This window comes from Streptomyces sp. NPDC055632, from assembly GCF_053618675.1.
This window is the reverse complement of sequence record NZ_JBSHHY010000009.1, coordinates 1-112,536: the sequence shown is the minus strand read 5'-3', so window position 1 is coordinate 112,536 and position 112,536 is coordinate 1. Positions and strand designations below refer to the sequence as shown.

General features: G+C 73.6%; 101 protein-coding genes, 2 tRNA genes and 1 pseudogene (1 of these 104 only partly in view). 32 read left to right on the top strand and 72 right to left on the bottom strand.

From position 1 onward, the window contains the following. From galT to rsmI, 13 genes are all read right to left on the bottom strand, one after another. Positions 1-440: the beginning of a galactose-1-phosphate uridylyltransferase gene (gene galT / locus ACWGSR_RS15010; protein WP_376234039.1), read on the bottom strand. The gene continues 604 nt to the left of window position 1, outside the view; only the first 440 of its 1,044 coding nucleotides appear in the window; it begins with the start codon at positions 438-440; its stop codon lies off the left edge, out of view. A 155-nt stretch (positions 441-595) separates the two neighbouring features. Next, positions 596-1,279 carry a response regulator transcription factor gene (locus ACWGSR_RS15005; RefSeq protein WP_366377240.1) on the bottom strand — a complete coding sequence of 228 codons (684 nt, stop codon included), beginning with the start codon at positions 1,277-1,279 and terminating at the stop codon, positions 596-598. A gap of 191 nt (positions 1,280-1,470) precedes the next feature. Next, on the bottom strand, positions 1,471-3,333 hold the full coding sequence (locus ACWGSR_RS15000) for an outer membrane protein assembly factor BamB family protein (RefSeq protein WP_453566664.1): 1,863 nt from the start codon (positions 3,331-3,333) through the stop codon (positions 1,471-1,473). A 13-nt stretch (positions 3,334-3,346) separates the two neighbouring features. After that, positions 3,347-5,203 (bottom strand): outer membrane protein assembly factor BamB family protein, encoded by a 1,857-nt coding sequence (locus tag ACWGSR_RS14995; protein WP_453566662.1) that lies wholly within the window; start codon positions 5,201-5,203, stop codon positions 3,347-3,349. A 113-nt stretch (positions 5,204-5,316) separates the two neighbouring features. Beyond that, positions 5,317-7,122: an ABC-F family ATP-binding cassette domain-containing protein gene (locus ACWGSR_RS14990; RefSeq protein WP_376246006.1), complete on the bottom strand. Its 1,806-nt coding sequence runs from the start codon at positions 7,120-7,122 to the stop codon at positions 5,317-5,319. 69 nt (positions 7,123-7,191) lie between these two features. After that, complete coding sequence (locus ACWGSR_RS14985) at positions 7,192-8,490, bottom strand: acyltransferase family protein (protein ID WP_453566660.1); 1,299 nt, start codon at positions 8,488-8,490, stop codon at positions 7,192-7,194. 48 nt (positions 8,491-8,538) lie between these two features. Beyond that, a complete protein-coding gene (locus ACWGSR_RS14980) occupies positions 8,539-8,784 on the bottom strand; it encodes a hypothetical protein (protein WP_453566658.1) in 246 nt (81 codons plus the stop codon). 67 nt (positions 8,785-8,851) lie between these two features. Further along, the gene (locus tag ACWGSR_RS14975; RefSeq protein ID WP_453566785.1) at positions 8,852-9,781 is read right to left on the bottom strand and encodes a 4-(cytidine 5'-diphospho)-2-C-methyl-D-erythritol kinase; all 930 of its coding nucleotides are present in this window, start codon (positions 9,779-9,781) and stop codon (positions 8,852-8,854) included. A 227-nt stretch (positions 9,782-10,008) separates the two neighbouring features. Continuing rightward, complete coding sequence (gene rsmA / locus ACWGSR_RS14970) at positions 10,009-10,881, bottom strand: 16S rRNA (adenine(1518)-N(6)/adenine(1519)-N(6))-dimethyltransferase RsmA (RefSeq protein ID WP_376246018.1); 873 nt, start codon at positions 10,879-10,881, stop codon at positions 10,009-10,011. Between the two features lie 85 nt (positions 10,882-10,966). Further along, positions 10,967-12,379, bottom strand: a complete 1,413-nt coding sequence (locus ACWGSR_RS14965) for a ubiquitin-like domain-containing protein (protein ID WP_453566656.1) — start codon at positions 12,377-12,379, stop codon at positions 10,967-10,969. A gap of 112 nt (positions 12,380-12,491) precedes the next feature. Next, positions 12,492-13,361, bottom strand: a complete 870-nt coding sequence (locus ACWGSR_RS14960) for a TatD family hydrolase (RefSeq protein WP_376246024.1) — start codon at positions 13,359-13,361, stop codon at positions 12,492-12,494. A gap of 49 nt (positions 13,362-13,410) precedes the next feature. Continuing rightward, complete coding sequence (locus ACWGSR_RS14955; protein ID WP_376246027.1) at positions 13,411-13,827, bottom strand: hypothetical protein; 417 nt, start codon at positions 13,825-13,827, stop codon at positions 13,411-13,413. Positions 13,828-13,965: 138 nt separating this feature from the next. Beyond that, complete coding sequence (gene rsmI, locus ACWGSR_RS14950) at positions 13,966-14,874, bottom strand: 16S rRNA (cytidine(1402)-2'-O)-methyltransferase (RefSeq protein WP_376246030.1); 909 nt, start codon at positions 14,872-14,874, stop codon at positions 13,966-13,968. Positions 14,875-14,926: 52 nt separating this feature from the next. On the opposite strand from rsmI, the gene ACWGSR_RS14945 reads away from it, so the two are divergent. After that, positions 14,927-16,669: a dolichyl-phosphate-mannose--protein mannosyltransferase gene (locus tag ACWGSR_RS14945; protein WP_376246033.1), complete on the top strand. Its 1,743-nt coding sequence runs from the start codon at positions 14,927-14,929 to the stop codon at positions 16,667-16,669. Positions 16,670-16,758: 89 nt separating this feature from the next. Here the strand turns inward: ACWGSR_RS14945 and ACWGSR_RS14940 are convergent, their stop codons facing one another. Then, positions 16,759-17,151 carry a hypothetical protein gene (locus tag ACWGSR_RS14940; RefSeq protein WP_376239202.1) on the bottom strand — a complete coding sequence of 131 codons (393 nt, stop codon included), beginning with the start codon at positions 17,149-17,151 and terminating at the stop codon, positions 16,759-16,761. Between the two features lie 200 nt (positions 17,152-17,351). Here ACWGSR_RS14940 and ACWGSR_RS14935 point away from each other — a divergent pair, with 200 nt between their 5' ends. From ACWGSR_RS14935 to ACWGSR_RS14925, 3 genes are all read left to right on the top strand, one after another. Next, positions 17,352-19,001 (top strand): penicillin-binding transpeptidase domain-containing protein, encoded by a 1,650-nt coding sequence (locus tag ACWGSR_RS14935; RefSeq protein WP_453566652.1) that lies wholly within the window; start codon positions 17,352-17,354, stop codon positions 18,999-19,001. Between the two features lie 104 nt (positions 19,002-19,105). Next, the gene (locus tag ACWGSR_RS14930) at positions 19,106-19,600 is read left to right on the top strand and encodes a YbaK/EbsC family protein (RefSeq protein WP_376239208.1); all 495 of its coding nucleotides are present in this window, start codon (positions 19,106-19,108) and stop codon (positions 19,598-19,600) included. Next, on the top strand, positions 19,597-20,448 hold the full coding sequence (locus ACWGSR_RS14925) for an EamA family transporter (protein ID WP_453566650.1): 852 nt from the start codon (positions 19,597-19,599) through the stop codon (positions 20,446-20,448). Before ACWGSR_RS14930 ends, ACWGSR_RS14925 begins: the two co-directional genes overlap by 4 nt. Before the next feature lie 26 nt (positions 20,449-20,474). Here the strand turns inward: ACWGSR_RS14925 and ACWGSR_RS14920 are convergent. From ACWGSR_RS14920 to ACWGSR_RS14895, 6 genes and pseudogenes are all read right to left on the bottom strand, one after another. Next, a pseudogene (locus tag ACWGSR_RS14920) lies at positions 20,475-20,663 on the bottom strand (VOC family protein); the annotation flags it as partial. 133 nt (positions 20,664-20,796) lie between these two features. Further along, the gene (locus ACWGSR_RS14915; protein ID WP_453566648.1) at positions 20,797-21,663 is read right to left on the bottom strand and encodes a GNAT family N-acetyltransferase; all 867 of its coding nucleotides are present in this window, start codon (positions 21,661-21,663) and stop codon (positions 20,797-20,799) included. A gap of 87 nt (positions 21,664-21,750) precedes the next feature. Further along, on the bottom strand, positions 21,751-22,110 hold the full coding sequence (locus ACWGSR_RS14910) for a GNAT family N-acetyltransferase (RefSeq protein ID WP_376239223.1): 360 nt from the start codon (positions 22,108-22,110) through the stop codon (positions 21,751-21,753). 179 nt (positions 22,111-22,289) lie between these two features. After that, the gene (locus tag ACWGSR_RS14905; RefSeq protein ID WP_453566645.1) at positions 22,290-22,730 is read right to left on the bottom strand and encodes a DUF3618 domain-containing protein; all 441 of its coding nucleotides are present in this window, start codon (positions 22,728-22,730) and stop codon (positions 22,290-22,292) included. Beyond that, positions 22,727-23,146: a phage holin family protein gene (locus ACWGSR_RS14900; protein WP_383360745.1), complete on the bottom strand. Its 420-nt coding sequence runs from the start codon at positions 23,144-23,146 to the stop codon at positions 22,727-22,729. Before ACWGSR_RS14900 ends, ACWGSR_RS14905 begins: the two co-directional genes overlap by 4 nt. A 130-nt stretch (positions 23,147-23,276) precedes the next feature. Beyond that, positions 23,277-24,059 (bottom strand): SDR family NAD(P)-dependent oxidoreductase, encoded by a 783-nt coding sequence (locus ACWGSR_RS14895; protein ID WP_376239344.1) that lies wholly within the window; start codon positions 24,057-24,059, stop codon positions 23,277-23,279. A 236-nt stretch (positions 24,060-24,295) separates the two neighbouring features. Between ACWGSR_RS14895 and ACWGSR_RS14890 the strand changes: the two genes are divergently transcribed. Then, positions 24,296-24,913, top strand: a complete 618-nt coding sequence (locus ACWGSR_RS14890) for a LysE family translocator (RefSeq protein ID WP_453566643.1) — start codon at positions 24,296-24,298, stop codon at positions 24,911-24,913. 7 nt (positions 24,914-24,920) lie between these two features. Here the strand turns inward: ACWGSR_RS14890 and ACWGSR_RS14885 are convergent, their stop codons facing one another. From ACWGSR_RS14885 to ACWGSR_RS14865, 5 genes are all read right to left on the bottom strand, one after another. Further along, entirely contained in the window at positions 24,921-25,451 is a 531-nt protein-coding gene (locus ACWGSR_RS14885; RefSeq protein WP_453566641.1) for a YbaK/EbsC family protein, read from the bottom strand. A gap of 16 nt (positions 25,452-25,467) precedes the next feature. Then, positions 25,468-26,667 carry a serine hydrolase domain-containing protein gene (locus ACWGSR_RS14880; RefSeq protein WP_453566640.1) on the bottom strand — a complete coding sequence of 400 codons (1,200 nt, stop codon included), beginning with the start codon at positions 26,665-26,667 and terminating at the stop codon, positions 25,468-25,470. 76 nt (positions 26,668-26,743) lie between these two features. After that, on the bottom strand, positions 26,744-27,490 hold the full coding sequence (locus ACWGSR_RS14875) for an energy-coupling factor ABC transporter ATP-binding protein (RefSeq protein ID WP_383156441.1): 747 nt from the start codon (positions 27,488-27,490) through the stop codon (positions 26,744-26,746). Then, entirely contained in the window at positions 27,487-28,248 is a 762-nt protein-coding gene (cbiQ, locus tag ACWGSR_RS14870) for a cobalt ECF transporter T component CbiQ (RefSeq protein WP_376239241.1), read from the bottom strand. The genes ACWGSR_RS14875 and cbiQ overlap by 4 nt, the downstream gene beginning before the upstream one ends. Before the next feature lies 1 nt (position 28,249). After that, positions 28,250-29,317 (bottom strand): energy-coupling factor ABC transporter permease, encoded by a 1,068-nt coding sequence (locus ACWGSR_RS14865; protein ID WP_453566637.1) that lies wholly within the window; start codon positions 29,315-29,317, stop codon positions 28,250-28,252. 143 nt (positions 29,318-29,460) lie between these two features. Here ACWGSR_RS14865 and ACWGSR_RS14860 point away from each other — a divergent pair, with 143 nt between their 5' ends. Beyond that, positions 29,461-29,859: an SsgA family sporulation/cell division regulator gene (locus ACWGSR_RS14860; protein ID WP_376239247.1), complete on the top strand. Its 399-nt coding sequence runs from the start codon at positions 29,461-29,463 to the stop codon at positions 29,857-29,859. 131 nt (positions 29,860-29,990) lie between these two features. On the opposite strand, the gene ACWGSR_RS14855 is transcribed toward ACWGSR_RS14860, so the two are convergent. Next, positions 29,991-32,171, bottom strand: a complete 2,181-nt coding sequence (locus tag ACWGSR_RS14855; RefSeq protein WP_453566635.1) for an MMPL family transporter — start codon at positions 32,169-32,171, stop codon at positions 29,991-29,993. Positions 32,172-32,307: 136 nt separating this feature from the next. After that, positions 32,308-32,880: a TetR/AcrR family transcriptional regulator gene (locus ACWGSR_RS14850; RefSeq protein ID WP_376239251.1), complete on the bottom strand. Its 573-nt coding sequence runs from the start codon at positions 32,878-32,880 to the stop codon at positions 32,308-32,310. A gap of 190 nt (positions 32,881-33,070) precedes the next feature. On the opposite strand from ACWGSR_RS14850, the gene ACWGSR_RS14845 reads away from it, so the two are divergent. Further along, the gene (locus ACWGSR_RS14845; RefSeq protein ID WP_453566632.1) at positions 33,071-36,409 is read left to right on the top strand and encodes a S41 family peptidase; all 3,339 of its coding nucleotides are present in this window, start codon (positions 33,071-33,073) and stop codon (positions 36,407-36,409) included. A gap of 3 nt (positions 36,410-36,412) precedes the next feature. Here ACWGSR_RS14845 and ACWGSR_RS14840 read toward each other — a convergent pair whose 3' ends face one another. From ACWGSR_RS14840 to ACWGSR_RS14820, 5 genes are all read right to left on the bottom strand, one after another. Then, positions 36,413-36,907, bottom strand: a complete 495-nt coding sequence (locus ACWGSR_RS14840) for a GNAT family N-acetyltransferase (RefSeq protein WP_453566630.1) — start codon at positions 36,905-36,907, stop codon at positions 36,413-36,415. Positions 36,908-37,023: 116 nt separating this feature from the next. Further along, the gene (locus tag ACWGSR_RS14835; protein ID WP_376239262.1) at positions 37,024-37,224 is read right to left on the bottom strand and encodes a hypothetical protein; all 201 of its coding nucleotides are present in this window, start codon (positions 37,222-37,224) and stop codon (positions 37,024-37,026) included. 143 nt (positions 37,225-37,367) lie between these two features. Beyond that, a complete protein-coding gene (locus tag ACWGSR_RS14830; RefSeq protein WP_453566628.1) occupies positions 37,368-38,249 on the bottom strand; it encodes an SDR family oxidoreductase in 882 nt (293 codons plus the stop codon). Then, the gene (locus ACWGSR_RS14825) at positions 38,246-39,157 is read right to left on the bottom strand and encodes an alpha/beta fold hydrolase (protein ID WP_453566783.1); all 912 of its coding nucleotides are present in this window, start codon (positions 39,155-39,157) and stop codon (positions 38,246-38,248) included. The genes ACWGSR_RS14830 and ACWGSR_RS14825 overlap by 4 nt, the downstream gene beginning before the upstream one ends. An 8-nt stretch (positions 39,158-39,165) precedes the next feature. Further along, positions 39,166-40,689, bottom strand: coding sequence for a flavin-containing monooxygenase (locus ACWGSR_RS14820; protein WP_453566626.1), 1,524 nt, complete (start codon positions 40,687-40,689; stop codon positions 39,166-39,168). A 461-nt stretch (positions 40,690-41,150) separates the two neighbouring features. Here ACWGSR_RS14820 and ACWGSR_RS14815 point away from each other — a divergent pair, with 461 nt between their 5' ends. Beyond that, the gene (locus tag ACWGSR_RS14815) at positions 41,151-41,771 is read left to right on the top strand and encodes a MerR family transcriptional regulator (protein WP_453566781.1); all 621 of its coding nucleotides are present in this window, start codon (positions 41,151-41,153) and stop codon (positions 41,769-41,771) included. Between the two features lie 7 nt (positions 41,772-41,778). On the opposite strand, the gene xth is transcribed toward ACWGSR_RS14815, so the two are convergent. Beyond that, positions 41,779-42,582, bottom strand: a complete 804-nt coding sequence (xth, locus tag ACWGSR_RS14810) for an exodeoxyribonuclease III (RefSeq protein WP_453566624.1) — start codon at positions 42,580-42,582, stop codon at positions 41,779-41,781. 50 nt (positions 42,583-42,632) lie between these two features. Here xth and ACWGSR_RS14805 point away from each other — a divergent pair, with 50 nt between their 5' ends. Beyond that, positions 42,633-43,112: a GNAT family N-acetyltransferase gene (locus tag ACWGSR_RS14805; RefSeq protein ID WP_453566622.1), complete on the top strand. Its 480-nt coding sequence runs from the start codon at positions 42,633-42,635 to the stop codon at positions 43,110-43,112. 107 nt (positions 43,113-43,219) lie between these two features. Here the strand turns inward: ACWGSR_RS14805 and ACWGSR_RS14800 are convergent, their stop codons facing one another. Both ACWGSR_RS14800 and ACWGSR_RS14795 read right to left on the bottom strand, forming a co-directional pair. Continuing rightward, complete coding sequence (locus ACWGSR_RS14800) at positions 43,220-43,435, bottom strand: hypothetical protein (protein ID WP_376239276.1); 216 nt, start codon at positions 43,433-43,435, stop codon at positions 43,220-43,222. Positions 43,436-43,617: 182 nt separating this feature from the next. Further along, positions 43,618-43,691: transfer RNA gene (locus tag ACWGSR_RS14795), tRNA-Ala, on the bottom strand. 134 nt (positions 43,692-43,825) lie between these two features. Between ACWGSR_RS14795 and ACWGSR_RS14790 the strand changes: the two genes are divergently transcribed. Continuing rightward, the gene (locus ACWGSR_RS14790; RefSeq protein ID WP_453566620.1) at positions 43,826-44,380 is read left to right on the top strand and encodes a hypothetical protein; all 555 of its coding nucleotides are present in this window, start codon (positions 43,826-43,828) and stop codon (positions 44,378-44,380) included. Here ACWGSR_RS14790 and ACWGSR_RS14785 read toward each other — a convergent pair. From ACWGSR_RS14785 to galU, 7 genes are all read right to left on the bottom strand, one after another. Next, positions 44,322-44,813, bottom strand: coding sequence for a HEAT repeat domain-containing protein (locus ACWGSR_RS14785; protein ID WP_453566618.1), 492 nt, complete (start codon positions 44,811-44,813; stop codon positions 44,322-44,324). The two genes, ACWGSR_RS14790 and ACWGSR_RS14785, sit on opposite strands and share 59 nt — an antisense overlap. 32 nt (positions 44,814-44,845) lie before the next feature. Beyond that, on the bottom strand, positions 44,846-45,955 hold the full coding sequence (gene sepX / locus ACWGSR_RS14780) for a divisome protein SepX/GlpR (RefSeq protein WP_453566616.1): 1,110 nt from the start codon (positions 45,953-45,955) through the stop codon (positions 44,846-44,848). 137 nt (positions 45,956-46,092) lie between these two features. Then, positions 46,093-46,704, bottom strand: coding sequence for a GNAT family N-acetyltransferase (locus ACWGSR_RS14775; protein WP_161373234.1), 612 nt, complete (start codon positions 46,702-46,704; stop codon positions 46,093-46,095). Further along, positions 46,701-47,267, bottom strand: coding sequence for a MogA/MoaB family molybdenum cofactor biosynthesis protein (locus ACWGSR_RS14770; protein WP_453566614.1), 567 nt, complete (start codon positions 47,265-47,267; stop codon positions 46,701-46,703). The genes ACWGSR_RS14775 and ACWGSR_RS14770 overlap by 4 nt, the downstream gene beginning before the upstream one ends. Next, complete coding sequence (moaC, locus tag ACWGSR_RS14765; RefSeq protein WP_053642806.1) at positions 47,264-47,749, bottom strand: cyclic pyranopterin monophosphate synthase MoaC; 486 nt, start codon at positions 47,747-47,749, stop codon at positions 47,264-47,266. The genes ACWGSR_RS14770 and moaC overlap by 4 nt, the downstream gene beginning before the upstream one ends. A 59-nt stretch (positions 47,750-47,808) precedes the next feature. Continuing rightward, positions 47,809-49,173, bottom strand: coding sequence for a molybdotransferase-like divisome protein Glp (gene glp, locus ACWGSR_RS14760; protein WP_453566612.1), 1,365 nt, complete (start codon positions 49,171-49,173; stop codon positions 47,809-47,811). 3 nt (positions 49,174-49,176) lie between these two features. Then, complete coding sequence (galU, locus tag ACWGSR_RS14755; protein WP_376239296.1) at positions 49,177-50,088, bottom strand: UTP--glucose-1-phosphate uridylyltransferase GalU; 912 nt, start codon at positions 50,086-50,088, stop codon at positions 49,177-49,179. Positions 50,089-50,192: 104 nt separating this feature from the next. On the opposite strand from galU, the gene ACWGSR_RS14750 reads away from it, so the two are divergent. Further along, positions 50,193-50,798, top strand: a complete 606-nt coding sequence (locus tag ACWGSR_RS14750; RefSeq protein ID WP_453566609.1) for a 5-formyltetrahydrofolate cyclo-ligase — start codon at positions 50,193-50,195, stop codon at positions 50,796-50,798. Here the strand turns inward: ACWGSR_RS14750 and ACWGSR_RS14745 are convergent. Continuing rightward, positions 50,788-53,649: a penicillin acylase family protein gene (locus ACWGSR_RS14745; protein ID WP_453566607.1), complete on the bottom strand. Its 2,862-nt coding sequence runs from the start codon at positions 53,647-53,649 to the stop codon at positions 50,788-50,790. The genes ACWGSR_RS14750 and ACWGSR_RS14745 overlap by 11 nt on opposite strands. Before the next feature lie 260 nt (positions 53,650-53,909). On the opposite strand from ACWGSR_RS14745, the gene ACWGSR_RS14740 reads away from it, so the two are divergent. The 5 genes from ACWGSR_RS14740 (at position 53,910) to mscL (ending at position 58,928) form a co-directional block, all read left to right on the top strand. After that, a complete protein-coding gene (locus ACWGSR_RS14740; RefSeq protein WP_376239304.1) occupies positions 53,910-55,508 on the top strand; it encodes a potassium/proton antiporter in 1,599 nt (532 codons plus the stop codon). Between the two features lie 284 nt (positions 55,509-55,792). Further along, on the top strand, positions 55,793-57,097 hold the full coding sequence (locus ACWGSR_RS14735) for an MFS transporter (protein WP_453566606.1): 1,305 nt from the start codon (positions 55,793-55,795) through the stop codon (positions 57,095-57,097). A 68-nt stretch (positions 57,098-57,165) separates the two neighbouring features. Then, entirely contained in the window at positions 57,166-57,498 is a 333-nt protein-coding gene (locus tag ACWGSR_RS14730; RefSeq protein ID WP_453566604.1) for an FmdB family zinc ribbon protein, read from the top strand. 218 nt (positions 57,499-57,716) lie between these two features. Beyond that, positions 57,717-58,277 carry a hypothetical protein gene (locus tag ACWGSR_RS14725; protein ID WP_453566602.1) on the top strand — a complete coding sequence of 187 codons (561 nt, stop codon included), beginning with the start codon at positions 57,717-57,719 and terminating at the stop codon, positions 58,275-58,277. Positions 58,278-58,349: 72 nt separating this feature from the next. After that, positions 58,350-58,928 (top strand): large conductance mechanosensitive channel protein MscL, encoded by a 579-nt coding sequence (gene mscL / locus ACWGSR_RS14720; protein ID WP_453566600.1) that lies wholly within the window; start codon positions 58,350-58,352, stop codon positions 58,926-58,928. Between the two features lie 19 nt (positions 58,929-58,947). Here the strand turns inward: mscL and ACWGSR_RS14715 are convergent, their stop codons facing one another. The 6 genes from ACWGSR_RS14715 to ACWGSR_RS14690 form a co-directional block, all read right to left on the bottom strand. Continuing rightward, positions 58,948-59,169, bottom strand: a complete 222-nt coding sequence (locus tag ACWGSR_RS14715; protein WP_376239318.1) for a hypothetical protein — start codon at positions 59,167-59,169, stop codon at positions 58,948-58,950. Between the two features lie 66 nt (positions 59,170-59,235). After that, the gene (locus tag ACWGSR_RS14710) at positions 59,236-59,640 is read right to left on the bottom strand and encodes a hypothetical protein (RefSeq protein ID WP_366377134.1); all 405 of its coding nucleotides are present in this window, start codon (positions 59,638-59,640) and stop codon (positions 59,236-59,238) included. Further along, a complete protein-coding gene (locus tag ACWGSR_RS14705; protein WP_453566598.1) occupies positions 59,637-60,392 on the bottom strand; it encodes a Rieske (2Fe-2S) protein in 756 nt (251 codons plus the stop codon). Before ACWGSR_RS14705 ends, ACWGSR_RS14710 begins: the two co-directional genes overlap by 4 nt. Next, complete coding sequence (locus ACWGSR_RS14700; protein WP_453566596.1) at positions 60,389-60,988, bottom strand: 4Fe-4S dicluster domain-containing protein; 600 nt, start codon at positions 60,986-60,988, stop codon at positions 60,389-60,391. Before ACWGSR_RS14700 ends, ACWGSR_RS14705 begins: the two co-directional genes overlap by 4 nt. A 7-nt stretch (positions 60,989-60,995) precedes the next feature. Continuing rightward, on the bottom strand, positions 60,996-63,332 hold the full coding sequence (locus tag ACWGSR_RS14695; RefSeq protein WP_453566594.1) for a molybdopterin oxidoreductase family protein: 2,337 nt from the start codon (positions 63,330-63,332) through the stop codon (positions 60,996-60,998). Next, positions 63,329-64,468, bottom strand: coding sequence for an MFS transporter (locus ACWGSR_RS14690; protein WP_453566592.1), 1,140 nt, complete (start codon positions 64,466-64,468; stop codon positions 63,329-63,331). Before ACWGSR_RS14690 ends, ACWGSR_RS14695 begins: the two co-directional genes overlap by 4 nt. A gap of 377 nt (positions 64,469-64,845) precedes the next feature. Between ACWGSR_RS14690 and ACWGSR_RS14685 the strand changes: the two genes are divergently transcribed. The 3 genes from ACWGSR_RS14685 to ACWGSR_RS14675 all read left to right on the top strand — a co-directional run bounded on the left by ACWGSR_RS14685 (position 64,846) and on the right by ACWGSR_RS14675 (position 68,071). Then, positions 64,846-66,021 (top strand): low temperature requirement protein A, encoded by a 1,176-nt coding sequence (locus tag ACWGSR_RS14685; RefSeq protein ID WP_453566590.1) that lies wholly within the window; start codon positions 64,846-64,848, stop codon positions 66,019-66,021. Between the two features lie 33 nt (positions 66,022-66,054). Beyond that, a complete protein-coding gene (locus ACWGSR_RS14680) occupies positions 66,055-67,155 on the top strand; it encodes a P1 family peptidase (protein WP_453566588.1) in 1,101 nt (366 codons plus the stop codon). Between the two features lie 139 nt (positions 67,156-67,294). Next, positions 67,295-68,071 carry a DUF6227 family protein gene (locus ACWGSR_RS14675; protein ID WP_453566586.1) on the top strand — a complete coding sequence of 259 codons (777 nt, stop codon included), beginning with the start codon at positions 67,295-67,297 and terminating at the stop codon, positions 68,069-68,071. Positions 68,072-68,155: 84 nt separating this feature from the next. Here ACWGSR_RS14675 and ACWGSR_RS14670 read toward each other — a convergent pair whose 3' ends face one another. Continuing rightward, on the bottom strand, positions 68,156-69,709 hold the full coding sequence (locus ACWGSR_RS14670; RefSeq protein ID WP_453566584.1) for an MFS transporter: 1,554 nt from the start codon (positions 69,707-69,709) through the stop codon (positions 68,156-68,158). Between the two features lie 63 nt (positions 69,710-69,772). Between ACWGSR_RS14670 and ACWGSR_RS14665 the strand changes: the two genes are divergently transcribed. Then, positions 69,773-70,738: a helix-turn-helix transcriptional regulator gene (locus tag ACWGSR_RS14665; RefSeq protein ID WP_453566582.1), complete on the top strand. Its 966-nt coding sequence runs from the start codon at positions 69,773-69,775 to the stop codon at positions 70,736-70,738. A 67-nt stretch (positions 70,739-70,805) separates the two neighbouring features. Here the strand turns inward: ACWGSR_RS14665 and ACWGSR_RS14660 are convergent, their stop codons facing one another. Beyond that, positions 70,806-71,807: a sigma-70 family RNA polymerase sigma factor gene (locus ACWGSR_RS14660; RefSeq protein WP_376240358.1), complete on the bottom strand. Its 1,002-nt coding sequence runs from the start codon at positions 71,805-71,807 to the stop codon at positions 70,806-70,808. A 551-nt stretch (positions 71,808-72,358) separates the two neighbouring features. On the opposite strand from ACWGSR_RS14660, the gene ACWGSR_RS14655 reads away from it, so the two are divergent. Further along, a complete protein-coding gene (locus ACWGSR_RS14655; RefSeq protein WP_453566580.1) occupies positions 72,359-73,378 on the top strand; it encodes a questin oxidase family protein in 1,020 nt (339 codons plus the stop codon). A 71-nt stretch (positions 73,379-73,449) separates the two neighbouring features. Here ACWGSR_RS14655 and ACWGSR_RS14650 read toward each other — a convergent pair whose 3' ends face one another. Continuing rightward, positions 73,450-74,280 carry a dioxygenase family protein gene (locus ACWGSR_RS14650; protein WP_453566578.1) on the bottom strand — a complete coding sequence of 277 codons (831 nt, stop codon included), beginning with the start codon at positions 74,278-74,280 and terminating at the stop codon, positions 73,450-73,452. A 96-nt stretch (positions 74,281-74,376) separates the two neighbouring features. On the opposite strand from ACWGSR_RS14650, the gene ACWGSR_RS14645 reads away from it, so the two are divergent. Beyond that, the gene (locus tag ACWGSR_RS14645; protein WP_453566576.1) at positions 74,377-74,883 is read left to right on the top strand and encodes a MarR family winged helix-turn-helix transcriptional regulator; all 507 of its coding nucleotides are present in this window, start codon (positions 74,377-74,379) and stop codon (positions 74,881-74,883) included. Between the two features lie 72 nt (positions 74,884-74,955). Here ACWGSR_RS14645 and ACWGSR_RS14640 read toward each other — a convergent pair whose 3' ends face one another. Then, positions 74,956-76,494, bottom strand: a complete 1,539-nt coding sequence (locus ACWGSR_RS14640) for an MFS transporter (RefSeq protein WP_453566574.1) — start codon at positions 76,492-76,494, stop codon at positions 74,956-74,958. A gap of 87 nt (positions 76,495-76,581) precedes the next feature. After that, positions 76,582-77,247: a TetR/AcrR family transcriptional regulator gene (locus tag ACWGSR_RS14635; protein ID WP_453566572.1), complete on the bottom strand. Its 666-nt coding sequence runs from the start codon at positions 77,245-77,247 to the stop codon at positions 76,582-76,584. A gap of 431 nt (positions 77,248-77,678) precedes the next feature. Between ACWGSR_RS14635 and ACWGSR_RS14630 the strand changes: the two genes are divergently transcribed. Next, entirely contained in the window at positions 77,679-78,950 is a 1,272-nt protein-coding gene (locus tag ACWGSR_RS14630) for a M6 family metalloprotease domain-containing protein (protein WP_453566570.1), read from the top strand. Here ACWGSR_RS14630 and ACWGSR_RS14625 read toward each other — a convergent pair. Both ACWGSR_RS14625 and ACWGSR_RS14620 read right to left on the bottom strand, forming a co-directional pair. Further along, entirely contained in the window at positions 78,937-80,571 is a 1,635-nt protein-coding gene (locus ACWGSR_RS14625) for a class I adenylate-forming enzyme family protein (protein WP_453566568.1), read from the bottom strand. The two genes, ACWGSR_RS14630 and ACWGSR_RS14625, sit on opposite strands and share 14 nt — an antisense overlap. Before the next feature lie 93 nt (positions 80,572-80,664). Then, complete coding sequence (locus ACWGSR_RS14620) at positions 80,665-82,785, bottom strand: hypothetical protein (protein ID WP_453566566.1); 2,121 nt, start codon at positions 82,783-82,785, stop codon at positions 80,665-80,667. Between the two features lie 388 nt (positions 82,786-83,173). On the opposite strand from ACWGSR_RS14620, the gene ACWGSR_RS14615 reads away from it, so the two are divergent. Continuing rightward, positions 83,174-83,249, top strand: a tRNA-Arg gene (locus tag ACWGSR_RS14615). A 2-nt stretch (positions 83,250-83,251) separates the two neighbouring features. On the opposite strand, the gene ACWGSR_RS14610 is transcribed toward ACWGSR_RS14615, so the two are convergent. The 7 genes from ACWGSR_RS14610 to ACWGSR_RS14580 form a co-directional block, all read right to left on the bottom strand. Continuing rightward, positions 83,252-83,455, bottom strand: coding sequence for a hypothetical protein (locus tag ACWGSR_RS14610; protein ID WP_453566564.1), 204 nt, complete (start codon positions 83,453-83,455; stop codon positions 83,252-83,254). 94 nt (positions 83,456-83,549) lie between these two features. Further along, positions 83,550-84,053, bottom strand: a complete 504-nt coding sequence (locus tag ACWGSR_RS14605) for a DUF1269 domain-containing protein (protein WP_376240384.1) — start codon at positions 84,051-84,053, stop codon at positions 83,550-83,552. A gap of 33 nt (positions 84,054-84,086) precedes the next feature. Next, positions 84,087-84,737, bottom strand: coding sequence for a hypothetical protein (locus tag ACWGSR_RS14600; RefSeq protein WP_453566562.1), 651 nt, complete (start codon positions 84,735-84,737; stop codon positions 84,087-84,089). 14 nt (positions 84,738-84,751) lie between these two features. Continuing rightward, entirely contained in the window at positions 84,752-85,846 is a 1,095-nt protein-coding gene (locus ACWGSR_RS14595; RefSeq protein WP_376240389.1) for a baeRF3 domain-containing protein, read from the bottom strand. A 180-nt stretch (positions 85,847-86,026) separates the two neighbouring features. After that, entirely contained in the window at positions 86,027-86,560 is a 534-nt protein-coding gene (locus ACWGSR_RS14590) for a DUF1269 domain-containing protein (RefSeq protein ID WP_453566560.1), read from the bottom strand. A gap of 213 nt (positions 86,561-86,773) precedes the next feature. Further along, positions 86,774-88,786, bottom strand: a complete 2,013-nt coding sequence (locus ACWGSR_RS14585; RefSeq protein WP_453566558.1) for an MFS transporter — start codon at positions 88,784-88,786, stop codon at positions 86,774-86,776. Between the two features lie 206 nt (positions 88,787-88,992). Next, positions 88,993-91,467 carry a serine hydrolase gene (locus ACWGSR_RS14580; protein WP_453566556.1) on the bottom strand — a complete coding sequence of 825 codons (2,475 nt, stop codon included), beginning with the start codon at positions 91,465-91,467 and terminating at the stop codon, positions 88,993-88,995. A gap of 162 nt (positions 91,468-91,629) precedes the next feature. Between ACWGSR_RS14580 and ACWGSR_RS14575 the strand changes: the two genes are divergently transcribed. The 3 genes from ACWGSR_RS14575 to ACWGSR_RS14565 all read left to right on the top strand — a co-directional run bounded on the left by ACWGSR_RS14575 (position 91,630) and on the right by ACWGSR_RS14565 (position 93,799). After that, the gene (locus ACWGSR_RS14575) at positions 91,630-92,328 is read left to right on the top strand and encodes a GOLPH3/VPS74 family protein (RefSeq protein WP_030219076.1); all 699 of its coding nucleotides are present in this window, start codon (positions 91,630-91,632) and stop codon (positions 92,326-92,328) included. A 211-nt stretch (positions 92,329-92,539) separates the two neighbouring features. Next, a complete protein-coding gene (locus ACWGSR_RS14570; RefSeq protein WP_383155157.1) occupies positions 92,540-93,400 on the top strand; it encodes a helix-turn-helix domain-containing protein in 861 nt (286 codons plus the stop codon). 189 nt (positions 93,401-93,589) lie between these two features. Continuing rightward, the gene (locus tag ACWGSR_RS14565) at positions 93,590-93,799 is read left to right on the top strand and encodes a DUF397 domain-containing protein (protein WP_453566553.1); all 210 of its coding nucleotides are present in this window, start codon (positions 93,590-93,592) and stop codon (positions 93,797-93,799) included. Positions 93,800-93,914: 115 nt separating this feature from the next. Here ACWGSR_RS14565 and ACWGSR_RS14560 read toward each other — a convergent pair whose 3' ends face one another. From ACWGSR_RS14560 to ACWGSR_RS14540, 5 genes are all read right to left on the bottom strand, one after another. Beyond that, positions 93,915-96,275: a tetratricopeptide repeat protein gene (locus ACWGSR_RS14560; protein WP_453566551.1), complete on the bottom strand. Its 2,361-nt coding sequence runs from the start codon at positions 96,273-96,275 to the stop codon at positions 93,915-93,917. Then, a complete protein-coding gene (locus ACWGSR_RS14555; RefSeq protein ID WP_453566549.1) occupies positions 96,272-96,688 on the bottom strand; it encodes a hypothetical protein in 417 nt (138 codons plus the stop codon). The genes ACWGSR_RS14560 and ACWGSR_RS14555 overlap by 4 nt, the downstream gene beginning before the upstream one ends. Positions 96,689-96,810: 122 nt before the next feature. Then, on the bottom strand, positions 96,811-97,929 hold the full coding sequence (locus tag ACWGSR_RS14550; protein ID WP_453566547.1) for an ADP-ribosylglycohydrolase family protein: 1,119 nt from the start codon (positions 97,927-97,929) through the stop codon (positions 96,811-96,813). Between the two features lie 165 nt (positions 97,930-98,094). Beyond that, the gene (locus tag ACWGSR_RS14545; RefSeq protein ID WP_453566545.1) at positions 98,095-100,680 is read right to left on the bottom strand and encodes a bifunctional FO biosynthesis protein CofGH; all 2,586 of its coding nucleotides are present in this window, start codon (positions 100,678-100,680) and stop codon (positions 98,095-98,097) included. 137 nt (positions 100,681-100,817) lie between these two features. Further along, a complete protein-coding gene (locus tag ACWGSR_RS14540) occupies positions 100,818-101,648 on the bottom strand; it encodes an LLM class F420-dependent oxidoreductase (protein ID WP_453566543.1) in 831 nt (276 codons plus the stop codon). 193 nt (positions 101,649-101,841) lie between these two features. Between ACWGSR_RS14540 and ACWGSR_RS14535 the strand changes: the two genes are divergently transcribed. Both ACWGSR_RS14535 and ACWGSR_RS14530 read left to right on the top strand, forming a co-directional pair. Next, on the top strand, positions 101,842-102,642 hold the full coding sequence (locus ACWGSR_RS14535) for a GNAT family N-acetyltransferase (protein ID WP_453566541.1): 801 nt from the start codon (positions 101,842-101,844) through the stop codon (positions 102,640-102,642). 144 nt (positions 102,643-102,786) lie between these two features. Further along, on the top strand, positions 102,787-103,254 hold the full coding sequence (locus tag ACWGSR_RS14530; protein WP_376240407.1) for a carboxymuconolactone decarboxylase family protein: 468 nt from the start codon (positions 102,787-102,789) through the stop codon (positions 103,252-103,254). Here the strand turns inward: ACWGSR_RS14530 and ACWGSR_RS14525 are convergent. Then, entirely contained in the window at positions 103,220-103,747 is a 528-nt protein-coding gene (locus ACWGSR_RS14525; protein WP_453566539.1) for an N-acetyltransferase family protein, read from the bottom strand. The two genes, ACWGSR_RS14530 and ACWGSR_RS14525, sit on opposite strands and share 35 nt — an antisense overlap. Before the next feature lie 209 nt (positions 103,748-103,956). Further along, positions 103,957-105,522 carry an APC family permease gene (locus ACWGSR_RS14520; protein ID WP_376240412.1) on the bottom strand — a complete coding sequence of 522 codons (1,566 nt, stop codon included), beginning with the start codon at positions 105,520-105,522 and terminating at the stop codon, positions 103,957-103,959. Between the two features lie 497 nt (positions 105,523-106,019). Between ACWGSR_RS14520 and ACWGSR_RS14515 the strand changes: the two genes are divergently transcribed. Both ACWGSR_RS14515 and ACWGSR_RS14510 read left to right on the top strand, forming a co-directional pair. Next, positions 106,020-109,205, top strand: coding sequence for an AfsR/SARP family transcriptional regulator (locus ACWGSR_RS14515; RefSeq protein ID WP_453566537.1), 3,186 nt, complete (start codon positions 106,020-106,022; stop codon positions 109,203-109,205). A gap of 203 nt (positions 109,206-109,408) precedes the next feature. Next, a complete protein-coding gene (locus ACWGSR_RS14510) occupies positions 109,409-109,627 on the top strand; it encodes a hypothetical protein (protein ID WP_366377169.1) in 219 nt (72 codons plus the stop codon). A gap of 207 nt (positions 109,628-109,834) precedes the next feature. On the opposite strand, the gene ACWGSR_RS14505 is transcribed toward ACWGSR_RS14510, so the two are convergent. Further along, positions 109,835-110,263, bottom strand: coding sequence for a hypothetical protein (locus ACWGSR_RS14505; protein ID WP_453566535.1), 429 nt, complete (start codon positions 110,261-110,263; stop codon positions 109,835-109,837). Between the two features lie 252 nt (positions 110,264-110,515). On the opposite strand from ACWGSR_RS14505, the gene ACWGSR_RS14500 reads away from it, so the two are divergent. Continuing rightward, entirely contained in the window at positions 110,516-111,175 is a 660-nt protein-coding gene (locus tag ACWGSR_RS14500; protein WP_376240419.1) for a hypothetical protein, read from the top strand. A gap of 13 nt (positions 111,176-111,188) precedes the next feature. Here ACWGSR_RS14500 and ACWGSR_RS14495 read toward each other — a convergent pair. Next, positions 111,189-112,536, bottom strand: a 1,348-nt coding sequence (locus ACWGSR_RS14495; protein WP_453566534.1) for an outer membrane protein assembly factor BamB family protein, incomplete at its 5' end; no start/stop codon positions are given.

Genomic DNA, 112,536 nt, shown 5'->3' with positions numbered 1-112,536 from the left:
CCGGGGAGGGCGGAGAGTGCGGCGGTGCGGTCGGTCCAGGCGTCGAGGACGAGGGCGGCCCGCTCCTCGGTGAGGTCGGCGAAGGAGTCCGTGTGGTCGTCGGTGAAGCAGACGACCTCGCAGCGGCCGACGCCGCCGGAGAGGGAGGGGAAGCGGTTCTCGAAGACCGCCACCTCGTAGCTCTTTTCGGGGATCTCGCTCTCGCGGCCGTCCCGGGAGGGGCAGAGCGGGCAGGCATCGGCCGGCGGGAGGTAGGTGCGGTCCTGCCGGTGGGAGGCGACGGCGACCGGGTCGCCGGTCAGCTCGTCGTACCGGATCTCGGAGCGGGAGACGACGCGGGTGAGGGGGCGGGGGTCGGCGGCGGTGCGGACGGTGTCCTCGCGCGCGTCGTAGTAGACGAGCTCGCGCCCGTCGGCGAGCGTGGTGACGGTCTTCTTCACGGGATGCCCTCCGGGCAGGACCAAGCGCGATCAAACATAACCACGCACAAAGAATCACATTCAAACATCGCCGTCAATGGCGAAGCACGCCCCGGCGCGGGGCGCGATCCGCGCGATTCCGCCGGACGGATGCCGGACAGACGCCGGGCGGGGCCCTAGGAGGCGCCCCTCGGCCCCGGCAGGGCCCTGTCCAGGAGGCCCGTGCGGGCCGCCAGGGCCGCCGCCTCCAGACGGGAGCCGACCCCCAGCTTCATCAGGACCCGCTGCACGTGCGTCCGCGCCGTGCTCGGCGCGATCCCCATCCCCACCGCGATCAGCCGGGTGTCCTCGCCCTCCGCGACCCGCACCAGGACCTCCACCTCGCGCCGGGTCAGCAGCCGCAGCAGCCGCTGCCCCTCGTCGTCCGGCTGCTCCGACGGGTGCAGCAGCTCCGCGAAGGCGCCCTGGAGGAGCTGCGGCGCCACCGCCGACTCGCCCGCCCTGGCCTTCACCAGGGCCCGCTCGACCCCCTCGATGCGCTCGTCGTGGCGGACGTACCCCGACGCCCCGGCCGCGAACGCCGCCGCGATCCCGCGCGGCGACGGCACCGGGCCGAGCACCACCACGGCCACCTGCGGCCGCTCCCGCTTGATCCGCACGACCGGGTCGAAGACCCCCGGCCCGTCCGGCGCCGCCGTGCCCAGGAGGCAGACCTCCGGCACCCGGCCCACCACCAGCTCCGCCGCCCCCGCCACCGGCGCGGCCGCCGCGAGCACCCGGTGCCCGCGCAGCTTCAGCGCCGAGGCGAGCGCCTCCGCGTGCAGCCGGTGGTCGTCGACCACCACGAGGCGTACGCCCATCCCGGTCATTCCCCCTCCTCCGCCCGCCGGAGGTCCCGGCGGGCCTGAACCCGGCAAGCTACACGCTCCCCCGCCCCGTATCGCGCCAATCCCGGACACGGGCCGCCCGGGCGGGCGAACGGGACCGCCGGAAACGGCCGCGGGCCCCTCCGGTGGTCCGGAGGGGCCCGCGGCCGTGTGCCGTTCCGCCGTCAGCGCGGGACGGCGAAGGAGACCGCCAGGTAGTCCTTGGGACCGGTGTCCGAATCCCGGGGCTTGCTGAGCAGGTTGTCCGAGATGAAGAGCCGGCCGTCCGCGTAACGGAGGTCGGCGCCGGTCAGGGTGAAGGTCCGCTCCAGGTTCTGGGGCGACTTGTCCGCCGGGTTCTCCAGGAGCAGCGTCTCCTTCATCGTGGCCCCGTCGACCGAGACGACCCGGCCGCCCTTGTCGTACGGCGCCGCCTTGTAGGCGATGACGTTGGCGCCGTCCATCCGCATCGGGACGTAGGTGTACTTGTCGCCCGCGTCGGCCTTCTCCGGCGCCATGCGTCCGGTGGCCAGGTCGAAGGCGACGATCTCGTTGGTCTCGGAGCCGTACTCGCCGGTGCTGCCCTCGTGCTCCTCGGTCGGCACGTACAGCTTGCCGTTGCCGACGAGCGCCTGGGTGCAGGACTCGACCTGGGTCGTGCGGCAGCGGGCCGCGTACTGGTCCGCGTCCGCCGTGATCTTCGCCTTCAGCTTCCCGGTCTTCTCGTCGATCGAGAAGAAGTCCGAGATGCCGCTGCCGTCGCCGGCGGTCTCGCCGACGTCGGCCGCGACGACCAGCGGCAGGCTGGAGACGACCGAGGCGTACTTGACGCCGGTCGGCATCTTGTACTGCGAGAGCGGCTTGCCCGACACCGGGTCGAGGTTCTGGACGAGGACGGTCGGATTGTCGTACGAGCCGCACTTGCGGACCGCGACGAGGGCCGGGCCGCCGCCGTAGCCCAGGTCGTAGCAGCGGTTGGCGTCCTCCTTCGGCTTCCAGCGCGGGTTGCCGCTGTTGAGGTCGAAGGCCGCGCCGCCGTCGCCGCCGCCGGCCGCGACGGTCGACCCGCTGAGCGTGACCTCGCTGAGCCGCGCCTTCTCGTCGCCGAGGGAGACCGCGTCGGACCACACCAGCTTGCCGGTGTTCAGGTCGACCACGCCGACCTCGGTGCACTGCTGGAAGTAGCGCGGCGCGACCCGCTTGGCGGCCTCGAAGAGGATCGGCAGCTTGTTGTCGGCGCTGACGTGCCGCGAGGCGCCGCACATCTGGCCGGTCAGCGGCAGCGTCCACAGGACGCCGCCCTTGTCCAGGTCGTAGGCGACCAGCGAGTCGACGCCGGGCTTCACGAACGCCTTGTCGGTGATCCAGGAGCCGGTGACGCCGGTGACGTCCGGGACCTTCGGGATATCGATCTTGAAGGCCACCTTCGCCTGCGTGTCGGCGGGCGCCTTCTCCTTGCCTCCCCCGCCGCCCTCGGCACCGGTGTCGCCGCCGCCCGTGGAGCCCTGCGTGGTGCCGCCCGCGCCCTTGGCCTCCTCGGAGCCGTCGCCGGAGGTGGCGTACCAGATGCCGAAGCCGACGATGAGGGCGATCGCGACGGCCGCCGCGATGACGATCTGGAGCTGCGCCGACAGCTTCCTGCCGCCGGACGCCGGCGGGACGGGCTGCTGGTAGCCGCCGTACTGCGGCTGCGTCGGGTAGCCGTACGGGGCCTGCGGCTGCTGCGGCTGGGTCGGGTAGCCGTACCCCTGGTCGGGCTGGGGCGGCTGGGGCTGCCCGGGGTAGCCGTACGGGGGCTGCTGCGGAGCCGTCGGGGGCTGCTGCGGGTGGCCGTAGCCCTGGTCGGCCGGGGGCTGCTGCGGGTAGCCGCCGTAGCCCTGGTCGGCCGGAGGCTGCTGCGGATAGCCGTAGCCGGGGCCGGGCTGCTGCGGGTAGCCGTAGCCGGGCTCCTGCGGGTAGCCGTGGCCGGGCTCCTGCGGCGGAGGCGTCGGGGCTCCGAAGCCGCCCTGGGGGTCCGGCGGCTGGTTCGGCGGGGGTGGCTGCGTCATCGGTCCGTGTACCTCACTTGCTGAAGGCCATCATCGTCTTGACCAGCTTCTCTTCCTTGTCGTTCGTGGCGGAGACGCGTCCGCTCGCCACGACGAAGGTGCCGTTGCCGTAGGCGTAGCCGGCGCTGTAGAAGTTGTTCTCGATCTCGGCGGTGGAGGCCGGGTGCTGGAGCAGGATCTTCGGCGCGCCGCCGGTCGGGGCGACGGTGGCGACGGCACCGCCCTTGGCGTACGAGCCCTTCACGTACGCCAGGACCTCGGAGCCCTCCATGCGCAGCGGCACGATCGTCTGCTCGCCGGGGGCCTTGGAACGCCACTTGGCCTTGCCGTTGTTCAGGTCGAAGGCGACGACCTCGTTGGCCTTGCCGTAGCCGGTGTCGGTCGCCATGTAGAAGGTGTTCGCGTCGGCGGCGACGCCGGTGCAGCCCTGGAGGTTCTTGCCGAAGATGACGAAGCTGCCGCCGCACGAGGGGGCGAACTTGTCCGTGCCGCCCTGGATGTTGGAGCGCAGCTTGCCGTCGGGGCGGAGGGCGAAGATGCCCCACTTCTTCTGCTCGCGCTGGGTGGCGGAGACGACCAGCGGGTCGACCGAGTAGACCTTGTCGACCTCCCAGTTGGCCTCCAGCTGGAAGGTGAACTTCGGCTTGCCGGTGGTGGGGTCGACCTCGCCGACCGCCTGGACCTTCTTGGAGGCGTCGCCCGAGGGGCAGCTCATGGCGGCGATCAGCTTCTTGCCGCCCGCGTAGGCGAAGGGCTTGCAGCCGCTGGTGGCGCCCGTGAAGAGCTGCCGGCCGTCGGCGAGCGAGAAGCCGTACGCGCTGCTGGAGCCGGCCGCGGTGACCGTGCCGCCGCTGATGGTCAGGGTGTTGTCGGAGAAGGCGAAGAGGCCGGTGGCCTTCGGGACGGCCTTCTTCCAGCCGGCCTTGCCGGTCTTCAGGTCGATCTGCTGGAGCTCGGTGCACTTGGCGCCGTCCTTGGCGCTGTCCTCGTACCCGAAGACCATGACCCCGTTCGCGGAGGGCTCGGTCGGGGCCGCGCACAGCTCGAACGGGAGGGGGACGGTCCACTTCACGGCGCCGGTGGTGAGGTCGTAGCCCTCGACGCTCTTGTACATGGCCTTGACGACGGTGTCGCCGACGACCCAGGGGCCCTTGACGTCGGCGCCGTTGCGGGGCAGGTCGACGGTGTTCTTCGCGAGCCAGTCGACCTTCGCCTCGCCGTCCTGGCGGCCCGCGTTGAGGTCCTCCTCGCCGTTGCGCCCGTCGCCGGAGCCGTCGCCCTGGTCGACCGACTCCGAGGGCTTGGGGGCGCCGGAGGTCGGGGAGGCGGTGGCGGTGGGCCGGGCCACCGGGTCCTTCTCGTCGTCACCGCCGCCGACGACGGCCCAGGTGGTGACGGCGGCGACCAGGACGGCCGCGGCGGCCACGCCGGCGACGAGGGCGGTCCGGTTCTTGGAGGGACCGCCGCCGGGCGGGGTCGGGGCGCCGGGGTGACCGGGCTGACCGGGGTAGCCGCCGTAGGGGTTGGGCTGCTGACCGTACGGGCCGGGCTGCTGGCCGTACGGGCCGGGCTGCTGGCCGGGCTGCTGCGGGTAGCCGTAGGGCGGCGGCACCGGCTGGCCGTACGGACCGGGCTGGCCCGGCTGCTGCCCCGGCTGCTGCGGGTGGCCGTACCCGGGCGCCGGCTGCTGCGGGGCCTGTCCGTACGGGCCGGGCGCGGCCGGCGGCGGGCCCTGCGGGGGCGGCGGCGTCTGCGGCGGGACCGGCGGCACGGGCGGCTGCCCCTGGTCCGGGGACTGGCTCTGGGGCCGGTTCGGGTCCTGGGGGGCTCCGAAGCCCCCCGGCGGCTGGTTGCTGGGCGGCTGCGTCATCGGCTGGTTCCCCCTAGGCGTGAACGGGTTTTCTTTCTACCACTCACGCGATGGCGCAAAAGCGACCGGTCCGCCCCTTGTTCCCAAGGGAGGACCGGCCTGTGATGCCCTCGTTATGCGTCCTCGGCCAGTTCCAGCCAGCGCATCTCCAGCTCCTCGCGCTCCGCGACGAGGTCCCTCAGCTCCGCGTCGAGCTTCGCGACCTTCTCGAAGTCGGTGGCGTTGTCCGCGATCTGCGCGTGCAGCTTCGTCTCCTTCTGGGAGACCTTGTCGAGCTGCCGCTCGACCTTCTGCAGCTCCTTCTTCGCGGCGCGCGCGTCGGCCGCCGAGACGCCCGGCTTCGGCTGCGCGGGGGCGGCGGCGGGCGCCGGGACGGCCGCCTCGACGGCCTTGCGGCGCCGCTCCAGGTACTCGTCGATGCCGCGCGGCAGCATCCGCAGGGTCTTGTCGCCGAGCAGGGCGAACGTCTTGTCCGTGGTCCGCTCGATGAAGAACCGGTCGTGGGAGATGACGACCATGGAGCCCGGCCAGCCGTCGAGCAGGTCCTCCAGCTGGGTCAGGGTCTCGATGTCGAGGTCGTTGGTGGGCTCGTCGAGGAAGAGGACGTTCGGCTCGTCCATGAGCAGGCGCAGCAGCTGGAGGCGGCGGCGCTCGCCGCCGGAGAGGTCCGCGACCGGCGTCCACTGCTTCTCCTTGGAGAAGCCGAACTGCTCGCAGAGCTGGCCGGCCGTCATCTCGCGGCCCTTGCCGAGGTCGACCCGGTCGCGGATCTGCTGCACGGCCTCCAGGACGCGCAGGGTGCCGGGGAGTTCGGTGACGTCCTGGGAGAGGTAGGCGAGCCGGACCGTCTTGCCGACGACGATCCGGCCTGCGGGCGGCTGGATCTCACCGCCGCTGCGGGCCGCGTCCGTGAGGGCGCGCAGGAGTGAGGTCTTGCCCGCGCCGTTGACGCCGACCAGGCCGACGCGGTCGCCGGGGCCGAGCTGCCAGGTGAGGTGCTTGAGCAGCTCCTTGGGCCCGGCGGTGACGGTCACGTCCTCCAGGTCGAAGACCGTCTTGCCCAGGCGCGCGTTGGCGAACTTCATCAGCTCGCTGGTGTCGCGCGGCGGCGGCACGTCGGCGATCAGCTCGTTGGCCGCCTCGATGCGGTAGCGGGGCTTGGAGGTGCGGGCGGGGGCGCCGCGCCGCAGCCAGGCCAGCTCCTTGCGCATCAGGTTCTGCCGCTTGACCTCCTCCGTGGCCGCGATCCGCTCGCGCTCGGCGCGGGCGAAGACGTAGTCGGAGTAGCCGCCCTCGTACTCGTGCACGTCACCGCGCTGCACGTCCCACATGCGGGTGCAGACCTGGTCGAGGAACCAGCGGTCGTGGGTGACGCAGACGAGCGCCGAGCGCCGGTTCTGGAGGTGCTGGGCGAGCCAGGAGATGCCCTCGACGTCGAGGTGGTTGGTGGGCTCGTCGAGGACGACGAGGTCCTGGTCCTCGATGAGGAGCCTGGCGAGCGCGATCCGGCGCCGCTCGCCGCCGGAGAGCGGGCCGATGACGGTGTCCAGGCCGTTCTCGAAGCCGGGCAGGTCGAGCCCGCCGAAGAGGCCGGTGAGCACGTCGCGGATCTTGGCGCTGCCGGCCCACTCGTGGTCGGCCATGACGCCGATGACCTCGTGCCGGATGGTGGCCTCCGGATCGAGCGAGTCGTGCTGGGTGAGGACGCCCAGGCGCAGGCCGCCGCTGTGGGTGACGCGGCCGGTGTCGGCCTCCTCCAGCCTGGCGAGCATCCGGATCAGGGTGGTCTTGCCGTCGCCGTTGCGGCCCACGACCCCGATCCGGTCCCCTTCGGAGACGCCGAGCGAGACGCCGTCGAGCAGGGCACGGGTGCCGTACACCTTGCTGACGTTCTCGACATTGACCAGGTTGACGGCCACGTTGACTCCTGACGGGGTGATCGATCGACGTCCAGGGTAGACCGTGGGACCGACAGACCCCGCTGGCGCTCAGCCGGCCCGGCCCGCCCGCTCCACCGCCAGCCGTCCCGCCAGGATCAGCGCCACGGCGGCCGGAGCCGTGACGGGGAGGACGATCAGGGTCGCCGCGTGGCCGTCCAGGAGCCCGGCGAAGCCGGTCAGGGAGAGGCCGAGGACGCCGAACAGGGCGAGGGTGATGCCGAGCGCGGCGAGCGGGCCGCCGCCGTCGGTCGCCGGGGCGGGCGGCACGGGGGCCTCGAAGCGGCGGAAGACGGCGACGAGGAGGGCGGTGAGCAGGGCCGCCGCCGCGAGCCGGAGCGGCACCTGCGCCCACCAGGCGCCGGAGGCGGGGCCGGGGAGCCGCACGCCGGAGCCGAGCAGCGCCCCGTACACCCCGAGCATGGCCGTCAGGTGCCAGAGGAACGCGGTCATCGCGATCCCGTTGGCGGCGACCACCGCCCGCCAGACCCCGGCGCGGGCGACGAGCCGGGCCCCGGGCCCCTTGAGCAGCTCGACCGCGCCGACCAGCCACAGGCCGTGGCAGAGCAGGGCGAGCGTCGGCGGGGCCATGTTGGAGACCTCCTCGCCGGGCATCCCCACCATGGAGAGGGGGTACGGCCCGAGGGCGACGAGCGCGGTCGCGCCGGCGAGGCCCGCGCCGGCGAGCGGCGCGGGGCGGCGGATCATGCCGTCGGCGCGCAGGAAGCCGAGCTGGTGGACCGCCAGCCACACGAACGCGAAGTTCAGGAACCCGACGAACGGCACGTGCGCCGCGAACCGCAGCGCGTCGACGGCGACCGCGCCGCCCGCGAGCGCGGCGAACGCGCCCCAGCCCCACCGCTCGTGCAGCTTCAGGAGCGGCGGGGTGAAGGCGACCATCGCCAGGTAGATCCCGATGAACCAGAGCGGCTGGGTGACGAGCCGCAGCGCGACCCCGGCGAGGCCCCCGTCGGCGCCGAGGAGCTGGAGCACGAGCGCGGCCGCGCCCCACACCGCGACGAACGCCGTGGTGGGCCGCAGCAGCCGCTGGAGCCGGGCCCGCAGGAACTCCGCGTACCGGGGGCGGGAGCGGTGGGCGAGGGCGTGCGAGAAGCCCCCGACGAAGAAGAACACCGGCATGACCTGGAACACCCAGGTCGCCGCCTGGAGTTCCGGCACGACCGCGAGCAGGTTCCCCACCTGTCCGTCCGGGCCGACCGCGGCCATCAGCCAGTGTCCGAGCACGACGACGGCGAGCGAGGCGACCCGGAGCAGGTCGACGTACCGGTCCCGGGTGGAGGGCGTGGCGGCGGCGAGGTCACGCGCGCGGAGGCGGTTGCGGCTTCCCATGGGGGTACGGTCCCGCGGGGGCCCCGTGGGGCGACAGGGCGCGGGTACTCAGGCGCGGGCTGAGTACGGGGGTTCCGGCCGCCGGTCCCGCCAGGCCAGGACGAGGCTCCGGGCGGAGTCGACCGTGAGGAAGGTCAGCCCGAGGGGGACCACCGGCGCCGGGAACCAGTCGGGCAGGGGCACGGGGCTCGGCTCGCCGTGGAAGAGCCACAGGAACGCCGCCCAGCCGCCCAGCGCCGTCACGAGGGCGTGCGCCGTCAGCCGTGCCCACCACGGCGCTCGCCGTTTCCCCATGTGCCCCCCTCGTCCGCCGCCCCGGCCCGGTGGGGCCAGGGTGGCATGCGCGGGTGAAGGGAAGGTGTCAGCCGGGCAGAATCGTCGCCCCGGCCGCCGGGGACGTCGCCGTGCGGGCCGTGCGGCAGGTGCCCGAGGCGGTCAGGGCCGCGGCGACCGCCTTCGCCGACTCCTCGTCCTTCACCAGGAACGCGGTCGTCGGGCCCGAGCCCGAGACCAGCGCGGCGAGCGCGCCCGCGTCCGTGCCGGCCGCCAGGGTCGCGGCGAGCGAGGGGCGCAGGGAGAGCGCGGGGGCCTGGAGGTCGTTGGCGAGGGTGCCCGCGAGGGCGGCGGTGTCGCCGGTGCGCAGGGCCTCCAGGAGGGCGGGCGAGGCGGCCGGTTCGGGGACGTCGGTGCCCTCGGTGAGGCGGTCGAACTCGCCGAAGACGACCGGGGTCGAGAGCCCGCCGTCCGCGACGGCGAACACCCAGTGGAACGCGCCGCCCACCGGCAGCTCCGTCAGTTTCTCGCCCCGCCCGGTGCCGAGCGCCGCCCCGCCGACGAGGCTGAAGGGCACGTCGGAGCCCAGCTCGGCGCAGATGTCGAGGAGTTCGGCGCGGGGCGTGTCCAGTCCCCAGAGCGCGTCGCACGCGAGCAGCGCGCCCGCGCCGTCCGCGCTGCCGCCGGCCATGCCGCCGGCGACCGGGATGTCCTTGGCGATGTGCAGGTGCACGTCCGGGGAGAGGCCGTGCCGGGCGGCGAGCAGCTCGGCGGCGCGCGCGGCGAGGTTGGTGCGGTCCAGCGGCACCTTGTCGGCGTCCGGGCCCTCGCAGGTGACCGTCAGGGCCTCGGCGGGGGTCGCGGTCACCTCGTCGTACAGGGAGACGGCGAGGAAGACGTTGGCCAGGTCGTGGAAGCCGTCGGGGCGGGCCGCGCCGACCGCGAGCTGGACGTTGACCTTGGCGGGGACGCGGACGGTGACGGACCGCGCCCCGCTGCCGCGCGCACCGCCGCGCACCGGCTCGGTGCCGCCGCGTACCGACTCCGCACCGCCGTTCGCCGTCTCGGTGCCGCCGCGTACCGACTCCGCACCGCCGTTCGCCGTCTCGGTGCCGCCGCGTACCGACTCCGCACCGCCGTTCGCCGTCTCGGTACCGCCGCGTACCGACTCCGCACCGCCGTTCGCCGTCTCGGTGCCGCCGCGCGCCGACCCCGTACCGCCGTTCGCCGGCTCCGTACCGCCGCTCATGCCTTCGCCTCCGCGATCCGCGCGAACTCCTCCACCGTCAGGGCCTCGCCGCGCGCCTGCGGCGAGATCCCGGCCTTCACCAGGGCCTCTTCCGCCGCCGCCGGGGAGCCGGCCCAGGTCGCGAGGGCCGCGCGGAGGGTCTTGCGGCGCTGCGCGAAGGCCGCGTCGACGACCGCGAAGACCTCCTGCCGGGTGGCGGTGGTGGCCAGCGGCTCGGTGCGGCGGACCAGGGAGACCAGGCCGGAGTCGACGTTCGGCGCGGGCCAGAAGACGTTGCGGCCGATCGCGCCGGCCCGCTTCACCTCGGCGTACCAGTTGGCCTTCACCGACGGCACGCCGTACACCTTGTTCCCCGGCCGGGCGGCGAGCCGGTCCGCGACCTCGGCCTGGACCATGACGAGGGTCCGCTCGATGCTCGGGAAGCGCTCCAGCATGTGCAGCAGGACGGGCACGGCCACGTTGTACGGCAGGTTGGCGACGAGCGCGGTCGGCGCCGGGCCCGGCAGCTCCTCGACCAGCATGGCGTCGGAGTGCACCAGCGCGAAGCGGTCGGCCCGCGCGGGCATCCGGGCCTCGATCGTGGCGGGCAGCGCGGCGGCGAGCACGTCGTCGATCTCGACGGCGGTCACCCGGTCCGCGGCCTCCAGGAGCGCCAGGGTGAGGGAGCCGAGGCCGGGCCCCACCTCCACGACCACGTCGTCGGGGCGCACCCCGGCCGTGCGGACGATCCGCCGGACGGTGTTGGCGTCGATGACGAAGTTCTGGCCCTTCTGCTTCGTGGGGCGCACGCCGAGGACGGCGGCCAGCTCACGGATGTCGGCGGGGCCGAGGAGGGCGTCGGAGGTTTCGGAACCGGTGGTGTCGCTCACCAGTACAGACTAGGCCTTGCCCGTCGTACGGCCCGCCGCCCGCCCGCGCGGTCCGCCGCCCCCGCCGCCCCTCCCCGCCCGCCGCTCACCCGCCCAGCCTGCGCCCGCAGTGGGGCCACGGGCTCGCCCCCCGCTGCACGTACAGCTTCTTCGCCCGGAAGGTCTGCTCGGCGGCGGGCGCGTCCTGGGGGGTGCCGGTGCCGCCGAGCGAGCGCCAGGTGGCGGGGTCGAACTGGTAGAGCCCGCCGTACGTCCCCGAGGGGTCGACGGCGTCCGGCCGGCCGCCGGACTCGCAGGCGGCGAGCGCGGCCCAGTCGAGGCCGTCGGCGCCGGCGACGGAGGCGGGCGGGCGGCGGGTGCCGACCCGCACCTTGCGGCTGACGGGCTCGCGGACGAGCTCCTCGCCGAGCCTGCGGGGCCGCCCCTGGACGCCGTTGACCGTGCGCAGGGCGTACGTGACGCGGCGGAGGCCGTGGACGCCCTGCCGTTCGACGACCTCGGTCCCGGCGAAGAGCTCCGGGTCGCGGACCCGCTCGACGGCGTACGGGACGGTCTCCTCGCGCACCCGCCTGCTGTCGGTGATCCGCAGCACGGCGACCGTCTGGCCGTCGCGGGGGAAGGAGCCGGGGTCGACGGAGAGGGCGTCCTGTCCCGAGAGGGTGATGCCGGTCTCGGCGAGCGCCTCCCCGACGGTGGCGGCGTTGGTGCGGACGGTCCGCTCGCGCCCGTCGGCGAGGAAGGTGACGGCCCGCTCGGTGCGCACGTCGAGGGCGAGGCCGTGCCGGGAGATGGCGGCCGAGCGGGAGACCGAGAGGTACGCGCCCTCCGCGCGGACCCCGAGCCGGCGCAGCGCCTCCTCGACGTTCCGCGCGGTCGTCCACACCCGGTGGCGCCGGCCGTCGAGGGTGAGGGAGACCGGGCGCCCGTAGCGGACGACGACCTCGTCGCCGTCGGTGAGGGCGTGGCCGGGGGCGGGGGCGACGATGTCGTGCCCGTCGACGGCCAGGCCCTCGTCGGCGAGGAGCTCCCCGACGTCGTCGGCGAAGGTGTGCAGGGTGCGCGGGACGCCGTCGACGGAGAGCCGGACGGTCTTGTCGTCGGCGACGAAGGCGGTGGTGCCGCCCGCGAGGAAGGCGACGACGAGGGCCTGCGGGACGAGCCGCCGCAGGCCTTCTCCCACGGACCTCATGGAGCCCACTGCCCCCATGGAGCCAACGGAGTCCACGGAGCCCGCGGCCCGCCCCGTGGATCCCCCGGAGGCCCTGCGGCGGCGGGCGGCCCGGCGGGCGCCGGCCCGGGTGCCCTGCCCGGGGACGGTGCCGGGGGCGGCCCCGGTGCCGGGCGCGGCCCCGGGCACGACCAGCGGCGCCGCCTGCGTGGGCTGCTCGTGGAGGGGGAGGCCGGGGGGTACGGAGGGGCCGGGAGGGGCGGGGAGGACGTCGGGGGCCGTGCCGGCGCTCCGGCGCCCGGCCCGGTGACTGCCCTGGGAAGTGCTCACGAGGCCGGGACCCTAGCCCCGACCCCGGTCACGCTCCAGAGCGACCCGACTACTTCCCGTAACCGTTATGGATCGGTGATGGTCGGCGGGGGATCCGGCCCCGCGCCCCGGCTCAGTAGTCGAACGCGCGGGCCGTGTTCACCGCGATCGCCCCGGCGAGCTCGTTCTCCCCGATCCCGCGCACCTCCGCCATGGCCCGGACGGTGACCGGGATCAGGTACGGGGCGTTGGGGCGGCCCCGGAAGGGCGCCGGGGTGAGGAAGGGGGCGTCGGTCTCGACGAGGACCAGCTCCAGGGGGGCGACCGCGAGGGCGTCCCGGAGCGGCTGGGCGTTCTTGAAGGTGACGTTGCCGGCGAAGGACATGTAGTAGCCCTTGGCCGCGCAGATCTCCGCCATCTCCGCGTCGCCGGAGTAGCAGTGGAAGACGGTCCGCTCGGGGGCGCCCTCCTCGTCCAGGACGCGCAGCACGTCGGCGTGGGCCTCCCGGTCGTGGATGACGAGCGCCTTGCCGTGCCGCTTGGCGATCTCGATGTGGGCGCGGAAGGAGCGCTCCTGCGCGGCGACGCCCTCGGGGCCCGTGCGGAAGAAGTCGAGGCCGGTCTCGCCGACCCCGCGCACGTACGGCAGGGCGGCGAGCCGGTCGATCTCGGTGAGCGCGTCGTCCAGGGCCGCGTCCCCGCCGCCCTCGCGCGCTCCCTGGCGGGACCAGCCGTCGGGGTCCCCGAGGACGATCCGGGGCGCTTCGTTGGGGTGCAGGGCCACGGCCGCGTGCACGTTCTCGTGGGCGGCGGCCGTCTCGGCGGCCCACCGGGAGCCCTTCACGTCGCAGCCGACCTGCACGACCGTGGTGACGCCGACGGCGGCGGCCTTCACCAGGGCCTCCTCGACGGTCCCGGACTGCAGGTCCAGGTGGGTGTGCGAGTCCGCGACCTCCACGAGGAGGGGTTCGGGCAGCGGGGGCGGGGCGTCCTTGGCACTCATGGCCCCGATCGTACGAGGGCCACGAGTGCCGGCGCCCGCCGCTTTTCGGCTACCCGCGCTTCCGGAAGGGGTGCAGGAGGTCCGACAGGTGCCAGTGGTGCGGCACGGGCGGGGTGTCGGGGCCTTCGGTCAGCTCCTGTCCGATGGGTCCCGCGGGCCCGATCGGCTTGGTCTCCTTGGATCCGTGTCCGTGCTTCTCCGTCGCGGCGATCAGGTCGAGCACCGAGGACACCTGCCCCGCGCGCATGATCCTGACGACGTGGCCGCCGCAGTTCATGCAGGTGGGACTGGACAACGGGGACGGGACCCGCTCTCCCCCGGCCTTGTAGACGACGAATTCCTGGCCGGCGGCGTCGACGTGGTGCTCGATCTCGTACGCCTGTTCCCAGCCGTATCCGCAGCGCATGCAGGCGAAGGCGTACGCCTCGTGGGCGACGGATGTGCCGGTGCCGGTGATCTCGCTCATGCCAGCTCCTCTCCACTGATCAGTGGACGCCTTTTCGGGCCGGAGCGCATCAGCGCGGGTCGAACCATGGAGGGGTTTTGGCCCTTCCCTTGCCAAGCGCCCTGCGAAGAGTCCCGGCGCCGGTTTCGGCTTTGCTTTTCAGATTAGCTCTTTACCCTTTCCGGGGTCCTGCGCAGCCTTTCCCGGAGCCTGAGCAGCCGCGTTCTTTGCCGCGACGACGGCATCGAACACCTCCCTCTTGGGAAGGCCCGCCTCGGCCGCGACGGCGGCGATCGCCTCCTTCCGCCGCTCCCCCGCCTCCTCGCGCACCCGCACCCTGCGCACCAGCTCCTCCGCGTCGAGTTCGGCGGGCCCGGTCTCGGGGGCGCCCTCGACGACGACGGTGATCTCGCCCCGCACGCCCTCGGCGGCCCAGGCGGCGAGCTCGGCGAGCGGGCCGCGCTTCACCTCCTCGTACGTCTTGGTCAGCTCACGGCAGACGGCGGCCCGGCGCTCGGCGCCGAAGACCTCGGCCATCGCGGCGAGGGTGTCGTCGAGCCGGTGCGGGGCCTCGAAGTAGACGAGGGTGCGCCGCTCGTCCGCGACCTCGCGCAGCCGTCCGAGGCGCTCGCCGGCCTTCCTGGGCAGGAAGCCCTCGAAGCAGAAGCGGTCGACGGGGAGGCCGGAGAGGGCGAGGGCGGTGAGGACGGCGGACGGGCCGGGGACGGCGGTCACCTTGACGCCCTCCTCGACGGCGGCGGCGACGAGCCGGTAGCCGGGGTCCGACACGGACGGCATGCCCGCGTCGGTCACGAGCAGCACCCGCGCCCCGCCCGTCAGGGCCTCGACCAGCTCGGGCGTACGGGCGGACTCGTTGCCCTCGAAGTACGAGACGACGCGCCCGGAGGTGTGGATGCCGAGGGCCCGGGTCAGGCCGCGCAGCCTGCGGGTGTCCTCGGCGGCCACGATGTCCGCGTTCTCCAGCTCGGTGGCGAGCCGGGGCGGGGCGTCCGCGATGTCGCCGATGGGGGTCCCTGCGAGTACCAGCGTTCCTGTCACAGGTGCCATCCTCCCAGCCCGGACGGGCGACTCGCACAGGCGCGTTCCCTACGATGGCGCGGTGACCAGTACCGCACCCGAGACCCTGGAGGGCCGGCAGTCCGTGGCAGAGCCCTCTTCGTGGCAGCAGCGGCTCCGGCTCTTCGGCTACGCGCCGCCCGCCGGAAGCGCCGCCCCCGTCGGGCTGCGGGAGCGGCTCGACCCCCCGTACACCCGGCCCTCCGCGCGCGTGTGGTCGCTCCTCGGCGTCGGCCCCGACCGGGCCGAGCGGCTGTGGCGGCTCCTTGCCTGGGGCGGTCCGCTCCTGGTCACGGCGGTCGCGGGCCTGCTCCGGTTCTGGAACCTGGGCAGGCCGAACGCGGTGATATTCGACGAGACGTACTACGCCAAGGACTCCTGGGCGCTGATCAACCAGGGGTACGAGGGGTCCTGGCCGAAGGACATCGACAAGACGATCCTGAAGGACCCGGGGTCGGTCCTCGTGCCGACCGACCCGGGCTACGTCGTGCACCCGCCGATGGGCAAATGGGTGATCGGCGTCGGCGAGAAGCTGTTCGGCTTCGAGCCGTTCGGCTGGCGCTTCATGGTGGCCCTGCTCGGCACCCTGTCGGTCCTGATGCTGTGCCGGATCGGGCGGCGCCTGTTCCGCTCGACGCTCCTGGGCTGCCTGGCGGGCCTGCTGCTCGCGGTCGACGGGCTGCACTTCGTGATGAGCCGCACCGCGCTCCTCGACCAGGTCCTGATGTTCTTCGTGCTCGCCTCCTTCGGCTGTCTCGTCCTGGACCGCGACCGGGTCAGGAAACGGCTGGCGGCGGCGCTCCCGGAGGACGAGGAGGGGGTGCTGCGGCCGGACGCGGAGGTCGCGGAGACGCTGCGCCTCGGGTGGCGGCCGTGGCGGATCGCGGCCGGCGTGATGCTGGGGCTGGCGGCGGCGACCAAGTGGAACGGCCTGTACGTCATGGTGGCCTTCGGCCTGATGACGGTGCTGTGGGACGTGGCCGGGCGGCGCACGGCCGGGGCGGTCCGCCCGCACGCCTCGGTGATCAGGAAGGACCTGGTCCCGGCGTTCGTGTCGGTGGTGCCGGTGGCGATCGTGACGTACCTGGTGACCTGGACCGGCTGGATCGTCAGCGACAAGGGGTACTTCCGGTCCTGGGCGGCCGACCAGGACAAGCTGGACGGCGGCGGGACCTGGAGCTGGCTGCCGGACTGGCTGCGCAGCCTCTGGCACTACGAGACCGAGGTCTACTCCTTCCACGTGGGCCTGACCTCGCCGCACACGTACGAGTCGAACCCCTGGTCCTGGATCGTCCTCGGCCGCCCCGTCTCGTACTTCTACGAGTCCCCGTCCCCCGGCACGCAGGGCTGCCCGGCCGACGCCGGGGAGAAGTGCGCCCAGGAGGTCCTGGCCCTCGGCACCCCGCTCCTGTGGTGGGCCGCCTGCTTCGCGATCCTGTACGTCCTGTGGCGCTGGGCCTTCCGCCGCGACTGGCGCGCGGGCGCGATCGCCTGCGGCGTCGCGGCGGGCTGGCTCCCCTGGTTCCTCTACCAGGAACGCACCATCTTCCTCTTCTACGCGGTCGTCTTCGTGCCCTTCCTGTGCCTGGCGGTGGCGATGATGCTGGGCGCGCTCATCGGCCCCCGGGGCTCCACGGAGAGGCGCCGCACCTTCGGCGCGGTGGCGGCGGGCTGCCTCGTCCTCCTCATCGTCTGGAACTTCATCTACTTCTGGCCGATCTACACGGGCACGCCGATCCCGCTGGAGGACTGGCGGGGGCGGATGTGGCTGGACACGTGGGTGTAGCGGGGCGGAGGTGAGGGAGGGGGCGCGACCGGCGGTCGCGCCCCCTCCGTCGTCGGTGGCGGCCGGCGCCGGGGTCCACCGGGCGGGGCTCACTCGCTCCAGAAGCGCACCAGGACGAACGCGGAGAGCACGAGGCCGAGGCCGACCATCACCCCGGCCGGCGCCGGCCGCCGTCGCGGGTCCGCGCCGGCGGCCAGCAGGAGCTGCAGTGCCGAGGGGAGGAAGAGGAGCATCCCGATCATGATGCCCATGAAGGACCAGCACAGCAGCAGCGCCGAGACGATTCCGGCGCACCGGCCGAAGCCCGTCGGCCGGGCGTGGAACAGCAGCGGCACGGCGGTGAGCCCGGCGGTCACGAGGACGGTGGGCAGATCGGTGTACCCCTCGTCCGTCCACGAGAGCAGCGGGACCAGAGGGGTGAGCGCGGCGAGCAGCACGAGGCCGAACTGCCAGGGATGAACGCCCTCTCGCACCACGGTCATCTGCATGCCCCACCCCCGGCCCGAACGACTTGAACGCGTTCAAAGTATCGTGGGCGGCCGTGGACGTCACCCCGGCCCGGACGACCGCGCCCGCCGGTGGCGCCCGGGGCTGGAGTGACGGAGATGACGAAGGTTGCTCGACACGCCCGGGAGCGCACTGCTTGACTGGACGGTCGTCTGGGGGAGGGGAGGCGCAAGCCATGCGCAGTGGAGCCAAGGTCGCGGTCGTCGGAGGGGTCTTCGCGGTCGTCGCGGGCGGGGTCGGTTACGGGGGCTACAACCTGTGGAACGGGGTCACGGGCGGCGACTCGACCGTGAACACCCGGAGCGAGGCCGCGCCGGAGAAGAGATCGGGGCCGGTCACCCCCGAGGAGACGACGGCCACCTCGAAGGACTTCCTGGCGGCCTGGGCCGCCGGTGAGTCCGACAAGGCGGCCCAGCTCACCAACGACCCGGTCACGGCCGGTCCCGCGCTGCTCGCCTACAAGGAGGGCGCGAAGGTCTCGAAGGCGGTCATCACCCCGGGGACGCCGGTCGGCACGAAGGTGCCGTTCACCGTGAAGGCGACGGTCTCGTACGAGGGCGTCTCCAAGGACCTGTCGTACGCCTCCGAGCTGACGGTGGTCCGGGGGCAGACCACCGGCCGGCCGCTGGTGCAGTGGCGCCCGACCGTCCTCCACCCGAAGCTGACCGCCGACGCGACCCTGCGCACCGGCACCGCGAAGGTCGCCTCCGTGAAGGCCGTCGACCGGAACGGCGCCGAGCTGACCAAGGAGAAGTACCCCTCGCTCGGCGTCGTCATCGACACCCTGCGGCAGCGGTACGGGGTGCAGGCGGGCGGCACGACCGGGGTCGAGACCTGGATCGACTCGGGCAGCGAGACCGTCGCCGACACCACCCTCCTCGTCCTGCGGCAGGGCAAGCCGGGCACGATAGAGACCACCATCGACGCGGGGGTCCAGGCGGCGGCCGAGAAGGCGGTCACGGCCTACGAGCAGGCCTCCGTGGCGGCGGTCGAGCCGTCCACGGGCGCGATACGGGCGGTGGCGAACAGTCCGGCGGAGGGCTACAACACGGCCTTCCTGGGAGCGCAGGCCCCGGGCTCGACGATGAAGATCGTGACGGCGGCGATGATGATGGAGCACGGGATCGCCGGCCCCGGCGACCGGGTGGAGTGCCCGCCCACCGCGCAGTGGCTCGGCACGACCTTCCAGAACCTGGACCGCTTCGAGATCAAGAACGGCACCCTCACCGAGGCGTTCCGCCGCTCCTGCAACACCGCCTTCATCAAGGCGATCGGCCCCCTCAACGAGAAGAACGTCGCGGACACCGCCCTCGGCGAGACCGCCCGCCGCTACTTCGGCATCGGCGCCACCTGGGAGGCCGGCGTCCCGACGACGGACGGCAGCGTCCCCGCGTCGGACGGCCCCGAGACGGCCGCCTCGTACATCGGCCAGGGCAGGATCACGATGAACGCCCTGAACGTCGCCTCGCTCTCCGCGACCGTGAAGAACGGCGGCTTCCTCCAGCCGTACCTGGTGGCGAAGGAGTACGGCGACCGCGAGTTCGCCACGGCCGAGCGCCTGCCCGCGGGAATCACCTCGGGGCTGCAGAAGATGATGAGGTCGGCGGCGACGGCGCCGGACGGCACCGCGACGGAGGCGATGGCGGGAGTGCCGTCCCCGAAGGGCGCGAAGACGGGCTCGGCGGAGATGGGCAACCAGTCGGTCTCGAACAGCTGGTTCACCGCCTACTCGGGGAACCTCGCGGCGGCGGCCGTGGTCCAGTCCGGCGGACACGGGGGCGACTCGGCGGGCAAGGTGGTGGCGAGGGTGCTGAAGGCGGGCTGAGCCTTGTGCGCCTGCCGCGCTTTCCGTGCTCGCCACGCTTTCCATACTTTCCAAAGGGTGAAAGCGGGTCGCATGGCCCCTACACGGACCGCTAGCGTGCGGGCATGACGACCGACCGCACCGCCTCCCCCGTCCACCCCCTCTTCGCCACCGCCCTCCAGGAGTTGGGGCTCGACGTCGAGGTCCGCCGCTTCCCGGACGAGACCCGCACCGCGCAGCAGGCCGCCGACGCGATCGGCTGCGCGGTCGCGGAGATCGTGAAGTCGCTGGTCTTCGCGGCGGACGGGGTGCCGGTGCTCGTCCTGATGGACGGCGCGTCCCGGGTGGACGTCGAGCGGGTGCGGGAGGAGCTGGGCGCGGAGAAGGTGACCCGGGCCGACGCGAAGGTCGTCCGCGAGACGACGGGGTACGCGATCGGGGGCGTCCCGCCGTTCGGCCACCGCACCCGGACCCGGGTCCTCGCGGACCGGGGGATCCTCGACCACGAGGTGGTGTGGGCGGCGGCGGGCACCCCGCACACCGTCTTCGCGATGGACCCGAAGTCGCTGGTCGCCCACGCGGGCGGCACCCTGGCGGACGTCCGCGAGCCGTCGGTGTGACGCCGCTCGTCACGCTCGCGGTCCTGGTCGCGGCCGTCACGCACGCCGGCTGGAACGCCCTCGCGCACCACATCAAGGACCAACTGCTCTCCTTCACGCTGATCGCGGGCGGCGGGGCGCTGATCGGCCTGGCGCTCGTCCCCTTCGTGCCGCTCCCGGCGGCGGGGGCGTGGCCGTACCTGATCGTGTCCGCGCTGCTGCACGTGGGGTACTACGTGCTCCTGATGCGCTCGTTCACGCTGGGCGACTTCGGGCAGATGTATCCGATCGCGCGCGGTACGGCCCCGCTGATCGTGACCCTCCTGGCGGCCGTCCTCGTCGACGAGGTCCCGGACGGCCGGCAGGTGCTCGGGGTGGCGGTGGCCTGCGCGGGCCTGACCGGGCTCGCCCTGTGGGGCGTCCGGGGCAAGGGCGCGCGACCGCACGGCCCGGCCCTCCTGGCGGCGGGCGCGACGGGCGTCTCGATCGCCCTGTACACGGTCGTCGACGGCGTGGGCGTCCGCGCCTCCGGCACCCCGCTCGGCTACATCGCGTGGCTGATGGTCCTGGAGGGCCTCGCGATCCCGGCGTACGCCCTGTGGCGCCGCCGCGCCGCCCTCCTCCCCCAGCTCCGCCCGTACGCCGCCCGCGGCCTCCTCGGCGCGGCCCTCTCGGTCGCCGCGTACGGCCTGGTCCTCTGGGCCCAGACGAAGGCCCCCCTCGCCCCGATCGCCGCCCTCCGCGAGTCCTCCATCATCGTGGGCGCGGCCATCGGCGCCCTCCTCTTCAAGGAACGCTTCGGCGGCCCGCGCATCGCGGCGGCGGCGCTGATGGCGGTGGGGATCGGGCTGATGCTGCACGTGGGGTGACGGGGCGGCGCGTCGGCCGGGGCGCGTCAGGCGCGGTCGTGGAGGGTGACGTGGTAGCCGTCGGGGTCGGCGAAGGTGGACGTCCGGCCGAAGGGGCCGTCGATCGGGGCGGCGACGACGGTGCGGCCGTCGGCGGCGAGGGCGTCGTGGACGGTCTGGACGTCGGTGGGGTGGAGCCGGATCGCGGCGCCGATGCCGGGCCGGGCGGCGGACGCGTTCCGGATCCTGCGGAACATGGTCCGTCCCCTGCGAGAGGACGGCGGCTCCCAGAACGTGTCCCGTCGATCGGCGGAGCCGGATCACGAGGGCGGCGACGGCGACTTCGGCCCGGTGGAGCGCAGCGTGCTCTCAGGCGGCTCGGCCGACGTCCAGCCGTTCGGGCGACGGCTCGTAGCCGGCCGCCCTGTAGGCGGCGACGGCGGCGGCGTTCGAGGTCGGGGTGCTGACGAGTGCGCTGGACGCACCCAGTTCGCGCAGCACCGCCGCAGCGGCGACGCCGATCGCCGTCCCGTAGCCGCGACCGCGGTGGTCGGCGTGCACGCCCACCGGCTCCAGCAGGCCGGGCTTGCCCGGCCCGGCCGACCAGACCGTCGCCGCGGCCACCGCGTTGTCCTGGTCGTCGTAGCCGATCAGGCAGCGGGCGTCGGCATAGACCGGCCCGGCCGCGAGGACGTGCCACACCTCCTCGGTGAACGCCGGGCTGCCGAACGCCGAGCGATGCACCGCGGTCCGCACCCCCGCCGTCTCCGGACCGGCCACCTCGATCCGCAGACCGGAGTCCTTCACCGGCTCGGCGAGGTCGCGGCGCAGCGGCGTCCACGGCTCGTCCGGAGCCCAGCCCGCCTCCAAGAGGACCTCGCGGAGCAGGGCGCCGTCGGGGATTTCGAGGCCGACCTTCCCGGGCGGCAGGACCCCGCGCTCCGGATCGTCGAGGTCCGCCAGCAGCCGGCGCGCCAGATCACCGTCCCGGCGCAGATCCGGCGCGGTCGTCAGGCGCAGCACATCGGGGTCGTCCAGATATCCGACGGCGACGATCCGTCCGTCCACGCTCCAGGTGCGGACGGCCGCGGCCAGCCTCTCCGCGCCCAGCGCCCAGGCCCAGCCGAGGTCTCCCGGATGCAGTTGCAGCGGCGTGCGGTCGTCCTGCCATGTGCGGAGGGCATCCACGACCCCGGTCAGCCCCTCGACGCCGGGCACGTTCAGAACGATCGTCATGTCCCGCATCCCACACCATCGCGGCGACCGGCCGCACCCGGATTTCGCTCAGCCGGTCGGATCGACGGGGCCCTGTCCGCCTGTGCGTCACGCGTGGGCGCAGAGCGGTCCCGGGCCCGTCGTCGGGATGCGCATGCGCCGCAGGAGGTCGCGGGTGGCGCGGAGGGTCAGGGTGCTGTGCCAGGCGGTTCCCGGGTGGCGGGCCCGGAGGTGGGAGAGGGCCCGGGTGCCCAGGCCGCTGCCGCGGAAGCGCTCGTCGAGGGCGACGTCGGTGATGACGCCCCGGGCGCACCGCGCGCACATCCGGTAGTGGACCTGCCCGACGACCTGGCGGGCGTGGACCAGGAGCAGGCGCTCCTCCCCCGGGCCCGGGTCGTCCGGGACGTGCGTGGAGAGGAACTCGACCGCCCCGTACGCCAGGAACCGGCGGCGGAGGCGGGTCGCCAACCTGCCCGGTCGTGAGTGCCTGGCCGCGGGGCGGTCGGGCGAGGGGGCGAGGACTGAGCCGAACATGGTGCTGCCGGGGCGCGCATGGTGTCCGTTCATGGAACCCGTGTGCCCCGGCCCCGGGGAGGTATCCCACCCGGGGCCGGGGCACGGTGCCGGCGTTCCTCGGCGGCGCGCCGTCAGCGGCGCCCGCGGCGGCCCCGGATGATCCGGCGCACGAGCAGGAAACCGGCCACGGCCGCGGTCGCGGCGACCAGCGGGGTCCTGTTGGCCTTCGCCTTGTGCGCGACCGCCTCGGCCCTCTCCAGGACCGGGTCGGGGGTCTTCTCCTGCACCAGGTCGGCGGCCTGCGTCGCCTTCTCCTTGGCCCGGTCGGTGACGACCGCCGTCTTCTCCTTGACCAGGTCCGCGGCGACCACCGCCTTCTCCTTGGCCCGCTCGGTCGCGACCGCCGCCTTCTCGCGCACCTCGGCCACCTTCTCCCCGGCCTGTGCCTTGACGTCCGCCTTGGCCGCCAAAGCCTCCACCGTGCGCCCGAGTTCGTCGCGGGTGTGCTCGGCCTGCTCGCGCAGTTCCCCGAGGTCGTTCGCGGTCTTGTCGCCCTGCGTCCGGTGGTTCATCGGTGGGCCCTCTCCTTGATCTCGGCCACGTCGGCCTTGACGTTGTCGATGGTCTGCTCCGGGGCCGGCGCGCCCGCCTCGTCGATCTGCTTCTTCCCGGCCGCGGCCATGCCCGCCGCGCCCGCAGCGAGCAGGGCGGCGACGATCAGGGCCGACGCCCAGACCGGGAGGACCAGGGCGAGGGCCGCGATCACGGCGACGACGAGGGCCTGCGCGGCCAGGACGCCGACCAGACCGGCGCCCCCGAACAGGCCGCCGCCCACGCCGTAGCGCTTGCCCTTCTCGGTCATCTCCGCCCGGGCGAGCCGCATCTCGTCGCGGACCAGCTCCGAGATCTGCTGCGACGCCCGCGAGACGAGGTCGCCCACCGACGCGTCGGCGGCGCTGCCGTGGACCGGCCGTTGGATGGTGCTCATCGCGTCCTCTCTTCGTCCGTTTCCCCGCTTCTCCTCTTCTTCGCCTGCTCGGTAAGAGCGTTTTCACACGGGCCCGTTCTCGCCCGCCGACCCGGGCGCCGTGCCGTCCGGTGGAGGGAGACCGGTCCCCTCAGTCCCCCAGCACCTCCCTGAAGTGCCGGTTCACCGCGAGGAGTCCGCCGTCGACGCGGAGGACCGTGCCGGTGACCCAGGAGGCGTCCGGGGAGGCGAGGAAGGCGACGGCGGCGGCGATGTCCTCGGGGGTGCCGACGCGGCCCAGCGGGTAGACCCGCTCGGCGAGGGCGGCGAGCCCGGCCTCCCGGCCCTCCCACGCCCTGGTCGCGATCGTGCCCGGGTTGACCTGGTTGACCCGGACCCCGCGCGCCGCCGCGTCCCCCGCCAGGGTGCGGGTGAAGGAGGCGAGTCCGGCCTTGGCGGCGCTGTACGCGTGGTTGCCGAAGTCCGCCTCCGCGTTGACCGACCCGATCATGACGATCGCCCCGCGCCCGCCCGCCGCCGCCAGGTGCGGCAGCGCCGCCCGCGCGCAGCGCACCGCCCCCATGAACGTGACCTCGTGCTGGACGGCCCAGCCCTCGTCCGGCTCGTCCTCGAAGCGGTCCCGGTCGGGGACCACGGGCCCGAGCGCGTTGTTCACGAGGACGTCGAGGCCGCCGAAGGCCTCCACCGCGTACGCCACGGCCGCGTCCACCGAGCCCTGGTCGGACACGTCGCAGCGTACGGACTCCGCTCCCGGCAGCTCCGCCGCCGTCGCCCGGGCCGCCTCCTCGTCCACGTCCGTGACGAGGACCCGCGCGCCCTCCGCCGCGAGGCGCCGCGCGGTCGCCGCGCCGATGCCGCGCGCCGCGCCCGTGACCAGTACCCCGTACCCGTCGAGCCGTTTCCCGAGATCCATGCGCCCCACCTGCTCCGTGCGCCCCACCTGCTCCGTGCGCCCCGCCTGCTCCGTGCGCTCCACGTGCTTCATGTGCTCCATGGGCCGATCACAGCACCGACCGCGGCGTCCGCACCAGAGGAACGTTCGAAAGGCCTCGCGCGACGCGCCGGAGATCATCTACTGTCGCAATCCCCGGAGTCCGGCGCGGATCCGTACCGTCCCGGCCCGAACGAGAAGACGGGAACGACGGGAACATGGGTCAGCTCATCGCCGTGGCGGTCATCACCGTCCTGGCCGTCATCAGTCCCGGCGCGGACTTCGCGATGACCGTCCGCAACAGCTATCTGTACGGGCGGACCGCCGGGGTCCTCGCCGCCGTCGGCATCGCCCTCGGCGTCCTGGTCCACGTCACGTACACCATGCTGGGCGTCGGGCTCCTGGTGTCCCGGAGCCCGGCGCTCTTCACCGCGATGAAGCTGATCGGCGCCGCGTACCTGGTGTACATCGGGTACAAGACCTTCGTCACCAAGGCCAAGGTGGACGTCGACCTGTCGGACGGCGAGACCCTGTCGAAGGCGGGCGCGCTGCGCACCGGCTTCCTGACGAACGCGCTCAACCCGAAGACGATGCTGTTCGTCCTGAGCACCTACACCCAGGTCGTCAGCGCCGACACCCCCGTGCCCCAGCAGATCGGCTACGGCCTGTTCATGTCGCTCGCGCACCTGGTGTGGTTCTCGCTCGCCGCGCTGCTGTTCTCCCAGCAGAGCCTGCGGACCCGGCTGCTGCGGCGCCAGACCGTGCTCAACAAGGCCATCGGCGCCGTGCTCGTCGGCCTCGGGATGGTGCTCGCACTGACGCCGTCGGCCGCCTGAGGGGGCCTCAGGCCGTCGAGACCCGCTCCACGCGCGGCTCGGCGATCGCCCGGTAGTCCTCGGTGGAGAGGGCGAGCGAGCGGTCGAGCCGGGCCGCGTTGAAGTAGATCTCCGGGTGGGCCAGCAGGTCCGGGTCCACGATCAGTTCGAGGCGCTCGTCGAAGGCGAAGGGCAGGATGGTGCCGCTCGGGGAGCCCGCGAGCTCCTCCGCGATCTCCGGGGAGGCGAAGGAGACGTACGTGCCGCCGTACAGCGCCTTCACCGCCGCGAGGTCGATCCGGCGGTCGCCGGGGACGACGGCCAGCGCGAACCGCTTCTCCTTCTTGCCGATCTTGACCATCGCGATGATGCACTTGGCCGCCTGCGCGAGCGTGTTGCCCCGCAGCGCGCTGACCGCCTCGGTGGCGCCCTCCGGGGCGTGTTCGAGCACCCGGTAGGCGGCCCCGCGCTCGTCGAGCAGGGCGATCAGCTTCTCGTACGCGGCGTGGGTGCCGCCCCCGGCCGCCGTCTCCCCGGTTCCCGCCGTCTCCACGCTCATGCTCCCGCTCCTCGTCTCAACTCGCCCTCGTCACCTGACGGGTCGACCCTACGCCCGCCACCGCCCCCACCGCCCGTACGAGCGCCTGGGCGCGCGGGTCCGCCGTGACCGTCTTCCGCATGCCGTTGGTGACGTACCCGAAGGCGATCCCGGAGTCGGGGTCCGCGAAGCCCAGGGAGCCGCCCCGGCCCGGGTGTCCGAAGGAGGACGGGCCGAGGAGCGGCGAGGCCGGGCCGTGCAGCATGTGCCCGAGGCCGAAGCGGGTGCCGACGAGCAGCACGCGGTCCGTGCCCGCCGACTCCTCGGTACGGGCGAGGGTGAGGGTCGCCGGGGCGAAGAGGCGGTCGGCGCCGTCGACGGGGCCGAGGGCGGCGGCGTAGAAGCGGGAGAGCGCGCGGGCGGTGGCGACGCCGGCCGAGCCGGGGAGTTCGGCGGCCCGGTAGACCGGGTCGTTCTCGTCGGGCTTCGGGTCGATGACGCCGAAGGCGCGGCGGGTGAGGGAGCCGGGGTCCCGGTAGGCCTCGGTGACCGCGCGCTTGGGGCGGAGCCGGAGCGCGCCGCTCCCGGCCGGTTCGACCTCCTCGACGGGGCCGATGCGGCCGACCCGGTGGGCCTCCGCCTCGGGGAGCCCGATCCACAGGTCGAGGCCGAGCGGGCCGGCGATCTCCTCCGCCACCCAGCGGCCGATCGTCCGGCCGGTGACCCGGTGGACCAGGCCGGAGAGCAGCCAGCTGAAGGTGTGGGCGTGGTAGCCGTGGTCGGTGCCGGGCTCCCAGACGGGGGCCTGGGCGGCGACGGCGGCCGTCGCCGTCGGCAGGTCGACGGCCTCGGCGAGGGTGAGCGGCCGGTCCAGGACGGGGACGCCGGCCCGGTGCGCGAGCAGGTCCCGCACGGTCGCGCGGTCCTTGCCGGCCGCCTTGAACTCGGGCCAGTACGTCGCCACGGGGGCGTCCGGGTCGAGCAGGCCGCGCTGGTGCAGGAGCAGCGGCACGGCGGCGGCGACGCCCTTGGTGGCCGAGCGGACGACCTGGGCGGTGTCCTCGGTCCAGGGGTCCTCGCCGTCCACGTCGCGGCTGCCCGCCCACAGGTCGACGACCTTCACGCCGTCCCGGTGGACGGCGACGGCCGCCCCGCGCTCGCCGCGCTGCTCGAAGTTGCGCAGGAACGCGTCCCTGACGGGCTCCCAGCCCGCCGCCACCGTGCCCCGGACGTCCACGTTCCCGCTCCTCCTCTTGCCCCGTTCCGACCCTCCATGGTGCAACGCGGCGAGGGCAGGACCGATTCCGGGGCCCTCAGACCACCGACCGCGGCACGAAGCCGAACGGCAGCTCCAGGCGGTGCCGCGCCATCAGCTCCTCGTCCGCGAGGAGTTCGCCGGTCGGCCCGTCGGCGGCGATGACGCCCTCGCTGAGGACCACCGCGCGCGGGCAGAGCTCCAGGGCGTACGGGAGGTCGTGGGTGACCATCAGGACGGTGACGTCCAGGGAGCGCAGGACGTCCGCGAGCTCGCGGCGCGAGGCCGGGTCGAGGTTGGAGGACGGCTCGTCGAGGACGAGGATCTCCGGCTCCATGGCGAGGACGGTCGCCACGGCGACCCGGCGGCGCTGTCCGAAGGAGAGGTGGTGCGGCGGCCGGTCGGCGTACTCCGCCATCCCGACCCGCTCCAGGGCCCGCCGCACCACGGCGTCCAGCTCGGCGCCGCGCAGCCCGGCGGCGGCCGGTCCGAAGGCGACGTCCTCGCGGACGGTCGGCATGAAGAGCTGGTCGTCGGGGTCCTGGAAGACGATGCCGACCCTGCGGCGGATCTCGGCCATGTGGGCGCGGCCGACCGGGAGCCCGGCGACGGTGACGGTGCCCGCGCCGCCGGTGAGGATGCCGTTGAGGTGGAGGACGAGGGTGGTCTTGCCGGCGCCGTTGGGGCCGAGCAGGGCGACCCGCTCACCGCGCCCGACGGTCAGGTCCACCCCGAAGAGGGCCTGGTGGCCGTCGGGGTAGGCGTACGCGAGGCCGCGGACGTCGAGGGAGGGGGGAGTGGTCACAGGGTCCGTCCCAGGAGGCAGATCAGGAGGGCGGTCAGCGGCAGCGCGGCGGCGCGCGCCCACTGGGCGCGGGTGGCGGTCACCTCGTCGAGCACCGGGATCGTGCCGGTGTAGCCGCGGCTGACCATGGCCAGGTGGACCCGTTCCCCGCGCTCGTACGAGCGGATGAAGAGCGCGCCCGCGGACTTGGCGAGGACGCCCCAGTGGCGCACGCCCCGCGCCTCGAAGCCGCGCGAGCGGCGGGCGACGGACATGCGGCGCATCTCGTCGGTGATGACGTCGCCGTACCGGATCATGAAGGAGGCGATCTGGACGAGCAGCGGCGGCAGCTTCAGCCGCTGGAGGCCGAGGAGCAGGGAGCGCAGTTCGGTCGTGGCGGCGAGGAGCACGGAGGCGGCGACGCCGAGGGTGCCCTTGGCGAGGACGTTCCAGGCGCCCCACAGGCCGGGGACGCTCAGGGAGATCCCGAGGACCTCGGTCCGCTCGCCGGGCACGACGAACGGCATGAGCAGCGCGAACGCGACGAACGGCACCTCGACGAGGAGCCGCTTGAGCAGGAAGCCGGCCGGGATCCGGGCCTTCGCCGCCACGGCCGCGAGGAGCGCGGCGTACGCGGCGAAGGCCCAGACGGCCTCGCGGGGCGTCGAGACGACGGCCACGACGAAGCCGAGGACGGCGACGAGCTTGGTGTGCGGGGGCAGCCCGTGGACCGGCGAGTGCCCGTGCCGGTAGAGCTTGTGGGCGTGGCCCGCACCCATGTCAGACGCTTTCCGGTGCGGCGGCGCGCCGGCGGCGGACGACCAGGAAGACGCCGGTGCCGACGGCCAGGGTGGCGCCCACGCCGATGACGCCGGCGAGGCCGCCGGAGAGGCGTTCGGCGGCGATGCCCCGGACGCCGTAGTCGGCGAGCGGGGAGTCGGCGGTGGCGTGCTCGTACTCCTCGGCCTTGGCGTCGATGCCCTTGTCGGCGGCGACCTTCTCCAGGCCGTCGGGGCTGGCGGAGGCGTAGAAGGAGACGAAGCCGGCGAGGACGAGGGCGGTGACGACGCCGCCGATCCACAGCTTCCCGGGAGAGCCCTGGGCGGGAGCGGCCGGGGCGGCGGGCTCGGCGTCGACCAGTTCGCCGCCCACCCGGAGCTTGAGCGGGGCGGTCAGGCCGCGCGCGCCGTACACCAGGTCGGGGCGGACGGCGAGGACCGCGCCGACGGTCAGCATGGTGATGACGGCCTCGCCGATCCCGATGAGGACGTGCACGCCGACCATCGCGGTGAGGACCTTGCCGACGGGGACGTCGGTGGTGCCGCCGATCGCGTAGATCAGGGTGAAGGCGGCGGCCGCGGCCGGTACGGAGACGAGCGCGGCGGCGAAGGAGGCGGCGGTCACCGAGCGGCGGGTGCGCGGCAGGACCAGGACGAGGCCCCGGAAGAGCGCGTAGGCCACGACGACGGTGACGACGCCCATGACGTCGATGTTCACGCCGAGCGCGGTGAGGCCGCCGTCCGCGAAGAGGACGCCCTGCATGAGCAGGACGACCGATATGCACAGGACGCCGGTCCAGGGGCCGACGAGTATCGCGGCGAGCGCGCCGCCGAGGAGGTGTCCGCTGGTCCCGGCGGCGACCGGGAAGTTCAGCATCTGGACGGCGAAGACGAAGGCCGCGACGAGCCCGGCGAGCGGCGCCGTCCGCTCTCCTCCGTAGCCTTCGGCACGGGAGGTGCCCCCAAGCTCGCGGCGGGCTCCGCGCAGGCTGACGGCGACGGCGCCGGCGGCGACGACACCGGCGACGGCCGATACGGGGGCGTTGATGAATCCGTCAGGTACATGCACGTCGGAATGATGGGCGTTCCTGCGAAGGCCTTGCAAGAGCGCATGGGTCACATCATGGCCGCACCTTTCCCCGCATGAGCCGTGCGATCACGGGGAAGGAGTGCCACATTGGCTTATAAGAGGACAAAAGTCAGGAGCCACCGATGGCCACCGCACCCGCCCCCGCCGTCGACGACCGTGCCAAGGGTCGGATCATCAGCGACGCCCCGCTCTCGCGGCCCGTCCCGGTGGCCCTGCGCTACGACCCCGGCTACTCCCCGGCGACCGTCCGCTTCGTCTTCCCCGGCGCCGTCGAGTGGTCCTTCCCGCGCGCCCTCCTGGAGACGGGCCTGCGGACCCCGACCCGCCGCGGCGACATCGGCGTCTGGCCCTGCGGCCGGGTGCAGACGGTGGTGGAGTTCCACACGGAGGAGGGGGTGGAGGTGGTCCAGTTCGACACCGCCGCCCTGGCCCGGTTCCTGCGCCACACGTACTCCTCCGGGCCCTCCGCCACCTCCCGCACCCCGGGCCCGGGCACGCGAACGCCGTCGGCGCGCCGCTGACGGGCGACACGCCGACGGCGTCGGGCACAGGACCCGGTCGGACTCAGACCTTCACTAGGCCGGACTCAGGCCCTCACCCGGCCGGATTCAGACCTTCACGAGGCCGGACTCAGGCCCTCACCCGGCCGGACTCAGACCTTCACGAGGTCCGGCTTCTCCTCCGAGCCGGTTCCGCCGACGTGCGCGGCGAGTCCCTCGCCCTCCACGTCCACGTTCGGCAGGGCCCGGTCCAGCCACTTCGGCAGCCACCAGGCCTTGTGGCCGAGCAGCGCGAGGACGGCCGGGACGATCGCCATGCGGACCACGAAGGCGTCGAAGAGGACCGCGACGGCCAGGCCGAAGCCGATCATCTTGATCATCTGGTCGGTCATCCCGATGAAGCCGGAGAAGACCGCGATCATGATCACCGCGGCGGCGGTGACCACCCGGGCGCTGTGCCGGAAGCCGGTCACGATCGCCTCGCCGGGACGCTCGCCGTGCACGTACGCCTCCCGCATCCGGGTGACGAGGAAGACCTCGTAGTCCATCGCGAGGCCGAAGACGACGCCCACCATGAAGATCGGCATCATCGACATGATCGGGCCGGTCTGCTCGACCCCGAAGAGGCTTCCGAGCCAGCCCCACTGGAAGACCGCGACGACCGCGCCGAGGGCCGCGACCACCGAGAGCAGGAAGCCGAGGGCCGCCTTCAGGGGGACGAGGACCGAGCGGAAGACCAGGGTCAGGAGGAGGAAGGCGAGGCCGACGACGAGGGCCAGGTAGGGCACCAGGGCGTCGTTCATCTTCTGCGAGAAGTCGATGTTCATCGCGGTGGCGCCGGTGACGAGGACGTCGTCGCCGGTGGCGTCGCGGATGTCGTGGACCAGGTTCTCGGTGGCGGCGGAGGACGGGCGGTCCTTCGGGACCACCGTGATCATCGCGGCGTCGCCGGCCTTGTTCGGGGTCGCCGGGGTGACGGCGGCCCAGCCTTCGAGCTTCTTGATCGCGGAGACCGTCTTGTCGGCGGCGGCCCCGTCCCCGTCGACGACGACGAGCAGCGGGCCGTTGAAGCCGGGGCCGAAGCCGTCGGACAGCATGTCGTACGCCCGGCGCTCGGTGGTGGAGACCGGCTTCACGCCGTCGTCCGGCAGGCCCATCTCCAGGGAGGCGGCGGGCACCGCGATCGCGCCGAGGCCGAGGACGCCGACGAGGAGCACGAGCACGGGGCGGCGGATGACGAACCGGGCCCAGCGGGTGCCGCCGTTCGGCTTCTCCTCCTGGCCGGCCTTGCCGTCTCCGGACGCCGCGCCCTTGCGCTGCTTGCGGCCCACGACCTTGTCGCCGGCGAAGCCGAGCAGGGCCGGGATCAGGGTGAGCGCGATGAGGACGGCGATGACGACCGTGCCGGCGGCGGCGAAGCCCATCTTCGTCAGCATCGGGATGTTGACGACGGCCAGGCCGACGAGGGCGATGACGACGGTGAGCCCGGCGAAGACGACGGCGGAACCGGCGGTGCCGGTCGCGCGGCCCGCGGCCTCCTCCTTGTCCCGGCCCTCGGCCAGCTCCGCGCGGTAGCGGGAGACGATGAAGAGGGCGTAGTCGATGCCGACCGCGAGGCCGATCATCATCGCGAGGGTGGAGGTGGTGGAGCCGAGGTCGAGGACGTTCGCGAGCGCCGCGATCGAGGAGACGCCGATGCCGACGCCGATGATCGCGGTGAGCAGCGGGAGTCCGGCGGCGACGAGCGAGCCGAAGGTGATGACGAGCACGATGCCGGCGATGACCACGCCGACGATCTCGCCCGCGCCGGTCTCGGGCATGGTCTGGAGGGCGTCGCCGCCGACCTCGACCGTCAGGCCCTTGCCCTGCGCCTGGTGCCCGGCCTCCTTCAGGGCCTCGCGCGTCGCGTCGGTCAGCTCCATGGCGTTGACCTTGTACGCGACGGAGACGTAGGCGGTGGAGGCGTCCTGGGAGACGGCCCGCGTGGTGTACGGGTCGGCGACCGAGACGATCTGGTCCGAGCCCGACTTCAGCGCGGCGACGGTCTCCTCGACGACGGCCTTGTGCGCCGGGTCGGTCACCTTCTGGCCCTCGGGGGCCTTGAAGACGACGCGGGCGGTGGCCCCGTCGGCCCCGGCGCCCGGGAACCGCTCTTCGAGCAGGTCGAAGGCGCGCTGGGCCTCGGTGCCGGGGATCGAGAAGGAGCTGGAGGTGGCGGCGGGCGCGGTCGCGGCGCCGACGCCGGCGAGCGCGAGGAGCGCCACCCAGAGGAGGGCGACGAGCCGTCGGCGCCGGAAGGCGGAACGGCCGAGCTTGTACAGGAACGTGGCCACGGGGGCGTACTCCCGGTGTTGAGGGACAGGGGCATGGGGAGCCGGCCCGACGGCGTGAGCGGCGCGACGTCAGGTGGAGAGGGTGGTGCGGGCGGTGCGAGTGGTGCCGGGGGCCTCCGGGGAGGTCCCGTGGGGCTCAGACGCCGAGTGAGGGGAGCACGACGGCGTCGACGTAGGCGCTGAGGAACGCGTGGTCGACCGGCTGATCCTCGATCAGCGGGCGGGCGACGAACGCTCCGATCAGCATGTGCGGGACGAGCTTCAGCGCCGGGTTGGCGGCGTCGACCTCGCCCCTGCGGACCGCTCGGCGCAGCACTTCGTCGAAACCGTTCATCTCGGGTTCGATGAGGAGTTCGCGCAGCGCCCGGTGCAGGTCGGGGTTGTCGTGGACGGCATGGGCCAGGCCCCGCATCAGCGCGGAGTCCTTCTCCATCTGGCAGTCGTCGGTCCGTTCGAGCATGACCCGGAAGTCGCCGCGCAGCGAACCGGTGTCGATCTCGGAGAGGTCGGCCGGCTTGTTGGCGCGCAGCGCCCGGGCGACCAGCTCGGGCTTGCTCCCCCACTGGCGGTAGAGGGTGGCCTTGCTGGAGTGGGTGCGGGCGGCGACGGCGTCCATGGTGAGGGCGTCGTAGCCGACCTCGCGGAGGAGGTCGAGCACGGCCGCGTACAGCTCGGACTCCCGCTCGGGAGTGAGTCTGCTGCGTGCCATGCCGTGTCTCCTGCCCGGTGCGTCGACGGAGTGCGAACGAAACGGTTTCGTACAGTACGAAGATACTCCCGCCCCCAGCGAAACGAAACCGTTTCGTACGTGTCCTGGGCCACACCCGGGCCCCTCCCGCGTGCCCGCCCGCAAACACGTACGAGTTGCCACGCCCCCTCCGCCCGGAAAGCATGGGGAGGTGAGTGACGACGTCGCGTATCTCCGCTTTCCGCACCTCCACGACGACCTGCTGTGCTTCGCCGCCGAGGACGACCTCTGGATCGCCCCGCTCGCGCCCGAGGGGCAGCGCCCCGACCGGGCCTGGCGCCTCACCGTCGACCGGACCCGGGTCGGGCACCCGCGCTTCTCGCCGGACGGACGCCACATCGCGTACACGAACTGGCGCAGCCTCGACCCCGAGATCCAGCTCGTCCCGGTCGACGGCGGGGCCGCCCGGCGGCTCACCTACTGGGGGTCGACCGACACCCGGGTCTGCGGCTGGACGCCCCCCGACAAGGACGGCCGCTCCGAGATCCTCGCCGTCTCCTCGCACGGGCAGCCCTTCTCGTACTACTCCTGGGCCTACACCGTGCCCACCGACGGCACCCCCGGCCGCCGGCTGCCCTGGGGCCCGGTCTCCGACATCACGGTCACCGACGACACCACCGCCCCCGGCCACGACGGCGAGCGCTGCACGCTGCTGCTGACGGGCAAGCCGCCGCACGAGCCCGCCGCCTGGAAGCGGTACCTGGGCGGCGCCACCGGCCGCCTCTGGCTGCACGGCAAGCGGCTGCTGCCCGACATCGGCGGGCACCTGGACTGCCCGATGGCCGTGGGGGGCCGGATCGCGTTCCTCTCCGACCACGAGGGCGTCGGCAACCTGTACTCCTGCCGGCCCGACGGCACCGACCTGCGCCGCCACACCGACCACGCCGAGTTCTACGCCCGGCACGCCTCCAGCGACGGGCGGCGGGTCGTCTACCAGTGCGCGGGCGAGCTGTGGGTCGTGGACGCCCTCACCCCCGACTCCCGGCCCCGCCGCCTCGAAGTGCGGCTCGGCGGCCAGCGCGTGGGACGGCGGAGCTACCAGGTGCCGGCCGCCCACCACATCGACTCCCTCTCCGTGGACGAGACCGGCCGGGCCAGCGCCGTCTCCGTCCGGGGCAGCCTGTACTGGCTGACGCACCGCGACGGCCCGGCCCGCACGATCATCGACTCCCCGGGCGTCCGGGTGCGGCTGCCCGAGATGCTCGGCAGCGGCGGCCAGGTCGCGTACGTCACCGACGCCGACGGCGAGGACGCCGTCGAGGTCGCCCACCTGCCGCGCGCCAGCGGCGACCGGCCGCCGCGCCGGCTCGCCTCCGGGGACCTCGGCCGGGTCGAGGAGCTGGTCGCCGACCCGGACGGCGAGCGGCTCGCCCTCGCCTCCCACGACGGCCGGCTGCTCCTCCTGGACGCGAGCGAGGAGACGAACGGCGAGGTCACCGAGCTGATCAGGTCCGTCAACGGGCCCGTCCGCGACCTCGCCTTCTCCCCCGACGGCGACTGGCTGACCTGGTCCCACCCCGGCATCGGCCGCTCCCTGCGCTCCATCAAGATGGCCCGGATCTCGGGCCCCGGCGCCCGCACGGTCGTGGACGTCACCAACGGGCGCTTCGAGGACGAGAACCCGGTCTTCACCCGGGACGGGCGCTACCTCGCCTTCCTCTCCTGGCGCGGCTTCGACCCGGTGTACGACGTGCACACCGGCGACCTGTCGTTCCCGCTGGGCTGCCGCCCCTACCTCGTGCCGCTCTCCTCCGCGACCCCGTCCCCCTTCGCGCTGCTCCCGGACGGACGCCCGGCGGCCGGCGGCCTGGACCCGGCCGACGACGACACGGCGCCGGCGGAGGGCACGGTGACGGTGGAGATCGAGGGGCTCGCCGAGCGGGTCACGCCGTTCCCGGTGGCCGCCTCCAAGTACTCCGGGCTGCACCCGGTCAGCGGCGGCGGCCTGGTCTGGCTGCGCTGGCCCATCTCGGGCGCGCTCGGCGAGACCTTCGCCAACCCGGCCGACACCTCGGGCCGCCCCACCCTGGAGCACTTCTCCATCACCAAGGCCCGCAAGAGCGAACTCGCCTCCGACCTGGACTGGTTCGCGGTCAGCGGCGACGGCACCCGGCTCGTCGTGGCGGACGAGGGCGAGCTGCGGGCGGTGCCCGCGACCGAGGCCGGGGACGGCGACTCGACCGTCTACCTGGACCTGCGGCGCATCCTGCACGAGGTCGATCCGGGCGCCGAGTGGCGGCAGGCCTTCGACGAGGCCGGGCGGATCGTCCGCGCCTACTTCTGGGAGCCCGGCATGGGCGGGGTGGACTGGACGGCGGTCCTCGACCAGTACCGGCCGCTGGTCGAACGGGTCTCCTCCCCCGACGAGTTCGCCGACCTGCTGCGCGAGGTGATGGGCGAGCTGGGCACCTCGCACGCGTACGTCACCCCGGCCCGCCGCAACGAGGGCCCGCCGCACTACCAGCGGCCCATGGGCCTGCTCGGCGCCAACCTCGTGCCCCGCGAGGCCGGCTGGACGGTGAAGCGGATCCTGCCCGGCGAGTCCTCCGACTCCAAGGCCCGCTCCCCGCTCGCCGGTACGGGCATCCGCGAGGGCGCCGTCCTCACCCACGTCGACGGGCGGCCGGTGGACCCGGTCGCCGGGCCGTACCCGCTGCTCTCCGGCACCGGCGGCACCACCGTCGAGCTGACCTTCACCCCCGCCGAGGGCGAGGGACGCGCCCGCCGCGTCGCCGTCGTCCCGCTCGTCGACGAGCGCCCGCTGCGCTACCAGGACTGGGTCGCCAAGCGCCGGACCGTGGTCCGCGAACTCAGCGGCGGGCGCTGCGGCTACCTCCACATCCCCGACATGGGCGGCTCCGGCTGGGCGCAGTTCAACCGCGACCTGCGCATGGAGGTCTCCCGGCCGGCCCTCATCGTGGACGTGCGCGGCAACGCGGGCGGCAACATCAGCGAGCTGGTCATCGAGAAGCTGACCCGCCGGATCCTCGGCTGGGACCTCACGCGGAACGCCCAGCCCGTCAGCTACGCCTCCAACGCGCCGCGCGGCCCCGTCGTCGCCCTCGCCGACGAGGCCACCTCCTCCGACGGCGACATGATCACCGCCGCCTTCAAGCTCCTGGGCCTCGGCCCGGTCGTCGGGCAGCGCACCTGGGGCGGGGTCGTCGGCATGACCGGCCGCCACCGGCTCGGGGACGGCACGCAGATCACGGTGCCGATGAACGCGGCCTGGTTCCCCGAGTACGGCTGGTCCCTGGAGAACCACGGCGTCGAGCCCGACCTCGCGATCCTGCGCACTCCCCTGGACTGGGCGGAGGGCCGCCACGCCCAGCTCGACGACGCCGTCCACGTCGCCCTCGCCCTCCTGGAGGAGACCCCGGCGGCGAGCCCCCCGGCGTACGAGGAGCTCCCGGACCGCTCCCGCCCGAAGCTCCCGCCGAGGCCGCGGGATCAGGGCCTGTCCGGCGGATCAGGGTCGGACAGGCCCTAGGCCCTACCCGACCCCGTACGCCAGGTCGAGCTCGTACGACGTGCCCGGCCGGCCGTCCAGCACCACGCTGCCGACCGCGCCGAAGCCGACCCGCCCGAGCACGGCCCTCGATCCCGCGTTGTCGAGGGTCGTGACGGCGGTCAGCCGGCTCAGCCCGTACTCCTCGCGGGCCAGCCGGCACACCTCCCGGACCCCGGCCGTCGCCAGCCCGCGCCCGGCGGCCCGCTCGGCGACCCGGTAGCCCAGCTCGGCGCCCCCGTCGGCGACGTCGACCAGGTTGAACCGCCCGAGGACCTCCCCGCCCTCCCCCAGGAGCACGTGGAAGTGGATCGTCCCGGTCTCCTGCTCGTCGAGCAGCGCCCGGTGCCGCTCCTCGAACCCGCTGAAGTACGCGTCGCCCCGGTCGGGCACGGACGCGGCGAAGTAGCCCCGGTTCTCCCGCTCGAACACGAGCAGGGCGGGGGCGTGGTCGGGGCGCAGACGTTCGAGTACGGCCATGGGCGCCACCGTACGGAGATCCGGCGGCGGGCGCGCGGGAGTTGTGGGCGGTGGCCGAAAACGCGCGAAGGCGCACCCGGTCTCCCGGGTGCGCCTCCGGTGCGAACCGGCGGACGTCAGGCCTGGCGGCCCTGGGGTCGGCGGTCCTGGGGCCGGCGGTCCTGGACCTCCTGCTGGGCCCGGTCCTGCGCGCCCTGGGAGCGGTCGCGGCCCTGGGAGGCGCGCTCGGACGCCTCGTCCTTCGCCTTGCCCATGGCCTCCTTGGCCTGGTTCTTGAGCTGTTCGGCCTTGTCCTTGAACTGGTCCTGCACGCCCATGGAAGTTCACTCCTGTGAGAGGTGTGGGGGAGGTCGGGGACGTGGTGTCCCCGGCCTCGATCAGCCTCGCACGAGCGAACATTCCGCGCATTTCGATCAGTTACGGACCGTGAAGGACGGAGGTCGGGCGCGGGGGCCGGGGGTCAGACCTTCTCCGTCCGCTCCTGCTCGTCGGCCGCGCCGCCCGCGCCCACGAGGCCCTTGGAGACCGTGCCGAGGCGCGGCTCGAAACGCTTCATCTCGCGCTGCCCCACGGTCGCGATCACGCCGGGCAGGTAGCCGCGGATCGACTGCATCCCGCGCAGCCACCACTGGGCGTAGACGTGCGGCGAGCGCCGCTCGATGCCCGCGACGATCCGGTCGACGGCCGGGCCGAGGGGGTACGTGCGGTTCGACGGCCACGGCAGCCGCTGGCGCAGCTCCCGCATGACGTCGTCCTCGTCGGCGCCCCGCACCATGTCCGTGTCGGTCCAGGAGAGGTAGCCGACGCCGACCTTCACGCCCTTGTACGCCACCTCGGCGCGCAGGCTGTGCGCGAAGGCCTCCACGCCCGACTTGGAGGCGCAGTACGCCGTCATCATCGGGGCCGGGGTGATCGCGGCGAGCGAGGCGATCTGGAGGAAGTACCCGCGGGACTCCATGAGGACGGGCAGGAACGCCCGGCCGGTCACGGCGCCGCCGATCAGGTTGACCTCGATGACCCGCCGCCAGGCGGTCGGGTCGGAGTCGACGAACGGCCCGCCCGACGCGACGCCGGCGTTGGCGACGACGATGTCGACCTTCCCGAACCGCTCCTTCACCTCGGTCGCGACCCGGGCCATCGCCTCGTGGTCGGTGACGTCGGCGTGCCACCAGTCGGCCTCCGTGTGGAGCCGGCCCGCGACCTCCTTGAGCTGCTCCGGCTCCAGGCCGACGAGCGCGATCTTCGCGCCGCGCGCGGAGAGCTTGCGGGCGAGGAGTTCGCCGACGCCGCGGGCCCCTCCGGTGACGACCGCGACCTGTCCTTCGAGACTCACCCTGCTCATGCGTCCTCCTTGGCGTTCACGGTGGTGTCCTTCACGCCCAGGTACGTGAGGGTCAGTTCGCGGATCTGCGCGGTGACGGCCTCCGGGGCCTCCACCGGGGTCATGTGGCCCATGCCGGTCAGCTCGACGAAGGCGGTGCAGTGCGGCAGCGCCCCGGCCATCGCGCGGGAGTGGGCGGCCGGGGTGAGCCGGTCGGCGGTGCCGACGATCACGGCGACCGGCAGCCGCAGCGCCCGCACGCCGTGTTCGAGGTCGAGTCCGGCGAGGACCTGCGACCAGCCGTGGCGCGGGCCGCGCGGGCAGGCGTGCACGATCCGGGCGCAGGCGTCGACCTTCTCGGGCGCCGAACCGGGGCCCATGGTCGCGTACTTGAGGACCTTCTTCGAGACGGCGTTGACCGGTCCGAGCGGCGCCTTGGAGCCGAGGACGGCCTTGGTGAGGCGGGTGCGCAGGCCGCCGGGCCGCAGCGGCACGACGGTGGCCTCGGCGGTCAGCCGCGCGGGGCCGGTGGAACAGAGCAGGACGGCGGCGGCGTGGTCGCGCAGCCCGTGGCGCTCGGCGGCGGCCATGATCGTCATGCCGCCCATGGAGTGCCCGGCGATCACGGCCCGCTCGCCGGTGGCGAGGGTGGCGGAGAGCACCGCCTCCAGGTCGTCGGCGAGCGCGGTGGTCGAGTAGCCGCCGGGGCCGGGGTCGGGCGAACGCCCGTGGCCGCGCTGGTCGTAGGCGATGACCCGGTGGTCGGCGGCGAGCGCCCGTATCTGCTCGGCCCAGAAGGCGATGGAGCAGGTCCAGCCGTGGGCCAGGACGACGGCGGGGGCGCCCTCGGGGCCGTACACCTCGACGTGGATGCGGGAGCCGTCGGTGGAGGTGACGGTGAGTTCGCGGGCTCCGGGGAGCGGGGTCAGGTGCCGGCTCACTGGGCGGCCTCCTTCGTGCGGGAGGAACGGGACGTGGCGGGGGCGGTCCTGGGCGCGCGGATCACCTCGTACTCGGAGAGGTCGACCTGCCGGGTCTCGCGCCGGAACTCGCCGGTGGTGCCCGGCCAGAGGGTGGTGTTGCGGCCGTTGGCGTCGAGGTACCAGCTCTCGCAGCCGCCGGACTTCCAGACGGTCCGCTCCATCCGGGCCTGCACCTTGCGGTTCCAGGAGTGGACGGCGGAGGGCCGGACGGCGAGGGCGGCGCGCCCGCCGAGGACGTTGAGCTGGCGCAGGTAGTCGGCCATGTAGTTCAGCTGGGACTCGATCATCAGGATCATCGAGGAGTTCCCGAGGCCGGTGTTGGGGCCGATGATCGTCATCCAGTTGGGGAAGCCGGCGGCGGTGGCGCCGCGCAGCGACTCCATGCCGTCCTTCCAGGCGTCGGCGAGCGAGTGCCCGTCGGCCCCGAAGACGCGCGAGGCGATCGGCATGTCGGTGACGTGGAAGCCGGTGCCGAAGACGATCGCGTCGACCTCGGTCTCGCTGCCGTCGGCGCCGACCAGGGTCGAGCCGCGGACCTCGCGCAGGCCGGAGGCGACGACGTCGACGTTGGGCCGCGCGACCGCCGGGTAGTACGTGTTCGACAGCAGGATCCGCTTGCAGCCGATGCGGTACGAGGGGGTCAGCTTGGCCCGCAGCACCGGGTCCTTGACCGCCCTGGCGATGTTGGCCTTGGCGAGCTTCTCGACGAGGCCCAGCTCGCCGGGGTGCTTGGTGAAGGCGCCGACCTGGAGCTCGCGGATGCCCCAGAGCAGACCGCGGCGCAGGGTGGCGGTGGCGGGCAGGGCGCGGTGCAGCCGGCGCTCGATGCCCGTGATGTTCCGGTCCATGCGGGGCATGACCCACGGGGGCGTGCGCTGGAAGAGCGTGAGCTTCCGCACCTCGGGCTGGATCGCGGGCACGATCTGGATGGCGGAGGCGCCGGTGCCGATCATGGCGACGCGCTTGCCGGTGAGGTCGTAGTCGTGGTCCCAGCGGGCGGAGTGGAAGACCTTGCCGGGGAAGTCGGCGAGCCCCGGGACGTCCGGCACCTTCGGGTCGGAGAGCGGTCCGGTCGCGGAGACGACGACCTCGGCGCTGAAGGACCCGGAAGAGGTCTCGATCTCCCACCTCAAGGCGTCGGCGTCCCACTCCATCCGCAGCACCTCGTGGTTCAGGCGCAGGTGCGGCCGGATCCCGAAGGTGTCGGTGACGTGCTCCAGGTACGCGCGGATGTGCCGCTGCCCGGAGAAGGTGCGGGGCCAGTCCGGGTTGGGCGCGAAGGAGAAGGAGTAGAGGTGGGAGGGGACGTCGCAGGCGCAGCCGGGGTAGCTGTTGTCGCGCCAGGTGCCGCCCACGGAGTCGGCCCGCTCCAGGACCACGAAGTCGGTGATGCCCTCGCGGCGCAGCCGGACGGCGGCCCCGAGGCCGCCGAATCCCGATCCGATCACCGCCACCCGTACGTGCTCGTGCTTCGCCATGCCGCCTCCCGTGCGCCCGGCTGATTCCGCCAGCAATCACTGGCATGGTGGGGACTGTAGAGCAGCTCCCTACCGAGCGGTAGGGGTACGACGAGGGAAAGTTACCGGCGGTACAACATAGGCTGGCGGGCGTGGCAGAAGGATCGAGTCCCGGGACGGGCGGACACGAGGGACCGGACGCGGGCGACGGCGCGACGGGCGGCGGCCCGGTGGGCGGCGACCCGGCGGACACGGGCGCGGGCGCACCGGCGGGCGCGGGTACGTCGACGGGCACGGGTACGTCGACGGGCGCGGGCGTACCGGCGAGCGCGGGTACTCCTGCGGGCGCGGGCCCGTTGACGGGCACGGGTACGTCGACGGGCGCGGGCGTACCGGCGAGCGCGGGTACTCCTGCCGGCGCGGGCCCGTCGGCAGGCGGTGCGACGGGCGCACCGGCCGAGGGTGGCGTGCGCGAGTACCGCATGGAGGAGCTGGCGGCCGCCGCCGGCATCACCGTGCGCACCCTGCGCTTCTACCGCGAGCGCGGACTGATCCCGCCGCCCCGCCGCGAGGGCCGGATCGCCTGGTACGACGAGCAGCACCTGGCCCGGCTGCGGACCATCGCCGCCCTCCTGGAGCGCGGTCACACCCTCAACGGCATCGCCGACCTCACCACCGCGTTCGAGAGCGGCCGGAACGTCCGCGAGGTCCTCGCCATCGACGTCCCCAGCGAGGAGGAGCCGGTCCGGCTCACCCCCGGGGAGCTGGCCGATCACTTCGCGGGCGAGGTCACGCCCGAGAACCTGGCCGCCGCCCTCGACCTCGGCTACCTCGTCACCGACGGCGAGGAGATCGTCCACATCAGCCGCCGGCTGCTCGACGTCTCCGCCGCGCTCGTCCGCGAGGGCGTGCCGCTCGCGGAGGTCCTCAAGGCGGGGGCGAGGGTCCGCGAGCACGCCGAGGCGCTCGCGGAGCTCTTCACCGAGCTGCTCCGCGCCCACGCGGCCGAGCAGGACCTGTGGCGGCTGCGCCCGCTCGCGAAGAGCGTGGTGGAGGCGGAGCTGTCGATGGCCCTGGACCGCCGCCTGCGCGACAGCCCCTGAGCCGCCCTTACAGGTCGTAGACGGCGGTGACGGGCGCGTGGTCGCTCCACCGCTCGTCGTGGGTGGCGGCCCGCTCGACGTACGCCTTCACGGCCCTGGCGGCGAGTCCGGGCGTGGCGATCTGGTAGTCGATGCGCCAGCCGCTGTCGTTGTCGAAGGCGCGCCCGCGGTAGGACCACCAGGAGTAGGGCCCCTCCTGGTCGGGATGGAGCTCGCGGACGACGTCCACGTACCCGCCGTCGCCCTCGTCGAGGACCCGGGTCAGCCACTCCCGCTCGTCGGGCAGGAAGCCGGCCTTCTTCTGGTTGGCCTTCCAGTTCTTGAGGTCGGCCGGCCGGTGGGCGATGTTCCAGTCGCCGCAGACGACGACCTCGCGCCCGTCGGCGGCGGCGCGGGCGCGGAGGTCCTTCAGGTACGGCAGGAACTCGCCCATGAAGCGGTACTTCTCGTCCTGCCGCTCGGTGCCGACCTCGCCGGAGGGCAGGTAGAGGCTGGCGACGGTCACGCCGGGCAGGTCGGCCTCGACGTACCGGCCGCTGTCGGCGAACTCCAGGCACCCGAAGCCGACCTGGACCGCGTCCGGCTCGCGCCGGGTGTAGAGGGAGACGCCGGCCCGGCCCTTGGCGGCGGCGGGGGCGTGCACGGCGAACCAGCCCTCGGGCGCCCGCACCTCCGGGGGCAGCTGCGCCTCCTCGGCGCGCACCTCCTGGAGGCAGAGGACGTCGGCGGAGGTGTCCGCCAGCCACTCGGCGAAGCCCTTCCTGGCGGCGGCGCGGAGTCCATTGACATTCACACTTGTGACAGTGAGCATCCCGGGAGAATACCGACACCCACGACCCGCACACACGTACGATGAAACGCATGAACATCCGTCCCACCCCCTATGACCACCCCGATGCCGTCAAGCTCGACGACGCGGTCCAGGCGGAGTACGCCGTCCGCTACGGCGACGAGGGCGACGTCACACCGCTGGACGCCGGGATGTTCGTCCCGCCCCGCGGCCTCTACCTGCTCGCGTACCACCCGGAGGGCCACCCCCTCGCCACCGGCGGCTGGCGCACGCAGGACGCGAACGACCACGGCTACGCGGACGGCGACGCCGAGCTCAAGCGCATGTACGTGATCCCCGAGGCCCGCGGCCTGGGCCTGGCCCGCCGCATCCTCGCGGCCCTCGAAGCCGACGCCCGCGCCGCCGGCCGCACCCGCATGGTCCTGGAGACGGGCACGGCCCAGCCGGAGGCCATCGCCCTCTACGCCTCCAGCGGCTACGCCCCGTGCCCGAAGTTCGGCCACTACCGCGATCACCCGGAGAGCCGCTGCTACGCGAAGGCGCTGGTCTGACGGTTGCTCCAGGAGCGCCCGCCGGACATCGAGCCGCGTCGCCTCGTCCTTGTAGTGGGCCCGGCGGCTTCCCCCGCCCCCGGCTTTCACCGAGCCGACAGGACTGCCTACTTGCCGACCCCGCCCGCAGGGCGGCGACGGTAGGCCCGTGCGGTGCCGAGCCCGATGAGGACGCTGGGAAGGACGACGAGGATTCCGCTGACGACCGCGTCCCGGTCACCGATCAGGAACGTCACCAGAGAAGACAGAGCGAAGACGCTGACACCCGTCACCACCAGGAACAGCGCGAGCTCGTTCCACCGGTTCTTCGAACTGTGGGTCACGCTCCGCATTATTGCCCCGGGGTGACGCACGGCCTCGCGCCGCCTCACCGGAGAACCGGGAAATACGGAGCCCGTTCCCCCGGTCGGCGGGAGCCGTTCCCCGCGCTCTCGGGCAAGCCGATCTCCCCGAAAAAGCAGAAATCCCGTCCGATTTTTCGATCGGACGGGATTCCCGTTGTCTGTGGACCTGTGGGGATTTGAACCCCAGACCCCCTCGATGCGAACGAGGTGCGCTACCAGACTGCGCCACAGGCCCTTGCGACGTGTGAAACATTAGCACCCCGACCGACGAGAACAAAAATCGCTTCCGCCGCAGGTCAGCCGAGGCCGTCGCGGGGCCCGGCCGGGCCCGGCGTACCTTCGCCGCATGACGAACACGGCGGGGGCCCGATGAGCGGCTGGTGGGACTACCTGGAGGAGCGGACGCGCGCGGAGGTCGACGCGGACGTGCTGCGCGACCGGCGGTTCACGGCGGTCAGGACCGTGTGGGCGGCGCTGCGGCCGCTGGGGCTCGGACTGTACGAGGCGGAGAAGGTCGTCCACGCCCGTTACGAGGCCCTCGGGGGCCGCGTGGCCCGCACGCCGCCCGATCCGCTCGACCTGCCCTCGCTCGCCGCCCGCGCCGCGGGCCTGCCGGGCCGGCCCGTCGCCGTCGAGGCGCTGTGGGACGGCGACACCGTCCACGACTGGTTCGTCGTGCTGGTCGCGGTCCTGGACGACCCCGCCGGCGAGGGGCACCTGGCGACCGTCCTCCACCGCCGCGACGGACGCCCGCCGGCCGTCGCGGCCGCCGAGGCCGGCCACGCCCTCGCCGACCACCTCGGAGTGCCCTTCCACTTCCCCTCCCCGCACACCCCCGACGACGAGGCCCCGCGCTGGAGGACGCCTACGCGGGACGGCGCCGCTCCCCCTGCCGGATCACCTCGTCCCGGTACTGCCACCTGATCTCGGTCAGCGCGTCCTCCGCCTCCCTGCGGATCTCGGGGTGGGGATGGTCGAGGAACCGCTCGGCGAGCGGTATCGCCGCCTTGTCGTGCGTGGAGCCGAGGGCCGACAGGACGTAGGCGAGGAGCGGGCGCTCGAAGCGGTCCGCCGCGTCGGCGAGCGGTTCCACCAGCGGGAGGGGGAGCGTGTAGCGCGTGCCCGCCATGCAGACGGCGTACAGGGCGGACTCCAGGACCGTCCTGTCCTCGTCCTCCGACAGGGCGATCCGGGTCATGCGTCCGACGGCCCGCTCGGCGTCCTCCTGCGTCAGCAGGCCCGCTTCCAGGAGGTCGCCGACGGCGTCGAGGCAGAAGTGGCGGTGGGACGTGGCCGGGTCGTCGAATTCCTTCCAGGCCTTCTCGACCCGTGCCGTCAGGTTCTCGTATCCGTCCATGGGCGGAGCGTAGGGAGGTCCGTCCGCCCGGGTCACTCGTTGGCGGCCCGGGGGCGGTCGTCGTCCGCGTACTGGTCGAAGAGCGGGGTGCGGCCGTGGTCGCGGTCGCGGCGGGGGGCGGCGGGGCGCTTGCGGGGGGCCGGGGCGGGGGTCGGGTCGGCCGCCGTGGAGGAGCGGGCCGCGCTCCAGGTCTCCGGGTCCGTGATGTCGACGCCGCCGGACGCGCGCGGGGCGACCGGGGCGGTGACGTACGTGGGGAGCGGGACCGGGACCGGGTCCCAGCTGTCGCCGCGGGCCGGGCCGCGGTCGCGCTGCTGGTCCACCCACTCGGCGTGGTCGGTCTGTTCGACCAGGGCGCGCCGGTCCGCCTCCTGCGGGGAGACCGCCGGGGCCGTCGCGGGCGCCGGGTCGGCCTCCGGTTCGGGCGTCGGGGTGGGGCGGCGGCTCTCGCGCAGCCGGGCGGCCGCCGCTTCGGCGCGGCGCCGGTCCATCACGTACACGAAGCGGCGCCGCTCCTGGATCCGCAGGTGGACGATGTACGCGCTGAGGAGCAGGGCGGGGGCGGCGGGCGCCCACAGGAAGGGGACGCCGCCGACGGCCGCGACGATCGCGCCGAGCGTGAAGGCGAGGAAGAGGACGATCGTGGTGCGGCGGCGCCGGGCGAGGACCTTGCCGCGGCGGGCGCGTTCGGCGGCGCCCGGGGCGGGCCGGGCCGGGGCGGACGCGGGTTCCGGTTCGCGGTTCGACTCGCGGTTCGGGTCGCGTCCCGGTTCACGGTCCTGCGCGTGATCCGGGGCGCGGTCCGACGCGCGGTCGCGGTCGCGGTCCGGGAGTTCCAGGCGCGCTTCCGTCCTGGCCGCGGGCGCGGAGAAGGCCCGGACGTCGACCGAGCCGAGATGCTCGGTCGCCGCGTCCGGGTCCACGTCGGGCGTCGGGCCCTCCGCCGTACGGTCCCGCTCCTTCAGCTCCTTGGCATAACGGCGCTCCATGCCCGCCCGTCCGGAAAGCAGCCGGATGGCGGTGCTGAAGCGCTCCGTCGGACGTGCTTCGTTCAGCTCGTCCTGCCTGCGGAGCCACATCGGTACCAAGTAGGCGGCCCAGGCCCCGACGATGACTGCGTAGATGAGGCCGCTGCTGCTCACGGTTCACACGGTAGAGGGGTTCGCACGAGGGCATAGGCCAATTGGCCCGGTGTGTCGCACGATCTGGCTGATATCACTGAACTTTTTTGTGATTGTTCAGATCGATTGACCGCCAACTACCGATTGAATTCGAACACTTATTTCATTCTCGCCTGACGCCAGCGCCTCAGCAGCCCTTCCGGCACCTCTTCCGCCGTGAGCGCGAACACCAGGTGGTCCCGCCACGCCCCGTCGATGTGGAGGTAGCGGGGCCGCAGCCCTTCCTCGCGGAAGCCCAGCTTCTCCACGACCCGGCGCGAGGGGCCGTTCTCCGGGCGGATGCACACCTCGACGCGGTGCAGGCCGACCGTGCGGAAGCAGTGGTCCACGGCGAGCGCGACCGCCGTCGGCATCACCCCGCGCCCGGCCACCGCGCTGTCCACCCAGTACCCCACGTGCCCCGAGCACATCGAGCCCCAGGTGATCCCGGCCACCGTCAACTGGCCGACCAGCCGCCCCTGGTACTCGATCACGAACGGCAGCATCCGGCCCGCGTTCGCCTCCGACCTCAGGTGGCGCACCATCTGACGGTAGGTCGGGCGCTGGGCGGCCGGGCCGCCCGGGGGCGGCGGCGGGACCGTCGCCTCCCACGGGCGCAGCCACTCGCGGTTGCGCCGGTTCACCTCGCGCCAGGCCGCGTGGTCCCGCATCCTTATCGGCCGCAGGACGACGTCGCCGTCGACGAGGACCGCGGGCCAGGACGGGATCACGACGGTCTCGGATGGTCGCCGCCGCGGATCTGGTCGACGGCGTGCCGCAGGAGCGGCTCCAGGACGGCCAGGCCGTCCCGCACCCCGCCCGTCGAGCCGGGCAGGTTCACGATCAGGGTGGTGCCCGCGACCCCGGCGAGGCCCCGGGAGAGCGCCGCCGTCGGCACCTTCTCCCGGCCGTACGCGCGGATGGCCTCCGGGATGCCCGGGATCTCCCGCTCCAGGACCCGGCGGGTCACCTCGGGGGTCAGGTCGGTGGGCGAGATACCCGTGCCGCCGGTGGTGACCACCAGGTCGTACCCGGCCTCCACGGCCGCCCGCAGCGCCGCCTCGACGGGCTCGCCGTCCGGGACGACCCGCGGCCCCTCGACCGCGAACCGCAGCGCGGTCAGGGCCTCGGCGATCAGCGGGCCGCCCTTGTCCTCGTACACCCCGGCCGCCGCCCGGTTGGAGGCGGTGACGACCAGGGCCGAGTAGGCGTACGCCGGGGCCTCCCCCGGCGCGGCGGACCCGGCGGGCTCCGGGTGCCCGTGCGTCCCCGCCACCCGGCCGGCGCGCGTCACGACTCGCCCCGCGCCCAGCGGCCCGACTTGCCGCCCGTCTTCTCCTCCACCCGCACGTCGGAGATGACCGCGCCCTTGTCGACCGCCTTCACCATGTCGACGACCGTCAGGGCCGCCACCGAGACCGCCGTCAGGGCCTCCATCTCGACGCCCGTGCGGTCCGTGGTCCTCACGGTCGCCAGGATCTCGACCGCGTCGTCCGCGACCGACAGGTCGAGCGTCACGCCCGAGACGGCCAGCGGGTGGCAGAGCGGGATGAGGTCGGGGGTCCTCTTCGCGCCCATGATCCCGGCGATGCGCGCGGTCGCGAGGGCGTCGCCCTTCGGGACGCCCTCGCCGCGCAGCAGCTCGATCACGCGCGGCGAGACGAGGACCCGTCCGCTGGCGCGCGCCGTGCGGGCCGTGACGTCCTTCGCGGAGACGTCGACCATGCGGGCCGCCCCCGCCTCGTCGATGTGGGTGAGACCTTGCTGCGTGCTCATGGCCGTGACACTCCCGGTCGCTGTGTGGGACGAGACACCGTACCCCCACACTCGTCCCCTCAGCCGAGGAGGACCACTTCCAGCTCGGCGCCCGGCTCCACGCTCTCCGTCTCCTCCGGGACCACGAGCAGGCAGTCCGCGTGCGCGAGGGCCGCGATCAGGTGGGAGCCGGCACCGCCCACGGGAGTGACGGCGCCGGTCTCCCGGTCGTACACCCCGCGCAGGAACTGGCGGCGGCCCGCCGGGGAACGCAAGGGGCCGTCCACGTCGAGGACCGCCCGCACCCGCGGCCGGTGCAGGTCCCCCACCCCCATCAGGGCGCGGATCGCGGGACGGACGAACAGCTCGAAGGAGACGTACGAGGAGACCGGGTTGCCCGGCAGGGCGAGCAGCGGGATCCGGTCGGCGCCGATCGCGCCGAAGCCCTGCGGCTTGCCCGGCTGCATGGCCAGCTTGCGGAAGTCGACCTCGCCGTCGCCGGTCAGCGCCTCCTTCACCACGTCGTACGCGCCGACGCTCACCCCGCCCGTGGTCACGATCAGGTCCGCCCGGATGAGCTGGTCCTCGATGGTGGAGCGCAGCGACTCCGCGTCGTCGGCGACGGCCCCCACCCGGTAGGCGAGGGCTCCGGCGTCCCGCGCGGCAGCGGCCAGCGCGAAGCTGTTGGAGTCGTGGATCTGCCCGGGACCCAGCGGCTCGCCCGGCTGGACCAGCTCGCTGCCGGTGGAGATGACGACGACCCGGGGGCGGGGCCGCACCCGGACCGTGCCGCGCCCGATCGCGGCGAGCAGCCCGATCTGCGGCGGCCCGAGGACGGTGCCGGCGGCGAGGGCGAGCTCACCCGCGCGGACGTCGCTTCCCTGGGCTCGCACATGGGCGCGGGCCTCGGCGGCGCGGTGCACCCGGACCTCGCCGGCCGCGCCCTCGGGGGCGGTGCTCGCGGCGCTCATGCCGGTGGCCGCGCCCCCGCCCGCACCGCCGTCGGTCCACTCGACGGGGACGACGGCCTCGGCGCCGGGCGGCAGCGGGGCGCCGGTCATGATCCGGGCGGCCTGGCCGGGGCCGACCTCGGGCAGGCCGTCCGCGCCGGCCGCGACGTCGCCGATCACCGTGAGGACGGCGGGGAACTCCTCGGTGGCCCCGGCGACGTCGGCGACCCGGACCGCGTAGCCGTCCATGGAGCTGTTGTCGAAGGGGGGCAGCGCGGCCGGCACCGTCACGTCCTCGACGAGGACGCAGCCCTGGGCGTCGAGGAGTTGCAGCTCGATGGGTTCGAGCGGGCTCACGGACGCGAGGACGTCGTCCAGGTGCTCGTCCACCGACCACAGACCGCGGGCCGGGCCCGCGCAGGGATCGGGCGTCCCCTCCCCGCGGTCGTCGTCGTGGTCGTCGTGGGACGGCGACGGTGCCGTGCTGCTGCTCAAGGCCTACATCTCCTCGCTGACGTATCTCCGGAGCCAGGCCCGGAAGTCCGGTCCCAGATCTTCACGTTCGCACGCGAGTCTGACAATGGCACGCAGATAGTCCCCCCGGTCGCCGGTGTCATAGCGGCGCCCCTTGAAGACGACGCCGTGCACCGGTCCGCCGATCTTCTCGTCCGAGGCGAGCTTCTGCAGGGCGTCGGTGAGCTGGATCTCCCCGCCGCGGCCCGGCTCGGTCTCCCGCAGCGTGCCGAAGACGGCCGGGTCCAGGACGTAGCGGCCGATGATCGCGTAGTTGCTGGGCGCCTCGCCCGGTTCGGGCTTCTCCACCAGGTCCGTCACCTTGACGACGTCCGCTTCGGCGGTGGCCTCGACCGCCGCGCAGCCGTACAGGTGGATCTGCGAGGGCTCGACCTCCATCAGGGCGATCACGCTGCCGCCCTCCCGCTCCTGGACCTCCACCATCCGCGCGAGCAGCGGGTCGCGCGGGTCGATCAGGTCGTCGCCGAGGAGGACCGCGAAGGGCTGGTCGCCGACGTGCGGGGCGGCGCACAGGACGGCGTGGCCGAGGCCGCGCGGGGCGCCCTGGCGGACGTAGTGCATGGTGGCGAGGTCACTGGGCTCCTGGACCTTGGAGAGGCGCTCGGCGTCGCCCTTCCGGCTCAGGGCCTCCTCCAGCTCGTGGTTCCGGTCGAAGTGGTCCTCCAGGGGGCGCTTGTTCCGGCCGGTGATCATCAGGACGTCGGAGAGGCCGGCCGCGACGGCCTCCTCGACGACGTACTGGATGGCCGGCTTGTCGACGACCGGCAGCATCTCCTTCGGCGTCGCCTTGGTCGCCGGGAGGAAGCGGGTGCCGAGGCCGGCGGCCGGGATGACAGCCTTGCTGATCCGGCCGAGCCTGGGGAGCGACTGATTCATGCGGTGCACCCTAACGGTTCGGAATGAGAGAAAGATGTGGCTCCGATTAACTTCCTCCGCATAAAGGCAGTTACATGAGCTTCGCGTATTCACAGAGGACCGTCATGACACCGGAGATGTCCGAAAAGACCGTGCTGCGCAGTCGACTTCTGGGGGCCCGCGCCGCGCTGACTCCCGAATTCCTCGTGGAATCGGCCGGATCCTTCGCCCGCCAGGGGCTGGAACTGGCCGAGCTCGCCGGGGCGTCCACCGTCGCCGCGTACGTGTCCGTGGGCCGCGAGCCGGGCACGCGCGCGCTGCTCGACGCGCTCCACGCGCGCGGGGTGCGGGTCCTGCTCCCCGTGCTGCTGCCCGACAACGACCTGGACTGGGCCGCGTACGAGGGCCCGGACCGGCTCGCGCGGGCGGGCCGGGGGCTGCTCGAACCGGTCGGGCCCCGACTCGGCCCGGAGGCCGTGTGCGGGGCGGACGCCGTGCTGCTGCCGGGCCTCGCGGTGGACGCGCGCGGGATGCGGCTGGGGCGGGGCGGCGGCTCGTACGACCGGGTCCTCGCCCGGCTCGTACGGTCCGGCCGGGACCCGGCCCTGGTGGTCCTCCTCTACGCGGACGAGGTGGTCGGGCGGGTCCCGGAGGAACCGCACGACCACCCCGTGCACGCGGTGGTGACCCCGGAGGCGGTCGTCCGCTTCCGGTCCGCCCCTACGGGTTGAGGACCAGCGTGTCCTTGGTCGCCGCGTCGACCGCCGCCTTGCCGTGGGCCCAGTCGTACAGCTCGCCCTTCGCCCACGCGTCCGTCTGGTCGGTGTAGTGCGAGTGGAAGGCGTGGCCGGAGGCGCCGGTCAGGTTGACCCACCGGGACTTGTCCCAGTCGCCGACGTTGACGACCATCCGCATCGACGGGACCCAGATGACCTCGTAGCCGCCGGCCGCGTTCCAGCCGGTGGCGTCGACGGCCGCCTCGCCGCCGCCCAGGTTCCACGGGCCGCGGTTGAGGAGCCGCTGCACGGCGCCGGGTCCGGCGGTGCCGAGGGTCTGGTTCTTCAGCGTGAGCTGGTGCAGCCGGCCCCAGCTCCAGGTGGAGACGTCCTTGCCGAGCTTGGCGGTCAGCTCCCAGCGCGCGTCCTTCATGGCGCGGGCGAGCAGCTGGTCACGGGTCTCGGTGGCCTGGTCGGTGCGGTTGCCCGGGGTGGTCCACCACTCGTTCTTCTCCTGCTTGAGGAGCGGGCGGACGACCTCGTACCAGCGGTCGCCGCCGTCCGGCTGGGCCGAGTCGGCGTCGCGCTGGCCGCACTCGCGGACGAGCTTGTTCTGCTCGTCGACCGGGCCGGTGGCGTCGGCCGGGCGCACGTTGATGCAGTCGCCCTCGGCGCGCAGCTCCTTGGGCAGCTTGTCGCCGAAGGCGAGCTTGAGGACGTTGCGCCAGACCGCGTTGAAGTAGGCGGCGGCGGCCGAGTCGGGCTCCTGGGTGTAGTCCCAGCCCTCCAGCAGCTTCTGCGCCTCGCGGACGTGCGGGTCGGCGATGTCGATCTTGAGCAGGAGCGGGTTGAGCAGGGTCGCGATCTCGCTGCGGTTGTCCGTCTGCATGGTCCGCATGTCGTCCGGCGAGATCTTCCCGCCGTCCTTGGTCTTCGACTCGATCAGGTCGTTGATCCGCTGGCTGCGCGAGCCGTAGCCCCAGTCCTTGGTGAGCAGGTCGGGGTAGTTCTTCGGGTCGATCACGGCCTGGTTGGCGGTGACGATGTAGCCGCGGTCCGGGTTGTACTCGTAGGGCAGCTTCTCGAAGGGGACGTACTGCTTCTTCCACGCGTACGAGGAGTCCCAGCCGGGCGCGGGCAGGGTGCCGTCGCCCTTGGTGCGCTGCGGGATCTTGCCCGGCGACTGGTAGCCGATGTTGCCCTCGGTGTCCGCGTAGATCAGGTTCTGCGAGGGGACCTCGAAGTTCTTGGCGGCGGCCCGGAAGGAGGCGAAGTCCTTGGCGCGGTCGATGGCGAAGATCGCGTCCATCGACCTGCCGGGCTGGAGGGCGGTCCACTGGAGGGAGACGCCGTAGCCGGTGCCGCGGTCGGGGGCGGCGTTGCCGACGGGGGCCTTCTGGCCGACCGTCTCCAGCTCGGAGGAGCGGTCGGAGACCAGCGGGCCGTGCTCGGTGGAGCGGACGGTGATCTTTCGGTCGGCGCCGCCGGCGACCTTGATGGTCTCCTCGCGGACGGTGAAGGGCTTGACCTTGCCGTCGACGAGGTAGCCGTCGGGGCCGATCTTCTCCAGGTAGAGGTCGGTGACGTCGGCGCCGAGGTTGGTGAGGCCCCAGGCGATCTTGTCGTTGTGTCCGATGATCACACCGGGCATGCCGGAGAAGGTGTAGCCCGAGACGTCGTAGCGGCAGGTCGCCGAGACCGAGCGGCAGTGCAGGCCCATCTGGTACCAGAGGGACGGGAGCTGCGGCGCGAGGTGCGGGTCGTTGGCGAGCAGCGGCTTGCCGGAGGTCGTGTACTTCCCGGCGACGACCCAGGAGTTCGAGCCGATGCCGTTGCCGTTGGGGCCGAGCAGGGCCGGGACGCCGTCGAGGACCTCGGAGAGGGCGGCGAGCTGGGACGTCATGCCGTCGGAGGAGCTGCCGGAGGAGCCGGTCGAGCCTCCGGAGCCGGAGGAGCCGTCGGAGGAGCCTTCGGAGCCCCCGGAGCCGGAAGAGCCGTCGGAGCCGGTCGAGCCGTCGGAGCCGGTCGAGCCGTCGGAGCCGGTCGGATTGCTGCCCGGGGTCTCGCCCGTCCCCAGGTCGTCGTTGCCGCCCTCGCCCTCGGGGTCGAACTTCCCGGTGGACCCGTCGACCGCGCCCTTGTCCACGATCGGCTGGTGGAGCGCGTACGGGTACTCCGGGTAGAGCTGCTTGATCTGCGCCGGGGTCAGCCGGCTGGTGAGCAGCGAGCGGTCGATCTCGTCCTGCATGTTGCCGCGCAGGTCCCAGGCCATCGCCTTGAGCCAGGCCACCGAGTCGACCGGGGTCCACGGCTCGATCGTGTAGTCGTTGGTGAGGGCCAGGGCCGCGTACTCCACGGAGACGTCGTCCGGCTTCCGGTCCTTCAGGTAGGCGTTGACGCCCTCCGCGTACGCCTGGAGGTACTTCTTGGTCTCCGCCGACAGGACCTTGTCGTACTCCTCCTGCGCGACCCGGCGCCAGCCGAGCGTGCGCAGGAAGGAGTCGGTCTCGACCTGGCCCTCGCCGAACATCTCGGAGAGCCGGCCCGCGGTCACGTGCCGGCGGACGTCCATCTCGTAGAACCGGTCCTGCGCCTGGACGTAGCCCTGCGCGCGGAAGAGGTCCTGCTCGTTGTCGGCGTAGATCTGCGGGACCCCGAGGGCGTCCCGCTTCACCTCCACCCGGCCCGAGAGCCCGTCGAGGCGGATCTCACCGGTGGTCTGCGGGAACGAGGCCCGGACGGTGCTGACACCCCAGTACCCGCCGGCCCCGACGCCCGCGACCAGCACGAGGACCAGGAGGACGAGGAGCAGGCGGGCACGCCGCCCTTTCTTCTTGGCGGGGGGCGCGGACGTGTTGGAGGGCATCGCTGTCCTTCGAGGGGCAGGGTGGTCCTGGAGTACGGGAGCCACCTTAGGCGCAGCGTCCGGACGGCTCGGACTCGGTGTCAGGAAGAGAACCGTACTGGTGAGCGGGTGAGCCACCGGGAAGGCGTCAAGAAAACGTTAAAGATTAGGTAAGGTAACGAAGTGTCGCCCGCTGGAGGAACGATCCAGCCGCATATGAGGGGAAGGATCGGCCACTGACTGTCCACCAGCTCAACGAACTCCTGCTCGTCAGCTCGCTCGTGCTGCTGATCGCCGTGGCGGCCGTGCGGATCTCGTCCCGGAGCGGCCTCCCCAGCCTCCTGCTGTACCTGGGGATCGGCGTCGCCATCGGTCAGGACGGCATCGGCAACATCGCCTTCGACAACGCCGAGCTGACGCAGGTCATCGGATACGCGGCCCTCGTCGTGATCCTCGCCGAGGGCGGCCTCGGCACGAAGTGGAAGGAGGTCAGGCCGGCCCTGCCGGCCGCGGCCGTCCTCTCCACCGTCGGCGTCGCGGTCAGCGTCGGCGTCACCGCCGCCGGCGCCCACTACCTCGTCGGCCTGGAATGGCGGCAGGCCCTGATCATCGGCGCCGTCGTCTCCTCCACCGACGCCGCCGCGGTCTTCTCCGTGCTGCGCAAGGTGCCCCTCCCCTCACGGGTCACCGGCACCCTGGAGGCCGAGTCCGGCTTCAACGACGCCCCCGTCGTCATCCTCGTCGTCGCCTTCTCCACCGCCGGACCGATCGACCACTGGTACGTGCTCCTCGGCGAGATCGCCCTGGAGCTCGCCATCGGCGCGGCCGTCGGCATCGCGGTCGGCTTCCTCGGCTCCTTCGGGCTGCGGCACGTCGCCCTGCCCGCCTCCGGCCTCTACCCGATCGCCGTCATGGCCATCGCCGTCGTCGCGTACGCCGCCGGCGCCCTGGCCCACGGCTCCGGCTTCCTCGCCGTCTACCTGGCGTCGATGATCCTCGGCAACGCCAAGCTGCCGCACGCGCCCGCGAACCGCGGCTTCGCCGAGGGGCTCGGCTGGATCGCGCAGATCGGCATGTTCGTCCTGCTCGGCCTGCTCGTCACCCCGCACGACCTGGTCAACGACTTCTGGCCCGCCGTCGTCATCGGCCTGGTCCTGACGATGGTCGCGCGGCCCCTGGAGGTCCTGGTCAGCCTGCTGCCGTTCCGCATCCCCTGGCAGGAGCAGGCCCTCATGTCCTGGGCCGGCCTGCGCGGAGCCGTCCCCATCATCCTCGCCACCATCCCGATGGTGGCGCAGGTCGAGGGCAGCGAGCGGATCTTCAACATCGTCTTCGTCCTGGTCGTCGTCTACACCCTCATCCAGGGCCCGACGCTGCCCTGGCTGGCGAAGGCGCTCAGGCTCGGGGCCTCCTCGGACGCCTCCGACCTCGGCGTGGAGTCCGCGCCCCTGGAGCGGCTGCGCGGCCACCTGCTCTCCGTCGCCATCCCGGAGGGCTCCCGGATGCACGGCGTGGAGGTCGCCGAGCTGCGCCTCCCGGCCGGAGCGGCGGTCACCCTGGTCGTACGGGACGAGAAGAGCTTCGTACCGGCGCCCGCGACCGTCCTGCGGCACGGCGACGAGCTCCTGGTCGTCGCCACCGACCCGGTGCGGGACGCCACGGAGCGGCGCCTGCGGGCGGTCGGCCAGGGCGGCAAGCTGGCCGGCTGGCTCGGCACGGGGGGCGGCTCGACGGCGCTCGGCCCGCCGCCGGGCACGGAGACGCGCTTCCACCGGGCCGGACAGCGGTCGGGGCAGCAGTCCGGGGAGCAGTCCGGGCGCCGGTCCGGACAGCAGTCCGATCACCGGTCCGGTCACCGGCAGAAGAAGCCCGCGCGCTGACGACTGAGACATGGCGCACACGATCCCCGTGTTCGCAGGAATCGATGAAGGGGAGGGAGCGTTTCCCAGGCGGGAGGACGCTCCTTCCCTGTACCATGAAGGCACACCTGATCGAACCAACTCTGCCTGACGCAGAGCTGGCGCGACCGTATGGCGGCCGTGGCGCCCCTCCGCAGTGGGGCCGGCCCGGTATCTACCGCAGTTCCGCGCATGAGGACAGCTCTCGGCGACACCCGCACCACCGTGCACGGGAAGCGCTACCAGGCGGCGGAAAGGCAAGGACCGTGGCGTCCACGGTCAACACGGGCACGGTCGACACCGACGAGCGGCCCGACACGGGCACGCGGCCCGGTTACGGACAGCTGCTGCGCACCCCCGGCGCGCTGTCCTTCCTGCTTCCCGGCTTCGCCGCCCGGCAGCCCTTCGCGATGCTGACCATCGGCATCGTCCTGCTCGTCCAGCACACCACCGGCTCCTTCGGCAGCGCCGGCGCGGTCGCCGCCGTCACCGGCGTCTCCATGGCGCTCTTCGCGCCGCAGAGCGGCAAGCTCGCCGACCGCTTCGGCCAGCGCGCCGTCCTGGTCCCCGGCGTCCTCGTCCACACCGCCTCCGTCTCGCTGCTCGTGGCCCTCGCCCTGGCCGGCGCCCCGCTCTGGGCGCTGTTCCTGGCGGCCGTGCCCTCCGGCGCCTCCGTGCCGCAGGTCGGCCCGATGGTCCGGGCCCGCTGGGCGGCGAAGCTCGACGGCACCCCGCTGATGCCGACGGCGGCGGCCTTCGAGTCCGTCACGGACGAGTTCACGTTCGTCGTCGGCCCGGTCCTCGCCACCGCCCTGTGCACCGGCGTCCACCCGGCCGCCGGTCTGATCGCCGAAGCCGCCCTCACCCTCGTCGGCGGCCTGTTCTTCGCCGCGCAGCGCGCCACCCAGCCCGCGCACGGCCCGGCCGCCTCGCACGCCGCCGAGCCCCACCGCTCGGCGCTCTCCGTGCCCGGCGTCCGCGTCCTGATCGTCGCCTTCCTCGGCATCGGCTCCGTCTTCGGCGGCATGCAGGTCTCCCTCACCGCCTTCAGCGAGGAGATCGGCAACCCCGGCGCGAACGGCCTGCTGTACGGGGTCTTCGCCGCCGGCAACATGCTCGCGGGCATCGCCATGGGCGCCGTCGCCTGGAAGACCGGCCCCCTGCGCCGCCTGATCCTGGGCTACGCGGGCCTCACCGTCGCCGCGTCCCTGCTGTGGTCCGTGCACTCGGTGCTGCTCCTCGGCGCCCTGGGCCTGGTCGTGGGCCTGTGCATCGCCCCCGCCCTGATCACCGGCTACACCATCGTCGAGACCCTGATCCCGGCGTCGGCCCGCACGGAGGCCTTCACCTGGCTCACCGGCGCCGTCGCCCTCGGACAGGCGGCGGCCGTCACGGTCGCCGGCCGCCTCGCCGACGCCCACGGCGCGAGCACCGGATTCCTGGTGCCGCTGGCGGGCACGGCCCTGGCCCTGACCACGCTGGTGCTGCTGCGGTCGCGGCTGAAGCCGCGCGAGGCGAGCCGGGTCGCGGCGCGTGGTGTCGGTCACCGCGTGCCGGTGACGGTGGACTGAGGCCACGGAATACGTCACTATGGATCGTCGTTAGCACTCGATGAGTGTGAGTGCCAGGAGGAAGTCAAGTGCCGACCTACCAGTACCAGTGCACCGAGTGCGGCGAAGGCCTCGAGGCGGTGCAGAAGTTCACCGATGACGCGCTGACCGAGTGCCCCAGCTGCAAGGGCCGCCTGAAGAAGGTGTTCTCGGCCGTCGGCATCGTCTTCAAGGGATCCGGCTTCTACCGGAACGACAGCCGCGGCTCGTCGTCCAGCAGCTCGCCGGCCTCGTCGAAGCCCTCGGCCTCCGCGTCCTCGTCGGGTTCGACGTCGGACGCGAAGCCGGCCGCGGCGGCCTCGTCGTCGTCCTCTTCCTCCTCCTCGACGTCCTCGTCGGGCACCGGAAGCTCGGCCGCCTGATCCCGCTCTTCCCCGAGGGCCCCGTCGCGTGCGACGGGGCCCTCGGGCGTGTCCGGAGCCCTTGAGGGAGGTCAGGTCGCTCGGGAGGGTGAGGGAGTTCTCCACAGGCGTCGAGTGATCCCCAGGCCGGAGCGGGGCGGGGGCGGGACGGGGAAAGTGGGAGCCGCTTTCCCTTCTTCTCTTCCTGGTTTCCTCTCGATCCGGACAGGCGGTCTCCCGTGACGACCACGAACGACCCACTCCTCGCCTCCCTCGCTCCCGTCTCCCCCGTCTCCGTGCCGGCGCCGTGCGCGGTGCCGCCCTTCGAGCCCGTACGGGTACGGGGTGCCCGGCCGCGGCTGCGCGGGGCGCCGCGCCGGGGGCGGCGGGTGCCGGTGCTGCTCCTGGCCCTGATGGCGGCGGCGCTGGCCGTGGCGGGATCGGTCTCCGGCGGCAGGTCCGCTCCCGGGAGCGCGAAGGCCGCGGCGGCCTCCCCCGCGCGCCCCGCGCCGGCCGTCCCCCTGGTGTCCGCCGCGGTGCGGATCGCCGACGCCGCGACCGTACGGCTGCTGCGGCCCGGGGACCGGGTCGACGTGATCGCCGCGCCCCACGCGCCGCCGGGCGGGGAGGGCGGGGCCCGGGTGGTCGCGACGGGCGCCCGGGTCGCCGAGGTCCCGCGGGCGGACGGCGGGGACGGCCCGGACGCGGGGGCGCTCGTCGTGCTCTCCGTGCCCCGGGCGACGGCCGCGGCGCTGGCGGGTGCCGGTGTCACGTCCCGGCTGGCGGTGACGATGTGCTGATTCGCACGCACACACCGTCGAGTAACCGTCCCGTGTGTACGGATTGGACGCCCTCGCTCCGAGCACGGCGTAATGGCACGGCACGCAGCACGAGCGACGGAGACGAAAGGCACCTCGGTGGCGAAGAAGGAAACCGTGCTGGGAGGCTTCAAGGCCTTCCTGATGCGCGGCAATGTGATCGACCTGGCGGTGGCGGTCGTCATCGGCGCCGCGTTCACGAACATCGTGAACTCGGTGGTCAAGGGCATCATCAACCCGATCGTGGGCGCCTTCGGCACGAAGGACCTGGAGAGCTACTCGTCCTGCATCAAGGGCACCTGCGAGGTGGTCGGCGGCGAGGTGCAGGGCATCCAGCTCCAGTGGGGCCTGGTGCTCAGCGCGGTGCTGAGCTTCCTGATCACCGCGGCCGTCGTCTACTTCCTGATGGTCCTGCCGATGGCGAAGATCCTCGCGAAGCGTGCCGCGCACGACAAGGCGAAGGAAGGCGTCCAGGAGACGATGGAGATCAGCGAGCTGGAGGTGCTCAAGGAGATCCGCGACCACCTGGTCGCCCAGCGCGGCCCCTCGACGGGGACGGGAACGGGCCCCGGTTCGGCTCCCGGTTCCGGCTCGGGCTCCGGTGGCGGCACGGGCACGCACCCCACCTCCTGACCGGCGCCGTACGCCGGGTTCAGAGGTGGTGCGGCGGCTTCTCGTCGAGGAAGCGCGCGAGATCGGCGGCGCTGTCGCCGCCGTTAGGAGGCCGCTCGCCCCACCCGCGGTCCGTGTCGTCCGCGGACTGGCGGTCCAGCGGATCGTCGAAGACGATGGCCGGCCTGGGCCTGCCCTCGGGGCGGGCGGGCGTGCCGGGTCGCTCCGTGTCTCGCGGGCCGTGGGCGGGGGCGGTGCTCATCCTTTCAGGGTACGCCCGTAGCCCCGTTCCGCGCCTCCCTGATCCGTGGCCCCTCTCCGCCCGGGGTCAGCGGTCCTTCGGGTCGAGCAGCCAGAGGCCGAGCACCACGAGGAACGACAGGACGAGGAAGCCCGCGCCCCACCAGGCGGTGCCGGTGTCGCCCGACATCCACTCGTCCACCACGATCGTCAGGCCCCAGAGCTGGCCGACGACGACCGAGAGCGCCAGGGCGAGGCGGGCGGTCAGCTTCGAGGAGCGCTCGGGCTCCTGCTCCACGCCGGCTCCCGGCCCCGGCCCGGTGTGCCGGATCCGGGGATCGCCGTAGCCGCTGGTGGGCCGGATCTGCGGGTAGCGCTCGTGCAGGGGCCGGTTCAGGCGCGGCTGGACACTGCCCGGGGTGTACGCGGGGGGCCGGGGCGGCTCCGCCGGGTCCGGGGCCTCCGGGTCGCGGGGGAAGGCGCTCTCGCTCATGTCCGCTCGCTCCTCTCCGTCGCCCTCGCTCCCGCGCCGACGCCCGAGCCCGTGCCCGTGCCTGCGCCTGCGCCTGCGCCTGCGCCCACACCCGTACCTGCGCCCGTCCCCGTGGGGGAGCCATCGGCTCCGGAGGCTCCCGGGCAGCCCAGGCGGGTGGCGAGGTCGGGGCGGTCCGGGCCGAGTTCGCGGCAGAGGCCCTCGCGGGCGCTCTCGCCCGAGCGGGCGGTGCCGACCGCCCAGACGCTGCCGTCGGCCTCCTCCACGAGGAGCACCTTCGGGAGTCCCCGGGGCGGCGGTCCCGCGGTGACCGCTCCCGTGCGCGCGTCGAAGACGCCCTCGTGGCAGGGGCAGTACAGCTCGCCCTCGCTCCCCCGGTCCCTGCGCCAGAGGACGGCGCAGGCGAGGTGGGTGCAGACGGCGGAGTAGCCGGCGAGGGTGCCGTCCTCCAGGCGGACGGCGACCGCGCGGTCGTCGTCGCCGGGGTAGCGGAAGGCGAGGGAGTCGCCGGGCAGGATCCGGTCGGCGATCCGCTTCGGTTCGGGGGCGCCCTCGCTGTCGCCGTGCCGGTGCAGGATGCCGGAGGCGACGCCGATGCCGCCGACGGCGAGGCCGCCGGAGACGGTGGCGACGATCCGCAGGTAGTCGCGGCGGGTGGTGAGGGAGTCGGAGGCGATCCGGTCGTGGAGCGCGTCCTGGGCGGCGTCGGCGCGGGGGCCCGGGGCGGGCGGCTGGGGGTCGGTGACGCTCAACGGACGTCCCTTCCGTTGATCTCCACGACGGGCAGCCCGCCGGGGACCGGCCACTGGACCTTGTCGGCGGGGACGACCATCGCGACCCCGGTGGAGACGGTGGTGGTGCCGAAGGTGAAGGAGTCGGCGACCTGAACGCCGGGGCGTTCGGCCCGCAGCTCGTCGAGGGTGCCGTAGAAGAGGGCGCCGGTGGGGCAGACGGTGGCGCACATGGGGGCGAGGCCGTAGGCGGTGCGGTCGTAGCAGAGGTTGCACTTCATCTGGAGCTTGGCCTGGAGGTCGATCTTGGGCACGCCGAAGGGGCAGGCGTTGACGCAGTTGGCACAGCCGATGCAGCGGGTGGTGTCGGCCTGCTGCACGACGCCGTCGGGGGTGACGAGGATCGCGTCGGCGGGGCAGACCTCGGCGCAGGGGGCGACGGGGTCCTCGCAGTGCATGCAGACGGTGGGGAGGGAGGCGACGGAGTGGCCCTCGTCGGGGTAGTCGAGGTGGATCATCGACTTGCCGCGGTGGGAGTCGCATTCGCGGCAGGCGGAGACGCAGGCCTGGCAGCCGATGCAGCGGCCGGGGTCGATGAAGATCGTGCGGCCCATCATGTGCGGGTCAGCTCCTCTCGGCGGTGCCGCGGCCCTGGGGGGAGGTGGGGGGCAGCGGGTCGGTGCGGGAGACCTGGGCCTCCGGGTAGGCCGGCTGTCCCGGGGGCGTGGGCGGGGCGGGGACCTCGTCGATGCGTTCGGCGGCCTCGACGCGGGCGGCGCACACCTTGTACTCGGGGATCTTGGAGCGCGGGTCGAGGGCGTCGATGGTGAGGGCGTTGGCCGCGGTGGGGACGGGCCAGTGGTAGGGCACGAAGACGGTGTCGGGGCGGATGGCCTCGGTGACGAGGGCGGGGAAGACCTCGCTGCCGCGGCGGGTGACGACGCGGACGGGGTCGCCGTTGCGGAAGCCGTGGGAGGGGTGGACCTCGACCCAGGGCCGGGGTGTCTGCTCGACGAGGCCCGCGAGGCGGCGGGTCTGGTTGCCGGAGAGGAAGTGGGCGACGGTGCGGCCGGTGGTGAGCGAGAGGGGGAACTCCTCGCTGTACGGGTCCATGGGCGGGTGCCACTCGACGGTCTGGAGGTGGACCTTGCCGTCGGGGTGGTAGGAGCGCCCGTCCTCGAAGAGGCGGGGGGTGCCGGGGTGGTCGGTGGCGGGGCAGGGCCAGGCGATGCCGCCGGTCTCCTCCAGGCGCTCGTAGGTGATGCCGTAGTAGTCGTTCACGGTTCCGGCGGAGGCGACGCGGAGCTCCTCGAAGACGGAGCGGGAGTCGGGGAAGTCGAACTTGTCGCCGGCGCCGAGACGGCGGGCCAGCTCGCACATGACCCAGGTGTCGGTGCGGACGCCGGCGGGGGGTTCCTGGGCCTTGTTGTGCTTGACGACGCGGGCCTCGGCGTTGGCCATGACGCCCTCGTCCTCGGCCCAGACGGTGACGGGGAAGACGACGTGGGCGTTGGCGGCGGTCTCGGAGAGGAAGAAGTCGAACTGGGCGTGGAACTGGAGGGTGTCGTAGCCGTTCTTGACGGTGGCGTAGTTCGGGAGGGAGACGAAGGGGTTGTTGCAGATGCCGATGAGGCCGCGGATCTCCTCGCGCTGCATCTGCCAGACCATCTCCATCATGGAGGTTCCGGCGGGCGGGAGTTCGGTCTCGTCGATGCCCCAGATCTCGCAGATCTGGCGGCGGTGCTCGGGGTTGGTGATGGAGCGTCCGCCGGGCAGGAGGTCGGACTTCTGGCCGTGTTCGCGGCCGCCCTGGCCGTTGCCCTGGCCGGTGATGGTGCCGTAGCCGGCGCCGGGCCTTCCGATGTTGCCGGTGGCGACGCAGAGGTTGATGACGGTGAGGCAGTTCTCGACGCCCTGGGAGTGGTGTTCGATGCCCCGGGCGTGCCAGGCCATGGCCCGGTCGGCGCCGGCGAACATGCGGGCGACCTGGACGATCTGCTCCTCGGGGACGCCGCAGATCCGCGCGGCGCGGGACGGCGGGTACTCGGCGACGGTCCGTTTCACCTCGTCCCAGCCGGTGGTGTGGGCGGCGAGGTGGGCCTCGTCGGTGAGGCCCTCGGCGACGACGACGTTCAGGACGCCGTTGAAGAAGGCGGAGTCGGTGCCGGGCTTGAGGGCGACGTGGACGTCGGCGGTGCGGGCGATCGCGGTCTCGCGGGGGTCGATCACGATCAGGGTGGCGCCCCGGTCGCGGGCTCCCCACACGTACTGGGTCATGACGGGGAAGCACTCGCCGACGTTGGAGCCGGCGATGAGGAGGCAGTCGGTGAGGAGGATGTCGGAGAAGGGGTTGCCGGCGCGGTCGATGCCGAAGGCGAGCTTGTTGGCGCCGGCGGCGGAGACCATGCAGAGGCGCCCGTTGTAGTCGACGTGCTTGGTCTTGAGGGCGACCCGGGCGAACTTGCCGACGAGGTAGGTCTTCTCGGAGAAGAGGCTGGCGCCGCCGAGGAGGCCGAAGGCGTCGTCGCCGTACTCGGTCTGGATGCGGCGGACCTCGGCGACGGTGTGGTCGAGGGCCTCCTCCCAGCTCACCTCGCGGAACTCCTCGTCGCGGTTGCGGCGCATGAGGGGCGCGGTGAGCCGGTCGGGGTGGTTGACCTGCTGGTAGGCGTTGATGCCCTTGGGGCAGAGCCGCATCCGGTTGATGTCGTGGTTGCGGGGTTCGACGCCGAAGACCTTCCCGTGGCGGTCGACCCGCAGGTACATGCCGCACTGGACGCCGCAGAAGCAGCAGTGGGTGGGGACGAGGGTCTCCTCGTTCTGGTCGGCGTGCCAGCGGTCGGCGGGGAGGCCTCCGGCGTCGCGGAAGTTCCGGGAGCCGGGCGGGGCGAGGGAGGGGTCGAGCGACAGCGGCCGCCCGGGGACGGTCCCGGGGACGGCCGCGGGGTCGGTGGCGCTCACTTGAAGCCCTTCTTCACGTGGTCGAGGTAGGCGGTGCCGCGCAGGACGCGCTTGCAGCGGGGGCAGTACTCGGCCCACTCCTCGAAGCCGAGGTCGAGGTCGCGCATGGTGCCCCGGAGGTTCTCCACGTACGGCGCGGTGTCGATGGGCTGTCCGCAGCGGCGGCAGGTGAAGACCTCGCCCCCCTCGTCCTTGCGGCGGGAGGTGTACTTGAAGAGCTGCATGCCGACGGCGGCGGGCCGCTGCACGATGTGGAAGAACTTCCCGAAGGGGATGTAGATCAGGGTGAAGACCACGGACACCATGTGGAGGATGGCCAGGAACTCGTAGCCGCCGCCGTGCAGGAAGATCGACGAGAAGGTCAGCAGCAGCCCGGTCACGGAGATGACGATCAGGGCGAGCAGGGGCACCAGGTCGTAGGCGAAGCGCTGGCCGGTGATGGCGCCCCGGTCCTTCATGCGGCGCCAGAGGAAGTAGGCGGCGCCGGGGATGACGAGGACGGCGGCGATGTCGAGGCCGTGGAACATGAGCCAGCCGAGGATGCCGAGCGAGTCGAAGCCGAGGATCTTGAAGCCCCAGATCCGCATCTCGTAGCCGGGTCCCGAGCCGGTGGAGGAGGTGAAGGTGAACCAGCCCCAGGTGAGCGGGAAGGTGATCGCGGCGGCGAGCAGGCAGCCCCAGAAGACGAGCTGGTGGGCGGCCCAGCGGGCGTGGGAGCGGGCGCCGAGGAACCTCTGGAAGCCGAGGTAGGTGGCGATCATCTTGGGCAGGGCGGTGGGGGCGCTGCGGAAGTTCGCGACGGAGAAGAAGGAGCCCCAGCCCTTGCGGAAGAGGCGGCGGGCGCCGGGGGCGGAGATCCAGACGGTGTAGCGGTAGGCGACGCCGAAGGCGAGGAAGACGGTGGCGACGGCGTAGGGCAGGAGGGCCGAGTCGAAGTCGCGGAGCATGCGGCTGCCGAGGACGATCGCGACGATCAGCAGGGCGGAGACGACCGCGCCGACCAGGGAGGCGCGGCGGCGCACGGCGCCGGGGCTCTGCGGCGGCGGGTCGGCCGCGGCCGGGTCGGTGGCGCCGGACGCGGGGGCGGGCCCGCCCGGAGGAGGGGTCGGCTCGGCGGTCTGCGGTGGCTCGGTCACGCGGCCACGGTAAGGCCGAATGGTACGTTTCGCGCCTTTTGCGGGGGCGGCGTGGTGCGGACGTCGCTCGGACGGCGTTCAGGCCGCGGGAACGGAAGGCCGGGTGGACTCCGGCGATCTGACCGGGGGTCGGGAACGGCGGCGCGGGCGGAGACGGGGGCGGGCGGTGCGTCGTTCGGGGCGGGTGGAGCGGGGCGTCGTTCGGGGCGGGTGGATGGGTGGTGCGGCGCGTCGTTCGGAGCGGGCGGTGCGGCGCGTCGGGCCGGGCGGATGGGTGGAGCGGGGCGGGGCGGGGCGAGCGGGACGGGTGGAGCGGGGCGGGGCGGTGGCGCGCGTGGCTCTGGCCGGAAAGGGCCGGTCCCTGGTGTGCTGGGCATATGACCAGACCTCTCCTTCCCCTCACGGCCCGCTCGCGCGAGGAGGCCCACCGGGCCGCCACGCCCCTGGAGCTCTTCTTCGACCTGTGCTTCGTCGTCGCCGTCGCCCAGGCCGGTGCCGAGCTCGTGCACGCGGTCGCCGAGGGGCACGCGGGCTCGGGCATCGCGAACTACGCGATGGTCTTCTTCGCGATCTGGTGGGCCTGGATGAACTTCTCCTGGTTCGCCTCCGCGTACGACAACGACGACGTCCTCTACCGGGTCGTCACCCTCGTGCAGATCGCCGGCGTCCTGATCCTCGCCGCCGGCGTCTCGCGGGCCTTCCAGGAGCACGACTTCCTCGTCGTCTACCTCGGCTACCTCGTGATGCGGCTCGCCCTCGTCTTCCAGTGGATGCGCGCCGCGCGCCACGCGACCGAACCGGCCGAGCGGACAATGTGCCACCGGTACGCGGGCGGGGTGCTGCTCTGCCAGGTCGGCTGGCTCGGGCTGCTCCTCGCGCCCGAGCCCGCGCGCGCGTGGGTCTTCCTCGTCATGGCGCTGGCCGAACTGGCCGTGCCCCTGTACGCGGAGCGGGCCGGGACCAGCACCTGGCACGCCCACCACATCGCCGAGCGGTACGGCCTGTTCACCCTCATCGTGCTGGGCGAGACCGTCGCCGCCGCGACCGTCGCCGTGAAGTCCGGCATCGTCGAGAACGACGCCCTGGACGAGCTGCTGCCGATCGCCGCCGGCGGCCTGCTGCTCGTCTTCGCCGCCTGGTGGGTCTACTTCGTGGTGCCCGCCCACGACCGGCTGACCTCCAGCCGCCAGGCCTTCCTGTGGGGATACGGGCACTACCTGATCCTCATGTCGGCCGCCGCCATCGGGGCGGGCCTGGAGATCGCCGTCGAGCAGGCCGTGGGCGAGGCCCACATCTCCACCCTCTCCGCCTCGGCCGCCGTGACGATCCCGTCGGCCCTCTTCCTGCTCCTGGTGTGGCTGCTGCACGCCCGCTACTTCAAGGTCGGCACCGCCCAGCAGCTCGTCCTGCCGGTCGCGGCGCTCGCGATCCTGATGTGCTCCTTCGCGGGCCACTGGGCCGTCCTCGCGGCCGGTCTCGTCGCGGCGGCGGCCGTCGCGACCGGGGTGACCCTGAGCGCCCGGAACCCGGCGACGCGGGGCGCCGGGGCCTGAACACCGGGCGGGGGCTCGTGGTAGGCAGGGCGCATGACGGAGCCCGGGAAGACGACGGACGGCCAGGACGGGATCACCGGCGCACGGGACGGGATCACCGATGTCGGCGGGCTGCGCGTGGGGCACGCGCGCGTGGCCGGGCCCGGGGCGCTGAGCGGCACCACGGTGGTGCTCGCGCCGGAGGGCGGGATGACGGCCGCCGTGGACGTACGGGGCGGGGGGCCGGGCACGCGGGAGACGGACGCCCTGGACCCGAGGAACGTGGTGCGGCGGATCGACGCGGTCGTCCTGACCGGCGGCAGCGCGTACGGCCTCGACTCCGCCTCCGGCGTGACGGCCTGGCTGGCGGAGCGGCACCGGGGCGTCCGGGTCGGCCCCGACCCGTCCCACGTGGTGCCGGTGGTGCCCGCCGCGTGCGTCTTCGACCTGGGCCGGGGCGGCGACTTCACCGCCCGGCCGGACGCGGCGACGGGCCGGGCGGCGGCCGAGGCGGCCCACGCGAGCGGCGACCGCGCGCGCGTGGGGACGGGCGCGGTCGGCGCGGGCACCGGGGCCGTGGTCGGCGGCCTGCGGGGCGGCGTCGGGACGGCGAGCGCGGTCCTGGCGTCCGGGATCACGGTCGGGGCGCTGGTGGTGGTGAACGCGGTGGGTTCGGCCGTGGACCCGACGACGGGCGTCCCGTACGGCGCCTACTTCGAGGACGGCAGGACCGCCTTCCCCGACCCGGAGGTGCACGGGGCGGCGCTGCGGCGCCTCGCGGAGGCGCGGGCGGCGGCCGCCCCGCCCCCGCTGAACACCACGCTCGCCGTGGTCGCGACGGACGCGGCGCTGAGCCGCGCGCAGGCGCGGAAGGTGGCGGGCACGGCGCACGACGGCATCGCGCGCGCCGTGCGGCCGGTGCACCTGATGAACGACGGGGACACGGTCTTCGCCCTCGCCACCGGCGCCGTGGAGCTGCCGGAGGAGCCGGGGCCGCTCGCCCTGAACGAGATCCTGGCGGCGGGCGCGGACCTGGTGACCCGGGCGATCGTCCGCGCGCTGCTCGCGGCCCCCGGCGGTCTGCGCGGTCCGGGCGGGGACTTCCCCTCGTACCGCGAGCTGTACGGACCGCAGGCGGACCCGTACTCCCGGTAAGGGGAGGGGAGTTGGGGGAGGACGGCGGGAACTTCCCCCGTGGACCCTTCGTTTTGCCGGAACACCGGACACGATGTCAGACCCAGGGACTACGTTAAGCAAGCATCAAGTGACATGCGGCGACGGCCTGGAGATCCCCTTGAACGATCCGCAGGATCACCCCGATCCGTACGAGACGACCGAGGCGCACGTCGATCGGCTCCTCGGCCGGGCGCTCAACTCCTTCGACCTGCCCGACTCGACCGTCGAGCGCCTCTCCACGGCGCTCGCCCACTCCAGCGCGCCGCACTCCTCGCACCACAGCGCGTCGCTGCACCGCACGACCCACCGCCACGCCTATCTGCTCGCCGACGGCGGTGTCCTCAGCCTGTGGGAGCTGGTGCACAACGCCGGCCGGGACGGCGCCGAACAGCACGAGCTGTACGCGGAGGAGGCGGAGGCCCGGCTCGCCGCCTCCCGCCTGCCCTCCGGGCCGCCGACGCGCCGGTCGGCCGAGCGCCCCGACGGGCGCGTCCTCGACGAGGACGACGACTTCGAGCCGCTGAGCGCCCTGTTCGCCCGCCCGATACCCGCCCAGCCCCGGATGTACGTGCCGGACGACTCCGCCGACCACGCGCGCCGCGTCCTGCGCCGCGCGGAGAACGCGGACCGGCCGGGCGAGGCGACGGCCCGCCGCCTCCGGTCGGCCTTCGCGCACCACATCACGCAGGCCTTCGGACGCCGCTGCCCCGTGGAGGGCGGCCGGGACGCCGGATTCACCCTCTACGAGCACCAGTTCCTGCTGCTCGACGGCAGCGAGGTCAGCCTCTGGGAGGTCGAGCACACGGCGACCCCCGACGGGCGCCACATGTGCGAGGTGTACGAGGACGAGGACACGGCCCGCGGGGCGATGGAGTCCCGCGCCCGGGTGCGCTGATCCCCGCCCGTACGCCCGCGCACGCCGGAGGGCCCTCGTCCCGGGAGAACGTCCCGGGGCGAGGGCCCTCCGGCGGGGCCGCGCTCAGTGGGTGAGCGCCGGCTCCTTGCCGACCCCGGCCTCCGGGGCGGTCTCGTCGTCGCCGCCGCCCTCCAGGTGCTGCTTCGGCTTGGCGGGCAGCGCGAACATCACCAGGAAGATCACGGCGAGCACGCCCGCGACCCAGCCCAGGGAGTTCTGGAAGGCGTCCGTGAACGCCGCGCCCGTCTCCGCCGGGGCCTTCCTGAGGCGCTCGTCGTCGATCACGCCGAAGAAGACGACCGACACCAGGCCGAGGCCGAGCGCGTTGCCCATCTGCGTGGTCGTGTTGATCAGGCCGGAGGCCGAACCGGCGTGCTCGCGCGGCACCTCCGAGAGGACCGCGTCCGTCAGCGGGGCCACGATCAGGCCCATGCCGAGGCCCATGACGACCAGCGGCGGGATCATCTGCCAGGACGCGATCCCCGTTCCGTACCGGCCCGCCTCGAAGAGGTAGAGCAGGACGCCCGCCGTCATCGTCAGGGCGCCCGCCTGGAGCACCTTGCGGCCGAAGCGCGGCACCAGCTTCTGCACCGAGAGGCCGGCGGCCACCGAGACCGCGATCGAGAACGGCACCCCGGTGAGGCCCGCCCGCAGCGGGGTCCAGCCGAGCCCGATCTGCATGTAGAGCGTCCAGACCAGGAAGAAGATGCCCATCACGACGCCGAAGGTGAGCTGGACCGCGATGCCGGCCGCGAAGCTCTTCACCTTGAACAGCGACAGCTCGACGAGCGGCGAACCGTCCTTGCGGGTCTTGTACTTCTCGTACGCGACGAGGACGCCGAAGACGGGCAGGCTGCCGGCCATCATCAGGTGGCCCCACAGCGGCCAGCCCAGCTCGCGGCCGCGCGTCAGCGGGTAGATCAGCATGAGCAGCGCGGCCGTCACCAGGAGCACGCCGACCAGGTCGAGGCGGAGCGCCTTCGGCGCCTTGGACTCGGTGATGAACTTCCGGCCCAGGAGCAGGCCCGCGATGCCGACCGGCAGGTTGATGAGGAAGATCGGGCGCCACTCCAGGCCCGCGATGTTCCACTGGGTGAGCAGCGCGCCGAGCAGCGGCCCGGAGACCGCGCCCAGGCCGACGATCGCGCCGAACAGGCCGAAGACCTTGCCGCGCTCGTGCGCCGGGAAGGTGGCGTGGACGATCGACAGGACCTGCGGCACCATCATCGCGGCCGCCACGCCCTGGAGGAGGCGGGAGGCGATCAGCATCTCCTGGTTGGCCGCGAAACCGCAGAGCGCCGAGGCGAGCGTGAAGCCGGCGGTGCCGAAGAGGAAGAGCCGCTTGCGGCCGTAGATGTCGCCGAGCCGCCCGCCGGTGATCAGACCGGCGGCGAACGCAAGCGCGTACCCGGCGGTGATCCACTGGATGGCCCCGATGGTGGCGCCGAGGTCCCGCTCGATGCTGGGGATCGCGATGTTGACGATCGTGGCGTCGACCAGGTCCATGAAGGCGGCGGTCATGACGATGGCGAGGGCGATCCAGCGCCGCTTGTCGCCGGAGTCGGTGCCGGGCCCGGCCGGGTTCGCCGCGTCCGTGACGGCGTCGTGTGAACTCATACGAAGAAAGATAGGAGTCATATAGGTCAGGTCGTGTCCTAGATCGGCCGCATCCTGGACGGCATGACGGACACTCCGGCACGACTCCTGCATCTGCTCTCGCTCCTCCAGACCCCGCGCGAGTGGCCCGGAAGCGAGCTCGCCGAACGCCTCTCGGTCTCTCCGCGCACCATCCGCCGGGACGTGGACCGGCTCCGCGACCTCGGCTATCCGGTCGAGGCGACCCTGGGCGCGGTGGGCGGCTACCGCCTCGTCGCCGGCACGGCCATGCCGCCGCTGCTCCTCGACGACGAGGAGGCCGTCGCCATCGCCGTCGGCCTGCGCGCCGGGGCCGGGCACGCCATCGAGGGCGTCGAGGAGGCGTCCGTACGGGCCCTGGCGAAGCTGGAACAGGTGCTGCCCGCCCGGCTCCGGCACCGGGTCTCCACCCTCCAGAACGCGACGATCCCGCTGACCAGGGGCGACGGCGCCACGGTCGCACCCGCCACCCTGACCGCGCTCGCGGGCACGGTCACGGGCCGGGAGAAGCTGCGCTTCGGCTACCGGGCGGGCGACGGCGCCGAGACGAAACGCCTGGTCGAGCCCTACCGGCTGGTCTCCACCGGGTACCGCTGGTACCTCGTCGCCTACGACCTGGGGCGCGAGGACTGGCGCACCTTCCGGGTCGACCGGGTGAGCGACCCGCTGGCCACCGGGGCCCGCTTCACCCCGCGCGAGCTGCCGGCGGGCGACGCGGCACAGATGCTGACCCGCTCGATGGCCCGGTCGCAGCCGGAGCTGGACCTGGACGTCTCCTTCGAGGCCCCGGCCGACTTCGTGACGGCCCGCCTCCCGTCCCATCTGGCCCCCGCCGCGACGGGCCCCGCCTCCTGCCGGCTGCGCGCCCGCGCCGCCGACTCGGTCGAATGGCTGGCCCTCCGCCTGGCCCTGGTCGACGCCCCCTTCACGATCCACGGCCCGGAGCCGCTGCGGGCGTACGTCGAGAACCTGGCGGACCGCCTGACGGCGTCGGTCCCGGCGCGGGGGTAGGAACGCGGCCGGGGCCCGGGGACGGCGATCGTCCCCGGGCCCCGGAACCGGTCTTCGACCGGCCGTTCTAGGCCACCGCGTCGAAGCCCGTGTCGCGGGCCATCTTCTTCAGCTCCAGGAGCGCGTGCTTCTCGATCTGGCGGATCCGCTCGCGGGTGAGGCCGTGCTCCTTGCCGACCTCGGTCAGCGTCCGCTCGCGCCCGTCCTCGATGCCGTACCGCATGCGGATGATCGAGGCCGTCCGGTGGTCCAGCTTGTCGATGAGGTCGTCCAGCTCCTCGCTGCGCAGCAGCGTGAGCACCGACTGCTCCGGCGAGACCGCCGAGGTGTCCTCGAGGAGGTCGCCGAACTGGGTCTCGCCCTCGTCGTCCACCGACATGTTCAGCGAGACGGGGTCCCGCGCCCAGTCCATGACGTCGACGATCCGCTCCGGCGTCGAGCCGAGCTCGGCGGCGATCTCCGCGGGCTCGGGCTCGCGCCCGTGCTCCCGGTTGAACTCGCGCTGCACGCGCCGGATCCGGCCGAGCTCCTCCACCAGGTGGACGGGGAGCCGGATGGTGCGGGACTGGTCGGCGATGGAGCGGGTGATGGCCTGCCGGATCCACCACGTGGCGTACGTGGAGAACTTGAAGCCCTTCGCGTAGTCGAACTTCTCGACCGCGCGCACCAGGCCCGCGTTCCCCTCCTGGATCAGGTCGAGCAGGGGGAGGCCGCTGCGCGGATAGCGCCGGGCGACGGCCACCACGAGCCGCAGGTTGGACTTGATGAAGAGGTCCTTGGCACGCTCGCCCTCGGCGACCAGCGCCTCGAGCTCCTCGCGGGACGCGCCGCCCGCCTCGCTCTCGATCTCACCGTCGAGGATCTGCCGGGCGTACACCCCGGCCTCGATCGTCTGGGAGAGCTCGACCTCCTTGGCGGCGTCGAGCAGGGGCGTGCGCGCGATCTCGTCGAGGTACATGCCGACCAGGTCGCGGTCGGCGATCTCCCCGCCCACGGCGCGAACGCTGCTCGCCCGGCCGGCCCCGCTCTGGGCGGAGGTCTGACGGCGGGCGACGGCACGGGTTGCCATGCGTGCTCCCTTGCTGAGTAGGTCACGACACCCTTTCGGGTGCCCTGCATCCGACGGAAACAACGACTGGAATCAGGACAGAATTCCCACCCGGCACATGGATTTTCGCGATCATGCAGTATCCTGCGCGGCTTCCGCCCCTGCGGGCATGCCGCCGACACCCACGGAGGCGCAGGTCAGACCGGGCACGGAGGGTGGTGCGGCGCCCCTCGCGGGGGCCCTCGACCACACCGTCGGTGAGACCGCGATCACATGCGGCGCCACCCCTTCAGACGCGGGACGGGGAGGAGCGGTTGCCTGCGCGGCGGCGGGTCGCGGGAGGGCGGGGATCGGGGCCCGCCCGGCCCCGATCCGACCCGACCCGATCCGATCCGATCCGATCCGATACGGTCCTGCCCGACCCGACCTGGTCCGACCCGACCCTGCCCGCCCCGGTCCGGTCCGACCCGGTCCGACCCGGCCCGGAAGAACGGGACCTAGGTCCCGGCGACCCCCCGTCCTAGGTCCCCGGCCCGTTCCGGCGCGCTCCTCCCCCGGCCTACCGTCGGCCCATGACCGACACCACCGGCACCCTGGACGAGGCCCTCGAGCGACTCCACACCAGCGGACCCGAGCGCAACGGCTGGCTGACCAACCACGCCCCGATGGCCGTCGAGGCACTGGTCCGCCACGGGCAGGCCGCCACCGTGCACCGCTGGCTGGACCACTACGCGGACAAGCTGGAGGAGCTGCCGCCCCCGTACGCCCCCGTCACGGCGGACGGCTGGCGCGAGGCGCTCGGCGACCCGGCCCGGATCACGGACTGGACCCGCTTCTTCGCCCGGGAGCTGGCCGAGCACCCCTGGCGGGCGGTCCTCGCCGCGTGGTGGCCCCGGCTGCTCCCGGGCATCGCCGCCGGGGCGACGCACCCGGTGATCCGCACGGGCCACGCCGTACGGACCCTCCTGGCGTCTCCCGGGGGCGCGACGGCCCCGCGCCTGGCCGAGCTGGCGCACGCCCTCGGCTACTGGGCGGCCCGCCACCAGCCGCTCCCGCCGCTCGCCCCGCTGGCCGCCGCGCCGACGGCGGCGGCCGCGCTGGACGCCGTACCCCTGGTTCCCGAGCAGGACGGCGGGATCCGGCACCGGCTGGCGCAGCTCACGGCCTTCCCCGTGTGGGGCGCGGCGCCGGACCCGGAGACGGCGAAGGCGCGCCTCACGGAGCTGGTCGCGGCGGCGACGCACCGGTACGCGACCCACGGGCACGGCGAGCCGACCATGCTGGTGCACGCGGCGACCGCGCCGAACGCGGTCCTGCGCGCCCTGCCCGCGCTCCCCCGCGAGCTGTGGGCGCCGAGCCTGTCGGCGGCCTGGGCGGCGTCGGCCGCGGTGACCGCCGCGTACGCCCCGGCGGAGCCCGCCCCGTACGCGGAGACCCCCGGGACGACCCCCGAGGAGGTCTTCGAGCGGGCGGCGGCGCACGGCGACGACCACACGATCAAGTTCACGGACACGGCGCTCGACGTGGGCGGTCCGCTCGCGCTCGCCGCCGCCGTCCGCTCGGTCGAGCTGAACGCGCCCGTCTTCCGGTGAGGCCGCCCGAGCACTTACCCGGACCGCACGGGGCGCCGGGACCGGTGGACCCGCCGGGAGCGCCCGAACGCCTACCCGAACTGCACCGACCGCTTGGCGAGACCCATCCAGAAGCCGTCGATCACCGACCGCTCCGCGTCGAGGTCACCGGCCGCGTCCGCCGCGCCCATGGTGACGAAGAGGGGGGCGAAGTGCTCGGTGCGGGGGTGGGCGAGGCGTCCGGCGGGCGACTTGCGCTCGAAGTCGAGGAGCGCGTCGACGTCCCGCGCGGCGAGGGCCTCGTGGCCCCAGGCGTCGAACTCGGCGGACCAGCCGGGCACCCCGCCCCCGGGGTGCCGGAGCGCGGCCAGGTTGTGGGTGAAGAAGCCGCTGCCCACGATCAGGACGCCCTCGTCGCGCAGCGGGGCGAGCCGGCGTCCGACGTCCATGAGCCGGCGCGGATCGAGGGTGGGCAGGGAGATCTGGAGCACGGGAACGTCGGCGTCCGGGAACATCTCGACGAGCGGCACGTACGCGCCGTGGTCGAGCCCCCGGTCGGGGATGTCCTGCACGGGCGTGCCGGGCGCGCGGAGCAGCTTGCGGACGCCCTCGGCGAGCGCGGGCGCGCCGGGGGCCGCGTACGCGACGCGGTAGTAGTGCTCGGGGAAGCCCCAGAAGTCGTACACGAGGGGCACGGTCTCGGTGGCGCCGAGCGCGAGCGGGGCCTCCTCCCAGTGCGCGGAGACCATCAGGATCGCCTTCGGGCGCGGCAGCTCCGCGGACCAGGCGGCCAGCTCACCGGGCCAGACGGGGTCGTCGGCGAGCGGCGGGGCGCCGTGGGACAGGTAGAGGGCGGGCATCCGCTCCGGCCCGGCGGGCGTCCGTTCCGACGCGGCGTGCGTGCGTTCCGGCGTGACCTGCATGGCGTCCACCTCGACCTTCCGTTGTCCTTGAAACTTCAAGCTTCTCGCTACGCACCCTAGCCCGATTTAGTTCAACATTCAAGAATGAGTCGTACGATGGGACCCATGGGAGACATGACCGAACCCCGCTGGCTCACCGACGAGGAGCACCACGTCTGGCGCGCCTACCTCCACGCCACCACGCTCCTGGAGGACCACCTCGACCGCCAGTTGCAGCGCGACGCCGGGATGCCGCACATCTACTACGGCCTGCTCGTCCAGCTCTCCCAGGCGCCCCGCCGCCGCATGCGGATGACCGAACTGGCCAAGGACGCCAAGATCACCCGCTCCCGGCTCTCCCACGCCGTGGCCCGCCTGGAGAAGAACGGCTGGGTGCGGCGCGAGAACTGCCCCTCCGACAAGCGCGGCCAGTTCGCCCGGCTCACGGACGAGGGCATGGAGGTCCTGCGGCAGAACGCGCCCGGCCACGTGGCCGCCGTGCGCCAGGCCCTGTTCGACCGGCTCTCGGCGGACCAGGTGAAGCAGCTCGGCGAGATCATGCGGGTGATGGCGGAGGGCCTCGAACCGGCGGGCCCGGACGCGGACCTGCCCTGGCTCCGCTGAGTACACGAGTACACGAGTACACGAGTACACCAGTGCGCGGGGCCAGGGCAGGGGCGCGGGGGATTCCGGCGGTCAGTGCGCGACGACCGGGATCCTCACCTCGTCGTCCGCGTCCGTGCCGGACCCGGCGACCACGCCGCCCCCCGGCTTCCCGGTGTTGATGAGCGCGAAGGCGATCGCGGCCGAGACGGCCAGGATGCCGACCGCCCACCAGATGGCCGCCGCGTACCCCTCGACCATGCCCTGGAGCTGGAGCAGCTTCTGGGCGGCCGGGGTGGTGGCGCCGGCCGCGTGGTCGGTCAGGTAGGCGGTGGTGGCCGAGGCGGCGATCGTGTTCAGCAGGGCGGTGCCGATGGCGCCGCCGACCTGCTGCGAGGTGTTGACCATCGCGGAGGCCACGCCGGCGTCCCGCGGGTCCACGCCGAGCGTCGCGAGCGACATCGCCGGCATGAACGCCGTGCCCATGCCCAGGCCGAGCAGCAGCTGCGCGGGCAGGATCAGACCGGCGTACGAGGTGCCGATCTCCAGCTGGGTGAGGAGCAGCATGCCGACGGCGGCGGTCAGGAAGCCCGGGGCCATCAGCAGGCGCGGCGGGACGCGGGTCATCAGGCGGGTGCCGATCTGGGTCGAGCCCACGATCATGCCCGCGATCATCGGCAGGAACGCGAAGCCCGTCCTGACCGGCGAGTACCCCTTCACGATCTGGAGGTAGTACGTCAGGAAGAGGAACAGGCCGAACATCGCGATGACAGCGAGGCCGAGCGACAGGTAGACGCCGCCGCGGTTGCGGTCGGTCAGGACCCGCAGCGGGAGCAGCGGGGACTTCACGCGCGCCTCGGTGAGCACGAAGGCCAGGAGCAGCACGGCGGAGCCGACGAAGAGGCCGACGGTGCCGGCGTCGCTCCAGCCCTCGGACTCGGCACGGGTGAAGCCGTACACGAGGGCGACCAGGCCCAGGGTGGACAGGATGACGCCGGGGACGTCGAGCGGGGAGCGGTTGCGGCCGCCCGCCGGCTCGCGGACGACGAGGTACGCGCCGGCGGCGGCGACCACGGCGAACGGGATGTTGACGAAGAAGGTCCAGCGCCAGTTCAGGTACTCGGTGAGGAAGCCGCCGAGGATCAGGCCCACGGCGCCGCCGCCGCCCGCGATCGCGCCGTAGATGCCGAAGGCCTTGGCACGCTCCTTGGCGTCGGTGAAGGTCACGGCGAGCAGCGAGAGCGCGGCGGGCGCGAGGAGCGCGCCGAAGGCGCCCTGGAGCGCGCGGGCGCCGAGCATCGTGGCCTCGCCGGTCGCGGCCCCGCCGAGTGCGGAGGCGGCGGCGAAGCCGGCCAGGCCGACGATGAAGGTGCGCTTGCGGCCCCACAGGTCGGCGATCCGGCCGCCGAAGAGGAGCAGTCCGCCGAACGCGAGGGCGTAGGCGGTGATGACCCACTGCCGGTTGCCGTCCGAGATCCCCAGGTCCTGCTGGGCGGAGGGCAGCGCGATGTTCACGATCGTCGCGTCGAGGACGACCATCAGCTGGGCGAGGGCGATGAAGACGAGCGCCTTCCAGCGCCCGGGGTCGGGCGCGAGCGCGGCGCTCACGGGGTTGCCGGCGATTTTGGACATGGGTGGGGCCACCTCTTGGTGCGTACTGGCGAAAAAGGGACTTAAGGAAGGGGTGGGCGCTCGGGAGGAGGGCGCCTCAGGAAGGGGTCACGACGGGCAGGAGTCGCGTCTCAGGTCCTCCAGGGTGGCGGCCGCCCCGGGCAGCTCGGAGCGCGCGGGCGCCTCCAGGCCGTCGAGGAACAGCTGCAGATGACGGCGTACGAACGGGGCGAAGGCGGCACAGGCGGTGCCCGGCAGCGGACGGGTGAGCTGGGAGACCGCCACCATCAGGTCGCCGACGCCGACGTCGGCGCGGAGCCGGCCGGCCCGCTGCGCCCGGTCGACGATCCCCTGGACGACCTCTTCGAGGCGGTCGCGTTCGGCCACCAGGTCGGGGTGGTCCTGGTCGAAGGCGCCGTCGAGCATCGGGCAGAGGGCGCCGACGCGCTCGTCGGCGGCGCCGAGGGTGAAGCGCCGCAGGGCCTCGAAGGTGTCGTCCTCCTCCTCGGCGGCCCGTTCGGCGAGCTCGGTGACGCGGGCCATGAGGGAGAGGACGACCTCGCGGACGAGGTCGGCGCGCTCGGGGAAGTTCCGGTAGAGCGTGGCGTTCCCGACGCCGGCGCGGCGCGCGATCTCGTCGTACGGCACCTGGGAGCCGAACTCGACGAACATCTCGCGGGCCGCCGTCACGATCCGCTCGCGGTTGCGCAGGGCGTCGGCCCGCGGCCGGGGTGCGCGGCGGGCGGGCACGGCGGTGTCGGCGCTGCCGGTCACGTCGGTCCTCCTCGGAGATCACGGGGTCGTCGTCATGGGGCCGCCGGGCCGCTGGGTCGCAGCCGCTCCGACGGGTCGAGCACGTCCACGGAAAGCCGTGTCCGGGGGATCCGTGTCCGGGGGATCGGCATCCGGGGGATCCGTGTCCAGGGAGACCCGTATCCGGCGGATCCCTGTCCGGTGGATCCGTATCCGGGGAAAGGTTCCCCACTTCTCTCGACACAGGCGTAAACGGGGACGGCCTCCCCGGTTATTTCCGGCCACTCTTGTGACCCCGGTCACACAATCCTCGTTTCACGGAATACCCACGATCGGGCCACCCGGCGCGCGCGCCCGGACCGCCCGTCACAGGCTGATCGCACAGCGCGGATCCCGCCCGCACGCGGAAAGGGGACCCGCCCGCCGACCTGCCCCCACCGGAGAGGCGACGTATGCAGCACCCACGCCGACGGATACGCAGACCCGTCGCCCTGGCGGCGACCACGACGCTCTCCCTCACCCTGCTCGCCTCCGCGAGCACCACCCTCCCCCGGCCCGTCCCGGCCTCGGCCGGCCCCGTCGCCGCCGCGCCGGACAACGCCCGGCTGGCGCCGTGCCGCATCGCCACGACGATGGGCGTGCAGATGTCGGAGGGGCTGCCCACGGCCCCCGGATACGTGCGCTCCACGGGCCTCGTCAGGGCCCTCACCCTGATGGTCGACTTCCCGGACGCCGTCGGCGACGGCACGGCGGCGGGCCGCTTCCGCGAGTTCTTCCCGCAGACCTCCGACTGGTTCCGCGTCAGCTCGTACGGCCGGCTGCACTACCGCGCCGAGGCCCCGATCCCCGACTGGCTGCGGATGCCCCGGGCGTTCTCCGCGTACGGGATCGAGCGCGGCTCCCCGTACGAGCCGGGCTACCGCTCCCTCGTCGAGGACATCGTGAAGGCGGCCGACGAGCGGGTGGACTTCAGCGCGTACGACCTGGTCAACGTCCTGGTGACGCCGAACGCCGGGCCCTCGGCCCTCGACACCGTCCTGTCCGTGACCTTCTCCGGCAACGACGACGCCCCCTACGCCGACGGCGTGCCGCTCGCCAACACGTCCTTCGTCTACAGCCGCCAGGACGACGGCTCCGGCAGCTTCGCGGAGACCGGCTACCGGGTCCTGCCGCACGAGAACGGGCACGTCTTCGGCCTGCCCGACCTCTACACCGCCGACGGCGGCGGCTCCGTCGGGCACTGGGACATCATGTCCGAGGACTGGGGGGCCAACAACGACCTGCTCGGCTGGCACAAGTGGAAGCTGGGCTGGCTCGACAACGAGCAGGTCGGCTGCGCCTCGGGCGCCGGCACCACCGAGTACGACCTCACCCCGCTCGCGGAGCCCGGCGGCCCCAAGCTCGCTTTCGTCCCGCTCTCCGGCACCTCCGGGTACGCGATCGAGGTCCGCGGCCAGGGCGGCAACGACGAGGCCGTGTGCGAGCAGGGCGTCCTCGTCTACCGGGTCGAGTCCGACGTCGACACCGGCCACGGCCCGGTGACCGTCGCCGACAGCGAGCGGGCGAGCGGCGGCTGCACGCGCCGCGCCAACGTCCACGCGGAGCTGTCGGACGCGCCGTACGGGCCGGGCGAGAGCTTCACGGACCGCGCGAACGGCATCCGGATCACGGTCCTGGACGAGGGCCGGGACGGCGCCTACCGGGTCCGCGTCACCCGGAACTGAGCGCCTCCCCGCTTCCGAACAACCCCCGCAGCTCCCGCTTGAGGATCTTCCCGGTCGGGTTCCGGGGCAGCTCCTCCTCCCGTACGAGGACGCGGGCGGGCACCTTGAAGGCGGCCAGACGCCCGCCGACGTGCGCCCGGAGCGCCTCCGCGTCCGGCGCGGCCCCGGGGCGCCGCCGCACGACGGCCACGACCTCCTCGCCGAGGATCGGATGGGGGACGCCGAGCACGGCGGCGTCGAGGACGTCCGGGTGCGCGTGCAGGGCGGCCTCGACCTCGACGCAGTACACGTTCTCGCCGCCCCTGATCACCATGTCGGTGAGCCGGTCGACGACCGAGACCCGCCCGTCCGCGTCCACGCGCGCGAGGTCGCCGGTCCGGAACCAGCCGTCGTCGGTGAAGGCGGCGCGGGTGGCCTCCTCGTTCCCCCAGTACCCCCGGACCAGGGACTGCCCGCGCAGCCACAGCTCCCCCACGCCCTCCGCGTCGGGCCGGTCGATCCGCACCTCGGTGACGGGCGAGGGCCGGCCGGCGCTGCCGGGATGGGCGCGGTACTCGGCGCCGAAGTTCGCCAGGACCCCGCCGCAGGTCTCGGTGAGCCCGTAGCCGTTGCGGGGCTCGACGCGCTCCCCGTACGCCTCGGTGAGCCCGGCGACGATCCCGGGCGGGGCGGGGGCGCCTCCCGTGCTGAGCAGGGTGAGGCTCTCCAGCGGGTCGCCGTCGCTCCGGGCGCGTTCGAGGAGCTGGAGCGCGGTGGTGGGCACCCCGGCGTAGTGGGTGACGCGGTGCTCCCGGATCAGCCGGAGGGCCTCCCCGGCGTCCCACTTCCGCATGGTCACGAGGGTCCCGCCGGCCGCGATCACGCCGTAGAAGGAGGTGAAGGCGGCGACGTGGAAGAAGGGGAACGTGGTCAGCGACACCGGCGCCGGCCCGGTCCCGGGGACGTCCCCGCGCGCGAGGGCCGCGGCGGCGGCGAAGTACCGGGGGTTCATGGCGGCCCCGGCCTGCGCGAGGTGGGTGGCGACGGCGCCCTTGGGGCGGCCGGTGGTGCCGGAGGTGTAGACGACGGTCGCGTCGTGCTCGGGGAGCACGTCGACGGGCGGCGGCCCGAGGTGCGGGTCGCGGTCGGGCACGTACGCGTCGAACCCCTCCTCGCCCTCCCCGCGGAAGACGATCCCGGGCACCTTCCGCTCCCGGGCCCACTCCCGCACCCGCCCGACCCGCTCCCCGTCGACGAGCAGCGCGCGGGGAGCGCAGTCGTCGAGCGCGTACGCGAACTCGCCCTCGGTCCACCAGGCGTTGAGCGGTACGGCGACGAGCCCGGCGAGCTGGGCGGCCCAGAAGGCGACCTGCCACTCGGGCAGGTTCCGCATGGCGACGACGACCCGGTCGCCGGGCACGAGCCCGTACTCCCCGAGGAGCCGCCGGGCGAGCCCGCAGGCCTCGTCGAAGAACTCCCGGTAGGTCGTCCGGACGCCCTCGTGCACGAGGAACACCCGGTCCCCGTAGCCCCAGGCCGGCTCCACGAACTCCCGCAGGGTCCGCGGCCCGTGCGCGTACGTCCCGCCCTCGACGGCGAAGGGCGCCCCACCGGCCGTCAGCCTCCCGACCCCACCGGCCACCGGGCCACCTCCACGCGCTCGCTCCACCGGACCGCCGACGCCGGGCGGCCCCGGTCCGGGAGGTCAGACGCTAGGCGGCGGCGGTTCGGGAGGTCAACCGAGGGCGGACGGGACATCGAGCACGATGCCGGACGGGACGAGGTCGGTCACGTACCGCCGGAGGGACTCCTCCTCGTCCCCGTTCTCCGCCAGGAGGACCAACGGGCCGCCGGGCCAGACCGGTCGCCCTCCGGTCCAGGCGACGGCGAAGGCGGGGTCCTCCGGGAGGCTCCGTATCTCCAGGGTCCCTTCCGGGGGCAGGGAGGCCGCCGCCGGCAGCGTGTCCATGACCGCCGTCGGCCGCTCCGCCCCCGGCTCGAAGAGGACCAGGAGGAACGTCGTGTCCCCGGGCTCCTCGCCGGACGGCGGGAGGAGGAGGTAGTCGAAGTCCCGCCCCCGCCCCTGCCGCACCGCGCGCAGCAGCCGGTGCAGGACCCGCCCGGTGGAGACCGCGCACCACACCAGGCGGGCGAGCGCCACGACCACGACCGCGCCGCTCACCCACAGGCCGCGACCGAGGCCGGGGTCGCCCGCGATCCGGGCGGCGGACGGCCCGTCGACGGCGTACTCGACCTCGACGGTCGTCCCCTCGGCCGGGGCGGAGCCCCCGTACTGGACGTCCGTCACGATCCGGCGGCCGTCCGGCACGTCGAAGCGGACCTCCACCGCGCCGGGCAGCAGCCAGGGCTCCAGCGCGAACTCCTCGTGGAGGTACTGGACCGTGGCGGTCGCCCGCTCCGTGCGGCCCGTGGCCTGCTGGTAGGCCGTCCCCCACCACCATCCCGACCACAGCGCGGCGGCGGCGAGGGCGACCAGGGCGCCCCAGGCGACGCCCGACGCGAGGACGATGCGGCGCAACACGGGCGAACGCCACCAGGGCCCGGTGCCGGGGTCGGGCTCCGGTCGGAGCTCCTTGCCGCCGCCCCCGAGGTCCTTCCTCTCGTGGAGCAGCCGGGCCACGGCGGCGAGCCGGGACCGGTCGAGCACGTCGGCGGTGTCGGCGGTGTCGGCCACGATCACGTCCCCGACTTCGGCCCCGGCCCCGCCCTCGTCCCCGTCCCGGAAAACGCTCACGGGGACGAGGGGCCGGGCCCGGCGCGCCCGGCGGGAGCGCAGAACGGCCCCCAGGAGGGCGGCGCCGAGGACGACGGCGGTGAGGATCCCGAGGGCGACCGGGGTGAAGTCCCGGTCGAACGCCTCGCCGCGCAGGGGCCACGGCAGGGCACTGATCTCCAGGACGTCCCCGCGGGACACCCCGTCGCAGTCGACCTCGGCGGTGTACCGGCTCCCGTCCCACGGATCGGCCCAGGCGACCGCGCAGCCGTACGCGGTGGTGGCGGTGACCTCGGCGCGCACCGGCTGTCCGAACCCGTACGCCAGCGCCAGCAGGCCCAGGCCGGCGAGGCCGAGCGCTCCGGCGGCCCAGCTCCACCAGGGCACCGCCACCCGGCGCGCCGGACGGGCCGGTGCGGGCCCGCCGCCGTGCCGCAGGTGCTCCCGGAGCAGCCGCAGCCGGCGCGCGCCGGTCCGCGACGCGGCGAGGACGCCCGCCGCTCCGGCGAGGCCCAAGGCGGAGGCGCCGAAGACCGTCAGGTGCAGGACGTCCAGGTCGGCCGCCTCGCCGCGCACCGGCCAGGGCCGGGCGCTGATCCGCAGCGGGTCCCCGGCCTTCTCACCCTCGTAGCAGTCCACGCGCGCGTGCCGGGTGAGGGACGGGTCCCAGGGGTCCTGCCAGACCACCCGGCACATGCCGTCCCGCGCGCCGGTCACCTCGGCGGTGACCTCGCGCCCCAGGCCGAAGGTGTGGACGCCGACGAGCCCCAGGACGAACGCGCCGCCGAGCAGGAGGGCGGCGAGGTGGGGCACGCGGACACGATGCCACCGGGCGACCCGAAGCCCGTCGCCCTCGCCCGTGTCGTCCCGGGCGGTGAGGGCCCCGGTGACGACCTCGACGGCCGGCCGGTCGACGGTGATCGTGAGGACGTCCCCGGCGCCCGGCACCTCGTACACCACGACACCGCGGCGCACGAACGACTGCCGCCGGAACCCGCCCGTGCCGAGCGGTACGACGTCCTTGACGCGCCCGCCCCAGGGGACCGCGAGGACGGCGAAGTCCTCGGAGACGAAGTGGGCCGGAAGGCCGGCCCGGCCGGGCAGCCAGAGATCCCCCCGCACGGCCGGAGCGTCACCGCCCGACCGCCAGGCCACCTCGGCCGGGACCCCGACGGCCCGCCCCCCGAGAACGGCCCGCCGAAGGGCCCGGGTCCGCACCGCCGCCCAGAGAACCGGCACTCCTCCGGCGAGAAGACCGCACACCAGCACAAGAAGGAAGTTCACGGGCACACTCTCGACCGACGGAAAGAACGCGAACAGGGCGTCCCCCGGCAGGATCACACACCCGAACCCGCACGCCTCGGGCAGCCCACCCCCACCGGAAACCCCAGGTGACACCCCTTCCCCCCACGCCCGCACGAACGGGGGCGACCTCCACGACCCCCATCCGCTACGCTGTCAGCGGTCGGTCGACCTCCGGGCCCATCCCGGGAAGGCACGACGGATCCCCGCCTTCGTAGCTCAGGGGATAGAGCACCGCTCTCCTAAAGCGGGTGTCGCAGGTTCGAATCCTGCCGGGGGCACCAGTTCAGAAGGGGCCACCTCCGGATTTTCGGAGGTGGCCCCTTCTGATGCCCACGGCCGTCGAGGAAAGTTCAGCGGCGCAGCGCCATGATGACGTCAAGGACTCGCAGAGCTCGAAGTTCACGCCGTCCCGGCCGAAGCGGTCGAGCCGGACCGTCATGGCGGCGGCGAGCGCGACGGGGAACCGGCGGTCGTCCTGCGAGGTCATGCGGACAAGGTGGCGATCGGTCCGGGAGCGGCAGCCCTGCCGCGCCCCGTCCCGCGGCCCGGTCTTCCGCGCGACCGGGCCGGGCGACAGTACGTCAGGCCGTCTCCGGCCCCTCCCCCGTCAGCTGCTCCGAGAGCTCCCGTTCGCTCTGCTCCGAGAGGGAGGTCTTCAGTACGGCGCCGCCGAAGGGCTCCATCGCGGCGGCGAAGCGGTCCTCCGTGATCTTGGAGGCCATGATCACGACGGCGGCCGAACCCGGGGCGAGGAGGTCGCTGACCTTCTGGCGGAAGCCGCGGTCGACGCCCATCTGGTTCAGCTTGCCGATGAGGCCGCCCAGGGCCGCGCCCACCACACCGATGCCGGGGGTGAGGACGATCATGCCGAGGACCAGGCCCCAGAGCGCTCCGGCCGTGGCCGAGAGTGCGATCTCCTCGGTCTTCGCCGGGGTGTCCACATGGGTTTCGCCGTCCTGGTCGACCCGGACGACGGCGAGGCCCTTCAGCTCGACCACGTGGTCGTCGCGGAGCTGCTGGACCGCCTTGAAGGCCTTGCGGGCCACGGCGTGGTCGTCGTAGCCGATGACGATGAGTTCGGACATGCGGGTCTCCTCCGTACGGGGGGCGGTGGCGGCTCAGTACCTCTGCGCCTTGGTGAGTCTCGGCGTCAGCACCGGTTCGGCCGGCCGCCTGCTGATGACCAGGGGCTGTTCCCGCTCGCCCGGCGCGAGGTCCTCGGCCCCGACGAACTGCGTCTCGACCACCTTCCCCGACGGGTCGAGGAAGTCGACCTGGGCCGCGTAGGACGCCTCCTCGTCCGTCTTGTTGGTGATGGTGACGACCACGGTGAGCAGGTTGTTCGTCTCGGCCCTCGGCTTGCCCGTCATTGCGACCTCGTTCAGGGCGTTCCCCCGGCCCTGCACGCCCTTCAGCGCGTTCTCGGCCTGCTTGCGGGAACGTTCCGTCTCGGCGCCGATCGACGACGCCCGTTCGGACTCCCGCGCGGACGCCGAGGCCGCCGCCGACGACGCCGACTCGCGCGCGGCGGAGGCCGCCGACTCCGCCGCCGAGGCGAGGGCGGAGGGGGCGCCGCCGGAGAACGAGGCCGTGTCGGGGGCCGTGGGCGCGTCGCTGAACGTCGGGGAGCCCCCCTCGTCCCCGCCCGAGTCGCAGGAGACGAGGCCGGCCGCGCCGAGCGCGGTGACGACGACGGCGACGGCGGCGCCCGCCGCCCGGGTGCGGAGCCGCCTTCCGGCGGCGGTGCGGGACGGTGGTGCGGTGTTCATGAGGCCTCCGGGGGTCAGTAGCGCAGTACGGCGGCGACGCGGGCGGCGTCGGCCAGGGAGTCGTCCCGCACGAACCGCACCTCCGCCCCGGTCTCCAGGGCCTGTTCGACGATCTCGTCCACGATGTCGTCGCGGGCGTCGAGGTCGGAGGCCTCCGCCGGTTCCAGGTGGTCGCCGTAGTCCCGTACGACCGTCCGGTAGTGCTCCTCGACGGCGAGCAGGTGGATCCGGCCCTCCTTCGCCGCCCGCCACACCTCGTCGAGGCCGCCCGCGTACTCCCGCCGGCCCCGGGCCGCGTCCAGCTCGGCCAGGACGGTGGTCGTCAGGGCCGCCTCGTGGGCCGCGGTCAGCGGCTCCACCGCCTTCCGCACGGCCTCTGCGGGCCCGTGCCCCAGGCCGCCCTGCCGGACCGGGGTCGTCCCCTGCGGCAGGGCTCCGGTCTCCTCCAGGAGGGAGACGGCGGGCGCCTCGCCGACCACGTACAGCGGACGCGGCTCGGAGGCGAGGACGGCCCGCAGCGCCTGGTGCGCGTCGCGGAAGAAGGCGCGCGTGTCCTCGTCCTGGAAGGTGCTCGGCACGTCCCCGACGCGCTCCTCGCGCTCCACGTCCTGGGGCTCCAGGCTCCGCGTGAACGGGAAGCCGTCCCCCGTGTGCTCGACGGTCCGCTCCGGCCCGCCGCTCCACAGCGAGACCCGGTCGGCGGCCACGGTCAGCGCCCAGTACGGGCGTTCGGCGGCCTGCGCGGCGACGAGGTTGCGGGTGAGGAAGGTGTCCGCGAGGACCACCCGCTCCGGCACCTCCCGGGCCACCGTCCACACCTGGTGCTCGCCGGGCGCCACGAAGACCACCAGGCCGTCCTCCGCGTGCACGAGGTCGATCTCGGCGGCGGCCCGTTCCAGCTGGTCGAGGACGTCCGCGCGCCGCTCCCGCGTCACGGCCGGATCCTCCTCCAGGGCCTTCTCGGCCCGCGCGAGGAGGTTGCGCAGCCGTACGGGGTCCTGGGAGCTGTCCGGTTCGCGGCGGTGCGTCGGCATCACGAGCGACACGGCGGGGTACGGGCGGGGCCGGCGCAGCTTGGCGAGCGCGTCGGTGCTGAGCGCGGGGTGCATGGGGGGCCTTTCGGGTGGGGGTGGGGGTGGGAGGGGGTGGGGCCGGGGGCCGCGGGGGTACGGGACGGGCCCCCGCGTGTGTGCCGGGACGAGGCCCCGCGTGTGTGCCGGGGCGGGTCCCCGCGCACGTACGGGACGGGGCCCGGGTCCGTGTGGGTCGCGGCGCGGCGGGATCCCGGTCTACGGGGCCGCGTCGGGGACGTGGACGGGGCCCGGGCCGTCCGGGCCGATCGGGCCCGTGAGCTGTTCGGACAGTTCCCGCTCGTCCTCGTCGCTGAGCGAGGTCTTCAGGAGCGTGCCGCCGTGCGGCTGCATCGCCGTCGTGAACTTGTCGTCCGTGATCTTCGAGGCCATGATCACGACCGCCGCCGAGCCCGGCTTCAGCAGATCGCCCACCTGCTCGCGGAAGCGGTCGTCGACGCCCGACTTGGCGAGCCTGCCGACCAGGCCGCCCAGGGCCGCGCCCGTCACGAGCCCGACGCCGGGCAGCAGGAACAGGATCCCGAAGATCGCTCCCCACAGGGCGCCCGTGGCGGCGGTGGAGGCGACGACGCGGCTGGAGGTGTCGACGTGGGTGCGCCCGTCGGTGTCGACCGAGACCGTCGCGAGCCCGTTCAGGCGCACGACGTGGTCCCGTTGCAGGTCCTGCACCGTGCCGAGGGCCCGCTCGGCCTCGGCGGGTTCGTCGTAGCCGATGACGATGAGCTCGGACATCCCTGTCCACCTCCAGAAGGCGCCGTGCGGGGCGCCACGGTCCACGCACCGACATCCTTGTCCGGGATGTCCGTTTCCGCGACTCGGTGGAGGCGGTCGGGGGCCCTGCGGGGGTGTCCGGAGACGTGGCCGAAAGGAGGCCCGGGTCTACGGGCGGCTCAGCGCAGCTCCTCCGGGCAGGCCGTGCCCCGGAGGCCCGGGTCTACCGGCGGCTCAGCGCAGCTCCTCCGGGCAGGCCGTGCCCCGGGAGAAGTTGTACGGGGAGCCCAGGCGGTAGACGCCCGCCTTCGGCGCGACCAGCTCGGTCCACTCGTCGCCCTGCGCGTCCGCCTCCGTCCGGAAGAGGCAGCCCTCCTCGTTGGCGAAGACCTTGGGGAGTTCGGTCTCCGACTCCTCGCGGGCCGCCTTCGACTCCTCGGTCTCCTGCGGAGGCGCGATCTTGCCGCCGTTCTCGTCCATGAGGGCGAGCCACGGCGAGTACGGCACGCGGATGAGGACCCGGCCGGGGCTGCCGACCCGGATCACGACCTCGTTCGCCGCCACGCTCTCGACCCGGGCGGGCGGCTCCGCCAGCGGGGTCGGGTCCGCGACCTCGTACAGGCGCCAGTTCTCGTCCGACCAGACCTGCTCCAGGTACGGCAGGCCCTTGTCGACCAGCTCCGCCTCCCGCTCGGCGCCGGAGTCGGGGGCGCCGGTCGGCAGGACCACGAAGTGGACGGCCCAGCGGTCGAGCCAGTCCTGGTAGTTCACGGCGTTGAGGGTGTCGTCGTAGAAGAGCGGGTTGCGCTCCATGTCGGCCTGCCGGTTCCAGCCCCGCGCCAGGTTGATGTACGGGCTGAGCGCGGAGGACTCGCGGTGGCTGGAGGCCGGCACGACCTCGACGCGCGCCTTGCCCGCACCCCGCACCTGGAGCTGGTTGACCAGCGGCGCCAGCTCGCGCGCCCAGGAGGCGTCCGGGGCGGTGCGGATGATGTCGTCGACGCCCTTGAAGCCGATCCAGAAGTTCAGCCCCGCGAAGGCGAGCAGCAGCGCGTACCAGCGGCGCGAGCGCGGCGCGGTGTACGGCAGGGCGGCGAGCAGCACGACCCCGGCGAAGAGCATCGGGAGCCGCGAGATGTTCGAGCCGATCTGGGAGTCGATCGCCCAGGTCAGGAAGGTGCCCACCGTGTACACGGCGGCGGCGGTGCGGACCGTCCGCCAGTCCTTCGGCACCAGGAGGAAGATCAGGATCCCGAAGATCATCGGCAGCGCGGCCGAGCCGAAGGCCATCGGCTGCGTGCCCGAGAAGGGGAAGAGCCAGGAGGAGAGGGCGACCACGACCACCGGGGCGAGACCGAGGGCGTACGCGCCGGGGCGCCGCTTGTTGAGGAAGAGCGCCGCCGCCGCCACCCCGAGGAAGAGCCCGGCGACCGGGCTGCACGCGGTCGCGAGCCCGGCGAGCGGGGCGGCGACCACCGCCTTGGCCCAGCGCTTGCGGCGCCAGCGGTGCGGCCAGCAGAAGACGGCGGCGACCGCGCCGACCGCGAACAGCATGCCGAGGCCGAAGGTCACCCGGCCCGACAGGGCGTTGCAGAGGAAGGCGAAGACGCCCGCGACCGCGCAGGCCATCGGATTGCGGACCGCCCGCACCCGCACCAGGATCAGCGCGGTCAGCGCGGCCGACAGGGTCCCGGTGATCATCATCGTGGTGCGGACGCCGAGCACCGACATCAGGTACGGCGAGACGACGCTGTACGAGACCGGGTGCATCCCGCCGTACCAGGCGAGGTTGTACGCGGAGTCCGGGTGCCGTCCGACGAACTCGGCCCACGCGTCCTGCGCGGCCAGGTCCCCGCCGCTGTTCGCGAAGAGGAAGAACCAGAGGACGTGGGTGAGGGCGGCAAGCCCGGTGGCCACCATGACGGTGTGGCGGCGCTTCCGCCGCCGGGCCGGAACGATCGCTTCCGGGGCGGGCCGCTGCGCCGGAAGCGGTATTCGCGAGAGCGAAGGGGTCGCGGGTCCGGCGGCGGCGAGGGGGGCTCCAGCGGCCGGGCCGGGGTCGGTGCGGGTGCCGGCGGCGCCGGGCTCCGCGCCCGTGGAGGAGCCGGAGAACGACCCCGCGGAAGAGCCGGAGGACGACCCCGTGGAGGGTCCGGAGGACGACTCGGAGGAGACGGAGGGACCGGGGAGCGGGTCGGGCGGGGAGGAATCCGCGCGGTCGGCGCGTGTCGGCTCGGCGGTGGTCACTGCGGCCCTTTCCCGTACGTCCCGTCTCGCTCCGCGCGGGGGTCCACGCGCGCTTCTCGTCCCCCGGAAACGCTAACAGCAGGACGCCCCGGAGAACCGGGGCGTCCGGCCGGGCGGGTGCTTCCCGGCCACCCGCCGCCGTTCCGTGCTTCCGTTCCGCGCCGCTGTGCGCGCGGTCGTTCCGCGTCGCCGTCCGTTCCGGGCGGTCAGCCCACGCGGGTCAGCTTCTTGTCGAAGCCCGGCTCCGCCAGGTCGGCCTGGAGGGCCACCGGGGAACTGACCCTGCCCGTGCCCGTGCCGATCGACACCTGGCCGACGACGTCGCCCGCCTTGCCGCTGTGCGGAACGGCCTTGCCGCCGTCGGTGAGCTCCAGCTTCACCTCCAGGCCCGGCCAGCCGACCGCCTTGAGCTCCTTGGTGGCGACGACCGGGGTCTTGCCGCCGAGGCCGTCGTCGACGTAGCCGAGGACCTGGCCCTTGCGGACCACGGGGGCCGAGGTCACGTCCTTCTGCGCCTGCTTGATCAGCTCGTAGCTGTAGTCGATGGAGAGCTGGAGCTTCTGGCCCAGGTACTTGGCGTTCTTGGCGCCCATCACGATGCCGAGGACCCGGCGGTTCTCACCGTCGACGACGGTGTTCGCCGACCAGAGCAGGTTGCCGCCGGCCGGGGTGGAGGAACCGGTCTTGATGCCGCCCACACCCGGCTTCAGCAGGATGTTGTTGTTGTTCTCGATCCGCCCGGGGATGCCCTCGACGGTTACGTTCGGCATGTTCACGATCTCGCGGAACACGTCGTACTGCATGACCGCCTTCGCCAGCTTCAGCTGGTCCTGCGGGGTCGAGACCGTGCTGTCGAGCAGGCCGGACGGGTCCGTGTACGTGGACTGGGTCATGCCCAGGTCCTTGGCGGCGGCGTTCATCTTCTCGACGAACGCGGCCTCGGAACCGGCGTCCCAGCGGGCGAGCAGCCGGGCCACGTTGTTGGCGGAGGGGATCATCAGGAGCTGGAGCAGCTCCTTCTGCGAGTAGGTCTGGCCCTCCTCGACCGCCGCGGTCGACTCGTGCTCCGCCTTGCCCTGGTCGGCGGCCTTCTTGTCGATCTCGATCTCGGGGCCGGTCTGCTTCCCCTTGAGCGGGTGGTCGCGGAGGATCACGTACGCCGTCATCGTCTTGGTGACGGAGGCGATCGGGGCCGGCTTCTGCGGCCCGTACGTGCCCATGGAGCCGACGCCCTCGACCTCGACGGCGCCCTGCCCCTCGCCGGGCCACGGCATCTTCAGCGCGCCGCCCTCGAAGGTGAAGGCCGGCGCGGCGGAGAGCTTCAGGGCGGGCGCGGGCAGCGGGCGGACCATCTGCGCGATCGCGAAGACGATCAGGAGGAGCAGGACCAGCGGGGTCCAGATCCGGACCCGGCGCAGGGTCGTCCGCAGCGGGCTCGGCGGCGGGGGCGGGGTGTTCGTCAGCTCGGCGAGCAGGTCGAGCGGAGGGAGCGGCGGCAGCGGCTGCTGCCGGGTCCGCTCCGGCTCGGCGAGCGCCGGCGGGGCGGGGGCGGGCGCGGGCGCGGCGGGCGCGGCTGCTTCGGCGGCTTCGGCGGCGGCCTCGGCCTCGGGCGCCTTCCGCTCGGCCGGGATGTCGGGCCGCAGCGGCAGGAAGGTGCTGGTGCGCTCGCTGTCGGGGTCCACGCGGGCACCGGCGCCCGCCGGACCGGCCGGAAGCTTCAGGGCGGTCGTCGGCTGGTCCACCGGCGGCCGGATCATCTTGAACATGGCCGTCGGCTGGTCGACGGGCTTCTCGTCCTTGGAGGGGTCGTCGACGTCCTCGGCGCCCTCGGCGTCTTCGACGTCCTCGGCGCTTCCGGAGGCCGAGGAACCCTTGGAACCCTTGGAACCCTTGGATTCCTTCGGGTCCTTCGAGTCCTCGGCGGGCTCCGGGGCCCTCTCCGGCTCGGGCGTCGTACCGGCGGACGGCTTCCGGGCGGCGAACCAGGAGTCGACGGGCGCCTCGCCCTTGGACTCCTCGGGGGCGTCTTCGGCGTCCTCGGTGTCCTCGGCGTCCTCGGCGGACGCGTCGGCCTTCACGGGCTCGGCGGGCCCGGCGGCCTCCTCGTCCGGCTCGCCCGCGTCCACGGCACCGTCCACGGGCTCCTCGCCCGACTCGGGCTCGCCGTCGGCCTCGGGCTCGTCAGCGGTCTCGGCGGTCGTGGCGGCCTCCGGGGCCTCCTCGGGCTCGGCGGGCTCCTCCGGGGCCTTCCCGGGCTCCTCCGCCGCCGTGGCGACCCACGCCGCCACGGCCGCCTTGAGCCGCTCGCTCTCCGGCTCCGGCTCGGACCCCGACTCCGCTCCGGACTCCGTCCGCGCATCCGCCCCGGGCTCCGGCTTCGGCTCGGACTTGGACTCCGCCTCCGCATCCGACTCCGGCTCGGCGGCCCCCTTCGGGTCGTCGTCCCCCGACGTGCGCGGGACCAGGTTCTTGAAGACGGCGGTCGGCTGGTCGACCCGTACCGGCGTGTCCGAGGGCTCCGACGAGGCCGGGGCCGAAGCCGGCGAGGGCTCTGACTCCCGGAGCACGGAAAGCCGCGGATCCCGGCCGCCCCCGCCCGAGGCCGCCGCCGTGTCCGACGACCCCTGCTGCTCCGCCTTGTCGGGGGACTCGCCCGCCACCGTGCCTCCTCCATGCGTCATGCGTACGTCCGAACCGTGTACCAGTGTCCTGTGTGAACCCCTTGGCCCCCGTGCTAGACGAGAACGACATACCTACCGGTTCCCGGATGAACCACTCGGGTGCTCTCGACAGATGAATGTGAGAGGGGTCACCCTGTCATTCATCCACGCGGGGAGGCATGGATGGGCAGGAGCCGCAGAACCATTCCGGAGGAGCTTCTGCTGCTCGCTCTGGACCCGACCACGGGTACCACAGCGCAGCCGCAGTCGCTCGACCTCGGCCTGGCCGGAGCACAGCTAGTGGAGCTGGCACTGGCAGGCCGGATAGCCCCTGACGGGGATCGTATCGCCGTGGTGATGCCACGGCCGACCGGAGATCCGACACTGGACTCCGCACTGGAGCTGCTGCGCAGGCGCGGCAGCCCGGTCCGGGCCGTCCACTGGATAGGCGGGCCCCGACTGGGGCTCCGTCAGACGTATCTCTCGCATCTGGAGCGATGCGGCATGGTGCATGCCGTGGAGGGCCAGATGTGCGGGGTGTTGCCGACGACTCGCTACCAGGCGACGGACACGGCGATCAGTCGGGAGATCCGTGCCCGGCTGGACAGTGCGATCCGCACCGGCGTACCGCCGGACCCGCGGACCGCGGCGCTTGCCGCGCTGGCCCATGCGGTCGGTCTCGGGAAGCACCTCTACCCCGGCAACGAAGGAAGGTCGTCGCGGTCCCGGCTGCGCGACCTGATCCGGCACGACCCGATGGGCGGACTCGTGGCGCACGCCGTGATGGACGTCCAGAACGGCGCGGGGGCGCAACCGCGCCGAAGCGCCCAGGGCGTTCCGGCACAGCCGCGCGGCGGAATGGCCCGCGCGGCGGCGCACTGAGCACACCCACCGGGCATACGAACCATCCCGGGAGCCGCACAAGCGTGCGGGGCGGTCAGGACGGCCGCCCCGCACGCGCGCGCGTCGAACCGTGATGTTCGCGGGCGCACACGTTGTTGTCATTTCCCAGCGCACACCGCGTCTTTGGTGGCAGTCTGCCAAGCGTTAGGTACTCACAGCTACGCAGCAGACAGCCGGAGGTGCAGTTTCCGTGGCGTCCAACGTCAACCCCACCGTCAGGCGACGCCGATTGGGCCAGGAGCTGCGCAAGCTCCGGGAGGCGAAGAACATGACGGCCGAGCAGGTCGCCGAGCGCCTCCTCGTCTCCCAGTCCAAGATCAGCCGGCTGGAGAACGGCCGTCGTTCCATCAGCCAGCGTGACGTCCGCGACCTGTGCGGCGTGTACGAGGTCGAGGACGAGCGCATGGTCGAATCCCTCATGCAGATGGCCAAGGACTCGCGCCAGCAGGGCTGGTGGCACGCCTTCGGCGACATCCCGTACAGCGTCTACATCGGTCTGGAGACGGACGCGGCGTCGTTGCGCGTCTACGAGTCGCTCATCGTTCCCGGTCTGCTGCAGACGCAGGAGTACGCGCAGGCGGTGATCGAGGGCATGTGGCCGGAGGCCACGCCCAGCGAGATCGACAAGCGCATCCAGATCCGGCTGAAGCGGCAGGACCGTCTCTCCGATCCGGTCAACCCGCTGCGATTCTGGGCCGTCATCGACGAGGCCCTGCTGCGCCGCGTCGTCGGCGACGCGAAGATCATGGCCGATCAGCTGCGGCTCCTCGCCGAGCTGAGCGAGAAGCCGCACGTGACGATCCAGGTGCTGCCGTACGACGTCGGCGCCCACCCCGGGATGTACGGGAAGTTCGCCATCCTGGAGTTCCAGGAGGCCATGGACGCCAGCGTCGTCTACCTGGAGGGCGTCACCAGCGACCTCTACCTGGAGAAGGCGATCGACGTCCAGAGCTACGCGGTGATGTACGAGCACCTCAGGGCGAAGGCGTTGAGTGCCGAGCAGTCGCGGGAGTTCATCCTGCGCGTGGCCGGGGAACTGCAGGCGAAGTAGCCCAGATCGAGGAACGGGCAAGGTACATCACCACGCCACCACCGCAAAGACCTCAATGGAATATGCCACCCGAATGAGTGAACGCGTCCCGTCGCTCCTGATGTTGCGGCGTAGCGTCGGCGCAGAGCCGCTGTTCCAGCGGCTGGAGCGCACATCACTCACCCCACTGGCACAACCATCGGAGTCACGATGCTGTTTCGGCACGACGCGCTGGCGGAATGGACCAAGTCCTCGTACTCGGCCGTCAATGGCGACTGCGTAGAGGTCAAGGTGCAGGAGCACCTCCTGGTTCGCGTCCGGGACTCGAAGGACGTCGCCCGTACGAACCTCGGATTCTCCACCGGGGCTTGGACGGAATTCGTCCTCGACGTCGCCGAGCGCGACCGCCCCGGCGTCTGACATCCGGGCGGTCGCCCCCTGTCGGACGCACGCGTCACACCCCCCGCACCCACGGCAAAGCCCTCTCGACCGGATCGCCGTCCTGGCCGAGGGGGCTGGTTGCCGTCAGGGGTCCCTACACGAGGAGGCCCCGCGTCCTGACCGTCACCGGGTCGTCCGGGCCCAGGACCCGCTCGCACAGGGGAAGGTTCAGCCGCGCCAGGGCCTCGGCCTCGGCCGTCTCGCCCGCCGCCGCGAGGGTCTCGGCCAGACCGGTGCGGTTCGTGAGGAGGTACGGGTGCTCCCGGCCGAGCACCCGCTCCTGACCCGCGACGACCCGGCGGCCGAGCGAGATGGACTCCTCGACCCGGCCGAGGTCACCGAGGATCCAGCTCAGCAGCACGGTCGCGGAGAGCGTGAGCGCGTGCTCGGGCCCGTGCACGAGTTCGCGGCCCCGGAGGGCGCTCCGGGCCTCCGCTTCCGCCCGGTCCGGCCGGCCGAAGAGACGAAGTCCGTAAGCGTAGTTGTGGCGGGCGGTCACGGTGCTGAGGGAGTCGGGGCCGAGGTGCTCCTCGCAGGCGGCGACGACCTCCGGACCCACCCGGTCGAACTCGTCGGCCTCCCCGGCGGTCGCGAGGTACTCGATGAGGAGCGCCCGCGTGTGGAGCGTGTCCCGGTGGTGCTCGCCGACGACGCGCGAGCGGATCTCGATCGTTTCGCGCAGGGTGGCCAGGCACTCGTCGACCCTCCCCAACTGACAGAGCGGTTCATGGATGTCCTGCAGGCTCTCCAGGGTCTCCGCGTGCTCCCGCCCGAGCGCCCTCGTCCGGGCGTCGAGCACCCGGCGGTGCAGCGCCTCCGACTCCTCGAAGCGCCCCAGCCGGAAGAGCGACAGGGCCGCGCGGTGCTCCGCCCGGAGCGTCGCGGGGTCGTCGGGCCCCAGCCACCGCCCGGCCGCCTCCGCGGTGGTCCGCGCCAGGGACAGGGCGGCCGGGAAGTCGCCGCCGACGAAGAGACACGTGGCGAGGCACGTACCGAGTTCCACCGCGCGGGAAGCACTGCCGGCGTCGTTCAGCCGTCCGAGCAGGTGCGTCGCGTGGGACACCAGGTGGCCCACGGGCGGCACGTCCCGGCCCCGGTCGCCGCTCTCCGGGACGGCGCCCCGCAGGAGCTCGGCAGCGGCCGTGACGAGCAGCGCCCGCTGCTCCTCGGGGACGGCGGCGGCGACGCTGTCCAGGACCACGCCGTGCGTCTTGACGCATCGGACCGGCGTACCGCCGATGTCGAGGCTCACCAGCGAGACGAGTGAGTGGTCCAACAGACCCCGGAGGGCGGTCTCGACGTGCGCCCCGGTCAGCGGCGGGTCGAGGTCGCCGAGCCCCGCGGCGTCCACGGCACCGGGGCGGATCAGGGACAGGGGCACCGGGTCGGCGCTCCAGCACGACAGCAGCCTCAGGAGGGACAGGCATTCGGGTGCGCCGCCGTCCGCGAGGGCGGTCAGCGATATCTCCCACGTCCGGCCGACCAGTTGCCGGGCGTTCCGCTCGGAGTCGCCCGGACTCGCTCCCTGGTCGATCAGCTCGGTCGGGTTGTCGTCCAGGTGGCGTCGGTAGTCGCTCATGGACCAGCTCTCCAGGAGTTGTCGGGAAAGGAAGGACCCGGCCAGCGTGAGGGCGAGGGGGAGGCAGTCGAGCCTGCGCGCCACCGTCTCCGCGTCCTCCACAGAACCGGCTTCGGGAGCGAGGTCGCGCAGGACCAGCGCGGCGTCCTCGACCGGCAGCACCCCCAGGGGGTGGAGGTGCGCTCCCTGCCACGCCCGGGCGGCGGCCTGCCGTGTGGTGACGATGACCGTGCCCCGCGGACTCCGCCGCAGCCAACCGCCTTCCCCGAGCACCGTCGGGTCATCCGCGTTGTCCAGCACGAGGAGCCACGGTTGCGCGGAGGAGTCGAGGTAGTGCCAGACGAGATCGGCCGAAGCACGCTGCCCCTTGTAGGCCGAGGCCAGCTCGCCGTCCTCCGCTCCGCGGTCCGCGGCGACGGCGAGCATGCTCGCCCGGAAGGTGGAACGCTCAGTGGCGTTGACCCACAGGCCTATGCGGCGGTCCCCGCGCGTCACCTCGTTGAAGACGGCCTGGGCCAACGACGTCTTGCCGCAGCCTCCGAGCCCGTGGACGACGTGTACGCCCCCGGTCTCCTCCCCGGCCGCCGTCAAGAGGCTCCGCATGAGCTCCCGGCGGTCCCTCAGGACCACCGGGGCCCGCCCCACGAGCGGGGTGCGCACCGAATCCGGTGCGGGTGTCGCCGGCCCGAAGGGGCCCTCGGGTACCCGGACGACGGTGCGCCCCGAGGACGGGCCGAAGAGGGACGCGGCCTCGGCCGAGGGGTAGTGGTGGTGGTGCTCAGTGACGTGCTGGTCGCCCTGCGCCTGGTAGACGCGGCCGTGGCCGGACGCCCGGCCCAGCACTCCCGGCTCGGCGCTCCGCTCGGACCCGTTCACCGCTCGGTGATGTGCTGGTCCCGGCCGGCCTGGTAGACGCGGCCGTGGCCGGACGCCTCGGCCCGCATCCGCACCGTCCCGGCGGGGGCGGCCCGGTCCTCGGGATCGAGCTCGTCGAGGATCCGGCGCAGGTCCACGGCGACCTCGGGCTGCTCCCGCAGGAGGCGCCGGAGCCGACCCGCCCACTCCTCGCGCAGTTCCTGTTCCGTCAGGTCGTCCCCGCTCTCCCTGGCCACCAGCAGATCGTCCCTGGTCGCCTCGAGCTCCCCCTCCACGCCGTCGGCCCGGGACGGGCTGACCCGGCGCCACAGCGCCACGACCCCGTCACGCGTCCGCTCCCAGGCGTCCGTGGCCATGACCGTGACCACCGCGGTGCCCGCGGCCCGCGCGAGTTCCACCAGCTGTGCTTCCATCGACGTCCCCCCTGCCCGGCCCATGGGGCCCCGGTCGCTTCGACCGGACATCCACCATAGGTGCGTCACCGAGCACTGTCAGGTGAACCCTGCCCGCCGCCCCGCCCCGGCCGGAAACCCCCTCACCCCCTCGGATAGCGCGCCAGCCACCCCGGTGCGGACTCCGTGGGGGTGTGCAGGGCGGTGCCCTGGGTCATCTCCATCGAGAAGTCGTCCGCCAGTTCCAGGACCGTGCCCCGGCCCTCCAGGTCGGCCAGCCAGGCCGGGGGGAGGGCCGTGTCGCCGTGCAGGGCGCCGAGCAGGGCGCCGGTGAGCGCGCCGGTCGCCGGTGAGGGGCCGTCGTGGTTCACGGCGAGGCGCAGGCCGTGCCGTACGTCCTCGCCGACCAGGGCGCAGTAGACGGCCGCCGCCAACTGCCCCTCGGCCCGGTCCTCCTCCGCCCCGAGACCGGCCACCCGCTCCGCGTCCGGGACCCCTTCCCGTACGGCTCCGAGGGCGCGGTCGAGGGCCTCGGTGACCGGCTCGTGGCCGGGGCGCACCGCGAGCTGCTCCAGGGCCCCGGCCACCGCCGTCTCCACGGAGCCGCCGCGGGCCAGGCCGTGGACGGTGACCGCGAAGGCGCCCGCCGCGAGGAGCGCGGCCGGGGCGCCGTGCGTCTGGGCGGCGCACTCCACGGCGAGCTGGCAGACGAGCTGCGGCTCCCAGCCGACGAGCAGTCCGAAGGGGGCCGAGCGGACGAGGGCGCCGGAGTCGCCGGCCTCCGGGTTCTTGGGCTTGTCGAGGGTGCCGAGGTGCTCGTCGCCGAGGCCGGTGAGGCAGGCGCGGGACGGGTCGCGGCGGGCGTAGAGCCACTCCTCGCGGGCGAGCCAGCCGTTGTCCTTGCGGCGCTCGTCGGGGCCCCAGTCGCGCTGGGTGGCGGCCCAGCGCAGATGGGCCCGGTGGACGTCGGTGGGCGGGTGCCAGGCGCCGGCGTCGCGGCGGACCTGGGCGCGGATCAGGCCGTCGACGGTGAACAGGGTCATCTGGGTCGCGGCGGTGACGGCGCCCCGGCGGCCGAACGCGGGGACGGGGTCGGTGAGTCCGTCAGGTCCGTGGGCCTCGCGCAGCTCCGCGAGGGAGGAGCCGCCGGCGCCCGCCCCCAGCGCGTCGCCGAGCGCCCCGCCGAGCAGACAGCCCCGCACCCGGGCCCGGAAGTCCTGCTGCTCGGCACGGCCCCACACGGCTGCGGCTGTCGTGGCCACGACGTGCCCTCCCCCGGTCGGCGGTTCGCTGTCGGTTCCCTCGCCGCACTGTAATGGACCGGATACGCGCCACCGGGGGACCGGAACGTTATGTGTTCCGACGTCCTTCGGGCCTGTTTTGACCACACTCGGTCCGGCCCCGGTCCCGGCCCGATGGCGGCGGCCTCACTCCGCCGGGAGCACCGGGAGGAGTTCCGGCAGGTGCCCGTCGGAGGCCTCGGCCGTGCGCCGCCGCTCCTCCGGGACCTCCCCGTAGAGGGTCGTGCGGGGCCTGGCCGGGCGGCCCGCCGCCTCCGCGATGGCCTCCAGGTCCCTGATCGAGCGGTACGAGCCGTAACTCGAACCGGCCATCCGGGAGATGGTCTCCTCCATCAGGGTGCCGCCCAGGTCGTTGGCGCCCGAGCGGAGCATCTCGGCGGCGCCCTCCGCGCCCAGCTTCACCCAGCTCGTCTGGATGTTGGGGATGTGCGGGTGGAGGAGGAGCCTGGCCATGGCGGTGACCGCGCGGTTGTCGCGGACGGTCGGACCGGGGCGGGCGATGCCGGCGAGGTAGACGGGCGCGTTGGTGTGGATGAAGGGGAGCGTCACGAACTCCGTGAAGCCACCGGTCTCCTGCTGGATGCGGGCCAGGGTCCGGAAGTGGCCGAGCCAGTGCCGGGGCTGGTCCACGTGCCCGTACATCATCGTGGAGGAGGAGCGCAGGCCCAGCTCGTGGGCGGTGGTGATCACCTCGATCCAGGTGGCGGTGGGCAGCTTGCCCTTGGTGAGGACCCAGCGGACCTCGTCGTCGAGGATCTCGGCGGCCGTGCCGGGGATCGAGTCGAGCCCGGCCTCCTTCGCGGCCGTCAGCCACTCGCGGATCGAGAGGCCGGTGCGGGAGGCGCCGTTGACGACCTCCATCGGGGAGAAGGCGTGCACGTGCATGCCCGGAACGCGCTCCTTCACCGCGCGCGCGATGTCGAAGTAGGCGGTGCCGGGCAGGTCGGGGTGGATGCCGCCCTGCATGCAGACCTCCACCGCGCCGACCTCCCAGGCCTGTTCGGCGCGGTCGGCGACCTGGTCGAGGGAGAGGGTGTACGCGTCGGCGTCGGTGCGGCGCTGGGCGAAGGCGCAGAAGCGGCAGCCGGTGTAGCAGACGTTGGTGAAGTTGATGTTCCGGGTGACGACGTACGTGACGTCGTCGCCGGACACGTCACGGCGCAGGTCGTCGGCGATCCGGGTCAGGGCGTCCAGGGCGGGGCCGTCCGCGTGCAGGAGGGCCAGGGCCTGCGGGTCGGTGAGCCGCGTCGGGTCGTCGGCGGCGACGGCCAGCGCCTCCCGCACGTCGGTGTCGATGCGCTGCGGCACCATCCCGGGGGCGGCGGCCTCGCGCAGCGCCTCCCAGTCCCCGTACACCTCGTCGAAGTCGTCGCGCCGGTCGCCCGTGCGCCCCTCGGTGTCGATGGTGCGGTGCAGATCGGTGCGGCCGGTGGCGGCGAAGGCCTCGTCGGGCTCCTGCCAGGGCAGCCCGCGCACGGGCGCGTCGGGGTTCGCGAGTCCCGTCTCGGGGTCGGCGAGGGCGCGGACGTGCGGGAGGAGCCGGGGGTCGAGCCAGGGTTCTCCCCGGGTGACGAACTCCGGGTAGACGCAGAGGCGTTCGCGCAGCTCGAAGCCGGCGGCGGCGGACCGCTCGGCCAGCTCCTCGATCCTCGGCCAGGGCCGCTCGGGGTTGACGTGGTCGATGGTGAGCGGCGAGACCCCGCCCCAGTCGTCGATGCCGGCCGCGATGAGCCGCTCGTACTCGGAGTCGACCAGGTTCGGCGGGGCCTGGAGGCAGGCGGAGGGGCCCATGATCAGGCGGGCGACGGCGACGGTGGCGACCAGGTCGTCGAGCTCGGCGTCGGGCATCCCGCGCATCGCCGTGTCCGGCTTGGCGCGGAAGTTCTGGATGATCAGCTCCTGGACCGAGTGGTACGCGCGGGCGACGCGGCGCAGCGCGAACAGCGACTCGGCCCGCTCCTCCAGGGTCTCCCCGATGCCGAGGAGCAGCCCCGAGGTGAAGGGCACGGAGGAGCGGCCGGCGTCCTCCAGGACCCTGAGCCGCACGGCCGGTTCCTTGTCGGGGGACCCGTAGTGGGGGCCGCCGGGCTCGGACCACAGCCGGGTCGCGGTCGTCTCCAGCATCATCCCCATGGAGGGCGCGACGGGCTTGAGGCGCTGGAAGTCGGTCCAGGACAGGACCCCGGGGTTGAGGTGCGGGAGCAGCCCGGTCTCCTCCAGGATCCGGATCGCCATGGCCCGCACGTACGCGATCGTGTCGTCGTAGCCGTGCGCGTCGAGCCACTCGCGCGCCTCCGGCCAGCGGTCCTCGGGCTTGTCCCCGAGCGTGATCAGGGCTTCCTTGCAGCCGAGTTCGGCACCGCGCCGGGCGATGTCGAGGACCTCGTCGGGCGACATGAACATCCCGTGCCCGGCCCGGCGCAGCTTGCCGGGGACGGTGACGAAGGTGCAGTAGTGGCACTTGTCGCGGCAGAGCCGGGTGAGCGGGACGAACACGCTCTTGGAGTACGTGATGACGCCCGGCCGCCCGGCCGCCTCCAGACCGGCGTCCCGCACGCGCCCGGCGGACGCCACCAGGTCCGTCAGGTCGTCCCCGCGCGCCCTCAGCAGCACGGCGGCCTCGGAGACGTCGAGCGCGACCCCGTCCCTGGCCCGCCTGAGGGCCCGTCGCATGGCGTTCTCGGTGGGGCGTGCTGCCTGGTGATCGGTCATGGACCGAGCATACGAGCGGGTACGGGGAGGCGGGTTCGGGTCCCCGTACCCGGTTCGCCGTACCCGGTTGTCTGTGCCCGGCTCTCCGTGACCGGTTCTCCGTGCCCGTACGACTCCCCTCTCGGCCGCTCAGGCGCTCACAGGTACCGCGCGTACCCGTCGAGCACCCCCAGCACCTCGCCCTCCTCCCCCGGCGGGAGCTGGAGGACGACCTCCTCGCAGCCGAGGTCCGCGTAGTACGCGAGCTTGTCCGGGTTCGGCAGGACCGCGTACGGGACGACCCGGAGGGCCTTCGGGTCGCGGCCGGCCTCCTCCCACGCCGTCCGCAGGACCGGGAGGGCGCCCGCGAGGCCCCGGCCGCCGATCGGCAGCCAGCCGTCGGCCTGCGCGGCGATCTGCGCGAAGAGCTTCGGGCCCGCCGCCCCGCCGAGGAGGATCCGGGGCGCGCCGCCGGCCGGCTTGGGCCAGGCCTCGGAGGCGCGCACGGACTCCCCCGACTCCCCGGCGTACGCGGTGGGTTCGGGGGCCCACAGGGCCTTCATCAGGTCGATCCGGTCGCGGCCGAGCCTTCGGCGGGACGCCCAGTCGACGCCGTGGTCGGCCGCCTCCTCCCGGTTCCAGCCGAAGCCGACGCCGAGGGTGAAGCGGCCGCCGGAGAGGTGGTCGAGGGTGGCGATCTGCTTGGCGAGCGAGATCGGGTCGTGCTGGGCGATCAGGGTGATGCCGGTGCCGAGCCCGAGGCGTTCGGTGACGGCGGCGGCCTGTCCGAGGGCGACGAAGGGGTCCAGGGTCCTGCCGTACTCCCGGGGCAGCTCGCCGCCCGCCGGGTAGGGCGTGGTCCGCTCGACGGGGATGTGGGTGTGCTCGGGCAGGTAGAGCCCGGCGAACCCGCGCTCCTCCAGCTCGCGCGCCAGGCGCACCGGGGTGATGGTCTCGTCGGTCAGGAAGATCGTGGTCGAGATCCGCATACCGGCACGGTAGGGGGTGGGGCGGAGTTTTCCGAGACCCCGGACGGCCACGCGCCCCTCCCGCGACTCCCCTTCCCGCGACTCCCCCTTCCCGTCAGGCACCTGCCCGTGAGGCACCTGCCCGTGAGGCCCGCCCGTGCGCCGCCCGGAAATACGACTGCGTCCCTCCCGCCCCTGCCCCTACCGTGGCCCGGTGCTGAAGCGAATCGAGGCGTACTACGACGCCGTCCCCCGGTCCTCCGCCCGCGCCGAGGAGTTCGGCCCGCTGACCCTCTTCGTACGGGAGGGGGAGGGCTGGCCCTTCTACGCGCGGCCCGCGCTCGGGTACGAGGGGGAGGTGCCGGTCGCGGCCGTGGAGCGGGTGCGGGCCCGGCAGCGGGAGCTGGGGGTGCCCGAGGCCTTCGAGTGGGTCGCGGAGACGGCGCCGGGGCTGCGGGCGGCCGTGGAGGCGAGCGGGCTCACCGTGCACGAGCACCCGCTGATGGTCCTGGAGGGCGGGCCCCTCGCCGTACCGGAGCCCGAAGGCGTCACCGTACGGCTGCTGGACGCGGACGACCCGGGTCTGGAGAGCGCCGTCGCCGCCCCGTACGCCGCCTTCGGCTTCCCGCCCGAGCCCGGGACCGCCGGGCGGACCGCCGACCGGATCACGGCCGGCCTGACCCGGCTCGCGGCGGCCTTCGACGACGCCGAGGGCGGTACGGCGGGGGGCGCCGCCCTCTCGGCCGGGCAGCACCAGCCGGTGGGGGACGTCTCCGAGGTCGTCGGCGTCGGCACGGTCCCGGCGGCCCGGCGCCGGGGACTCGGCCTCGCGGTCACGGCCGCCCTGGTCGCGGACGCCCGGGCCCGGGGCGCGGAGCTGGTGTTCCTGTCGGCCTCGGACGCGGACGTGGCCCGGCTCTACGGCCGGCTCGGCTTCCGCACGGTGGCGACCGCCCTCATCGCGGAGGCGGAGTCGGAGTCGGAGTCGGAGGCGGAGGCGGAGGCGGAGGCGTAGAAGTACGCGGGGGTGCGGCGGGGCCGTTTCGGGGATCAGGGAAAGACTTTCGGGGAAAGTCCTCCGGTCGTGTCACATCCCCGGCCCCCGTTCCGTCGTTGCGGTGAAAGCACACGCCGAACGAGACGCCGAGGAGCGATCACCATGACGCACACCCCCGAGGCCCGCATGACCAACCCCGCCTACGTCCTGCCCGACGCCGGCCCCGCGATCCAGGGCCTCGTGAAGGCCACCCGCCAGGGCGGGGTCTCCGAGGAGATCCTGGAGCTCGTGCACCTGCGGGCCAGCCAGATCAACGGCTGCGGCTTCTGCGTGGACTACGGCGTGAAGAACGCCCGGAAGGCGGGCGTGAGCGACGAGAAGCTGTTCGCGGTCTCCGCGTGGCGCGAGGCCCCGTACTTCTCGGACGAGGAGCGGGCGGCCCTCGCGCTCGCCGAGCACGCGACCCGCCTCGCCGACAGCACGGACGCCGTGCCGGACCCGGTCTGGGACGCGGCGGCCGACCACTTCGACGAGAAGCAGCTCGCCTCGATCGTGATGATGATCGGCCTGACGAACTTCTTCAACCGGCTCAACGTCACCGTCCGGCAGCCGGCCGGCGTGGCGATCTGACCGTACGGGCCCCGCGCACCATCAGGACGTCGACCGGGTCCTCGGACTCGGTCGTGAAGCCCTCCCGCTCGTAGAGGCGGCGGGCCGCGCTCCCCTGGAGGACCACGAGGCGGACGGGCACCCCGTCCGCGTCGGCCCGGTCCAGCAGCTCGCGCAGCACCGCCGTCCCGAGCCCCCGCCCCTGCACCCCGGGGGCCAGGTAGAAGTGCTCCAGGTGGAGCCCCTCGCCGCTCTCGTCCGGGCGCAGGGTGACGCTGCCCGCGAAGGCGCCGTCCACCTCGACGACGGAGGTGTGCGCGGGCGAGAAGCCGTCGCGCAGCCGCTGCCGCACCCGGTGCTCGTCGTAGCGGCCGAGCCGCACCAGGTCGTCCCGCATCACCTGGGCCCGCAGCTCGGCGACGGCCTCGACGTCCGCCGCCCGGCCGGGGCGCAGCACCCAGTCCACCGTCTCTCCCACCTCTCCCACCTCTCCCACCTCTCCCACAGGCTCCATGCGCGCATCCTAAGCAGTGCCGGGGAGGTCGTAGCCGGACCCGCCCCTCCACGCAGGGAGGTGGTAGCCGGACCCCGCCCTGCCGCCCGCGAACGCGGTGGTGGAGCGCCTGCTGCCGGGCGGCCGCTGAGCGGTGCGGAACGGACGAAGGCGGCGGGACCCCCCACGGGCCCGCCGCCTTCGCGTCTCCGCGACTCAGGAGTCTCCGGTCAGTCGGCCACCACCAGGGACGGGGTCTCCTTGGTCAGGACCTCGCCGCGGAAGAAGGCGGGGCTGCGGCGCTGCATGACCAGCATGATCACCACGCCGAGGAGCAGCAGGCCGACGCCGATCACGAAGACCGAGCCCATGCCGAGGACGGCGGAGCCGGAGCCGTACGCCGGGTCCCACATGTCGTACAGGGTCTTGCCGAAGACGGCGGTGAGCATGAGGCCGCCGAGCAGCGGCATCAGGCCCTTGAAGGCGAAGTCGCGGAAGGAGCGGAACAGCACCTTGCGGAAGTACCGGACGCAGGCGAAGGCCGTGAGCGCGTAGTAGAAGCAGATCATCAGGCCGAGGGCGTAGATGGTGTCGACCAGGACGTGCTCGCTGACCAGGGTCATCACGGTGTAGAAGACACCGGTGGCGACACCGGCGACGATCGTGGCCCTGCCGGGGGTCTTGAAGACCGGGTGGACCTCGGTGAAGGACTTCGGCAGCGCCTCGTACGTGGACATCGCGAGGACCGTGCGGGCGACCGGGATGAAGGTGGTCTGGAGGCTCGCGGCGGCGGAGGCCAGGACCGCGACGAAGAGCAGGATGCCGAGGGCGGGGCCCATGACGGGGCCGGCCAGGGCGGCGAAGACGTTGTCGGAGGTCTCCGGGTTGGCGAGGCCGAGGCCCTGCTCGCCGGAGCCGACGGCCATCTGGGCGGCGATGCCGGTGGCCAGGTAGGAGCCGACCAGGACGACCATCGCGATGAGGGCGGCGCGGCCGGGGGTCTTCTCGCTGCCGGTGGTCTCCTCGTTGGTCGCCATGCAGGCGTCCCAGCCCCAGTACATGAAGATCGAGAGGGAGAGTCCGGCCGTGAAGGCGGCGAAGGACTGCACCGCGAAGGGGTTCATCCAGGACCAGGAGAAGTCGACCGAGGTCTCGAAGGAGCCGGCCTTGCTCAGGGCCATGCCGACGAAGACGGCGAGGACGACGAGCTGGAGGCCGACGAGGGTGTACTGGACGCCCTTGGTGGCGGTCATGCCGCGGTAGCTGATCGCGGTGGCGGAGGCGATGAGCGCGAGGCAGGTGACGATGTGGACGGCCTTGTTGCCGTCCAGGGCGGCGACGGACTCGCTGCCGGTGATCTCGCCCGCGAGGAGCCAGAAGTAGGAGGTCGCGACGCCGGCCAGGTTGGAGAGCACGATGATCGTCGCGATGACGAGGCCCCAGCCGCACATCCAGCCGATCTTGGGCCCGAAGGCCTTCACGGTCCAGGTGAAGGAGGTGCCGCAGTCCGGCATGGCCTTGTTGAGCTCCCGGTACGCGAAGGCGACGAGGAGCATCGGGAGGAAGCCCGCGAGGAAGACGGCGGGCATCTGGAGCCCGACCTCGCCGGCGGTGGAGCCGAGCGTGGAGGTCAGACAGTAGACGGGGGCGACGGTGGAGACGCCGATGACGGCGCTGCCGAGGAGGCCGACGGAGTTCCCGCCGAGTCCTTTGGTGCGCACGCCGTGGGCGTCGCCCGGGGCGTCGACGCCCCTTACCGTGTCTCCGGCCAGCGGCCGCGCTTCCACCTGAGTCATGAACAGGACGTTAAATGCTGCGGTTTCCACATCCGGAGGTTCGGAATCCGCGCGAGTGATCGACCGTCGCCTTGCATTGCGGGGGTCGAGGCGGACACTCGCCAATGATTGAAAGATCGACCAACCGGACCACCCGACCAACCGGTAGGTCCGTCGAGCGGCGTCCGATATGCGGGAACCGCAGCGGAGCCCGGAATGTCCGTTTCAGAATTTTCCCGAGGAATTTTTCGAACGGTCACCGGGGGCTTGCGCGGGCAGGAACGGGGCGCCGCGGGGCCCGCGGAACGGGGTGCGGAACGGGATCCGGAGCACGTCGGCCCTCCGACGGGCCCCGACGGCCCCGCGGGAGCCCCGGCGGGACACCGCCCGACGCCCCGTGAGGGCGCCCCGTACAACGGTCCGGCAACGGCTCCGCTCCGGCCGACCCGATGCTGACGGACTCCCTCCGGACAAGGCAGACTGTCCTGGGCTAAACCAGCGGTACGGCAGGGGGAGCTATGGACCGTGAGGACGGGCCGCGAGTCCCGGCGCAGCGGGCTGCGGAAACGGGCGGGAACGCCCCGGTGGACCCGGACGCCCCGGTGACTTCGGCGGTTTCGGTGACTTCGACTTCGACTTCGGTGGGTGTGGCGGGCTCGGGGGTGCCGGAAGCTCCGGTGACCTCGGCGGGTACGGCGCGCTCGGAGGTCCCGGTGGAGCCGGTGGCTCCGGAGACCTCGGCGGCTCCGGCGGGTACGGCGGGTACGGCGGCTCCGGCCGGGACGGACGCCGGTGCCGGAGCGGGCGCGGGGGCGCTGCGCTTCGGGGTGCTCGGGCCCGTGCGGGCCTGGCGGGGCGACGAGCCCGTGCCCACCGGATCGCCGCAGCAGCGCGCCCTGCTCGCCGCCCTCCTCCTGCGCGGCGGCCGCACCGCCACCGCCGCCGAGCTGATCGACGCCCTCTGGGGCGAGGAACCGCCCTCCCAGGCCCTCGCGGCCGTCCGCACCTACGCCTCCCGGCTCCGCAAGGCCCTCGGACCCGAGGTCCTGGTCAGCGAGTCCGGCGGCTACGCCCTGCGCGCCTCCGCCGCCGCGCTCGACCTCACCGCCGCCCAGGAGCTGGCCGCCGGGGCCGAGAAGCTGCGGTCCCGCGGGGACCGCGCGGCCGCCCGGGCGCGGCTCGCCGAGGCCCTCGACCTGTGGGACGGCGAGGTCCTGGCCTCCGTGCCCGGCCCGTACGCCGAGACCCAGCGCACCCGCCTGGAGGAGTGGCGGCTCACCCTCCTGGAGACCCGGCTCGACATCGACCTGGAGGTCGGCGCGCACGCCGAGGCCGTCTCCGAGCTGACCGCGCTCACCGCCGCGCACCCGCTGCGCGAGCGGCTGCGCGAACTGCTCATGCTGGCGCTCTACCGCAGCGGACGGCAGGCCGAGGCGCTCGCCGTCTACGCCGACACGCGCCGGCTCCTCGCCGACGAGCTGGGCGTCGACCCGAACCCCGAGCTCTCCCGGCTCCAGCAGCGCATCCTCCGGGCCGACGCCGAGCTCGCCCGGCCCGTCGAGGAGCCCGCCCCGGCCGCCGCGCCCGTCGCGCGCCCGGCCCAGCTCCCGGCGACCGTGCCGGACTTCACGGGCCGCGCCTCCTTCGTACGGGAGCTGGGCGCCCGGCTCGCCACCGCCGAGGGCCACGTCATGGCGGTCTCGGCGCTCGCGGGCATCGGCGGCGTCGGCAAGACGACGCTCGCCGTGCACGTCGCCCACGAGGCGCGGCCGCACTTCCCGGACGGGCAGCTGTACGTCGACCTCCAGGGCGCGGGGTCCCGGGCCGCCGCGCCCGAGACCGTCCTCGGCTCCTTCCTGCGCGCGCTCGGCACCCCGGACTCGGCCGTCCCCGACTCCCTGGACGAGCGGGCCGCGCTCTACCGCTCGACGCTGGACGGGCGCCGGGTCCTGGTCCTCCTGGACAACGCCCGCGACGCCGCCCAGATCCGCCCGCTGCTGCCCGGCACGGCGGGCTGCGCGGCCCTGGTCACCAGCCGGATCCGGATGGTCGACCTGGCGGGGGCGCACCTGGTCGACCTGGACGTGATGTCCCCGGAGGAGGCGCTCCAGCTCTTCACCCGGATCGTCGGCGAGGAGCGGGTCGGGGCCGAGCGGGAGGCCGCGCTCGACGTGGTCGCGGCCTGCGGCTTCCTGCCCCTGGCCATCCGCATCGCCGCGTCCCGGCTGGCGGCCCGCCGCACCTGGACGGTCTCGGTCCTGGCGGCCAAGCTGGCGGACGAGCGGCGGCGGCTCGACGAGCTCCAGGCGGGCGACCTGGCGGTCAAGGCAACCTTCGAGCTGGGCTACGGGCAGCTGGAGCCGGCCCAGGCCCGCGCCTTCCGCCTGCTCGGCCTGGCCGACGGCCCGGACATCTCGCTCGCGGCGGCGGCCGCCGTCCTCGACCTGCCCCTCCGGGACACCGAGGACCTCCTGGAGGCCCTGGTCGACACGTCCCTGCTCGAATCGGCGGCCCCGGGCCGCTACCGGTACCACGACCTGGTCCGGCTCTACGCGCGTGCGTGCGCGGAGAGGGACGAGCAGCCCCCGTCGGAGCGGGAGGCGGCGCTCTCCCGGCTCCTCGACTTCTACCTGTCGACCGCCGCCCGCGTGTACGCCATCGAGCGTCCCGGCGACCGGCTGGTCGACCACCTGGAGCCCACCGGGTACGACGGCCTGGCCTTCACCGACCGCCACGAGGCCCAGGACTGGCTCTACGCGGAGGCCAACTGCCTGCTGGCGACGGTCCGCCAGTCCGCCGCCTCGCCCGCGACGCTGCGGCGGGGCGTGGACCTGCTGTGGGCCTCCCTCGACCTCGCGGAATCGGGCGCGAACTCCCGGGAGTACGAGGCGGTGGCGACGGTGTTGCGGGAGGCGGCGGGCCGGTCGGGGGACGTCCGGGCGAAGGGCCGCGCGGCACTGACCCTGGCGTACGTCCAGCACGTGACCGGCCGGTTCGACGAGGCGGACGGCGAGGCCCGCGAGGCGATGGAGCTGGCGTCCTCGACCGGGGACGCCCTCCCGCTGTGCTGGGCCGCCAACGCCCTCGGGATCATGGCGCTCTACCAGGGCCGCACCGAGGACGGGGAGCGGTTCCTGACCCGGGCCACCACGTCGTTCCGCGCCTGCGACGACGAGGCCGGCGAGGCCAGCGCCCTGTGCAACCTCTCCCGCATCCACCTGGCCATGGGGCAGACGGACGTCGCGGTCGAACTCGCCCGGCGGGGCACCGGGATGTACGACACGATGGGGCACGCCCTCAAGGGCGCCAACGGCCGCTACGCGCTGGGGCTCGCGCTGACCGCGAGCGGCCGGCTCGACGAGGCGGCCGCCCGGCTCACCGAGGCCCTCGACGTCTTCCGGGACAGCCGGCAGCGCCTCTGGGAGGGCATGTCGCTCTTCCGGATCGCCGAGGTGGACATCGCGGCCCGCCGGTACGCCCAGGCCGCCTCCCGCTCCGAACTGGCGCTGGTCGTCCTCCGCGGGGTCGGCGGCGAATGGCGTCGCGGGCAGGTCCTCGTCGTCCTCGGCCGCGCGCTGTCCGGGATAGGGCAGCACGGCCGGGCGCGGGTCTGCTGGCAGGAGGCGCTGGACATCTTCGTCGAACTCGGTTCGCCGGAGGAGTCGGACGTGCGGGCCCTGCTGCGGGAGACCGCCGCCGCGTAGCCGCTGAACTGCCCGTTCATCGTTCGTTTATGAGGGTGCGGCAATGTTCTTCCCACGATCCGTCGCGTCGGGGGGCAGACGGGTCACCGGTAAGGCCGTCACACCGTCGCACTAGGGTGAACGGCTCCGGGTGGGACCGTCCAGCAGTCCACGGGGGAACTGCCGGACGGTCCCTCCCGCCCCATCCGAGGTAACAACGGGAGATGATCAGCATGGCCGACCTGGACCCCACCGCGCCGAACGCCGCCGGTGAAGAGATCGTCAGCAAGAACATGCACGCGACCGACGCTCCGCTCGCCGACTCCGTGGCCGCGAAGATCGGCATCAACGGCAACATGCACGCCACCACGGAGCCGATCGACGGCACCGCCGGCGCGACCACGAACGGCAACATGCACGCCACGTCGGAGCCGGCCAAGTAGTCCACTCCCGACGGGGAGAGGGCCGCGGCGGCGACTTCGGGGGAGCCGCCGGGGCCCGGGAGGTCCGGTCGACGGGGGAAGCACACGGGCTCGGGGGACGTCCGGCGGAACCGGGGGGATCCGTCCGGGCGGGGCCCGTGCGCGACGCGGTCGGACCACCGCACAGGGAGGGGCCGGGCAACTGCCCGGCCCCTCCGGCGTTCCCGGCTACCGGCGCGCGTCGAGGCGGTGCCGGAGCGAGCCGTCCGGGCCGAAGACGTCCATCAGGTAGCCCCGTTCGAGGGAGACGCCCTCCTCCCGCTCCAGGTACCCGGCGACCGAGGCCTTGAGCGCGTCGAACCGCCCGGCGTCCCGCTCCTCCCCGCGCGTCCACACGGTCACCAGGGGAACGCCCCCGGCACCGGGGCCGCGCTGGATCCCGTACACGTCCTCCGCCCCGCCGGACCGGCGGTAGCGCTCGGCCGTCCGGGCCGCCTCGTCGGGCGCGGCGGTGGCGGTGACCGTGGGACCGGGGGTGACGGGCGGGGCGCCGCGGTCCGCCTCCGGGGCGGTGGCCGGGGAGCAGCCGGACGCCAGGAGGACGCTTGCGAGGGCGAGGCAGGCCGCCGGGGCCGCCGGGCGGGTGAGGGGACGCATCGGGTCATTGTCGCGGGCGTGCGCGCGGGCCGCCGGGCCCCGCCGGTGAAATGGCTCGATCCCGTACGGGCCCCCGGGGGCCTGTCGCCGGAACGGCTCGATCCCGTACGGCCGCCGGGTCCCGCCGCCGGAACGACCCGGTCCCGGCCGCCGGAACGGCGTGTCCGTGCCGCCCCCGTGCCGCATGGCGGGCCCCTTCGACCCGGCGTAGCGTCGGGAGCGAGAGCCGGACCACTTCAGGAGGCCGCTTCGATGATCCGCAACGTCGCCGGCGCCGTCCTGGCTCTCGCCGGAGCGACGGCCGCCGTGCTGAGCCCCTTCCGTGCCTGGTACGACGGCCGTCACGGGCGCGACTACGCGATCGACGAGCTGTTCACCGGCATCACCGACGCGAAGGCCGGCCTCTGGTGGTCGCTCCTGCTGCCCTTCGCCTTCGCCGCCCTCCTCACCCTCGTCGGCCTGGTGCTCCGCTCCCGTCTCCTCGTCGCCCTCGCCGGGCTCGTCGTCCTCGGCTTCACCGTCTTCTGGATGGTGCGCGTCGGACAGTACGAGGGCAGCCTCACGGTGGACGGGGCCGGGACGGGCCTCGGCGACGGGGTCGCGAACGCCCTCGGCGGCGGGGTCCTGCTGCTGCTCGGCGCGCTCGTGATGTCGGGACGGAAGCGGAGGAAGGACCGGAAGGGGCCGGAGGAGCCGAGCGCGTACCCGCCCCCGTCGGGGCCCGACCCCCGCGCGACGCCCGTGTCCGATCCCTACGGGGCGCCCGCGGGCGACCCCCGGGAGGCCTCCTCCCCCGGCCCGTACGACGCGTACGACCCCTACGGGTCCGAGCCCACCCGGACCTTCGACGTGCCCGGCCGGGAGAAGGAGTGGGGGCGGGACCCGGACCAGGACGGTCCCGGGCCCCGCTGAGGCGCCGGGCCCGTCAGCGGGCCGCCGCCGAACCCCGGCCCGTCGCCGTGCCCTTCACCGCGTCGAGCGCGTACACGCAGCGGTCCTTGCTGCACGCGTACACGACCCCGCCCTTCGCCACCGGCGAGCCGGTGATCTCGCCGCCGGTCGCGAGCTTCCAGCGGAGCTGCCCGCCGGTCGCGTCCAGGGTGTAGAGGACGTGGTCGGCCGAGCCGAAGTGGATCCGGCCGTCCGCGACCACCGGGGAGCCGACCAGCTCGCCGCCCGCCGCGAACCGCCACCGGGGCGTGCCGGTGACCGCGTCGAGCGTGTAGAGCGCGCTGCCGCTGCCGACGTGCACGTTGCCGTCCGCGACGAGCACCGGCTCGGCGGACTGGCGCTGCTCGGTCGCGATCCGCCAGCGGTCCTGGCCGGTGGTGGCGTCGAGCGCGTACACCGTGCCGAGGTGGTCGGCGAGGTACACCCCGCCGCCGGTGACGGCCGGGCCCGGCGCGAAGGCCGGCGGGGAGAGGAAGACGGCCGGCGCCTCGAAGTGCCAGCGCACGTGCCCGGCCGCGACGTCGATCGACAGGACCCGGGTCCCGGCCGACACGTACACGTAGCCGTCCTCGGCCGGGGCCACCCGTACGGGTACTCCCCCGCAGGAGGCGGCGTCCCCGATCGGGTACGACCAGCGCTCCACCCCGGTCCGCGCGTCGAGGGCCTGGAGCCGGGCGTCCCGCCACACGTACACGGTGTCGCCGTGCACGGCGGGCCCCGCCTCCGGGGTCTCGAAGTCGGTCTGCGCGCCGGTGACCTCCCACAGCTTGGCGCCGTTGGAGGCCTCCCAGCCCTGGACCCCGCCGCCGCGCGTGCCGGTGACGACCGTGCCCCGGTCGACCTTGAGCGCGTACACCCAGGCGTCGGTGTGCAGCCGCCAGCGCTCGCCGCCGTCGCCGGCGTCGAGGGCGTACAGGGTGGGCCCGTCGGAGGCGTGGATGCGGCCCCCGGCGACGGCCATGGACCAGGCCACGTCCCGGGTCTTGAACTGGCGCCGGCCGCTGCCGGTGTCCAGGGCGTGCACCTCGAAGGAGGTGACGTACAGCAGGTCGCCGTCGACGACCGGGGTGCCCCAGACGTCGTTGGACATGCGGAAGCGCCAGGGCCGCCAGTGACCGGGGTCCGGCGGGGGCGGGGCCGGGTCGGCGCCGCCCTGCGCGGGCACGTTCAGCGGGCGGGAGCCGGGCGGCGGGCCGGGCTCGGCGCCGTGCGGACCGCCGCCGGGCGGCCGGATCCAGCCGGTCGCGGGGCCCGCGTCGGCGCCCCGGCCGACGGCGAGCGCCGCCCGGGTGTCGGCGACCCGGGGGCCGGGGCCGATGGGC

Excerpts from the sequence above, each read along its gene's own strand:
- ACWGSR_RS15000 (WP_453566664.1), bottom strand. The coding sequence starts at position 3,333 with ATGACGCAGCCACCCCCGCCGAACCAGCCGCCGGACCCCCAGGGCGGC.
- xth (WP_453566624.1), bottom strand. The coding sequence starts at position 42,582 with ATGCTCACTGTCACAAGTGTGAATGTCAATGGACTCCGCGCCGCCGCC.
- ACWGSR_RS14985 (WP_453566660.1), bottom strand. The coding sequence starts at position 8,490 with ATGGGAAGCCGCAACCGCCTCCGCGCGCGTGACCTCGCCGCCGCCACG.
- ACWGSR_RS14575 (WP_030219076.1), top strand. The coding sequence starts at position 91,630 with ATGGGCAGGAGCCGCAGAACCATTCCGGAGGAGCTTCTGCTGCTCGCT.
- ACWGSR_RS14835 (WP_376239262.1), bottom strand. The coding sequence starts at position 37,224 with ATGGGCGTGCAGGACCAGTTCAAGGACAAGGCCGAACAGCTCAAGAAC.
- mscL (WP_453566600.1), top strand. The coding sequence starts at position 58,350 with ATGGCACGGCACGCAGCACGAGCGACGGAGACGAAAGGCACCTCGGTG.
- ACWGSR_RS14655 (WP_453566580.1), top strand. The coding sequence starts at position 72,359 with ATGACCGACACCACCGGCACCCTGGACGAGGCCCTCGAGCGACTCCAC.
- ACWGSR_RS14685 (WP_453566590.1), top strand. The coding sequence starts at position 64,846 with ATGACCAGACCTCTCCTTCCCCTCACGGCCCGCTCGCGCGAGGAGGCC.
- ACWGSR_RS14605 (WP_376240384.1), bottom strand. The coding sequence starts at position 84,053 with ATGTCCGAACTCATCGTCATCGGCTACGACGACCACGCCGTGGCCCGC.
- ACWGSR_RS14515 (WP_453566537.1), top strand. The coding sequence starts at position 106,020 with ATGGACCGTGAGGACGGGCCGCGAGTCCCGGCGCAGCGGGCTGCGGAA.
- ACWGSR_RS14955 (WP_376246027.1), bottom strand. The coding sequence starts at position 13,827 with ATGAGCGAGATCACCGGCACCGGCACATCCGTCGCCCACGAGGCGTAC.
- ACWGSR_RS14640 (WP_453566574.1), bottom strand. The coding sequence starts at position 76,494 with ATGTCCAAAATCGCCGGCAACCCCGTGAGCGCCGCGCTCGCGCCCGAC.
- ACWGSR_RS14860 (WP_376239247.1), top strand. The coding sequence starts at position 29,461 with ATGGCCACCGCACCCGCCCCCGCCGTCGACGACCGTGCCAAGGGTCGG.
- ACWGSR_RS14850 (WP_376239251.1), bottom strand. The coding sequence starts at position 32,880 with ATGGCACGCAGCAGACTCACTCCCGAGCGGGAGTCCGAGCTGTACGCG.
- ACWGSR_RS14790 (WP_453566620.1), top strand. The coding sequence starts at position 43,826 with ATGAGCGGCTGGTGGGACTACCTGGAGGAGCGGACGCGCGCGGAGGTC.
- ACWGSR_RS14645 (WP_453566576.1), top strand. The coding sequence starts at position 74,377 with ATGGGACCCATGGGAGACATGACCGAACCCCGCTGGCTCACCGACGAG.
- ACWGSR_RS14940 (WP_376239202.1), bottom strand. The coding sequence starts at position 17,151 with ATGACCGTGGTGCGAGAGGGCGTTCATCCCTGGCAGTTCGGCCTCGTG.
- cbiQ (WP_376239241.1), bottom strand. The coding sequence starts at position 28,248 with ATGGGTGCGGGCCACGCCCACAAGCTCTACCGGCACGGGCACTCGCCG.
- ACWGSR_RS14930 (WP_376239208.1), top strand. The coding sequence starts at position 19,106 with ATGACGACCGACCGCACCGCCTCCCCCGTCCACCCCCTCTTCGCCACC.
- ACWGSR_RS14700 (WP_453566596.1), bottom strand. The coding sequence starts at position 60,988 with ATGATGGGCCGCACGATCTTCATCGACCCCGGCCGCTGCATCGGCTGC.
- ACWGSR_RS14630 (WP_453566570.1), top strand. The coding sequence starts at position 77,679 with ATGCAGCACCCACGCCGACGGATACGCAGACCCGTCGCCCTGGCGGCG.
- ACWGSR_RS14960 (WP_376246024.1), bottom strand. The coding sequence starts at position 13,361 with ATGAGTGCCAAGGACGCCCCGCCCCCGCTGCCCGAACCCCTCCTCGTG.
- ACWGSR_RS14820 (WP_453566626.1), bottom strand. The coding sequence starts at position 40,689 with ATGGCGAAGCACGAGCACGTACGGGTGGCGGTGATCGGATCGGGATTC.
- ACWGSR_RS14805 (WP_453566622.1), top strand. The coding sequence starts at position 42,633 with ATGAACATCCGTCCCACCCCCTATGACCACCCCGATGCCGTCAAGCTC.
- galU (WP_376239296.1), bottom strand. The coding sequence starts at position 50,088 with ATGAATCAGTCGCTCCCCAGGCTCGGCCGGATCAGCAAGGCTGTCATC.
- ACWGSR_RS14500 (WP_376240419.1), top strand. The coding sequence starts at position 110,516 with ATGATCCGCAACGTCGCCGGCGCCGTCCTGGCTCTCGCCGGAGCGACG.
- ACWGSR_RS14590 (WP_453566560.1), bottom strand. The coding sequence starts at position 86,560 with ATGTCCGAGCTCATCGTCATCGGCTACGACGAACCCGCCGAGGCCGAG.
- ACWGSR_RS14895 (WP_376239344.1), bottom strand. The coding sequence starts at position 24,059 with ATGGATCTCGGGAAACGGCTCGACGGGTACGGGGTACTGGTCACGGGC.
- ACWGSR_RS14540 (WP_453566543.1), bottom strand. The coding sequence starts at position 101,648 with ATGCGGATCTCGACCACGATCTTCCTGACCGACGAGACCATCACCCCG.
- ACWGSR_RS14885 (WP_453566641.1), bottom strand. The coding sequence starts at position 25,451 with ATGAGCGTGGAGACGGCGGGAACCGGGGAGACGGCGGCCGGGGGCGGC.
- ACWGSR_RS14505 (WP_453566535.1), bottom strand. The coding sequence starts at position 110,263 with ATGCGTCCCCTCACCCGCCCGGCGGCCCCGGCGGCCTGCCTCGCCCTC.
- ACWGSR_RS14600 (WP_453566562.1), bottom strand. The coding sequence starts at position 84,737 with ATGAACACCGCACCACCGTCCCGCACCGCCGCCGGAAGGCGGCTCCGC.
- ACWGSR_RS14980 (WP_453566658.1), bottom strand. The coding sequence starts at position 8,784 with ATGGGGAAACGGCGAGCGCCGTGGTGGGCACGGCTGACGGCGCACGCC.
- ACWGSR_RS14995 (WP_453566662.1), bottom strand. The coding sequence starts at position 5,203 with ATGACGCAGCCGCCCAGCAACCAGCCGCCGGGGGGCTTCGGAGCCCCC.
- ACWGSR_RS14815 (WP_453566781.1), top strand. The coding sequence starts at position 41,151 with ATGGAGGAGCTGGCGGCCGCCGCCGGCATCACCGTGCGCACCCTGCGC.
- ACWGSR_RS14545 (WP_453566545.1), bottom strand. The coding sequence starts at position 100,680 with ATGACCGATCACCAGGCAGCACGCCCCACCGAGAACGCCATGCGACGG.
- ACWGSR_RS14525 (WP_453566539.1), bottom strand. The coding sequence starts at position 103,747 with ATGGAGCCTGTGGGAGAGGTGGGAGAGGTGGGAGAGGTGGGAGAGACG.
- ACWGSR_RS14595 (WP_376240389.1), bottom strand. The coding sequence starts at position 85,846 with ATGCACCCCGCGCTCAGCACCGACGCGCTCGCCAAGCTGCGCCGGCCC.
- ACWGSR_RS14905 (WP_453566645.1), bottom strand. The coding sequence starts at position 22,730 with ATGAACCACCGGACGCAGGGCGACAAGACCGCGAACGACCTCGGGGAA.
- ACWGSR_RS14710 (WP_366377134.1), bottom strand. The coding sequence starts at position 59,640 with ATGAGCGAGAGCGCCTTCCCCCGCGACCCGGAGGCCCCGGACCCGGCG.
- ACWGSR_RS14530 (WP_376240407.1), top strand. The coding sequence starts at position 102,787 with ATGACGCACACCCCCGAGGCCCGCATGACCAACCCCGCCTACGTCCTG.
- ACWGSR_RS14665 (WP_453566582.1), top strand. The coding sequence starts at position 69,773 with ATGACGGACACTCCGGCACGACTCCTGCATCTGCTCTCGCTCCTCCAG.
- ACWGSR_RS14565 (WP_453566553.1), top strand. The coding sequence starts at position 93,590 with ATGCTGTTTCGGCACGACGCGCTGGCGGAATGGACCAAGTCCTCGTAC.
- ACWGSR_RS14660 (WP_376240358.1), bottom strand. The coding sequence starts at position 71,807 with ATGGCAACCCGTGCCGTCGCCCGCCGTCAGACCTCCGCCCAGAGCGGG.
- ACWGSR_RS14580 (WP_453566556.1), bottom strand. The coding sequence starts at position 91,467 with ATGACGCATGGAGGAGGCACGGTGGCGGGCGAGTCCCCCGACAAGGCG.
- ACWGSR_RS15005 (WP_366377240.1), bottom strand. The coding sequence starts at position 1,279 with ATGGGCGTACGCCTCGTGGTGGTCGACGACCACCGGCTGCACGCGGAG.
- ACWGSR_RS14900 (WP_383360745.1), bottom strand. The coding sequence starts at position 23,146 with ATGAGCACCATCCAACGGCCGGTCCACGGCAGCGCCGCCGACGCGTCG.
- ACWGSR_RS14745 (WP_453566607.1), bottom strand. The coding sequence starts at position 53,649 with ATGCCCTCCAACACGTCCGCGCCCCCCGCCAAGAAGAAAGGGCGGCGT.
- ACWGSR_RS14715 (WP_376239318.1), bottom strand. The coding sequence starts at position 59,169 with ATGAGCACCGCCCCCGCCCACGGCCCGCGAGACACGGAGCGACCCGGC.
- ACWGSR_RS14785 (WP_453566618.1), bottom strand. The coding sequence starts at position 44,813 with ATGGACGGATACGAGAACCTGACGGCACGGGTCGAGAAGGCCTGGAAG.
- ACWGSR_RS14840 (WP_453566630.1), bottom strand. The coding sequence starts at position 36,907 with ATGGCCGTACTCGAACGTCTGCGCCCCGACCACGCCCCCGCCCTGCTC.
- ACWGSR_RS14915 (WP_453566648.1), bottom strand. The coding sequence starts at position 21,663 with ATGACGATCGTTCTGAACGTGCCCGGCGTCGAGGGGCTGACCGGGGTC.
- ACWGSR_RS14520 (WP_376240412.1), bottom strand. The coding sequence starts at position 105,522 with ATGACTCAGGTGGAAGCGCGGCCGCTGGCCGGAGACACGGTAAGGGGC.
- ACWGSR_RS14935 (WP_453566652.1), top strand. The coding sequence starts at position 17,352 with ATGCGCAGTGGAGCCAAGGTCGCGGTCGTCGGAGGGGTCTTCGCGGTC.
- ACWGSR_RS14680 (WP_453566588.1), top strand. The coding sequence starts at position 66,055 with ATGACGGAGCCCGGGAAGACGACGGACGGCCAGGACGGGATCACCGGC.
- moaC (WP_053642806.1), bottom strand. The coding sequence starts at position 47,749 with ATGAGCACGCAGCAAGGTCTCACCCACATCGACGAGGCGGGGGCGGCC.
- rsmI (WP_376246030.1), bottom strand. The coding sequence starts at position 14,874 with ATGGCACCTGTGACAGGAACGCTGGTACTCGCAGGGACCCCCATCGGC.
- ACWGSR_RS14670 (WP_453566584.1), bottom strand. The coding sequence starts at position 69,709 with ATGAGTTCACACGACGCCGTCACGGACGCGGCGAACCCGGCCGGGCCC.
- ACWGSR_RS14890 (WP_453566643.1), top strand. The coding sequence starts at position 24,296 with ATGGGTCAGCTCATCGCCGTGGCGGTCATCACCGTCCTGGCCGTCATC.
- ACWGSR_RS14610 (WP_453566564.1), bottom strand. The coding sequence starts at position 83,455 with ATGACCTCGCAGGACGACCGCCGGTTCCCCGTCGCGCTCGCCGCCGCC.
- ACWGSR_RS14510 (WP_366377169.1), top strand. The coding sequence starts at position 109,409 with ATGATCAGCATGGCCGACCTGGACCCCACCGCGCCGAACGCCGCCGGT.
- ACWGSR_RS14830 (WP_453566628.1), bottom strand. The coding sequence starts at position 38,249 with ATGAGCAGGGTGAGTCTCGAAGGACAGGTCGCGGTCGTCACCGGAGGG.
- ACWGSR_RS14750 (WP_453566609.1), top strand. The coding sequence starts at position 50,193 with ATGACACCGGAGATGTCCGAAAAGACCGTGCTGCGCAGTCGACTTCTG.
- ACWGSR_RS14555 (WP_453566549.1), bottom strand. The coding sequence starts at position 96,688 with ATGGAAGCACAGCTGGTGGAACTCGCGCGGGCCGCGGGCACCGCGGTG.
- ACWGSR_RS14650 (WP_453566578.1), bottom strand. The coding sequence starts at position 74,280 with ATGCAGGTCACGCCGGAACGCACGCACGCCGCGTCGGAACGGACGCCC.